Source organism: Micromonospora sp. NPDC047644 (assembly GCF_040704315.1).
Taxonomy (GTDB): domain Bacteria; phylum Actinomycetota; class Actinomycetes; order Mycobacteriales; family Micromonosporaceae; genus Micromonospora.
Map to the genome: position 1 here is coordinate 56,362 of NZ_JBEYSY010000010.1, position 115,343 is coordinate 171,704.

Below are 115,343 nucleotides of genomic sequence, written 5' to 3' on the forward strand. Positions count from 1 at the left end.
CGTCACGGTGCGCGGCGCAAGCCCGGCGGATGCGCCGTCCTGCGACTGCTTCCGCAGGTTGTAGGAAATCACGCCAGAGCAGAGCAGGACCAGCACGGCCAGCAGGATGGCGAGAAGCACCATTCCAGGCCGGGACCGCTGGGGCTGGGGTGACGGCGTCACCGGGCCGGCCTGCCGGGCGTACGCCGGCGGGTGTTCCTGCCGGGGCGGCCCGGACGGCACCGCTGCGGCACCGCGTGGGTAGCCGTTCGGAGCGCCCTGCGACCGGGCGGGCTGGACGGCCGGCGCGACGGCGGTGGGGCGGGGCTGTTGGGCGGGTGCGACAGCGGTCGGCCTCGCTCCGGCCACCGGCGGGCGGGCCGTCGGCGGACGCATCTGGTGCGCCTGCGGCACCTGGGCCCGACCCGGCGCGGCCGGCGAGGCGGGCGCCGCGGACACCGGCCCGGAGTTCGCGCCGGCCCGAGCCTGCTGGGAGAGCGCGGCCTTGAGCTGACGGGCGACCCCGGCGAGTGCGGCGGCGCTCGGCCAGCGGGCGGCCGGATCCTTCGCCAACGCCCGTTCGACCAGGGCGCGCACCTGCGGAGGGATGTCGGCCGGCAGTGGTCGGGGCGTCTCCCGGACGTGCCGCATCGCGATGTCGAGGGGGTTGTCGCCCTCGAACGGCCGCCGACCGGCCAGGCACTGGTAGGCGACCACGCCCAGGGCGTAGACGTCGGAGGCCGGGGTGGCCACACCACCGGTGGCCTGCTCCGGCGAGATGTACGAGGCGGTGCCGAGCACCGAACCGGCGGCGGTGAGCTGGCCCACCAGGTCGGAGCGGGCGATGCCGAAGTCGGTCAGCACCAGCGTGCCGTTCGGCCGGACCAGCAGGTTGCCCGGCTTCACGTCGCGGTGCACGATGCCCTTCTCGTGGGCGGCGTGCAACGCGTCGGCGGCCTGCGCGACGAGCGCCATCGTCCGCGCCGGGGTGAGCCGGCCGACCCGGCTCAACGTGGACGACAGGGCGTCACCCTCGACGTACTCCATGACCAGGAAGGCGATCTGCTGGTCGTTGCCGAAGTCGTAGACGTCCACCACGCCGGGATGGTTGATGGTGGCCATGGTGCGGGCTTCGCCGCGGAACCGCTCGCCGAAATCCGGGTCGTCGAGCAGGGCTGGGAGCAGGCTCTTCACCGCGACCGTCCGGCCGAGCACCTGGTCGGTGCCGCGCCAGACGTCGCCCATGCCGCCGCTGGCGATCCGCTCGTCGAGACGGTAGCGGTTGCCGAGCTGCACGCCGGGGCTGAGCATGTCAGCGACCCCCTGGGTCGGCGATGGCGGCCTTCATGACCTGGCCGGCGATCCGAGCCGCCTCGGCGCTGCCACCCGGGCCGGCCTGCTCCAGCATCACGCAGACCGCGGAGACCGGGTTGCCGTTCTTGTCCAGGGCGAAGCCGATGAACCAGCCGTGGTCGGGCCGGTCCGGGGCGGACTGGGCGGTACCGGTCTTGCCGCCGACCGTGTAGCCGTTGATCGCGGCGTTCTTGCCGGTGCCGTTCCGGACCACGCTGACCATCATCTCGCGCAGGTCGGCGGCGACCTGCGGCTCGACGGGCTGGCGCAGCTCCCGCGCCTTCGCGCTGTAGTAACTGGTGGTCCGGTCCGGCGCAAGCAGCTGCCGGACCAGGTACGGCCGCATCTGGCTGCCGTTGTTCGCGATCGCGCCAGCGATCATGGCGCCTTCCAGCGGGGTCATCCGGACGTTGTTCTGGCCGATCGAGGACTGAGCCAGCGCGGCCGGGTCCGTGCTGCCGTCCGGGTTCTGGATGGTCCCGGTCCGACTGGCCGCCGTGGGCAGGCCGCCCTCACCGAGGTGACCGACGGTGAGGTCCTCCTGCTCGAAGCCGAACTGCCGGGCCTTCTCCTTGAGCGTGTCGGCTCCGAGCCGGACGCCGAGCTGCGCGAAGCCGGTATTGCACGACTCGGTGACCGCGTCCAGCAGGGTGACCTTCGACTCCGGGCAGATCGAAGCGGCGGCGTTACGGATCGGGGTGCCGGAGGTGGGCGGGGTCCAGCTGGAACCGGCCGGAATCTGGGTGGACTTGGTGATGCCGTTCTCCAGGGCCGCCGCGGCTACCACGATCTTGAACGTGGAGCCGGGCGGCAGTGTCTCGGAGAGCGCGCGGTTCTTCAGCGGTCCGGCCGGGTCCTGCTCCAGCTTCTGGTACGCCACCGTCGCCTCGTTGGTGTCGTGGCTGGCCAGCGGGTTCGGGTCGAAGCTCGGCATCGAGACCAACGCCTGGACGGCACCGGTACGCGGGTCGATGGCGATCGCCGCGCCCCGCTTCGCACCCACCTCGTTGTTGCGCAGCTGGTCGTACGCCACGTCCTGGGCCCGCTTGGAGAGCGAGAGCAGCACGTTGCCGCCGCCGGTGTCGTCGCCGGTGAACATGTCCTTCAACCGGTCGCCGATCAGCTGGTCGCTGGTGCCGGCCAGGAAGTCGTTCTCCACCCGCTCGATGCCCTGGTCGGCCAGGTTGACCGGCTTGTAACCGAGCACGTGGGCGTACTTGGCACCGCCGGGATAGGTACGCAGGAACTTCAGGTTGCCGGTGGTCTCCTTGCTGGTGGCCAGGGCCGTGCCGCCGGCCTCGATGTTGCCGCGCTTGCGGTCGTACTCGGCGACCTGGACCCGACCGTTGTAGTCGCTGGTCCGGTATTCATCCGCCTTGTAGGCCTGGATCCAGTTGAGGTTGGCGAAGAGCAGACCGAACAGGACCATGACGACGACGCCAACGCGGCGCAGGGGTGCGTTCACGGCTTGATCACCTCCGTGGGAGCACCGTGCAGCTGCTCGGGCGGGCCACCACTGGGACGAACCGCCTTGCCGCCGCCCCCTCCGGTCACCGGTCGGCGGGCGCCGTCGGAGACCCGCAGCAGCACCGCGATGAGCAGCCAGTTGGCCATCAACGACGACCCGCCGGCGGACAGGAACGGGGTGGTCTGACCGGTCAGCGGGATGAGCTTGCTGATCCCGCCGACGATCACGAAGACCTGGAGGCCGAGGGTGAACGCGAGACCGCCGGCGAGCAGCTTGCCGAACGAGTCCCGTACCGCCAGCGCGGCGCGCAGCCCGCGCTCCACGATGAGCAGGTAGACGACCAGCAGCGCGGAGAGACCGAAGAGGCCGATCTCCTCACCGATGCCGGCGAAGATGAAGTCGTTCTGCACCTCGGGCAGGATCTCCGGCTGACCGCCGCCCGGCCCGGCACCGAAGAGCCCGCCCGTGCCCAGGGCCAGCAGGCCCTGCACGAGCTGGTAGCCCTTGTCGGTCGGGTCGGCGAACGGGTCGAGCCAGATCTCCGCCCGCAGGTAGAAGTTGGCGAACGGCCCGCCGACCGTCGAGCCGAGGACGTAGGCGAGGTACGCGCCCCCGAAGAAGAGGACCAGGCCGATCAGCAGCCAGCTGACCCGTTCGGTGGCGATGTAGAGCGTCACCACGAACATGCCGAAGTAGAGCAGCGAGGTGCCCAGGTCCTTCTCGAAGACCAGCACCAGGACGCTGATCAGCCAGACGCCGACCACCGGCCCGAGGTCGCGGCCACGCGGAAAGTCGATGCCGAGGAAGCGCCGACTGGCCAGCGAGAGCACCTCACGCTTGCGCACCAGGTAGTAGGCGAAGAAGACCAGCAGCGCCAGCTTGGCGAACTCACCCGGCTGGATGGAGAAGGCGCCGAGATCGACCCACAGCTTCGCGCCGTTCCTCTCGGAGATGCTCGCCGGCAGTACCGCCGGGAGCATCACCAGCACGATGCCGACCAACCCCAGGGTGTACGCGTACCGCGAGATCGAGCGATGGTCCCGCATGATCGCCAGCAGGGCGGCAGCGAGGATCACCGCACCGAGCGTCCAGGCCAGCTGACGCCCGCCCTGCCCCGCGAATACGGCCAGGCTCTCGCGTTCGGCCACCGGGGCGTCACCCAGGTCGATCCGGCGCAGGAAGCCCACCCCGAGGCCGTTGAGCAGGGCCACCGCCGGCAGCAGCGCCGGGTCGGCGAACGGGGCCAGGAACCGGATGACCAGGTGCAGGCCGAGGAAGACAGCGCCGAGCGCGGCGGCCGGCATCCAGAAGTCCGAGGTGACCGTGTCCAGCAGGTTCGCCTCGACGGTCGCCCCGTACGCGGCCACCAGCACCATCGCCAGCAACAGCAGGTACAGCTCGGCGTTGCGGCGCGACCGCGCCAGGCGTACGCCGGATTGCTCGCCCGCGGTGGCGGGCGAGGGTGCCGGTGTGGCCGCTACGGTCACGGGTGGAGTCCTCAGGATCTCAGCCGACGCTCACTCAGGAGACCGGCAGCCGGCCGGGTCGAGCGCCGGCGTGGCCGAGTCGGAGGGCGTGACGTCGGGTGTGGTGGTCGCGCCGGCCCCACCGAGAGCTGTGGTGGCACCGGCGGTCGGGCTTGCGCTGACAACCCCGTTGGGGGTCGGCGACGCGTTGGTGCTCGGGCTGCCGTTCGGGGTCGGTGTAGAACCAAGCGGCGTCGGCGTGGGCGTCGGCGTGTTGTCCCCGGTGGCGGTCGGGTCGAGCGGGCAGAGCGGCTTCAGGTTGGGGTTGCTCGGCGTGTCGCTGGTCAGCTCGGCGAGCTGACGCTCGGCGTCCGGCTCACTCTTCGCCCGGATGCCGACCTTGACGGTGTCCTGCGCGGCGACGGTGAGGTCGTCCAGGCGGGTGCCGCTACGGCGGTGCACGCTGGACAGGTCCATCCCGGCGATCTGACCCTGGACACCGCGGAAGACGGCGACCTGGCCCTCTTCGGTGGCCCCCACGTAGTACTGCCGCTGGGTGTACGTCCAACCGCCGAACGACGCACCGCCGACGATCACCAGCAGGGCCAGCGCCATGGCGGCGGTCCGGACCGGGCGTCGCTTCGGCCGGTCGGCGTCATCGTCGGAGGCTGCCGGCTCCTCGGGCGCGGCCGGACGCGGCGCGGAGAGTGCCGAGGCTCGGGCGGCCGGAGTCGAGTCGTCGGCGGAGGTCGCCATGCCCCGGTCCCGGGCGGCGGCGCCGCCCACGATCGGGGTCGCCTCGACGATGTCCTGGTCGGTGGCGTCGGCGATGATCACCGTGATGTTGTCCGGCCCACCGCCGCGCAGCGCGAGCTGCACCAGCCGTTCGACGCACTGCTGCGGGTCGGTGTACTCCCGCAGGGTCTCGCCGATGGTTTCGGCGCTGACCACACCCGAGAGGCCGTCGCTGCAGATCAGGTACCGGTCGCCGGGCATGACCTGGCGGACCGAGTATTCCGGGTCGATGTCCCGACCGTCGAGGGCGCGGGTGAGCAGCGACCGCTGCGGGTGGCTGCTCGCCTCCTCGGCGCTGATGCGGCCCTCGTCGACCAGCATCTGGACGTAGGTGTCGTCCTTGGTGATCTGCGCGAACTCGCCATTGCGCAGCAGGTAGGCCCGCGAGTCGCCAATGTGGACCATCCCCAGCTTGCTGCCGGTGAAGAGGGTCGCCGTCAGCGTGGTGCCCATCCCCTCCAACTGCGGGTTGGCGTCCACTGTGTCGCGGAGTTGTTGGTTGGCGGTGCCCACTGCCGAACGCAACGCGTCGACGAGAGCGTCCCCGGGGACGTCCTCGTCGAGCGGCGCCATGGCACCGATGACGATGTTGCTGGCGACGTCACCGGCGGCCATACCGCCCATGCCGTCGGCAACGGCGAGTAACCGCGGCCCGGCGTAGACGGAGTCTTGATTGCCGTCTCGGATCAGACCGCGGTCGCTGTGGGCCGCATAGCGCAGGGTCAGAGTCATGGCCGTAATTCGAGGGAAGTGCGGCCGATCCGGATCGGCACGCCGAGGGGGACGGGGGTTGGTCCGGAGACCTTAGCGCGATCGAGGTACGTGCCGTTAGTCGAGCCGAGGTCCTCGACGTACCACTGCCCCTCGCGCGGCACGAGCCGGGCGTGTCGCGCGGAGGCGTAGTCGTCGGTGATGACCAGGGTGGAGTCCTCAGCCCGGCCGATGGTGATCTGCGCTTCCCCGAGAGTGATTTTGGTGCCGGCCAGCTGACCGGCCGTCACCACCAGTTGGTGCGCCGCTCTGCCCCGTTTCACCTTCGCTGGCTTGGCCCCCTGCCCCGTCGAGGCGCCCACCGCGCGTGGCGCGGCCACCAGACGACCGGACCGGGCGCCCGCGAAGAGGTCCCTGCGGATCACGCCGACCACCGTGAACACGAAGATCCACAGCAGGATCAGGAACCCGAACCGGGCAACGGTGATGACCAGTTCCGGCAAGGCGGGTCAGCCGTCCACGCGGAAGGTCAGCGTCGTCGTCCCGAGCTGGACCATGTCACCGGGGTTGAGCGCGACGGCGGAGACCCGCTGCCCGTTCACCATGGTGCCGTTGGTCGAACCCAGGTCGGTCAGCACGACCTGGCCGCCGTCGAAATCCAGCCGGGCGTGTCGCCGGGAGATGCCGACGTCGGGCAGACGCAGGTTGGCCTGGTCACCGCGACCGATCACCGTCGACCCCATCTGAAGGGGGTAGGTGCGACCGTCGCCGGAGACGAGCCGCACGTTGCGACCGCCACCGTGGCCGGGCGGCGGGCCGTAGCCACCGCCCTGGTCGTACGCGGGGTAGGCGGGCGGGCCGGCGTCGTAGCCGGGTGCCGACACCGGGGCGACCTCGCCGCCGGTGTAGACCTCGGCCGTGACACGGAACATGCCCGTGTCCAGGCCCTCGCCTCGCTCGATCTCGACGATCACGTCGCCGTAGACCGTCCACGCCTGCTCGCCGATGAACTCCGCCTGCGACTGGGCCAACTCCTGGGCCAGCGCGGCGGCGTACGGCGCCAGCCGACTGTGGTCGAACGGCGAGAGATCGATCACGTAGCGGTTGGGCACCAACGTGCGCCCACCGGCCAGGATCGCCTTGTGCGCCTCGGCCTCCCGCTGCATGGCGTTGAGGATCTCCACGGGGTGGACCACCCCTTTGAAGACCTTGGCGAAGGCCCCTTCTACCAGGCCTTCCAGACGCTTCTCGAAGCGTTGCAGCACGCTCACCGGCTCCTCCTCGGGTCCCGAGGACATGATGGTATCCGGCCGGCGCGCGCGCAGCTCACACGCCGCTCGGCCGGCTGCTCTCGACCCGCTCGGAAGGGTCGGGATTGTCGTGCTAATCTTTCGTCCGCCACGAACGGTAATCGTTCGGGGCGAGCGTCAGGGACAGCGTAGTATTCCCGAGGCCCGTTGGAGACAGCGGGGCCGGGCAGCTAGAGTGTTCCGGGTTGTGCCACGGGGATGTGGCGGAATGGCAGACGCGCACGGTTCAGGTCCGTGTGCCCGAAAGGGCGTGGGGGTTCAACTCCCCCCATCCCCACCAACGACGAGGGCTCCGCATCATGCGGGGCCCTTCCGTCATATCGGGGCGTGCTGGACGTCACGCTATGCTCCGATGGATTCTGCCTCCGATGGACCAGGAGTGGCGTGTGAGTGTCGCGTTGGTGACAGGGTCGGGTGGTCTGATCGGCTCCGAAGCGGTCCGGCATTTCGCCGGCCTCGGTCTGGACGTCGTCGGCATCGACAACGACATGCGCCGGTACTTCTTCGGCGAGGACGGCTCCACCTCGTGGAGCCTGGAACGGCTCGGCCGTGATCTGGGTAACGCCTACACCCACTTCGCGGTGGACATCCGGGACCGGGACGGCCTGGAGCAGGTGTTCAAGAAGTACGGCTCGGACATCGCAGTGGTGATCCACAGCGCTGCCCAACCGAGCCATGACTGGGCGGCCAAGGAGCCGTACACGGACTTCGACGTGAACGCCGGCGGCACACTCAACATCCTGGAGAACACCCGCCGGCACGCGATCGACGCGCCGTTCATCCACTGCTCGACCAACAAGGTGTACGGCGACCGGCCCAACAGCCTGCCGCTCGTCGAGTTGGAGACCCGGTACGAGCTGCCCGAGGACCACCGCTGGTACCAGGGCATCACCGAAGAGATGTCGATCGACCACTCGCTGCACTCGGTCTTCGGTGCCTCCAAGGTCGCCGCAGACGTGATGGTCCAGGAGTACGGGCGCTACTTCGACATGAAGACCGCCTGCTTCCGGGGCGGCACACTGACCGGCCCGGCGCACTCCGCCGCCGAGCTGCACGGGTTCCTCGCCTACCTGATGCGCTGCGTCATGGAGGGCCGGACGTACAACCTCTTCGGCTACAAGGGCAAGATGGTCCGGGACGCGATCCACTCGCACGACGTGCTGACCGCGTTCGAGGCGTTCTTCCGGGCCCCCCGATCCGCGGAGGTCTACAACCTCGGTGGCGGCCGGCACTCCAACACCTCGCACATCGAGGCGTTCCGGATCGCGGAGGAGATCACCGGCCGCGAGGCGCGGATCAACTATGTCGAGCAGAACCGCACCGGTGACCACCAGTGGTACGTGAGCAGCATGGCCCGGTTCGAGGCGCAGTATCCGGACTGGAAGATCACCTACGACGTGCCGACGATCCTGCGGGAGATCTACGAGGCCAACGTGGACAAGTGGGTGGCCCAGCCGTGAGCGCCCGGACGAAGCGCAATGTGCTCGGCGTCCTGGTCGACGCCACCGACTACGCCACGGCGACCGACGCGGTGGTGACCGCGGCACACGAACGGCGTCCCCTCGCGCTGACCGCGTTGGCGGTGCACGGTGTGATGACGGGGGTGCTCGACCCGGCGCACAACGCGCGGCTCAACTCCTTCGACGTGGTGACGCCGGACGGGCAGCCGGTGCGGTGGGCGCTCAACCTGCTGCACCACGCGGGGCTCAGCGACCGGGTGTACGGGCCGACCCTGACCCTGCACGTGCTGTCGCGCTTCGCCGACGAGGGGCTACCGGTCTACCTGTACGGCTCGACCGAGGAGACCCTCGCCCGGTTGATCCCGGCCCTGGAGCGGATGTTCCCGGCGCTGAAGATCGCCGGGGTGGAGCCGTCCAAGTTCCGTGCCGTCCAACCCGGTGAGGACGCCGAGATCGCCGACCGGATCCGTTCCAGTGGCGCCCGGTTGGTGCTGGTCGGGCTCGGCTGCCCGCGCCAGGAGGTCTTCACGTACGCCATGCGGCCGCTGCTCGACATGCCGCTGATGGCGGTCGGCGCGGCCTTCGACTACCACGCCGGGCTGCTGCGCCAGCCCCCGCCGTGGATGCAGCGCGCCGGCCTGGAGTGGTTCTGGCGCCTCGGTCTGGAGCCGAAGCGGCTCTGGCGCCGCTACGTCATCCTCAACCCGGCCTACCTGAGCCGGCTCGCCGCGCAGAAGGTCGGCCTGTGGAAGGCCCGTCCGCCGGCCCCGGCCACCGAGCGGCCGGCCACCTTCTCGGTCTGAGTCCGATCCGTACGACGCGAGGCCCCACCCGGAGTGCCGGGTGGGGCCTCGGTCGTGGGAGACCGCTCAGACGGTCAGAGTCCAGGTGTTGATGTAGCCGGTGTCAGCCGAGTAGGTGTCCCGCACCTGGAGGCGCCAGATGCCGTCGGCGGCCTCACCGGACACGTTGACCGTGTACGTGGCGTTCACGTTGTCGGCGCTGTCCGAGGTACTGCTGTTCTTCAGCCGGTACGAGCTGCCGTCCGGGGCGAGCAGGTCGATGACCAGATCACCGCGGTAGGTGTGCACGATGTTCACCGCCACGGTGGAGGCCGAGGAGGCGTTGCGACCGCAGCCGGAGATGGTGATCGAGCTGGTCACCGCCGAGCCGGCGTCCGGGATCGAGACGTCGGTGCCGTTGGTGCCGGTGCAGCCGGTGGGCGGCGGCGGGGTGCTGCCGGTACCCACGTAGAGCAGCAGGTTCGGTGAGCCCGAGCCGGGGTTGCTCACCACGTTGGGCGTGGCGTTGGCCACCAGTTGGTTGCGGACCTGAGCCGGGGTCCAGGTCGGGTTGGCGCTGGCCACCAGGGCCGCCGCTCCGACCACGTGCGGGGTGGCCATCGAGGTGCCGCTGATCGTGTTGGTGGCGGTGTTGCTGGTGTACCAGGCCGAGGTGATCGACGAGCCGGGCGCGAAGATGTCGAGGCAGGTGCCGACGTTGGAGAACGACGACCGGGCGTCCGAGCTGGTCGTCGAGCCCACAGTGATGGCTTCCGTGGTGCGCGCCGGCGACGTGTTGCAGGCGTTCGCGCCGTTGTCGTTGCCGGCCGCCAGGCCGTACGTGACACCCGAGGCGATCGAGTTGCGGACGGCGTTGTCCAGCGAGCTGTTCGCGCCGCCGCCGAGGCTCATGTTCGCCACCGCCGGCTTGATCGCGTTCGCGGTGACCCAGTCGACGCCGCCGATCACACCGGCGTTGGTGCCACTGCCGGAGCAGTTCAGCACCCGTACGCCGACGAGCTGGACGGCCTTGGCCACCCCGTACGCGGACCCGCCCACGGTGCCGGCCACGTGCGTGCCGTGCCCGTTGCAGTCGTCGGCCGACCCGCCGTCCACCGCGTCGTAGCCGGAGGTGGCCCGACCGCCGAAGTCGCTGTGGGAGAACCGGATGCCGGTGTCGATGATGTAGGCGTGCACGTTGCTCGCCGTGTTCGGGTAGGTGTAGGAGCGGTCCAACGGCAGGTTGCGCTGGTCGATCCGGTCGAGGCCCCAGGAGGGCGGGTTGGCCTGGGTGCCGGAGATCGAGACGGTGTGGTTCTGCTCGACGTACGCCACATCCGGGTCGGCCGCGATCCGCGCCGCCGCGCGTGCGTTCACCTTGGCCTCGAAGCCGCGCAGCGCCGCCCCGTAGGTGCGGGCCACGGTGCCGCCGTGACGGCCGGAGAGCCGCTTCGCCGTGTCGCCGACCCGGTCCCGGGCCACGGCGCTGTCCTTGAGTACGACGATGTAGCTGTCCGGCACGGCGGTGGCTCCGCCGGCGGCCCGAACCACACCCACGGGTTCGGCGGCCAGGGCCGGGGTACCGACGGCCAGCACGGTCGCCGCAGCCACCCCGATCAGTACGGACCTTCGTGGAAGACCCATTTCCTACCTCCCTCTGACCGGTGGTGGAACGTGACCACCGGTCCAACATCAATCGACACTCGCCGATCTAGCTGAGGGTAAGTCAGCCGTCGGTCAGTTGAACATGTCGAAACGGCCATACCTTCGAGTGATGACCCCCTACGGGCCCGGCGTCCGGGGCGAACGGGGGGCACGCCCGGATTCGCTCCGCCCGGATTCGGGAAAGACTCTCGAACATGGAGAGTCAGCTCACCATCCTGCTTCCGGTCGCCGCCGTCTGGCTGGCCGCCGGCGTCGTTGCCGACGGCCTTCCCCGGCTGCGCAACACCCGCATCCTGCGTCGGCGTACCGGATGGTTGCTGGTGCTGGCCCTCACCGGCGTGGCGCTCACCGCCGCCGTGCTCGGCGGCGGGCTGTTCAGCGCCGGCACCGCGCCGATCGACCGGGCCGCCGCCGGGCTCACACTGGCCGCCGGCCCGGCGCTCGTGGCGACAGCCTGCTCGGTACGACGGATCCGCCGGCTGTGGGCCGGCGCGGGCGCGTTCGCCAGTGCCCCCGCCACCCCCGCGCCGCACGGGCTGCGCGCCGCCGCGGCCCACCCGCTCGTCGGGCTGCCACTACAGGTCACCGCCCTGGCCACGGTGCCGGCATTGATCGCCGCCGCCGCCGGCACCGACCTCGGGGCCGATCCCGGCGTCACCGGGCCGGCGATCACCGTGGGCGCACTTGCGGTGATCGTCATCGGGGTCCGGCACGCGCTACGCCACAACCGCCTCGCGGAGCGGGCCCAGCCCGCCGTCGCAGGGTCAACGCGGGCGGCTGGCGCTCTGCACGTATAGCAGTTCCAGGATCGACCTGGTCGCCTCGAACCAGCGGTCCAGCCAGTCCTGCGAGGGCACTGTGCCCTTCGGCGGCAACTCCATCAGCAGACCACGCAGCAACGGGTGGTCCGCCAGGGACTCGGCCGGCTCCATCGGCCAGCCCGCCGGCGGGAACGACGGCTCGATCAGCGGGTTCGGGTCCAGTGAAGGCAGCGACAGCGGAGGATCCGTCGTCTCGGACGCGTCCTCCCGCCCGCTCAACTCCTGGTCGGTCGAGACCACCTCGGTCAGAACCGTGTCCCGACGAGCGCCGCGGTACTTGCCACCGAACCGCTCCGGCTTGGCCGGACCGGTGGTGAGGTTGTCTGAACCGATCGTCGTCATCCGTCTCGCCTACTCGCTCGGTTGCGGGTCGGTGCGGCGGGTCGTCGACCAGCGCCGTACCGACCGGTTCAACGAGACGGGGACGCTCTGGCGACGGGAATCCCGACGGAACCTGGTCGACTCCTGCCGCGACGCGGCAGCGAGCCGCGCCTACCGCGGACGTGGCAGAGTCCCCGTCCGGCGAACCGGACGGGGACTCCACTGACCAGTCGGTCAGACCGCGCCGAACACACCACCCCGGGTGCCTGAAACGAAGGAGTGCCAGTCACCCGGTGCGAAGACCAGGGCGGGGCCCGCCTTGTCCTTCGAGTCCCGCACTCCGACCGCGCCCGTCACGTACGCCACCTCCACGCAGTTGTCACAGTTCGGCCCGCTCTTCGAGCTCTTGAACCATGCTGCCTGCGTCAGGTCCACGGGGAACCCTTTGGTCGCCATTTCCACAACGGCTCCTCTGCCAGTTTTGCGATGTGTGCGACGGACTCCTCCGGACGTATGGCCGCAGCGCGGATGTGATCGAAGATGAAGCTGTACTTCTGTAGTTCGTCGCTCTTCTCGAGGAAGAGCCCACCCGTGGCGTTCTCCGCGTACACAACATCCGGATCACCGGGCTCAGGGAAGCTGAGGATCGTGAACGTGCCGTCCATGCCGGCATGCGCACCCACCTCGAAGGGCAGGATCTGCAGCGTCACGTTCGGCAACTCGGCCACCTCGACCAACCGCTTGAGTTGACCGCGCATCACCTCGTCCCCGCCCACCGGCCGACTTACCACCGCCTCATCGAGCACCACCCACAGATCGACCGGATCGTCCTGGGTCAATAACGACTGACGGCCCAGACGGACACGCACTCTTTGATGTACCTGATCGGCGGTGAAGTCCGGCCGAGCGGCACGGATCATGGCACCGGCGTACTCCTCGGTCTCCAGAAGACCCGGAACGACCTGCTGTTCGTACGCCCGGATCGAACTGGCCGCCGCCTCCAGCCCGACGTACGCGCCGACGAGCACGGTGCTGTAGGGGTGCCACCAGCCCTTCTGGCGCGCTTCCCGGGCGATCTGCACGAGCTCGTCGCTCTCGGCGCCGACGACGCCGTAGATCCGCAGCATGTCCCGCACGTCGCGTGGGGTGGCCGTGGTGTGCCCGGTCTCGATCCGGGAGACCTTGGAGGCCGAGCATTCCAACTGTTCGGCGACCACCTCGATGGTGATTCCGGCGGACTCCCGCTGGCGACGCAGCTCGGCCCCGAGCCGCCGCCGTCTGATGGTGGGACTGCGCCGCTCACTCATCGCGCAACCCCGTGAGTCACTGGTCTCCGCCGCTGGCTGCTCGACCCCACTCGGGCTACCTCCGGTAACGCGCCACTGGGTGACACCCGCCGGGGGCGCGACCGTCGACCGGCGAGCGTTCGCGACGAAGGGGAGTGGTGCCGGTCCTCGGCCGGCCGCGACGGGCGAAACCGGTCCCCAGTCTGCCGCCCGGACGCGGATGGCTTCAATAGGCCTTTCGCGCGACACGCTCACGTATCGGCAAAAGTCGACGTGCAACTTGCATGAAGCACGTCCCTGATGCACTCTGTCCGTATGGCTCGGATCACTCAGCGTCTCCGTCCGGTCCCTCGGAGTGGTGACCCCACCGCCTCGGGGAAGCCGGGCACGACGCGGGCCCGGCCGACGACAACGCGACCTGCTCCGGGGTAAGGACCCCGCCGCTGCAAGCCGGCAAGCTGCGGCGGCGGGCGCGGTCCCGGAAGCAACCGGGTGGTGGTCGGGTGACGGCACGTCACCAGCGGGGTACGGCCCGACCACCGCCATCCGCACCACCGGTTCACGAGGCACGACCCCGTCACCGGCCGAGACGTCCCTCGTTCAGGCACCGCCGGCGCCACCGCCGGCCGATCCTCCCCAGGAGCCCATGTGCTTCCCCGTACCGGTGACGTACTGCATGTGACACGCGCGGCGAGTGTCCAGTTCCTCCGGCCGATCAAGTTCCGGGTGATCCGGGTCCTCGACTGGCCGACCTATGACGGCTGGCTCTGGCTCGACGGCTACGAGTTGAACGCCGCGGGCGACGCTGTCACCCGACGGTCGATCTTCGTTCAGCGGGAAGGGTTGCAGCAACTGCAGGCCGCCCCCGAACCTCGTCCGCACACCGTGCGGGCCCGCCGCCCGGTCGCGCGTACGCCGCTCCGGGTGGGCTGACCAACCCGAACCGCCGCCGGTGGGCATGCCGTCGCCATAGAATCGGTACGCCCACCCCGGCACGTTCCACCCGCTCGTCCAGGACCCTGACCCTGGGATGGTCATGGTCAATCAGCCCGCCCTGCGGCGGCACCACCGCTCCCGTATCGCCTATGCCTTCGGACTCCTCGCCCTGCTCGGGGCGATGGCGACACTCCTGGTCCTCGTCCGCGACCCGGCGATGTCGTCCACCCGGCTGACCGCGCCGGTGCCCGCACCGGAGATCACCGTGCTCGACTCCGACCCGCCGACGGGCGACGGTCAGTCGGTCGACGAGAAACCCGGCTGGACCGACACCGACTCCCCGGCCGACCGGGCTGATGGCACCGACCGGACCGGGCCGGTGTCCGGCCTCGGTGCCGGCGGCCAGTCCGACGGCCGTCAGGAACTCACCGAGGCCGCTCCGGCTGGGCACAGCGCCACGGACATCCGCCATTCCCTGTTCTGGTCCGGCATCTTCGGCCTCGCCATCTCACTGGCCGGCATCGGCCTCGTCGGCACCCGCCGCCGAATGTGGTGACCAGCGGTCACGCCGTGCTCGTCACAGTGGGGCTCGGTGTGGTCGGGCTCGCCCCGGTCGAGGGCGGGGCCTGGGAGATGATCAACAACACCTCGTCATCGGTGGAGACCGACGTGCCGGCCTCCGGCTCGGTGCCCACCACGGTCCCGGGTGGCAACTCCGACGGGCGGTACACCACCCGGTAGGTCAGGCCGAGCCGCGCCAACAGCCCCTCGGCGGTGGCCTGCGGCAGGCCGGCGAGCGGTGGCACCGGCAGTTCCTCCGGCGCGTCAGTGGTCGGCGAGCTGCTCGGTGACTCGCTGGTGGGCGCCGCCGACGTGGCGGCTGCGCTGGTCGGCTGGGCGCTGGGGGCGGTGGTCGGCGGAGGCGACGGGGTTGGTCCGCGATCGTTCCGGTCGTCGTCCTGCTGGGCGAGCACCAACCAGAGCGCGCCTCCGAGCAGGCCGGCCAGCAGCAGCGCCAGTACGCCCCAGAGAATCGGGGACCACCACCGCCGACCGCCCTGCTCCTCGACGTACCACTCACCGCCGACGTCATCCGGTCGGGGCGAACGCACCTCGGCCCGACCGGCCCAGGCCGGCGGTATCGGCGCCGTCCGGTCGGCCGGCGGGCCCGGCCGCGTGCCGGCGGACCGGTCGATCGGCATGGTCTGGTCGGCCGGCGGGCCCGGCCGGGTGCCGGCGGACCGGTCGATCGGCATGGTCTGGTCGGGCGAAAGATCGGGACGGGCCGGGACGGTTCGGTCGATCGGTGCCGTCTCGTCCGGTCCGGCGGCAGCGGGCCCGGTCGGGGCCGGCCGATCAGGGGCCGAGGGCAGGGGTCGGGTCCGGTCGTCGTCGTGCTCGTCGGCGGGAGGCTCCTGGCGGTCGTCGCTCATCGCACGTCCTTTCCCGAACCCGGACGGGCGTCATGGCCCTCGACCGCCAACCTAGTCGCCCACAGCACCATCGGTGGGGATCAGCGTGCCGAGCCGCGCCGGCTGTCGGCAAGACGGACGGGTACCGCCGAGAGGCGCGAACCCCGTCCCGGAATCAGGGAGTGGGTTTCGGGGTCGGCTGGCCGTCGGAGCCACACCAGATGCTGACCTGGTCGTTCCACAGGGCCGGGCCGTCCTCGGCGGGCTCCTGCCGACTGACCTTTCCAGTACGTCCGCTGAGGTAGCGCGGGTAGAGGCCCTCGTCGACCAACTCGTCGGCGGCATCGGCGCAACTCTCGCCGACCACGTCCGGCACCTCGGCGGCCGGTGCCGGCCCCGCGACCTGTAGTTGCACCGTCGTCCCCCGGGCGACCTCGGTGCCCACGTCCGGCGTGGTGCTCTCGACCGTGCGGCCGACGCCGCCACCGAAGACCAGCCGCCAGCCGAGCCGCTGCTTGCGCAGCGTCTCCCGGGCCTGCTCGAAGTCGGTGCCGATCACCGGCGGCACGGTCAGGCCGGCCGCCTTGGTCGGGGTCGCGGAGGTCTGGACCGCCGACGGCGTCGGCCGGCCGCTGCTCGGCCGGGGTGCGGTGGGCCGGGTGGTCGACGCGCCAGCCGTGGTCGCAACGGCCAGCGGTTCACCAGCGGATGGCTCTTCCTCACCGGCCAGCAACCAGCCGCCGGTCGCACCCACGGCGGCGAGCAGCACCGCCGCCAACCCGCCGCCGAGCACGACGCTGGCCCGGCCCGCACCGCCACCGGCGGCATTCCGCTGACCCGTGTTCGTGTCCGTCATAACGCCCACCGCCTCATCACCGGCGACCGTACCGCCCGCCGCCCAACCCGCCCGCACCGGCGGTCCACACCGGCGGGTCCTTGCGACTCGCCGGGCCGACGACGGGACGCTACGCTGCCCGGCATGGCCAGACAGGGCTGGGGAGTGTCGATCGCGACGGCGATCGGGGTCGCTGCCGGCGCGGGCGCCGCACAACTGGGCTTCGGCTACGGGCTCGGCGTCATCACCTGGACGCCCACCGATGCCGGCGCGACCGACACAGCCTGGGCGGACGGCCTCGCCTGGGCCACCTGGCTCGCCGCCAGCTCGACGGTCCTCGGCGCGGTCTGCGCGCAGCGGCTGCACCACCGCAACGCCCCGGCGAAGACAGTGATCCCGCCGGGAACCTCGCTGGACGATGCCGCCCCTCACGAGGGCCTGCGACTCGACGAGCGGCGGCCGGAGCACGCCAGCGGTGTCGACGCGCCCGCACCGGTCGTCGACACCGCCCACCCGGAGCAGACGGGCACGCCACCAGCGGCCGCCGAGCCGCCGGTCAACGACGGCCTGCTGCGCCGGGTGGCAGTGGCGCTTGGCGCCGGGCTGGGCGGGCTGGTCACCGTCCTGTTGATCGCGGTACCCGCGCGGGTCGCGACCGGCGCGGACACCGGCACCCCACAACGCACGGCTGCCGTACAGGCGACGTTGGGCATCCTGATCGGCGTCCTCGTCGCGATCTGGGCGCTTCGCTCCCGAGCCGCCGCGGTCAACGTGACAGCGACGGCCGCCTGGCTCTGGCTGCTCGCGGTGATCTCCGTCATCGACGGGGTACGCGTCGGACGGGGGCTGACCGGTGCGCAACTCGGAACCTGGCAGTTCGACCCGGACCACGCCCGGTACTGGATCGGGGGCCAGCTCTACTGGCCCGGTGCGCTGCTGGCACTGGTGCCCGCGCTGCTGATCGGCGTACTGGCCGCCCGGCGGTCCGCCCGCTCGGGCGGACACCGGGTGGGTGCGGCGGCCTCCGGCGCGGCGGGCCCGGTGCTCGTCGCGCTCGCCTACCTGACCACCCTGCCGCACTGGTCGACGCTGGGCCCCGCGCAGTTGTCCACCCAGCTGATCGCCCCGTACGCGGTGATCGCTGGTATCGGCGGCTCGGTGCTGGCCGCCCGCCTCGGTGAGCGGAGCGACCGGAACCGCCCGGCCGAACAGAGCCGCCCGGCCCGGCGCAGCGCCGTCGCTCGGGACGCGGTGACCGACCCGGCCCCGGTGACCGGGAGCGAGCCCGCGCCGCCGCTCTCCGACTCGACGACCGAACCCACGGCGTCAACTGCCGGAGCCTCGGCCTCGACGGCCGCAACCACGGGGCGACGCAGGAGGGCCAGCGTTCCGTCGCAGATGCCCAGGACGGGCTCGCTGCCGGGCGAAGCCACCGCCGCACCGCAGGTGCCCGCGCCGCGTACGGACCCTGACCACACGGATCCGACCCCTCCCGCCGGATCCACGACGGAGGACCCGGCACCGGGCAGCCGCCGCACCCGCGCAGCCCGCCGCCCCACCACTGACTGAACGCCGCCCGCCCCTGTTGAAAGGGGGTGGACGGGGGTCAGGTGGTCGGCCAGGTGTGGACGGGCTCGTTGGTGCGCTGGAGTTCGGCGTAGCGCTGGACCATGTGGTGCAGGGCGGCCGTCCGGTCCATGCCGTGGTGCCGCTCTGCCGCCCAGACCGCCTCGGTCTGCCAGACGGCGCCGTTGCGGCCGGTACGGCAGCGCTGCTCGATGATGTTGAGCAGCCGGTCCCGCTGCGCCGGGGCGACGCCGAACCCGTCCAGGCCGGTGGCGGCGGTGGGCAGTAGTTGGTCCAGCACCAGCTTGCTGACCGGCACGTCGCCGAGCCCGGGCCAGTGCAGCACGGCGTCGAGGCCACGTCGGGCGGCGGCGTGGAAGTTCTCCTCGGCGGAGCTGAAGGTGAGTTGGCTCCAGATCGGACGGTCGGCCTCGGCCAGGCCGCGTACCAGCCCGAAGTAGAAGGCCGCGTTGGCCAGCATGTCCACCACGGTCGGACCGGCCGGCAGCACCCGGTTCTCCACCCGCAGATGGGGTCGGCCGTTCATGATGTCGTAGACCGGGCGGTTCCACCGGTAGACGGTGCCGTTGTGCAGCCGCAACTCCCCGAGCTGCGGCACACCGCCGGCGTGCAGGACCTCCACCGGGTCCTCGTCCTCGCAGATCGGCAGCAGCGGCGGGAAGTACCGGACGTTCTCCTCGAACAGGTCGAAGATCGAGGTGATCCACCGTTCGCCGAACCACACCCGCGGCCGCACGCCCTGGGCCTTCAGCTCGTCCGGACGGGTGTCGGTGGCCTGCTGGAACAGGGCGATCCGCGTTTCGGCCCACAGTTGGCGGCCGTACAGGAAGGGGCTGTTCGCCCCGACCGCCACCTGCACCCCCGCGATGGCCTGGGAGGCGTTCCAATAGTCGGCGAAGCTGTCCGGGGCGACCTGGAGGTGGAACTGGAGGCTCGTGCAGGCCGCCTCGGGGGCGATCGAGTCGGTGTGCGTGCGCAACTGCTCGACGCCGCGGATGTCCAGCTCGATGTCCTCGCCCCGGGCGCCGACAATCTGGTCGTTGAGCACCCGGTAACGCTCGTTGGTGGACAGATTGTCCTCGACCAGGTGCCCCTCGGTGAGGGTGGGCAGGATGCCGACCAGGACGATCTTCGCGTCGGACCTGGCGGCACGCTCGTCGGCCCGGGTGAGGCTGCCGCGCAGGTCGTGTTCGTAGTCGGCGAAGCCGGTGCCCTCGATGAGTCGGGGCTCGGCGTTGAGTTCCAGGTTGAACTGCCCCAGTTCGGTCTGGAAGAGGGGGTCCGCGATGTCGGCGAGGATCTCCTCGTTGCGCATCGCCGGTTCGGCGGCCGAGTCGACCAGGTTGAGCTCGATCTCGAGGCCGGTCATCGGCCGGTCGGCGTCGAAGCCGAAGTCGTCCAGCATCAGGGCGAAGACGTCCAGGCACCGCCGCACCTTCTGCCGATATCGGACGCGATCATCCCGGGTGAAGGCGCCCTCTGAGACGTCCCTGCCCATGTGTCCTCCCGACGGCCGGCGCGGTCGGGATCATGCCGTCCCGGAAGCGCTTTGTGAAGCATCCACGGTAAGAGCGCCCACCTGACCGGGGCCAGAGGCCGACGGCGGTGATCCGACGTCGACCGGGCGGACGCGCTCGTGGCGCCATCTGTACCCCGTCGTCGACGGGCTGGACCCGAAAGCGGTGCGAACAACCCGTGACAATTACCACCACCAGTGGGAACGACGCAGGGCCCGCGCCGACGTGCGGCGCGGGCCCTGCGTACCGGATCGCCGGGAGGATTCCCCTGGCCCTCCGGCGATCCCCGGCGATCAGGCCTGACGAACGGCCTCGCCCTCGATCTCGATCTTGATCTTGCGGCTGACCAGCACGCCCCCGGTCTCCAGGGCGACGTTCCAGGTCAGGCCGAACTCCTCACGGTCGATCTCGGTGCTCGCGGAGAAGCCGAAGATGTCCTGGCCGAACGGGCTGCGGCCGACACCCTCGAACTCCACCTCCAGCTCGACCGGACGGGTGACGTCCTTGATGGTCAGCTCACCGGTGAGCACGAACTCGCTGCCGCGACGGGACTTGACCCCGGTGCTGCGGAACTCGAGCGTCGGGAACTTCTCGGCGTCCAGGAACTCGGGGCTGCGCAGGTGCGCGTCCCGGTCGGCCTGGGTGGTGTCGACGCTGGCGGCCTGAATGGTGGCGACGACCGACGACTGCAGCGGGTCCTCGGCGACGGTGATGGTGGCGGTCGCGTCGTTGAACTCACCGCGAACCTTGCTCACCATCATGTGCCGGGCAACGAAGCCGACCCGCTTGTGCGCCACGTCGAGCGCGTAGGTGCCGGCCGCCGGGATGGTGAGGCCGTCCCAGTCGCGGGTAACCGTCTCGATGCTGCTGGTCATGCTGCTGTCCTCCAGGGGGGATTGTTTAATAGCCCAACGACTGCCTGAGCAACTATAACCGCAACAATATTCCCGGTGTCAAGCACTGGTATGATGAACGGGTGACCAACGTCTTCGACGATCCCCGGATCACCGCCGTCGGCCTGCTCTTCGAGGCACACGCCGGGCTGTCCGCCCGGTTCAACGCCCAACTCGAGGAGCACGGCCTCTCCGCGGTCGAGTTCGAGGTCATCACGCGACTGGCCCGCTCGCCGGGCAACCAACTACGCATGACCGACCTTGCCGCACAGACCTCCCTGTCGACAAGCGGCGTGACCCGCGTCGTGGACCGGATGGAGCGCGACGGGTTGCTGACCCGCCGGGCCTGCCCGAACGACCGCCGCAGCTCGTACGCGGTGGTCACCGCCGCCGGGATGCAACGCCTCAACGAGACGCTGCCCGGGCACCTACAGATGATCGAGCAGTGGTTCACCGGGCAACTCGACCCAGATGCGCTGGTGGCACTCCTGGACGGGTTGCGCCGCGTCCGCGACGCCGCCCATCCGTGCGCCACCGCCGGCAGTGACGACGTCAGCCCGGAGCAGGCCGCCGCAACGGACGACGCCACCCGACGGCGTTGACCACCACCACCCGTCATCGGGCGGCGGCAGCGGCAGAAAGACCGGCAGAACTGATCCAGTCAAGTTGGAGGATTCGGTCCAAGCCGACTTTCCGCCACCCCAGCGGTGGCAGGCTTCCGGCACCGGGGATCACCGGGGGGTGACGGCGCGGGCGATCAGCGAGGGGTAGCACCAAAGGGGGCTCTTCGCCCGCGCCACTCTCCCGCCGCCCTCCGCTCCGGGCGAGCGCGGGGCTCGACCAGCTCCGGGCGAGCGAGCGCGGGGCTACTGAGCCGGTCCACCCCGGGCGGCGATCAGCGCGTAGAGCAGTCCCGACTCCTGCGGCAACAGCCGGATGCCGCTCTCCACACAGGCCCGGTCCAGTCGATCGAGCACCGACGGGTCCGCGGTGCTCGCAGCCAGGCCAACCAGCGCCTCCACCACGTCACGGCGATCCTGCCCCGCATGGTCGGCGGCGGACGCGAACCACTCGGCAGCCAACTCCCGGTCCCCCCGGTGCAGCGCCAGGTTCCCCTCGATCAGCGCACAGAGCCCGGCCTCCGGACCACCCCAGGCCAGCGCTTCGTCGTCCGAGCGCGGTCGCGGCACGGTCCGCCGCGCCGGCAGCGCCTCCCCGCCCCCGGCGCGCAACTCGGTGAGCACCGCGGTCGCGTCCGCGGCCCGCCCGTCCTGGGCGAGCGCCAACCCGACGGTCCCGAGCACCCGACGGCGACCCCCGGGATCACCCAACTCGGACAGGGCCGCGATCGCTCGTCGACCACGGTCGATGGCGTCCGCGTACCAGCCCTCCAGTCGGGCGACCTCGGCTCGATTGGCCCAACCCAGCACCCGCAGTCGCTGCTCCCCACTCTCGGCGGCGAGTCGGTCCACCGCGGCGAGTCGGCGGCGGGCCGCAGCCAGATCGCCAGCGCGGATCTCGTGCCAGGCGAGACTGTTCTGGGCCACCGCCAGGTCCCGGGTCCGCCCGTTGCGGGCGGCCAACCGCAGCAGCGCCTCGGCCTGCTCGCGAGCCTCATCCTGCCGCCGGACGGAGATCAGCAGGGTGCCGAGCACGTTCCGCGCCTCCAACTCCCCGGTGACGTCGCCGGCCCGTCGAAAGGTGTCCAACGCCGCACGGGCGGTCGACAACTCCTCGGCGCCAGCGCCGTGCTCTGCCGCCAGCCGGGCGACGCCGAGGGCGGCCCAGCCACGCAGGAGAGGATCGGCGTCGGCGGTGCGCGGGTCCGCCAGCAGCCGCCGCAACCACTGCCGCCCGACGACGTCGCGGCCGCGGAACCGCCACCAGCGGGTCAGACAGGCCGCCAGCCGCAGCGCCGTCAACGGGTCGTCGGTGGCCGCGTGGGCCAACGACGAGCTGATGTCGCTGCTCATCTCGTCCAGCCGGTGCACCGCGTCGGGTAACCGTGGGCCGATCAGGTCACTGGCGGTACGGGCGACCAGGCGCGCGATGACCTCCGCGTGTCGACGCCGGATACAGGTCAGCTCACCGCCACCGGCCGCCTGCTCGACGGCGTAGTCCCGGACAGCGTCGAGCAGCCGGAACCGGAACGATCCGGTTCCGCGTACGCTCAGCAGCCCCAACTCCACCAAGCGGTCCAACAGTGGAACCGGATCGATCGCCACGGTGCCGTCCCGGTCGGCCTCGTCGGCGAGCATCTCCTCGGCCAACTCGACCGACCAGCGGTTGCCGAAGACGGCCAGTTGCCGCAGTGCGGCCTGTTCATCGGACGCCAACAGCCGGTAGCTGAACGCCACCGCGTCCCGCAGGGTGACGGCGACCGAGAGCGCCGCACTGGTGTCGGGTCCGCTCCTCCGGGCGCCGAGCGCCTCCGGTGCGTCCCAGGCCGGCTGGGTGGACGCTTCCGCGGGCGTGGCCAGGTCGAGCACCCGGTCGCCGTACCTGTCGAGAAGTTCGGTGAGGTCGAGGAGACGGCCCCGGGCGGCCATCAGCTCGATGGCCAACGGCAGCCCGCCCAACCGGCGCACCAACGCGGCGAGCGCCGGCAGCTCAGCGGCGGTGGGCGGCTCCCGGCGGACCTGGGCGAGCCGGGCGGTGAACAACGCGACAGCCGGCCACGATTCGAGTCCGGAGTGCTCAGCCTCCGGTGGTGGCACGTCGAGGGGCGCGACCGGCCAGACCCGCTCGCCGGGCAACCCGACCGGGTGCCGCCCGGTGACCAGCACCCGCAGCGAGGGCAGCGCTCCGAGCAACCGGTGCAGGGTCGCGGCGACCGGGCCCGGGGCGCGCTCCACCGCGTCCATCACCAGCAGCGTCGGCCGCCCGGCGAGCAGCGCCACCAGTTCGGACAGGCGCGCCACGCCGAGCACGGACATCGAGGCGGCGAGCACGTCCGGACCGTCGGCGCCCTCGCCCACCAGTACTCCGGCGACACCGGCCGGGTGGGCGGCGGCGACCAGGTGCGCCACCGACGTCGCCAGGGCTGTCTTTCCGACGCCGGCCAACCCGACGAGGCTCACCAACCGGGGTCCTCGCTCCGCGGTCAGCATGTCGGCCAGCTCGGTGAGGTCGCGCTCCCGGCCGATCAACGCCACCGGCGGCGGGAGCGCGACCGACCTGTCGGCGGGGGTGGCGGCCGACGTGGCGTCGCCGCCGACCGCGATCGCCGTCGAGGTGGCGTCCGAGGCCGGTTCGGCGCCGGCGCCCCGGGCAGCGGCCAGGAACGCCGTCCGGCTGGTGCCGGTGAGCGCCAGCGCGCCGGCCAGCAGTTCCACAGTGGTGCGTTGTGGCCGGTTCGACCGGCCACGCTCCAGGTCACGCACCGTCCGCACACCCACCCCGGCCCGGGACGCCAGCTCGGCCTGGGTGAGGCCGGCGGCGCGTCGATGCCCGCGGAGCAGCTCCGGCAGGGCGGCACGTCCAGCCGGGCTCCGCGACCACTCATGATCCGGAGTCATGGGCTCGAAGAGTACGGATGGACTACGACCGTCGGCAGTCGAACGTCGGGCTACTGACGCCCGCTCGCCGAAACCCGACAGCCGTACGGACAGCCCGTCCGGGACGACCGGGCGATCAGTTCGGCTGGACCGCTCAGAGGCCCAGATCCCGAGCGATGATCATTCGTTGCACCTCGCTGGTGCCCTCGCCGATCTCCAGGATCTTGGAGTCCCGCCAGAACCGGGCCACCGGGTACTCGTTCATGAAGCCGTACCCGCCGTGGATCTGGGTGGCCTCCCGGGCGTTGTCCACGGCGATCGTGCTGGCATGCAGTTTGGCGATGGCGGCCTGCCGCTTGAACGGCTCGCCGGCCAGCATCCTGGCGGCAGCGTCGTAGTACGCCAGGCGAGCGGTGTGCGCCTTCAGCTCCATGTCGGCGATCTTGAACTGGATGGCCTGGTTGGCGCCGATCGGCTGACCGAAGGCGTGCCGCTCCTTCGCGTACTTGATCGACTCGTCGACACAGCCTTGCGCGAGGCCGACGGCGAGCGCGGCGATCGCGATCCGGCCCTCGTCGAGGATTCGCAGGAACTGCGCGAAACCCCGACCCCGGGCCCCGAGCAGGTTGGCGGCCGGCACCCGGCAGTCGTCGAAGGTCAGCTCGTGGGTGTCCGAGGCGGTCCAGCCCACCTTGGAGTATCCGGGCGCGACGGCGAAACCGGGCGTTCCGGTGGGCACGATGATCGTTGACAACTCCTTGGAGCCGTCCGGGTTCGTGCCGGTCACTGCGGTGACCGTGACCATGGCGGTGATGTCGGTACCCGAGTTGGTGATGAACGCCTTCGACCCGTTGATCACCCACTCGTCGCCGTCCAGCACCGCCCGGGTCTGGGTGCCGGCGGCGTCCGAGCCGGTGCCCGGTTCGGTGAGACCGAAGCCGGCCAGCGCCTCGCCGCTGAGCAGCCGGGGCAGCCAGGTCGCCTTCTGCTCCTCGGTGCCGAAGCGGTAGATCGGCATCGCGCCCAGCGAGACCGCCGCCTCCAGGGTGATGGCCACGCTGGAGTCGACCCGGGCCAGCTCCTCCAGGGCCAGGCAGAGCGCGAAGTAGTCGCCGCCCATGCCGCCGTGCTCCTCGGCGAAGGGCAGACCGAACAGGCCCATCTTGCCCATCTGCCGGATCACCTCGTACGGGAAGGTGTGCTGCTCGTAGTGCTCGGCGATGACCGGGGCGATCACCTCGCGGGCGAATTCCCGCACGCTCTCGCGCAGCGCCGCTTGTTCGTCGGTGAGCCGGAAGTCCATCTCATCCTCCTGTAAGGACGGTCCGCCCCGGCGCTCGTGACGCCGGGGGCGGGTCGCTGTGCGGGCCCGGGTCGATGGTCAGACCGGGGTGACGCCGTGCCGACGGCGGGAGAAGTGCCGATCCTTGGTCCGGGCCGCCGCGAATCGACGGACCAGCTCGGTGCGCAGGTCGTGCGGCTCGACGATGGCGTCCACCACCAGCTCGCTGGCCAACCGGACGACGTCGATGTCCTGCTCGTACTCGGCCCGCTTGGCGGCGACGAAGGCGGCCCGGTCCTCCTCGTCCGCGATGGCGGCGATCTTGTTGGCGTAGACGGCGTTCACGGCGGCCTCGGCGCCCATCACGGCGATCTTCGCGGTCGGCAGGGCGATCGTGGCGTCCGGCTCGAACCCGGGCCCGGCCATCGCGTAGAGACCGGCGCCGTACGCCTTGCGGACCACCACGCAGATCTTCGGAACCGTCGCCTCGGAGATCGCGGTGATCATCTTGGCCCCGTGCCGGATGATGCCCTGCTTCTCCACCGCGCTGCCGACCATGAAGCCGGGTACGTCGCTGAGGAACAGCAGCGGCACGTTGAACGCGTCGCAGAGTTGCACGAACCGGGTGGCCTTGTCGGCCGAGTCGACAAAGAGCACACCGCCCTTGAACATCGAGTTGTTGCCGACCACACCGACGACCTGGCCGTCGAGGCGGCCGAAGCCGATGGTCAGCTCCTTGGCCCACAGCGCCTGGATCTCGAAGAACGAGCCCTCGTCGAGCAGGCCCTTGGCGTACCGCCGCATGTCGAACGCCTGCCGCTCACTGGCCGGCACCAGCGCGGCCAGGTCGGCCTTCGCGGGCGCGGCGACGGCCGGCGCGGCCGGCGGCGGCTGGGTCCAGTTCGCCGGCAGGTACGACAGGTAGGTCTTCACGACGTCGAGCGCGTCGGCCTCGGTCTTGCAGAGGAAGTGCCCCACGCCGGATTCGGCGGTGTGCACCTTCGCCCCGCCCATCGCCTCCAGGGTGGTCTTCTCGCCGGTGACCATCTCGACCATCCGGTCGGAGCCGAGGTACATGCTGGCGTTGCCGTCGACCAGCGCCACCACGTCGCAGAACGCCGGGATGTACGCACCACCCGCGGCGCTCGGGCCGAACAGCGCGCAGACCTGTGGGATCGAGCCGGAGGCACGGACCTGGTTCCAGAAGATCTTGCCGGCGCCACGCCGACCGGGAAAGAGATCGACCTGGTCGGTGATCCGGGCGCCGGCCGAGTCGACCAGGTAGACCATCGGCACGCCGGCGCCGTACGCCCGCTCGATGATCCTGATGATCTTCTCGACGGTGCGGGCACCCCAGCTGCCGGCCTTGACCGTGGAGTCGTTGGCCATCAGGCAGACCTGTCGGCCGTCGATGGTGGCGGTGCCGGTGACCACCCCGTCGGCGGGCAACCCTTCGGCCATCGTGTTGGCGTAGAGGCCGTCCTCGACGAACGAGCCCTCGTCGACCAGGAGCCCAACCCGTTCACGGGCGAAGAGCTTGCCCTTGGTCGCGTTTGCCGCGTGGTACTTGTCCGCGCCGCCGGACCGGGCCCGCTTGCGCAGCTGCTCCAGTGCCTCACCGTCGAGCGTCACGCCGACTCCTCCGCCATACTGACCTGAACGATCGTTAGGCTAGCGCATCGGCGGGACTGTCGGCGACCTACGAGCGAACCAGACAGGTGAGCCGAGAGCAAGACATTGAAAAACATGAATACATGTCGCTAGGCTCCTGACACCCCTCCCAGATTGGAGTCAGCGATGACCTCACGACTCAATCGGCTCGCCGTCGCGGTACTCGCGACGACACTCGCCACCCTCGGCGTCACGGTCGCCAACCCGTCGCCCGCGTCCGCCGCCATGACGATCTGCTACAACACCAGCCAGGCGGGCGGCTACGCCGGCACGGCCAACCAGGCCGCCTCGATCTGGAACAACGCCACAGTCAACCTCACGCTCTCCGCCAACTGCGGCTCCAACCTGCGCATCTACCAGATCACCGGCGGCGGCTCGTACGCCATCCGGACCAGCCTCGGCAACGGCCGGGTCTACATCGACACCCAGCAGGCGGCGCAGTACAGCCCGCTGCGGATCATGACGCACGAGATCGGGCACATCCTCGGTCTGCCGGACAACTACAACGGGAACTGCTCGCTGCTGATGTCCGGCGGCAGCGCCGGCACCGGCTGCACCAACCCGTACCCGAGCAGCGCCGAGGCGAACCGGGTCAGCAACCTCTTCGCCGGCACGTTCAGCGCCACCGACCGCAGCGCGGACATCTTCCGCGACAGCTGGCCGAGCGCGCTCACCACGGTGGGCTGACCGAACCCGCGAGAACCGAAGGGGCCGGCGCGCGCCGGCCCCTTCGCGTCCTCAGCCCGGCAGCGGCGTCAGCCGGGTACGCGGACCGGCCCGCAGCACGCCCGACGGCAGCCTCTTGCCGAGCAACTCCTCGGCCAACTCCGCCACCTCGATGAGCGCCGGCAGGTCGATGCCGGTGTCGATGCCCATGTCGTGCAGCATGTGCACGGCCTCCTCGGTGGCCAGGTTGCCGCTCGCCCCCGGCGCGTACGGGCAGCCACCGAGGCCACCGACGCTGGCGTCGAACTCGGTAACCCCCAGCTCCAGCGCGGTCAGCAGGTTGGCCAGCGCCGTACCCCGGGTGTTGTGGAAGTGCAGCAGGACCGGCACGTGCGCGTTGCGGTCGCGTACCGCGGTCAGCAGCTCGCGCACCCGACGTGGGGTGCCCATGCCGGTGGTGTCGCCGAACGCGACCCGGTCCGCGCCGTCGCGGACGACCCGGTCCACGATTGCGGCCACCCGCCGCGGGTCGATGTCCCCCTCGTACGGGCAGCCGAAGCTGGTCGCCACGATCACCTCGACCCGCGCCGACGCGCCGTGCAGCAGGTCGATCAGCTCGGCGATGTCGTCCAGCGACTCGTCCGTGGACCGGTTGACGTTGCGCCGGTTGTGCGTGTCACTGGCCGAGACCACCACCTCGATCTCGGTGAATCCGGCGGCGAGGGCCCGCTGGGCACCCCGGGTGTTCGGCACCAGCGCGGAGTACCGCACCCCGTCGGCCTTGACCGCCCGCTGCCACACCTCGTCGGCGTCGGCCATCTGCGGGATCGCCTTCGGGTGCACGAACGACACCGCCTCGATCCGGCGTACGCCGGTGCCGGAGAGGGCGTCGAGCAGCCGCACCTTGGCGTCGGTCGGGATCGGGTCCTCGTTCTGCAACCCGTCGCGCGGCCCGACCTCGCGGATCGAGACGGAATCTGGCAACTGGCTCATCGGTCACCTCGCTGTGACGTCGGATCGGGACAGCATGTCGGCCGCTTTGCTCTGCTGCCCTATGTGCGCCGGCTACTGTCCGTCATCGGGCAGCGGCTGGCGCATATAGGTAAGCAGAGCAAAGGGCCTACAAACCAGTCTTGCCCGGCCGCCAGGCGGCACGGCCGACCGGCGACACGGACGGACCGCACCAGCGGCCTGCCCGCTCAGCGCATGCGGGAGACGATGCCCGTGTCGTAGGCGCCGGAGCGGAACTCCTCGTTGTCCAGCAGTTCGGCGAAGAAGGGGACGTTGTTCTTCGGGCCCTCGATCTGGAACGCCGCGACGGCCGCCTTCGCGCGATCGAGCACCTCGTCGCGGGTCGCGCCGCTGATGATCAGCTTGGCCAGCAGGCTGTCGTAGAACGGGGTGACCGTGTTGCCCTCGGTGTAGCCGGAGTCCACCCGGACACCCTCACCCGTCGGCTCCACCCACGTCCTGATCACACCCGGGCCGGGCAGGAAGCGCTTCGGGTCCTCCGCGTTGATCCGCATCTCGACGGCATGCCCACTCGGGGTCAACGCGTCCGGGTCGAACGTCGGCGCCAACCCGGAGGCCACCCGCAACTGCTCCTCGACCAGGTCGATGCCGTACACGTACTCGGTCACCGGGTGCTCCACCTGCAACCGCGTGTTCATCTCCAGAAAGAAGAAGTCCTCGGAGCCGGGAGCGTCGGAGTCCAGCTCACGCGGGACCAACAGGCACTCCACGGTGCCCGCGTTGCGGTAGCCGACCGCCTCGCCGGCCCGCACCGCCGCCGCCAGCAGCCGGGACCGCAGCTCCGGCGAGACAGCCGGCGAAGGAGACTCCTCGACCAGCTTCTGGTTGCGCCGCTGCACCGAGCACTCCCGCTCGCCGAGCGCCACCACCCGGCCGTCGGCCAGGCCGAGGATCTGCACCTCGACGTGCCGTACCCGGGGAAAGTACCGCTCGATCAACACCGAGCCGTCGCCGAACATCCGCTCGGCGAACGCGCGCACCTTGTCGTACTCGGTGCGGAGCGCGGCCTCGTCGACCGCCACGCCCATGCCCATGCCGCCACCGCCGGCGGCGGCCTTGACCATCACCGGGTAGCCCATCTCGGCCGCGGCCGTCACTGCGGCGTCCGGGTCGGCGGCCGGGTCGGTGGTGCCCGGTGCGACCGGAACACCGGCCGCCGCCATCAGGTTCCGGGCGTTGATCTTGTCGCCCATCGCGGTGATCGCGTCCGCGTCGGGTCCGACCCAGATCAGGCCGCTCGCCTCGACGGTACGGGCGAACTCGGCGTTCTCCGACAGGAAGCCGTAACCGGGGTGGATCGCCTGCGCGCCGGTCGACCTGGCGGCGGCGAGGATCGCCTCGGTGTTGCGGTAGCTCAGCGCCGGGTTCGGTGGGCCGATGAGGACCGCCTCGTCCGCCTCCGCGACGAACGGCAGGTCGGCGTCGGCCTCCGAGTGCACCGCGATCACGCGGATGCCGAGCCGCTTGGCGGTCCGGATGATCCGGCGGGCGATCTCGCCCCGATTGGCGACCAGCAGTGACTCGATCATGTTTCCTCCCGGCGTCCGGATGGTGGGACGATGTCAGGGAATCATGACCGGTACGGTTCTGACGAGTCGGCTCAGGCGAGCAGCGCGGCCAGTGTCGCCCCGCGCAGCAGCTCCGCGCGGCGTCGCCGGTCCACCTCACCACCGAGGAACGGCGTCGAGTTCATCAGGCCGAACGCGGCGTGCGCGAGCACCCGGGCCTCACCGTCGGGCATCCCCGGGTGCAGCGCGGTGAGCACTGTCACCCACTCCTCGACATAGAGCCGTTGCAGGCGACGGATCCGACGCCGCGGCTCCTCGGGCAGGCGGTCCAGCTCGTGCAGGTGCAACGCGATCACCGCCGGGTTGGCCAGCGCGAACTCGACGTGGAAGTCGATCAGCGACTCCAGCACGCCGCGCGGGTCGTCCGAGCGCCCGACGGCGCGTTCCCGCCCACCGGCCAGCAACCCCTCACTGACGGGGATCAGCGCGGCGGCCAGCATGGCTTCCTTGCCGGCGAAGTGGTGGTAGAGCGCCGGACCGGTGACCCCGGCGGCCGCGCCGATGTCGTCCATCGAGACGCCGTGATAGCCACGCGCCGCGAACAGACCTACCGCGATCTCCAGGATCTCGTCCTTGCGGGACCTGCGCCGGCCCGCACCCGCCGCACCCCGTGCCTGCTGCTCCACCGTCACCGGACAAGCCTAGACCGCGCGGAGCCTGCGATGGTTGCCGGTCAGTTCCGTCCGTCCGCCTCGGGCCGGGCCGCTCCTGACCTGGCCAGGGGCGGCCGGCGAGGTCAACCGAACCGGCCGAGGATCTCGTGCCGGGAGGAAATACCCTCGTCGCGCTCCGAACTGGCTTGACCCTCGACCCGGTTGAACCGGCACGGTCGCCGGCATGACTTCCTCCGCTCTGGGCCGGGACTTCCAGCTCCTGTGGTCCGCGGCCGTCTCGTCCCGGTTCGGGGACGCGCTGCGTACCCCGGCGTTGGCGCTGTTGGCCGCGACCGTGACCCGTGATCCGCGGATCATCGCGGCGGTCACCGTGGCCGGGCAGTTGCCGCCCCTGCTCTTCGGCCTGCTCGGCGGCGTGTACGCGGACCGCTGGGACCGCCGCCGGACGATGGCAGTGGTCGACGGGGTACGCGCGGCAGTGGTGGCGGCGCTGGCCGTGGTGATCGCGCTCGACCGGGTCAGCGTGCCGGTGCTGCTGGTGGCGGCGTTTCTGCTCGCCACGTTGGGCACCCTCTTCGACTCCGCGTCGTTCGCCCTGCTCCCCGCGTTGGTGCCACCGGACGCGCTGCCCCGGGCGAACGGTCGGCTCCAGGCGGGGTCGGCGGTGGCCGGTGGCTTCCTCGGGGCACCCGCCGCCGGTGTCCTGTTCGCCGTGGCCCCGGCCCTTCCGTTCGCCCTCGACGCCGTCACCTTCGCGGCGGCCGCCCTGCTCGTGCTGGCTCTCGGTGCGCCTTCCGCCAGCACCCCGAGAACGGCGCGGCGGCGCGACTCGGTGTGGGGCGAGATCGTCGAGGGGCTGCGGTGGTTGGTGGCGCACCGGACCCTGTGGCGGGTCACGGTGCTCACCGCCGCGAGCAACCTGGCGATCAGCGGAATCATGGCGGTGCTGGTGCTCTACGCGCTGGACGTGCTTCGGGTGCCACCGGCCGCTTACGGGCTGTTCGCCGCCGCCGCCATCATCGGGGGCGTGGTGGGGGCGCTCGGGGCGGGACGCCTCGCCGCCCGACTCGGCACGGTACCGGCGCTGCATGCGGTGCTGGCCGTGGAGACCGTGGCGCTGACCGGCTTCGCGGCGGCTCGGCATCCGGTGTGGGGCGGGATCGCGTTGGCCGTCTTCGCCGCCGGCACAGTGGTGTGGAACAGCCTGTGGGCGTCGTACGGGCAGCGGCACGTGCCGGGCGAACTGCTGGGCCGGGTCGGCGCGGCCCAGCGGATGGTCGGTCTGCTCACCGCACCGCTCGGGGCGGCGCTCGCCGGGCTGGCCGCCGCGTCGTACGGCACGGCACCGGTGGCGGGCGCTGCGGCGGCGACGTTCGCGCTGGTCACCGTCGCAGCGTGGCGGACACTGCGACCGACCGTGTCCGCCGTGTCGAGCGGCGCGGGTTAGCTCGGCGTCCGCTCCCGGTGCGACAGCCCGGACAGCCGCAGCGCGATGCGTCGGCGAGCCGGTGGAACGGCACCGAGCAGCCGGAGCAGCACGTCCCGGGCGGGCCGACGAGCCGGGGAGACAGCGGCCATCCTGGTCAGCCCGGCGGCGAAGCTCAGCACGTCCTCGGCCATCGGCCGCTGCCGGGCGGTGTAGTCGTCGAGCAGCGTCTCCGGGCCACCGTCGAGCACGTCCGCCACCGCGGTGCCGAGTGCCACCGCGTCGCAGATCCCGAGGTTCATGCCCTGCCCGCCGGCCGGGCTGTGCACGTGCCCGGCGTCGCCGGCCAGCAGGACCGGTCCGACCCGGAAGGTGTCGGCGATCCGATGGTGCACCCGGAACCGGGAGCCCCAGAGCACCTCGGTCACCCGGTCGGGTCGCCGCGCCGGGCCGCGCTCGTCGAGCAGCGCCTGGAGGTAGGCCGCGTCCGGTTCGGCCGGGGCGTCCGCCACGGCGGCGACCAACCGGACCACCCCGCCGGGCAGCGGCGCCCAGACCAGCGGCCCGGGGCGGGCGAGGAAGAGCGCCGCCTCGTCGCGGGGCAGCACGCTGCTCACCCGCACGTCGGCCAGCACGAAGGACTCCTCGTCGCTGCTGCCGGTGAATCCGATGCCGGCCAACTGTCGGACCGTGCTGTGCAGGCCGTCCGCGCCGACCACGAACCGGGCCCGCAGCGCCGCACCGTCGACCTGCGCGAGCATGCCGTCACCGACCCGGCTCAGCCCGGTGAGCTGGCACGGCCGTCGTACCTGGACACCACGTTCAGCCAACTTCTCGGTGAGCACGGCCTCGGTGACCGCCTGGGAGACCAGCAGCGCGTAGGGGAAGCGGGACGGCAGCTCGTGGAACGGCACCGACAGCAGCACCCGGTCCCGGTCGCGCACCGTGAAGCGCGGCGTCCGCACCGCCTGGGCGATCAGCGGCGTCGCGGCGTCGATCCGGTCCAGCACCTCCAGGGTGTACGCGTGCACGACGGCGGCGCGGGAGGTCGTCGGCGGCGCGGCCAACCGGTCCAGCACTGTCACCTCGACGCCGCGCCTTGCCAGCGTCAACGCGGTGGCGAGACCGGTGGGGCCGGCGCCCACCACCAGGACGTCGGTGCTCGTGGGCAGCATGGCTACCTCCAGAAGACCGTTGCCAACACCCGTTGGCAAACACTTGTTGGCAACGCTAGGGCCCACCCGATTGCGTGTCAACACTTGTTGGCCTACGGTCGTTGGCATGACCCCGTCCGCCCCGTCGACCCAACCCCGACGCTCCGACACCACCCGGGCGGCGATCCTGCGAGCGGCCCGGGAACGGTTCGCGGCGGACGGCTACGAGCGCGCCACGATCCGGGCCATCGCCGCCGACGCCCAGATCGACCCCTCGATGGTGATGCGCTACTACGGCAGCAAGGAGGGGCTGTTCGCGGCGGCGGCCGAATTCGACCTACGCCTGCCCGACCTGACCTCGGTGCCGCCCGCTCGACTCGGTGAGGTGCTGGTCCGGCACTTCCTCGCCCGCTGGGAGGGCGACGAGACCCTGGTGGCGCTGCTGCGGGCCGCCAGCACCAACCCCGGCGCGGCCGAACGCATGCGTGGCATCTTCGCCGATCAGCTCACCGCCGCCGTGGCCACGTTCGGCGGCGACCCGGCGCTGACCGCCCGACGGGCCGGCCTGGTGGCCAGCCAGATCCTCGGCCTCGCCTTCACCCGGTACATCGTCCGCCTGCCGCCCATGGTGGACACCCCGCCGGACGACCTGGTCTCCTGGATCGCGCCGACTCTCCAGCGCTATCTGACCGGAACGCCACCGGGCTGACCCAACCTTTTCCCACCTCCCGTGCGTCTGCCAGTTGACGCCTACAGCGCGACGGCCGGGAGGGGGGCGCATGGCGCCGCCGAGGGACGACGGACGCGAGGGCTACCTCGCCTTCGTGGAGAACCACCAGCACCGGCTGCTCCGTGCGGCCCACCTGATCTGTGGCAACCAGCATCAGGCTGAGGACCTCCTCCAGGACGCGCTGCTGAAGCTGGCGCTGCGCTGGTCCTCGGTCCGCAACGGCGACCCCTCCGCGTACGTGCGGGCCATCCTCTACCGCGACTCGGTGTCGTGGTGGCGTCGCCGACGGCGGGAATGGCTCAGCGCCGCACCGCCGGACCGGGTGGCCCACGACCGTGACGGCGCGTTGCGGCTGACGATGCACGACGCGCTGGGCCTGCTGCCACCACGACAGCGGGCCGTGCTGGTGCTGCGCTACTACGAGGACCTGACCGAGGTCGCCACCGCCGAGGCGCTCGGGGTGACAGTCGGCACCGTGAAGAGCCAGTGCCACGCGGCGCTGCGCCGACTTCGCGAGGTCGCCCCGGACCTCGCCCGCGACGCCCGACCGAGCCAGGGCTCGGCCGATCTGGCCAGCGGTCTGGAGGTGAACCCGTGAACGAACAGGAACTGCGCCAACTGCTGACCGTCAGCGTCGAGGACGTGCTCCCCAGCCAGCCGGCCACCGCCGGATGGGAGCGGGCTCGACGCACCCGGCGTACCCGGCGGGCCGTCGCGGTGGTCGCCGTGGCCGTACTCCTTGTCGGCGGTGGCACGGTGGCGGCGCTGCGACCGCCCGCCGATTCGACGCCGGTCCCACCGGTCGGCCCGACGGTGACACCGACCGCCGATCCCACCCATGGCGCTCCGGTGCAGCGGCCGCCCGCGGAGCTGACCTACCCGCCCGATCCGTTGGCCAAGCTCGGCGCCCCGGCGACAGTGTCGCTCTCCGAGCGACCGGTCCAGCGGGCCCTGGCACTGTTCCAGCCGTTGGACGAGGAGGGTCGCGAGGACGGCCCGGTCCGGGTGCTCGGCAACGACGGCGTGGTGCGCAGCCTCGACGTGGTGCCGCTGGCACCCACCCGGGACGCGAGCGGCAACGAGGCAACGGCCCTCAAGCCGGGAGTGCTGTCGCCGGACGGCCGATCGGCCGCGTTCGCGCAGACCAAAGAGCTGATCATGATCGACCTCACCACGGCGGCCGTCCGCCGGATACCGCTCGACGGCTACCTGGAGTTGGTGGTGTGGGCACACGACCGGGTGCTGGTCGGAGGCGACGACCGGACGTACGCGGTGGACCGGGCCACCGGGACGGCCAGCACGATCGACGTGTCGACCTGGGAGTTGATCGCACCCGACCCGGCCGCCGGCCGCGAGGCCCCGCTCATTGAGACGTACGGCGAGCGGACCAGCCTGGCGCTGCGCAGCCGAACCGCCCGGGAGGGCAAGCTCCGCTCGGAACAGCCGATCAACGCCTCGGCGCTGCCCTCGCCCTACCAGGTCAACGAGTTCTACGGCCGGGGCTGGCTGCACGGCGAGCGGCTGGCCCGGGCAGCCTGGATCACCAGCGGCGAGATCGACGGTGCCGAGGGTGCCGCCGTGCTGGACGCGCGGACCGGTGCCGTGCTCCACCTGCTCGATCTGGGCCGGGAGCGCGGCAAGGGCTGCTGCGAGGTGCTGGGCTGGGACAACAGGGGCGCGGTGCTGCTCCGGCTGGAACCGGCCGCCCTGGCGCGCTGGCATCCGGAGACCGGCGAGATCACCGGAATCGTCCGCGACCTGCGCGGCGTGATCGCACTCGCGGGCTGACCAGGGTCACGTCGCCTCAACGTGATCGACTCGGGTTCATGGACATCGCGGTGTCCCAGCGAAGGGGACAGCACGACATCGGGGAACCCGAGCCGATCACACGACGAACCGGTCAGGCAGCCAGGCCGCCGGGCTGGTCGCCCTTGACCACTGGTGCCCGGACCAGGTTGCCCCACTCGGTCCACGAGCCGTCGTAGTTGCGCACCTGCGGGTAGCCCAACAGGTGCCGCAGCACGAACCAGGTGTGGCTGGACCGCTCGCCGATCCGGCAGTACGCGATCACGTCGTCGTCCGGGCTCAACCCGAGCTGGTCGGCGTAGATCACCTTCAGCTCGTCGGCGGACTTGAACGTGCCGTCCTCGTTGGCGGCGGACTTCCACGGCTTGCTGACCGCGCCCGGGATGTGCCCACCGCGCAGCGCACCCTCCTGTGGGTAGTCCGGCATGTGCAGCATCTCGCCCGTGTACTCACCCGGCGACCGGACGTCGACCAGCGGCCGGCCGGACGCGACGTGCGCCATGACCTGCTCGCGGAAGGCCCGCAGCGGGGCGTCGTCACGCAGCGGCACCGGGTAGTCGGCGCGCGGGCGAGCCGTCTTGTCGCGGGTCACCTCGCGTCCCTCGGCGATCCACTTCTGCCGGCCGCCGTCGAGCAGTCGCACATCGGCGTGGCCGAAGAGCGAGAAGACCCAGAGGGCGTACGCGGCCCACCAGTTGAAGTTGTCGCCGTAGAAGACGACGGTGTCGCCCCGGCCGATGCCCTTCGCGGCACACATCTCGGCGAAGCTCGCGGCGTCCAGGTAGTCCCGGGTCACCTGATCGTTCAGCTCCAGGTGCCAGTCGACCTTGACCGCACCGGGAATGTGACCGGATTCGTAGAGCAGCACGTCCTCGTCGGACTCGACGACGACGAGGCCCTCATCGCCCAGATGCTCGGCCAGCCACTCGGTGGTGACCAGCCGCTGCGGGTCCGCGTACGACTGGAGGCGGGGATCGGGATCGTTCGGCACAGACATGATCCCCAAGGTACGCCGTTCAGGCGCGACGGTGGGCTATCCGGCCAGCGACGACGGTCACCAGGCAGGCACCGTCGGGGCCGTGCACCGCGAGGTCGGCCCGCCCGCCCGGACGCAGCGTCGGGGCCACGGCGGTGGCCAGCACCAGCAGGTCGCCGCGCTCGGCTGCGGCCCGCAGGGCAGGGTCGGCCAGGTGTTCCGCCAGCACCGCCGTCACCCCGGTACGCAGCAGCGCGTGCACCCGCTCACGCGGGGTCGGGGCGGGCGGCAGCGGGCCGTCGTGCAGCAGACCCGGCCCCAGCGAGCCGGGCCAGCGGCGAACCCGGGCGTTGGCGTACGCCGAACTCAGCTCGGCCAGTGGGCCGACGGCCTCGATCCGGTCGCCACTGGCCAGCACGGCGTGGTCGGGCAACGGCTCGCCGTCCGGGTCACGGCGCAGCAGGGCCGCCGTGTGCAGGGTGAGCATGATCAGTCGACGAGCGGACCGAGTTGCGGGCGCTTCGCCGTCACGGTGTCGCCGGAGGACCGACCGGTCAACCGCCGCTTCACCCAGGGGGCGAGGTACTGACCGGCCCACCGCAGGTCGGAAGCGCGGGCGGCCAGCCATGGCGACGGTGCCGGGTGCGGCGGAACCATCATCCACTCCTCGTCGCAACCAACCCCGAGGGCGTTCAACACCTGCCCGGCGACCCGGCGATGCCCGGCCGGGGAGAGGTGCAGCCGGTCGGTGCTCCAGAGCATGGGGTTGAGGAACGTGTCGTCGGCGTACAGGTCGACCATGATCGCGCCGTGCCGCTCGGCGGTCTCACCGACCGCCTGGTTGAGCAGCTGCACCCGGGGGGCGACGAGGCGTTGGCCGGGCAGTCGGGCCATCACGTCCGCGAACCGGAAGAGGAGCACGTCCGCTCCACCCGAGCGGAGTTGCCGGACCACCTCGTCGAAGCGGGCGACCAGCGTGTCCGGGTCGAAGGTACGCCGCAGCACGTCGTTGCCACCGGCCGCGAAACTGATCAGGTCCGGCTTCATCGCCACGGCGGAGGGCACCTGCTCGGCGACCACGCTGGGGAAGAGCCGGCCCCGAATGGCCAGGTTCGCGTACCGGAAGTCGGGCCCCGCGTCGGCGGCGAGCCGGGTCGCCACCAGGTCCGCCCAGCCTCGGAAAGTGCCGTCCGGGTACGCGTCGTCCATACCCTCGGTGAAGCTGTCCCCGACCGCGACAAAACTGCCCCAGCGCACCCGCGCCTCCCTCACGCCACCTGTTGCCTGCGGCGACCAGTCTGTCACCGCAGCAATGCCCGGCACCGCCCCGAATCCACGACGTGTCGGAGGTCATGGCGCGGAGGACGACGGGCGGAACCGGCCACCCCCGTGAGTGGCCGGTCCCTCATCACCCGGTGACGCCGCACCGGGAGTTCAGCCCAGCAGACCGCCCCACGGCTGGCCGGCGGGCACCGACGCGGTGGCCAGCACCCGGCCGCTGGCGGCGTAACGGACCAGCCGGTACGCCGGCGCGCCGTCAGCCGGCGTCGCCGCGTTGATCTGCACCACCAGACCGCCGTCGGCCATCACGAGCCCGTCGATGGCTTCACCGTGCCCGGTCGGCTGCTTCCAGGCCGGGTCCAACGGCGCCAGCTCGGTGACGGCCCCGCTGACGGCGTCGAGCCGGTAGTTGCGGAACCGCTCGCTGCACCCACATCCCCCGGGACTGGTCGTGTGGGCGCTGATCACCAGCGTCCGGCCGTTGCCGGAAACCGCGGCCACTCCACCGATGACGAGGCCGGCGGGGAGGCGCGGGCTGATCGCACGTCGGACGCCTCGCTCGTCCCCGATCGCCACGGTCTGCGCGCCGACCTGGGCGATCCATCCGCCGGACACCGTCGGGCACTTCGGGTAGTGGGTGGCGAGCACCTTCTGCCCGGTCCCGTCGGCGTTGACCGCGATGAGCGTCAGCTCCTTCTCCCGCCCCAGGCCGTACAGCACCCGCCCGGAGTCGAGCCAGCTCGGCGCACAGGTCTGCTGACCCTGGGTCGGGATGACGTGCCGCTTCGTGCCGTCGAACGCGCTGATCACCAGCTGGCGGGCGGACCCTTCCGCCCAGGCCACCCGCCGGCCGTCCGGAGAGACGGCGAGCGGGCCGTTGAGGGCTTTGCCGTTCCCGGGACGGCCCGAACGCACCACCTGCCACGTCCCGGCAGAGGTACGCCGCCAGATCCGGGCCGGGTCGTTCTGCTTCTGGCCGTTCTCCTCGGCGGTGTACCAGGTGAGCTGCGGCCACTGCGTCGAGCCGACCGCCGGCCGGGCCGGCGCGACGGCGGGGGCCGCATCCGGCACGGAGCCGCCCGTGCCGGCGGCCGGGGTGTCACCGGTCGCGGGAACGGGGGTGGCGGCAGCCGTGCCGGTGACGCTTTCGGTCGGAGCGGGCGTGGCCTTCGGGTCGGCGGTGCCGCAGGCCGCAGCGCCGAACGTCAGCAGCAGCAGTGCGGCCGTACCGGCGAGCGCGCCGGAGCGGCGGGCCGAGGCGGGACGGGTGGTGTGGGTGAACGGGCCGAGGTTCATCGATTGAATCCTTTGTGGAGGGTTACGGTGTCTGACACCACCCAAGACGAGCCGCTGCCCGCGGCGAGTTGCCGTCGCGGCGCGCTACTACCGGACAGTCGGATCCGCTCGCACCGGCAACCTTTTCCGCAGCTCACCGACCGTGATCAACACCCGGCCCATCAGTGTTTGCAGACGCAGAAAGGGCGGGCCACCCGAGGGTGACCCGCCCTTTCCCGCGCTGATCGGTCAGTCGACGACGGCCAGGATCTGCTCGTTCTTCAGGCTCGCCGGCTCGGCGGTCTCGGAGATCTTCTCGCCGTCCTCGTCCACCAGCAGCACCGCGTACCCGCTGCTGGTCTTGACCCGCACGACCATGGAGCCGTCCGACTGGAAATAGACCTGATTCAGGGTGCGCCCTCCCAGCGGCAGAGTGACCTGCTTGCCAGTGCGGGTGTCCAGTACCGCGTTGGCTGACAGTTCACGGGCGATGTCACCGGCCTCCTCGCCGGGCTTCTTCTGCAGCAGAGCGATGCGAGAGCCGTCCGAGGACAGGCTGGCGATGTCGTTGCTGGTCATCTTGCCCACGGCGAAGCCCGGTACGGCCCGCTTCTTCGTGCCGTCCGCACCAAAGAGGGTGACCAGGCCGTCCTCTGTCATGGCGATGGTCTTACCGTCGGCCGACCAGACCGCATGGCAGGCCGAAGGTTCGGTGCGCCACCAGCGCACCGTTTTCTTCTCGGAGCGCGTATCCAACAACCCGAACCGGCCAGATCCGCCGCCCGGCAGATTCTCGCGGAACAGCAACTGCCGCCCGTCGGGAGACCAGGCCGGAGTGACACAGTATGGATCCACCTCCGAGCGCATCTTCTGCTTGTTCGACCCATCGACGTTGGCGATGTAGAGGTCGTCGCTGTCGTCGGCACCCTCACCCACCCAGGCCACCCGGCGGCCATCCGGCGACACGTTCGCGTTGAGCGTCGCTGCGCTGTGCGGCAGCGACATGAGTCGCACCGGGTTCTCACCCGGACGCCACGACCGCAGATTCCCGTTCTCACCGATGAGATTGATAGCGGGGCCGTAGAAGAGCTTGCCGAACTGCACGGTCGGGGTGTTCGTGCTGGACCCGCCGCTGGGCGGGGCCCCGGGCGTGTCGCCGGCGCTGCCCGACGGCGTCGGGGTGGGCGTCGGAGTCGGTGACGGCGACGCGGTGACCGACGGGGTGTCAGCCGGCAGCGGGGGCGGGGACTGGTCGGGCCGGATGGCGAAGGCGGTGCCGGCCGCCGCAGCGATCAGCACCAGCGCGGCGGCCGACGTGGCAACCGCCCGTTGGATACCGAGCCGACGGGACGTACGCAGGGTCCGGTCCCGCAGGTCGACCGAGGTGACCTCGTCGGCCAGGGCGGTCAGGTCGAGCCGGAGGCGCTGGTCGTTCATCGGGTACTCCCTTCCAGGACGTACAGCTCGGCGAGTTCGGGCGCGACGGCGCGCAGCCTGGCCAGTGACTTGGCCGTCTGGCTCTTGACGGTGCCGATCGTCACGCCGAGCAGCTCCGCCGCCTCAGCCTCGGTGCGGTCCTCGAAGAACCGCAGCACCAGCACGGCACGTTGCTTCGGGGAGAGCTTCGCCAGCGCCGCCCGCAGGGTGAGCCGCAGACTGGTCTGGTGGGCGTGGTCCGGGGCCGAGTCGCCTCCGCGTGGCTCGGGCAGATCGCCCGGCATCGACTCGGGTACCCGGCGTCGTCGCCACCAGGACACCTGTAGGTGGTACATGGTCTTGCGGGTGTACGCCTCGGCGTTGCCGCTGTGGTGCAGGCGGTTCCAGGAACGGTGGGTCCGGGCCAGGGCCGACTGGACGAGGTCCTCGGCCAGGTGCTGGTCGCCGGTGAGCAGGTAGGCCGAGCGCAGTAACGCCGGGGTGCGGGCACGGACGAACGAGTCGAACTCACTCAGCAGAGGGTCCACACGGGCCGATCCTTCAGGTCGAGGTGCGAGGGCTTGGTGTCCTTGCAGACGCCAGCGACGGCGTCGATGGTTGCCGGCGTCGGGTCCGGCTCGGATCGAATTGGATCGCTCATCCTGCCGCACCGGCCGTAGGCTGCGCGGATGCTGCTACGCATGTCGACTTTGCTGCTGCGGACCCTGCGCGAGGATCCGGCTGACGCGGAGGTGCCGAGTCATCGGCTGCTGCTGCGCGCCGGCTACATCCGCCGTGCCGCGCCGGGCGGCTACACCTGGCTGCCGCTGGGCAAGCTGGTGCTGGATCGGATCACCGACGTCGTACGCGCCGAGCTGATCGCGATCGGCGACCAGGAGGTGCACTTTCCGGCGCTGCTGCCCGCCGAGCCTTACCGCACCAGCGGCCGGTGGACGGAGTACGGCGACGACATCTTCACCCTCGCCGACCGGCGCGGGGCCGAGCACCTGTTGGCGCCCACCCACGAGGAGATGGCGGCGCTGCTGGTCAAGGACCTGTTCAGCTCGTATCGGGACTTTCCGGTGACGCTGTTCCAGGTGCAGACGAAGTTCCGCGACGAGGCGCGACCGCGGGCCGGGCTGCTTCGTGGCCGGGAGTTCCTGATGAAGGACGCGTACTCCTTCGACCTGGACGAGGCGGGGCTGCGGGAGGCGTACGGGCGGCATCGCGCCGCGTACCAGCGGATCTTCGATCGGTTGGGGTTGGACTACACGGTGGTGCGGGCGATGGGCGGCGCGATGGGCGGCTCCGCGTCGGAGGAGTTCCTGGCGGCGACGCCGGTCGGCGAGGACACATTCGTCGGCTGCACCTCCTGCGACTTCGCCGCGAACACCGAGGCGGTGGCCACCCGGGTGCCGAGCGCCGGCGACCCGGGCGCGCAGCCGGCCGTCGAGGTGCACGACACTCCGGAGACTCCGACCATCGCGAGCCTGGTGGAGTTGGCCAACGCGCGCCGGTTGGGTGGTCGGGACGGCTGGACCGCCGCCGACATCCTGAAGAACGTCGTGTTGTCCGTTCGCCAGCCGGGTGCCGACCGGGCCGAGCTGCTGGTCGTCGGGCTGCCCGGCGACCGGGAGGTCGACCTGAAGCGGGTCGGCGCCGCACTGCACCCGGCACAGGTGACCGTCTTCGAGGAGTGGGCCGAGCATCCGGAGCTGGTTCGCGGCTACCTCGGACCGCAACTGCTCGACAAGCTGGGCATCCGCTACCTGGTCGACCCTCGGGTGGTGACCGGTTCTGCCTGGTTGACCGGGGCGAACGAGCCGGGCCGGCACGCGACCGACGTGGTGTGCGGACGGGACTTCACCCCCGACGGCACCATCGAGGGGGCCGACGTCCGCGCCGGCGACCCCTGCCCGGAGTGCGAGGCGGGCGAGCTGACCATCCGGCGGGGCATCGAGATCGGGCACATCTTCCAGCTCGGTCGCCGCTTCACCGACGCCTTCGCTGTCGACGTGCTCGGGCCGGCCGGCAAGCCGGTCCGGCCGACAATGGGCTGCTACGGGATCGGGGTCTCCCGGGCGGTGGCGGCCGTCGCCGAGCAGCACCACGACGACCGGGGACTGGTCTGGCCGGCAGCGATCGCGCCGTGTGACGTACACCTGGTGGTTGCGGGGAAGGGCCCGCAGCTCGACGCGGCGCTGGAGCTCGGCGGGCGTCTCGCTGACGCTGGCCTGCGGGTGCTCGTCGACGACCGCACGCACGTGTCTGCCGGGGTCAAGTTCACCGACGCCGAGCTGATCGGCATCCCCCGGGCCGTCGTGGTCGGCCGCCGGCTCGCCGAGGGGTACGTCGAGCTGCGCGAGCGGGCCGGCGGCGAGCGCACCGAGCTGCCGCTGGCCGGTCTGGTGGATCGTGTCGTCGACGAGGTACGGCGGGAGCGTGCGAACCTGGTGTAGCGACGGTGTCACGGGGTAGTGCTGTCGGATCGGGTGGATACGTCTTCGGAGGCTCTCATGACCGGTTACCGGGTCAGTGACGTGATGACCAAGCAGGTCGTGTACCTGCCGGTGGAGACCACCCTGGACGAGGCGGCCAGGGTGATGAAGGAGGCCGACATCGGTGATGTGGTGGTCACCGACGGCGCCAGCCTCGCCGGCATGCTCACCGACCGGGACATCGTGGTGCGGGCCGTGGCGGAGAACAGCTCCCCCGCGGCCACCACCATCGGCTCGATCGTCACCCGCGAGGTGGTCATGATCGAGCAGCACTGCACGGCGGGTGAGGCGGCGGCGCTCATGCGGGACCGGGGCATCCGACGGGTGCTGGTCTGTGACAGTGACCGCAAGCTGGTGGGGATCGTCTCGCTCGGTGACCTGGCCATGCAGCTCGACCCCACCAGCGCGCTCAGCGAGATCAGCGAGCAGTCACCCACGGTGTGAGCGGGGCCCCGACGTGACGGCGGTAGCCTCGACGCATGGCTGACATGCCGGCCCGACTGGCCGAGATCGTCGACGAGTTCGCCGCCGCGCCGCGCGACCTGGTGCTGGAGATGCTCCTGGAGTATGCGGACGTCATCCCGGCACTGCCGGAGGGCGCCGCGGAGCGCGAGGGCATGGAGCAGGTGCCCGAGTGTCAGACGGCGTTCTTCCTGCGGGCGAAGGTGACCGCGGAGGGCACGGTGGAGACGCTCTTCGACTGCCCTCCGGAAGCGCCCACCACCCGGGCGTTCGCCGGGATCCTCGCCGAAGGGCTGGCGGGAGCGAGCGCCGAGCAGGTGCTGGCCGTGCCGGACGACCTCTATCAGCGGATGGGGCTGGCTCAGGCGATCAGCCCGCTACGCGTCCGTGGCGGCACCGCGATCCTGGGCCGCCTCAAGCGGCAGATCCGGGAACAACTCGGCTGACCGCGGGGTTGCCACCCAGCATGGAGATCGAGATCTACGCGGACGTCATCTGCCCGTGGTGCTACATCGGCAAGCGCCGCCTGGATGAGGCCCTCGCCAGCTACGACGGCGAGGTGACGGTCCGTTACCGGCCGTTCCAGCTCGACCCGTCGCCGGTGCCGCAGCCCCTGCCACTGGTGCAGGCGCTGGCCGGGAAGTTCGGCGGCCCGGAGCGCGCCCGGCAGATGGTCGACCACGTGACCCAGGTCGCGGCGGCCGACGGGCTGCGGCTCGACTACGACCGCGCGGTGATCGCCAACACCTTCGACGCGCACCGCCTCGTCTCCTGGGCGACCGACCAGGGCCGGGCGGCCGAGATGGTGGAGGCGCTCTACCAGGCGCACTTCAACAACGGTGTCGACGTCGGCTCGCGGGAGGCGCTGGCCGCCCTGGCCGGCGAGATCGGCCTCGACGCGGCCGACGCGCGCCGGTTCCTCGACTCCGACGAGCGCGTCGCCGACGTCGCCGCCGCACTGGCCGCCGCCCGGGACCTCGGCATCACCAGCGTGCCGACCTTCGTGCTGGCCGGGAAGTACGCGGTCTCCGGCGCGCAGGAGGTGCAGACGTTGCTCGCCGCGCTCGCCGAGGTCGAGCAGCGCGAGTCCGCAGCGCACTCACACTGAGTCACCACGACCGGGCACTCGGCATCGATGATCACGATGTTTCACGTGCAACAACATCGATGTTGATGCCTGGTCAGACCGGCCTGGCCAGCCCCTCCACCACCTGTGCGCCCGGCAGCGCACCCAACGCCGGCCCCGGCAGGGCTATCTTGCTGTGCCGCACGCCGGACCCGACGATCACGTGCGGTGTGGCGATGACCCGTGCGTCCACCAGGATCGGCCACTGCGCCGGCAGCCCGATCGGGGTGATGCCGCCGTACTCCATGCCGGTCAACTCGACAGCGTCGTCCATCGGGGCGAAGCTCGCCTTGCGGACGTCCAGCGCCCGGCGGGCCACCCCGTTCACGTCGGCCCGGGTGGTGGCCAGGACGATGCAGGCCGCGTAGCGCACCACGCCCTCGCGCTTGCCCGCCACCACGACACAGTTGGCCGACACGTCCAACCCCACCTCGTACGCCGCGCAGAACGCCGCGGTGTCGGCGAGGTCGGCGTCGATCGGCGCTACCAGCACGTCGTTGACATCCACCGGCGCGTCGGCCGGCCACTGCGCGATGGCCTCCGCGACCGGCGGGGCCAGCAGGTCCAGGCGGGCGCGGGCCGGTTCGGTCTTCAGCGTTCCCATCACGGGTGCGATCCTCGCATCCGCCACGCTGAACCGCCCAGCGGCTCCCCGGCCCCCCGGCGACGCCATCGGCCGGGGCCGGATCGATCCGGCGCTCAACTGCCCGCGAGGAACGCGTTGTCGCGCATGAAGGAGCGGTCGCGGGCGGCCGCCACCTCCTCCTCGCGCTGGGCCTTGGCCCGTTGCAGCTCCAGATCCTCGAACGCGTGCCGGACACCCAGCCGGATCACGCCGTAGAGGAAGACGAAGCCGAAGACGTAGAGGATCACAGTGGTGACGACAGCGAACATGGCGTCACGGTAAGACGAACGTGAACCGTTGTTGCTCTCATTTCCGGCCGGTTCCCCCGTACGTGTCGCGCAGATAGTCGGCCCAGGCGCGCACGCCCCGGGGCAACGCCTCCGTGGTCAGACCACCGGCCCGCAGCTCGCGACCGAGCCGGCCGGGAATCCGCACCGGCAGCAGCGGCCGGCGTGAGCCTCGGGCCGACCGCCACGCCCTGGCGGCTTCGTCGAAACGGAGCACCTGGGGCCCACCCAACTCTTCGATGCCGCCCAACGGGCCGGCGACCAGTCGGGCCGCCAACCGCGCCGCCACCTCGCCCGGGTCGACCGGTTGGGCGAGCACCGCCCGGTCCCCGATCACCGGGCCGAGCCGCGCGCAGGCGGTCAGCATCTCGTCCAGGAACTGGGGAAACTGGGTGGCCCGCAGCACCGACCACGGCACCGGACCGGCCGCGATCACCTGCTCGGCGGCGAGCTTGTGCCGGTAGTACGGGATCGGCACCCGATCGACCCCGACGATCGAGATGTAGACGATGTGCCCCACACCGGCCGTGCCGGCGGCCACCACCAGTCGGCGGGTGCCCAACACGTCGACCTGGTAGGTCTGCCGACCCCGCGGCGCGGACGCCAGGTGCAGCACGGCGTCCACGCCGGTCACCGCCTCGGTCAGCCCGTCCCCGGTGGCCAGGTCGCTCGCCACCCACTCCACGTCCGAGCCGGCGGGCGGCCGGCGGCTGGTGGTCCGGAGGCTGATCCCGTCGTCGCGCAACCGGCCCAGCACCGCACGGCCCAGATTGCCGGACGCCCCGGTGACCAGAACCTTCATCTCGTCCTCCTACAAACCGTCCGACCTCTGCGTGGCGTTGACGAAACATCGCGGCAACCCGTGACGACGGGCGGCCACTCATCCCGATCGAATCAGGTCCAACACGGTGAGCAGCGCGAAGAACGCGATCACGATCTCGTTGACGATCCAGGCGTGCCCCTCTGCCCATTCCCGCATCCGGGTCAGCACCCGCGAGGCCCTGCTCCCCAACAGCAGCAACGCCAGCAGCGGCAGCGCGAGCAGGAGCACTGTGAGCAGCACGAACGGCACCAGGTGCCACCACGGCAGATCGTGTCGGGCCACGCTCGCGCCGACGGTGGCCATGGTCAGGTCGTCGGTCGGCGTCGCCACGAAGAGCAGCGCACCCAGCCGCAGCGCCTGCGGCGGACCGGCGTGCTCGATGCTGCCCAGCCAGCGCGGCGGTCCGGAGCGGTCCCGGCGGACCCAGATCAGCACGGCCAGGCACACCAGCAGGGCCAGCACCACAAGGTCGATGGCGGGGCCGCGATCGATCTTCCCGGCGACGGCGCTGGCGTCGGCGGCCGCTCCGCCCACCAGTTTGGTCACCAGCCAGGCGACGGTCACCCCGGCGGCGACCACCAGCCCCGCGCCGGCGAGGAAGCCCAGCGACGCCGCCCGGGGCCGATCCGACGAGGCCAGGAAGACCGCCACCACCAACTGCGTCCCGGCGACCATGACCACGGCGAGCGGCAGAATGGTCAGGAGGTTCATCGCCCGCCATCCTTCCGGCACGGGCAGGTGGGACGCTGCCGAATCCGCGGATCACCCGGCCGGTCGCACACCCCCGCCCACCACGACCCGACCGGCCAGCAGCGCCCCGAACAGCGCCAGCCCCGCGGTGACCACGAGCGTCGTCGTGTAGCTGGCCGGGCCTGGCGCATTTCCTGCGGCCAGCACGGCCCCGGTCAGCGCGAGCACGGTCGCCGCGAAGAGGGAGTCGCTCAGTTGCAGTGACGAGCTGTTGCGGCCCTGCTCACCCGGCGCGGACAACTCCAGGGTGAGCACCGACAACGGCGGGTAGAGCAACCCCATGCCCAGGCCGGCGATGGCCCAACCGACCACGGCGACGGCCACCGGCAGCTCGGGCCGGACGGCCAACGCCACAGTCGCGGTGCCGACGGTGATGCAGCTCAACCCGGCTCGCGGCAGACTGGCCCGCGACGCCGGCACCGGGATCCGGCCCTGCAACCAGGAGCCCGCCGACCAGGCCAGCGCGCCGACGGTGAGGACCAGCCCGGCCGCGGTCGGCGAGAAACCTCGTTCCCGGGAGAGCATCAACGGGATCACCACCTCGCTGCCGACGAAGGCCGCCGACGCCAGGCCACGCAGCCCCACGACGGTGGGCAGCCCCCGTGCGGCCCGAAGGAACCCGGCCGGCAGCAGGCGCGGGGCACAGACCAGCAGGCCGACCACGGCGGACGCGACAAGAACCAGGGCCGTGATGCCGCGCTGCTGTCCCCCGATGTGCAGCAGTGCGGCACTCACCGCGGCCCCGCACGCCCAACCGATCCGTGCCGCCGCACCCGTCGGCGGGCTCGCCGCCGCACTCCGGCCCAGCGACCGCAGGCCGGGATGAATCAGCAGCCCCGCCGGCACCGCCACCGCCGGCACCGCCAAGAAGACCCACCGCCAGCCCAGGTGCTGCACGATCAGGCCGGCAACCGCCGGCCCGACCAGCGACGGTACGACCCACGCCGCCGCGAAAGCCGCGAAGATCCGCCGGTGCAGGTCCTGCGGGTACGCCTGCCCGACGATCACGTAGAGCGCCACCGAGAGCAGCCCGGAGCCAAAACCCTGCACGACCCGCCCGACGACCAGCGCGCTCATCACGGGGGCGGTCCCGGCGATCAGCAACCCGACCACGAACCAGGCGACGCCGTGCCACATCGGCCCCCTGGGTCCCCGCGCGTCGCACCAGATGCCGGACACCACCATGGCCAGCACACCGGTGGCGAACGGGCCGCCGAACGCGATTCCGTACAGCGCCAACCCGTCCAGGCTGCGCGCGACGGTCGGCATCGCCGTGCCGACCGCCAACGCCTCGAACGCGAGGAGTGAGATCAGCGCGACGCTGCCCACCGTCATGGCGCGCAGTCGGGGTGCGAAGAGTCCCGGTGCGGCGGGTGGGTCGGTGACGGCTGTGCTCGGCATCGACCGAGCATGCGACCTCAACCCTGATTCATGTCAACCGTCCGGTGACCCGGCTCTCGTCAGGCGTCCTGCAGCGCCTCCCCGACACCGCGCACCAGTCCGGAAAAATGCTGGTCTGCCAGCACGTGACCAGCGGTGATCACCACCGCGATCGGCCACTCGATGACCTGGAGCGCGGCGAGCACTCCGAGCCCGGCGTAGTAGACGACCTTGTCCGGTGGCGGCACCGCCACCTCACCCAGCATCGGCAGTTGCACCCGCCGGTTGTACATCGTGACGTTCTCCCGCGAACCGTTGAGATGTCGCGTCAGCGTGCTCATGCCGGCCTCCCCGTGTCCGGTGATGGTCGTCGGGTTCCACGGCCCATCGCGTCCATGCGCCAGCGACGGCGGAAAATTCCGCCACTCAGGGGGCATAACGGATGGCAGGTCGGGAAGCCAGGCCGCCGGACATCAGTGCGGTGGGAGGACGACATGACCAAGGTCAGGACGAGCGGCAACCGGGAGCCGGGCCGGCGCCCGTCCAGTCGTACGCCTCGATGACGGCGGCGGGCCGCGCTGCCGGCCGCATCCTGCCGTCCTTCGGCGTGCCGCACCTGGTCGGCGAGGCGTCCCGGTCGGTCGGTTCGGCTGCGGTCCGGCTGGCCCGGACGGCCGGGCTGACGCGGCGTCGGGTCTGGTCCCGGCCGGGCCGGCACCACATCGAGGTGCACGGTGTCTGCCAGGACGGTGGCAACCGGCTGGCCCGTCAGGTGGAGGGCGCGCTGGAGCAGATGCCCGGGGTGGCCTGGGCCCGGGTCAACGCACCCTCCGGCCGGGTGGTGGTGGCCGTCCAGACCCCCGAGCCGACGTTGCGGGACCTGATCGCCACCATCGACCGCGTCGAGCGGACCTGCGACCACGAACCCGACCCGGAGATCCCGCCTCCGCACCCACCGGAGGAAGGGCCGCGCACTCCGCGAACCCTCGGCGCGCTCGCCTCGGACGCACTGGGCCTGACCATCTCGGCGGCCACCCGGATCCTGCCGTTCGCGCCGCTGCCCGGTGAGGTAGCCGGCCTGCTCTCCGCAGTGGATCTTCAGCCGAAGCTGCACGGGCTCCTCGGCAGACGGCTGCGCTCCGACCCGCGCGCCGACATCCTGTTTCCGCTGGCCGAGGCGGTGGTGCAGGGCTTGACCGGCCGGTGGACGGGCATCGTCCTGGACGGAGCCCAACGGGTCGTGCAGTGGGGTGAGGACCGGGCCCAACTCTCCGCCTGGGAAAAGGCCGAACCACGGCTGACCGGCGACGCCGAACGGGCCACCGCCCGCTGGCCGGTGATCGAACGTCCGCGGCCGAAGCCGGACGGCCCGGTCGAGCGGTACATCAACCGCATGCTCGCCGCCGGTGCGGCCGCGGGTGCGGCGGCGGTGCCGTTCGCCGGGCCGAAGCGGGCCACCGCGCTGGGACTGTCCGCGCTGCCGAAGGCACCGGGCAGCGGTCGGGAGGGGTACGCGGCTCAGCTCGGCCGGATGCTGGCCCGGCGTGGTGTGATCGCGATGGACCGGAGTGTGCTGCGCGAACTGGACCGGATCGACACGCTCGTGCTCGACGCCGCCGTGCTCGGCTCGGACCGGGGCGTCCTGGCCGATCTCGCGCCGGCCCCCGACGCGGACGTCGACCAGGTGGCCGAGCGGGCCTTCGCGTTGTTCGACCCGGACGACCCGTCCGCGTCCCGCACAGCGGACGGCTGGCGACTCGGGCCGCTGGACCGGATGCCCGCGAGCGACCTCGACGACATCCCGGACGCGGCCCGGCTGCGCTCGGCCGGAGGCCAACTCCTCGGCCTCGCCAACGGCGAACGGCTCGCCGCCCTCTTGCGGGTCGAGCCGGAACCCGCGCCCGGCGTCGACGGCCTGCCCTCCGCCGCTCGACATGCCGGCCTGCGGTTGGTCGTCGCCGGCGGTGACGAGCAGCGGTACGGCTTCGCCGACGCGCTGCTCCCCGGCGGGGACCAGTTGGCCGAGTCGGTACGCGCGTTGCAGCGCGACGGCGCTGTGGTGATGCTGGTTTCCGCGGACCGCAAGGCACTCGGCGCGTCCGACTGTGGTCTCGGGTTCGCCGCGCCGGAGGAGCTGCCGCCGTGGGGGGCGCACCTGCTGGTCGGTGCCGACCTGCGGGTGGTGGCGCTGGTGATCGAGGCGACCGGGGTGGCGCGGCGCACGGCCCAGCAGAACATCCGGCTGGCCATGGCCGGCACCGGTCTCGGGGCGCTCGGCGCGTTCACCGCCCCACCGACCCAACTGCCGCACCGGGCGCTCGTCGCCGTCAACGGCGCGGCCGGGCTGGCCTTTGCCAACGGCGTCTGGCAGGCCCGCCGGTTGCACGACCAGTCGGACACCCCGGCGCCCGTGGCAACCGCATGGCATCTGATGCCGGCCGGCACCGTGCTCGACCACCTGCGCTCCACCCCGAACGGCCTGACCAGCGCCGAGGCGCAGCGCCGACGCCACGGTTCCGGTGACGACGGCGGCGCCGCCCCCGGAAGTGGGGGGCTGCTGCGTGCCTTCGTGGACGAGTTGTCCAACCCGCTCACGCCGGTGCTGGCCGCCGGGGCGGTGCTCTCCGCGTCGTTCGGCTCACTGGTCGACGCCGCGCTGGTGGGCAGCGTGGTCGGTGGATCCGCCCTGATCGGCGCGGTGCACGAGCGCAACACGGAGAGGTCGCTGGCGGAGCTTCTGTCGCGGTCGGCGGTGACCGCCCGGGTCCGGCGGGACGGCGAGGAGCAGGTTCTCGCCGCCGAAGACCTGGTCCTCGGAGACGTCATCGCCCTCGAACCGGGCGACTCGGTGCCCGCCGACTGCCGGGTGCTCGAGTCGGTGGGACTGGAGGCCGACGAGTCGTCGCTGACCGGCGAGTCGCTGCCGGTTGCCAAGTCCAACCGACCGGTGGTCGCCGCCGCCATCGCCGACCGGCACTCGATGCTCTACGAGGGCACCACGGTCGCCGCCGGGCACGGCACCGCCGTGGTGGTGGCGACCGGCAACGACACCGAGGCGGGGCGCAGCCTGGCGTTGGTACGGCAGGCACCCCCGACCAGTGGGGTGGAGGCTCGGCTGGGCGCGTTGACCAGCGCCGCCATCCCGCTGGCGGCCGGTTCGGCGGTAGCGGTGGCCGGCGCGGGCCTGCTTCGAGGCGTACCCCTGGCCGAAACGGCGGCGACCGCCGCGAACCTCGCCGTTGCGTCGGTGCCGGAGGGGCTGCCGTTCCTGGTCAGCGCGGCGCAGCTGGCCGCGGCCCGGCGGCTGGCCGAGCACGGCGCGCTGGTCCGCAACCCGCGCACCATCGAGGCGCTGGGCCGGGTGGACGTGCTCTGCTTCGACAAGACCGGCACCCTCACCGAGGGCCAGTTGCTGCTGGCCGGGGTCGGCGACAGCGTCGGCGACCGGTACGCCTCGCTGGACCGCTTGGACGACCGGCTCCGGATGACGCTGGCCGCGGCGCTGCGGGCCACTCCGGCCGCGAAGAACCCGGAGGAGTTGGCGTTGCAGACCGACCGGGCGGTCCGTCGGGGCGCCGGTGAGGCCGGGGTGGTGGAGCAGACCGGCGCCTCCGGCTGGCGGGCCGCCGGAGGGCTGCCGTTCGAGCCGTCCCGCGGCTACCACGCGAGCATCGGACAGACCGATGGTCACCTGTTGTTGAGCGTCAAGGGTGCTCCGGAGACGGTGCTGCCGCGCTGTTCGTCCCGACGTCTGGACGGTCGTCAGGAGCCGTTGGACGATGCCGGCCGCGCCGAGCTGGAGCGGATGCTCGCCGACCGGGCCGGTGCGGGAAACCGGATCCTCGCTGTCGCGGAGTGCCCGGTGAACGACCCGAAGGTGACCGACTCCGACGTGCGAGGGCTGACCTTCGTGGGCTTCCTGGCCCTGGCGGACGGCGTCCGGGAGAGCGCAGCCCCGGCGGTACGCCGGATCCGGCAGGCCGGCGTGCACACCATCATGATCACTGGTGATCACCCGGCCACCGCCGAGGCGATCGCCGCCACCATCAGTGAACACGACGAGCAGCGGGTGGTGACCGCCGCTGAACTCGACCAGCTGAACGACGACGCGCTCGCCGACCGGCTGGCCAACACCGACGTGGTGGCCCGCTGCACCCCTGCGCACAAGGTGCGGATCATCCAGGCGTTGCAGAAGTGCGGTCGGACCGTCGCGATGACCGGCGACGGCGCCAACGACGCCCCGGCGATCCGGCTGGCCGACGTCGGCATCGCCCTCGGTCAACGGGGCACCCCGGCCGCCCGCGCCGCAGCCGACCTGGTGGTCACCGACGACCGGCTGGAAACCATCATCGCCACCCTGATCGAAGGGCGGGCGATGTGGTCGTCGGTGCGGCACGCGCTCAGCATCCTGGTCGGCGGCAACCTCGGCGAGATCGCGTTCAGTGTGCTCACCGCCGCCGCGACCGGCCGTTCCGCGCTGACCGGACGACAGCTCCTGCTGGTCAACCTGCTCACCGACCTCGCGCCGGCGCTGGCCATCGCGGTGCGGCCACCCGCGTCGGACCGGACCGACACTCTCCTCAAGGAGGGTCCGGACACGGCGCTCGGCGAGAGCCTCACCAGGGAGATCGGGCTGCGGGCGGCAGCCACCACGCTGGGCGCCACCGCGGGCTGGACGTTGGCCCGCTACACCGGACGCCGGCAGCGGGCCGGCACCGTCGCCCTGGTTTCGCTGGTCGGCACCCAACTCGGGCAGACCATCCTGGCCGGCGGCACCAGCCCGACCGTGCTGGCTTCCACGGCGGCGTCGCTGGGCGTCCTGGCCGTGGTGGTGCAGACCCCGGGGGTGAGCCAGTTCTTCGGCTGCACCCCGCTCGGGCCGGTCGGCTGGACCATCGGGGCCGGGTCGGCGCTCGGCGCGACCTTCGCCAACGGCGCGCTCACCAAGCTGGTGGAACGCCTCCCGGAGGTACATCCACCTGATCCCGCTGGTACCAACGGTTGAGCCGCATGCCGGCAGCTCGCTGGGGTAGCGGAAGAAGATGGGCATGATGGCGGAACAACCCCAGGTCACGTTCATCGGTACCGCAACGACCGTGCTGCGGATCGGCGGCTTCACCCTGTTGACCGACCCGAACTTCCTGCACCGGGGTCAGCGGGCGTACCTGGGCAAGGGGTTGTGGTCGCGCCGCCGCACGGACCCGGCGTTGCGGATCGCCCAGCTCCCAGAGCTGGACGCGGTGGTCCTCTCCCACCTGCACGGCGACCACTTCGACCGGGTGGCCCGTCGGGAACTGGACCGTGAGCTGCCCATCGTCACCACCCCGGCGGCGGAACGCAAGCTGCGCCGCTGGGGCTTCCAGGCCGCCCAGGGCCTGCCGACCTGGTCGTCCCGGGAGCTGAACCGCGACGGTACGACAGTACGGCTGACCTCGATGCCTGGCCAGCACGGCCCGGGAGCGCTCGACCTGCTGATGCCGGACGTGATGGGCACGATGATCGACGTGGAACGCTCCGGGCGGCGGGAGTTCCGGCTCTACGTCACCGGCGACACCCTCAACCGGCCACAACTCACCGCCATCCCGGAACGCTACCCGGACATCGACGCGATGCTGATCCACCTCGGCGGCACGAAGGTCGCCGGGATCCTGCTCACCATGGACGCCCGCCAGGGTGCGGACCTGGTGGAGCTGATCCGCCCGCGGCTAACCGTGCCGATCCACTACGACGACTACCCGGTGTTCCGCTCACCGCTGGCGCACTTCGTCGACGAGGCCCGCCGTCGTGGCTGGGTAGAGCAGGTACGCACCATCGCCCGCGGCGAGACCGTCCCGCTCACGCCACCCGCCTGACCGCACTGTCGACTCCAAGGGCTCCGGCCCGGCTCCGGCGGCTCCGGGGCCAGATGACCGGTCGCCGGAGTACGCGAATCGCCGCCTGTCGGCCAACCGGCGGCGGTAATCATCGGCAGACAGAAAGGTCAACCGCGCCCTGTTTGCTACTTGATTGGCACTTGCCTTGCTGATCCGTGAAGCGCGCACAACGCCGGGCGGCTGAAACATGTCGTCAGCCACCCGGCGCCGCGTGTTAGCCCAATACGCTCGAATTTCGAGCGTACAGATCAGCTACCGATGAAATAGGTGTCGTAGAGGAAGCCGCTGCCTCCACTGGTGCCGGACGGCCGGACACACACCATGAAATAGCGGCCACTAGGAACAGTGAAGTTCTGAATTATGGCACTGCCCCTGGTGTTGTTTGGAAGCGCCGCGCGCTGGTTGCCGCCACTGTCATAGGCCCGACAGGTGATCGTACCGGCACTCACCGGATAAACCGCCATCGCGATCTTGGTCGTAGTGTTCGGGGCATAGCCGGTTGAGCAGCTGACCGCGCTCTTAATAACGCAGCCAACCTGATCCGCCGAAGCAGGTGCGGCAGGCAAAACAACCGTAGCGGTTATTGCGCCGACCGCGAGCAGAGCACGACCAAGTGCATGCTTTTTCAAGGGATCCCCCGATCCGTACAGAATGCGCCTCTAGCAGCGTTGACCGCGGCGCACCGCGTTCAATTGGCATAACGTAGCAGAGCTCAAGGAGCTTGTCAGCGCCCGCCATCGCGAACAACCTCTGCGCAATCGACCGCCAGTGGTACTGAGCTGGGGATTCGCAAGCTGACGGCTTCTTCGAGCCCATGGTGTGCCGAGAAACCGGTCGAGTGGGAACCAGGTCTAGTGCTGTCTACATATCGTCGGCAACGAGTTCGTCAGCTACACCTCATGACCGCAATCAGCACGGCTGTTCGCCGTCCTCGGCGACAGTCTCCCTCCCGAGACCCGTCCGCTGCTGGGGTTGAGTAGCTTGTCCCGCCCCGGCCCACAACGTCACGCCAACCGTGCCGGCTCGTACGGACGCTGGTGGGTCAGACGTGGTCCGCACGGCTGCCACGGTCGATCGAGGGCGGCCCACAGGCTTTGGCTTGCGCGCCAGACAGCGGGCGTGGGATGAACCACCGTCAGTCGGCGTTGTTCATGGCATCGGAGCGGACGAAGCTGCCCTCGCGGGTCACCGGACTACCGGTCGATCCGAGTGTCTGGCTGACTTCCTGCTGACGGCGAGCCGGGCCAAGACTGTGCAGCATCGCCACCGCTTTGACGTACTACTTGCGCGAGATCAGCAGGTTCTACCAACGGGCTGCGCAGGCTGGATGGTCCACCGCCTTCGTCGCCGATCAGTGACCAACTGAGGTGTCCGCGCACGGCGGGAGCAGCGGCCGGGCAGGTGGGCTGCGGTGGTCGACCTCGGTTGGATCGACGGCAAGCGGAAGTACGTGTACGCCAAGAGCGAGGCTGATGCAGTCCGGAAGCGAGACGAGCTGCGGCGCCAACTTCAGCTCGGGGTCGACCTCACCGGGCGGAATGGGGCGGCACTCGGACCGAGATCAACCGAGGGAAGTGCTGGTGGAGCCCAGGGGACTCGAACCCCTAACCCCTGCCTTGCAAAGGCAGTGCTCTGCCAGTTGAGCTAGGGCCCCGCGAATTGCGCGGCGACTGTCGCGCGCGGCGCGAACGTCAGCGCAGGTCGGGCGCGGTGGTCGCCTCGTGCCACAGGGCACGCTCGTCGTTCGACGCCTTGATCTTGTTGAACACGACGGCAGCCACACCGACGACGCCAGCCAGAATCAGCAGCTTCTTGAACATGGGGCGACCCCTCGCGCTCGACTACCGTCGGACGACATGCGGTGGGGCTAGATGGAATCGAACCATCGACCTCAGAGTTATCAGCTCTGCGCTCTAACCGACTGAGCTATAGCCCCGCGTTGCGACGAGCAAGATTAACCCATCCGCTCCGCCGGCCCCAAATCGGGGTCCGGCTTACGAGCCAGGCCCGTCGCCGCCTGCAAAACCTACCCGAGTACGGGACGCCGGAGCGACCGCTTTCGCGGTGGCCCCGGCGTCCCGGTCACTCAGTCCCGCTCGGCGAGGGTCAGCTCGATCCCGCCGACCAGGTCGGCGCAGACGTTGTAGACGAACGCGCCGAGGGTGGCCAGCGCGGTGAACAGCACCACGTTGACCAGGCCGATCAGTGCCGAGCTGAGAATCACGCCCTTGGCGGTGATCTGGAAGCCGCTGGTGCTCTGCCCACCGCCGGCGTTGACCAGGTCGCTCAGGCTCTCGTTGACGCTCTGGAACACACCCATCGCGTCCAGCGCCAGGTAGAGCACCGAGGTGGCCACCACCACGACGATGAAGAGCACCACCGACACCGCGAATGCGAACTTCATCACGGACCACGGGTCGATCCGCTTGAGGTTCAGCCGGGCCCGTCGCGGTCCGCGGGAGGCGGCCGAACTGACCGACGTACGCGCCGCACGCACCGCGTCACCGACGCGGGCCGCGCCGACGGCGGAGGCGTTGCCGATCCCCGGTGGCAGGCCACCGCCGCTGGCCGGGCGGCCGGCGGTGGCGGTCGCCCGCGCCGCGTCCGGTGGTGGCTGGGTCATTCCGGGTGTGATCCGCGGCTGGGTGCCGGTGGACCCGGCTGACGCGGCCTGACCGGGCCGGAGACCGATCGGCTGGGTGGTCGCCGGACGTGCCGAGGGTGCCGCCGCCGGACCCGGAGGATTGGCGGCGGCCGACGTCGGCGCCTCGGCGCTGGACGCCTCGGTCTTGTCGCCGGACTCGCCGTCCTCGCCCGGTTGCTCCGGCGGGGGTGTCATACCTGGAGCCCTGGTGAACTTCGGGGCAGGCGCGTCGGCGGGGACCGTCGCCCGGCCCACGGCCGCGCGGCCGGTCGCTGGTGTGCCGCCCTTGGCGGCCTCCTCGTCGACCGGTTTGGCCGAGGTCCCCGTGTTCCCCGACTTCGCCTGTGTCTCCGTCATTCAACTAGTCCTGTTCGTCAGGCTCGTCGGCATTGCGAGCAATCGCCACGATAGTCACGCCGTCCGGGAGGTCCATCAGCTTGACCCCCATTGTGTTCCGGTCACGCGTACGCCGTACAGGCTTCACCGGAGTCCGAATGACACCACCGTTGCTGGTGATCGCAAACAGCTCGTCGTCCGGATCGATCACCACAGCGCCAACCAGACCACCGCGCCGTTCGGTGATCTTTGCAGTCAACACGCCCTTACCTCCCCGGCCCTGCACCGGGTATTCCTCGATCGGGGTCCGCTTCGCGTATCCCCCGTTCGTGGCCACCAGAACGTCCAAACCTTCCCGCACGACCTCCATGGCGAGCAGGACGTCGTCGTCCGTGAAGCGCATGCCGATCACACCGGAGGTGGCCCGGCCCATCGGCCGCAACGCCTCGTCCGAGGCGTTGAACCGGATCGCCTGTGCCTTCTTGGAGACCAGCAGCAGGTCGTTCTCCGGCGCAACCAGCGCAGCACCGACCAGCTCGTCCTCATCGCGCAGGTTGATCGCGATGATGCCGCCGGAACGGTTGGAGTCGAACTCCTCGAGCCGCGTCTTCTTCACCAGGCCGTTCTTCGTGGCCAGTACCAGATAGGGGGCTACCTGGTAGTTCGGGATCTCGATGATCTGCGCGATCTGCTCGTCGGGTAGGAAGGCGAGCAGATTGGCCACGTGTTGGCCCTTGGCTACCCTACTGGCCTCCGGCAACTCGTACGCCTTGGCCCGGTAGACGCGGCCCTTGTTCGTGAAGAACAGGATCCAGTCGTGGGTCGAGCAGACGAAGAAGTGGCTGACGATGTCGTCCTGCCGCAGCGTGGCGCCGCTGACACCCTTGCCGCCGCGCCGCTGCGAGCGGTACAGATCGACCTTGGTCCGCTTGGCGTACCCGGTGCGGGTGATCGTGACGACCACGTCCTCGCGGGCGATGAGGTCCTCCATCGAGACCTCGCCGTCGAACGGGACGATCTGCGTCCGGCGGTCGTCGCCCCACTTGGAGACGATCTCGCCCAGCTCCTCCGAGACGATCTTCCGCTGCCGCTCGGGCTTGGCGAGGATGTCCTTGAGGTCGGCGATCTCGATCTCGAGCTTCGCCAGGTCGTCGATGATCCGCTGCCGCTCCAGGGCGGCGAGCCGGCGCAGCTGCATGTCCAGGATCGCGGTCGCCTGGATCTCGTCGATCTCCAGCAGCCGGATCAGGCCCTGCCGGGCGTCGTCCACCGTCGGAGAGCGCCGGATCAGGGCGATCACCTCGTCCAGCGCGTCCAGCGCCTTACCCAGGCCCCGCAGGATGTGTGCCCGCTCCTCGGCCTTGCGCAGCCGGTACGCGGTCCGCCGGCGAATCACGTCGATCTGGTGCTCGACGTAGTAGCGGATGAACTGGGCCAGGTTGAGCGTGCGCGGCACCCCGTCGACCAGCGCCAGCATGTTGGCGCCGAAGGTCTCCTGGAGCTGGGTGTGCTTGTAGAGGTTGTTCAGCACGACCTTGGCGACCGCGTCGCGCTTGAGCACCAGGACGATCCGCATGCCGGTACGACCGGAGGACTCGTCGCGGATGTCGGCGATCCCGGCGAGCTTGCCCTCCTTGATCAGCTCGGCGATCCGCTCGGCGAGGTTGTCCGGGTTGACCTGGTAGGGCAGCTCGCTGACGACCAGGCAGGGACGCCCCCGCTTGTCCTCCTCGACCTCCACCACGGCGCGCATCCGGATCGAGCCACGACCGGTGCGGTACGCGTCCTGGATCGCGGTGGTGCCGACGATCAGGCCGTAGGTGGGGAAGTCCGGGCCCTTGACGATGCCGATCAGGGCTTCGAGGGTGGTCTCCTCGTCCTCCTCCGGGTGCTCCAGGCACCACTGCACCGCCGCGCCGATCTCCCGCAGGTTGTGCGGGGGGATCTTGGTGGCCATGCCGACCGCGATGCCCTCGGAGCCGTTCACCAGCAGGTTGGGGATCCGCGACGGCAGGATGGTGGGCTCCTTGGCCCGGCCGTCGTAGTTGTCCTGCAGGTCGACGGTGTCCTCGTCGATGTCCCGCAGCATCTCCATGGCCAGCGGGTCGAGCTTGCATTCGGTGTAGCGCATGGCGGCAGCCGGATCATTACCCGGCGAGCCGAAGTTGCCGTTGCCGTCGACGAGCGGGTAGCGCAGCGACCAGGGCTGCGCCATCCGGACCAGCGCGTCGTAGATAGCCGAGTCGCCGTGCGGGTGGAACTGACCCATCACGTCACCGACAACGCGGGAGCACTTCACGTAGCCGCGGTCCGGGCGGTAGCCGGAGTCGAACATCGCGTAGAGGATCTTGCGGTGGACCGGCTTGAGGCCGTCCCGGACGTCCGGCAGCGCGCGACCGACGATGACGCTCATCGCGTAGTCGAGGTAGGAGCGCTGCATCTCCACCTCGAGCCCGACCGGTTCGATCCGGTCGTGCGCGACCACCGCGGCGATGGCCTCGGCGGGGACCTCTGGCTCGTTCGGTGTGGACTCGGGCGAATCAGTCACTGTGTACCCTTATCAGACTCAGAGTCGTTTTCGTGCTGTGGATAACCGCTGTGGATACCGGCCAAGCTGTGGATAACTCTGTGGACCGCCGGATCGGCCGAGCGATGCCCGGCCGATCCGGCGCAGCCCGTCAGATATCCAGGAACCGCACGTCCTTGGCGTTGCGCTGGATGAACGACCGGCGCGCCTCGACGTCCTCACCCATCAGCACACTGAACAACTCGTCGGCGGTCGCCGCGTCGTCGAGAGTGACCTGACGCAGGGTACGCGTCGCGGGGTTCATCGTGGTTTCCCACAGCTCGGGATAGTTCATCTCGCCGAGACCCTTGAAGCGCTGGATGTCGTCCGGCTTCGCATTCGGCTTCTTCTGCTGGCGCAGCGCGATCAGGCCGTCCCGCTCGCGGTCGGAGTACGCGTACTGGGCGTCGTCGCCCTTCTTGTTCCACTTGATCTTGTAGAGCGGCGGGGCGGCCAGGTAGACGTGCCCCATCTCGACAAGCGGACGCATGAAGCGGAACAGCAGGGTGAGCAGCAGCGTCTGGATGTGCTGACCGTCGACGTCCGCGTCGGCCATCAGCACCACCTTGTGGTACCGCAGCTTCTCCATGTCGAAGTCGTCGTGGATGCCGGTGCCCAGCGCGGTGATCAGCGCCTGGACCTCGTTGTTCTTCAACACCCGGTCGATCCGGGCCTTCTCCACGTTGAGGATCTTGCCGCGGATCGGCAGGATCGCCTGGGTGCGCGGGTCGCGGCCCTGCTTGGCCGAGCCGCCGGCCGAGTCACCCTCGACGATGAACACCTCGGACTCGCGGGGGTCGGTCGACTGGCAGTCAGCCAGCTTGCCCGGCATCGAGCCGGACTCCAGCAGCGACTTGCGTCGGGCCAGCTTGCGCGCCTGCTGGGCGGCGATCCGGGCGCGGGCCGCCTGGGACGCCTTCTGGATGATCGTCTTGGCCTCGGCCGGGTTGCGGTCGAACCAGTCGACAAGCCGGTCGTTGCAGACCCGCTGCACGAAGCTCTTCACCGGGGTGTTGCCGAGCTTGGTCTTGGTCTGGCCCTCGAACTGCGGGTTGGTCAGCTTGACCGAAATGATCGCGGCCAAGCCTTCGCGGATGTCCTCGCCGGAGAGCTTCTCGTCACCCTTGAGCAGCTTCTTGTCGGTGCCGTACCGGTTGACGACACTGGTCAGCGCGGACCGGAAGCCCTCCTCGTGGGTGCCGCCCTCGTGCGTGTTGATGTTGTTGGCGAAGGTGTAGACCGACTCGCCGTACGACTCGTTCCACTGCATGGCGATCTCGAGGGACATGCCCTCCTCTTCGGCCTCGAACTCGACCACCGTCTTGTGCATCGGGTTCTTGGAGGCGTTGAGGTGTCGGACGAAGTCGGCGATACCGCCGTCGTAGCGGAAGGTGACCTCGCGGGTCTTGCCCTCCTCGTCCTCCGGGACCCGCTCGTCGAGCAGGTGAATGGTGATGCCCCGGTTGAGGAAGGCCATCTCCTGCAGGCGTCGGTAGATGGTCTGGAAGTCGAAGTCGATCGTCTCGAAGACGTCCGGGTCGGGCCAGAAGGAGACGGCCGAGCCGGTGCTGTCGGTGGTCTCGCCCTTCTCCAGCGGGCTGGGCTTGGAGTTGGTGTACTGCTGCCGCCAGACGAAGCCGGACTTGTGGATCACCACGGCCATCTTCGTCGACAGCGCGTTCACCACGGAAACGCCAACGCCGTGCAGACCACCGGAGACCGCGTACGCCTTGCCGTCGAACTTGCCACCCGCGTGCAGCACGGTCAGCGCGACCTCGACACCCGGCTTCTTGAGCTTCGGGTGGAGGTCGACCGGGAAACCACGGCCGTTGTCGGTGACCCGGACGCCGCCGTCGGCCAGCAGCACCACGTCGATGGTGTCGCAGTAGCCGGCCATCGCCTCGTCGACCGCGTTGTCCACGACCTCCCAGACGAGGTGGTGCAGACCGCGCTCGCCGGTGGACCCGATGTACATACCGGGCCGCTTGCGAACGGCCTCCAGCCCCTCGAGAACGGTGATCGACTCTGCGCCGTACTCCTGCTTGTCCTGCGCTGCCACCCTCGGCCACTTTCTCGCGTCAGCCACGCCCGTAGGGCGCGTCGGGCGCGGGTTCGGCGGACAGGACGCGACGTCGGCGCGCGGACCGGTGCCGGAGAACTCCGGACAGCGGGTCGAACGCGCCGGTCGCCGCGGTTGCCCGCGGATCGCGATCGGCTCGACCCGACGTGGAGAATGAATCTGGGGCCTACCGGCCCCGTCCCACCCCCGCACCGGGTCTTCGTCTCACTGTCAATCCTACTGTGCCCGGGGGACAGAACCACCACTCGGCACCCTCAGCGAGCCGGCTGAGAAGTCCATAGCCGGCAGAACCCTGCCGCCCACGACTCCCCCCACACGCCAGGCTCCCATCGCACGCGCCGCCGCAGGACGGGTTGACCCGCGGTCGGGCGGGTCGGGGGTCGCGGCCGAAGCGTCGGTGCCGTACGTTTGCGGCGCCCCGGAACCGGCCTTGATCTTTACCGGGTAGAACCGGGACGATCGACCCGATCGACCCGACACGTGCTCTTTAAGAGGTGACAGATGGGGCTGGACAACGTCGCGGTGCACTGGCCGCGGACCGGCCGCTTCTACGATCCGGTCGCGCCGGCCGAGTTCGTCGACTTCGGCGAGATCGTCGACCTGCCGCGCATCTCCGCGCCGACCGCGGCCCTGGCCGAGCTGATCGCGAAGACCGGCACCATCCGGGCGACCGCGTACACCGAGTTGGTGGATCTGCTTCTCGGCCTCGAAGGTGTGTTGTACGCCACAGACGCCGCCGCCGAGGACGAGGACCCGGTGATCGACCCGGACGGCTGCTCCTGGATCGCGGGCGGCATCGAACGGTTCGTGGCAGCGCACCGTCCGACCGGTGAGGCGGTCACCTTCGAGTCGGTGAGCACCGTGCTGCGCTCCCTGCTCGGCGACGGCCGGTTGGCCGAGCAGCAGCTGCGCTGGCTGGAGAGCCGGCTCGACGCGCTGCGCGACGAGAGCGGTGACCCGCCCCAGTGGAACTTCACCTGCGCCGAGCTGGGCGTGCTGGCGGCGTTCTACCGGCGTTGCGCCGAGCGCGGGTTCGCCGTCTACGCCGACGCCTGAGCCGCCGCGTCGGCCGGCTGGTTCGCGGCCTTGATCACCTGCGTCAGCACGGCGTGCAGGTGTTGCAGGTCTTCGAGCGGCAGCCCGAGCCGCTGCACGATCGCGGCCGGGATCAGCTCGGCCTGACTCCGCAGCGCGGCGCCGCTGGCCGTGAGGGTGACGGCGAGGCTGCGCTCGTCGCCGGGGTCGCGTTCCCGGCGCAGGTAGCCGGCTGCCTCCAGCCGCTTGAGCAGGGGTGACAGCGTGCCCGGGTCGAGCTGGAGCAGGCGACTGAGGTCACGACCGGAGAGTGGCGCGTGCTGCCAGAGCGCCAACATCACCAGGTACTGCGGATGGGTCAGCCCCATCGGCTCCAGCAGCGGCCGGTAGACGGCCACCACGCTGCGCGCGGCGACCGAGAGGGCGAAGCAGACCTGCTGCTCCAGGGCCAGCGGGTCGTCGCCACCAGGTCGTTCGCTCATCGGTTGCCCTGTCTGCGCACGGTGACTATCGTACCGATCATTGGTACACCAACCATTGGTGCCCCAATGGTCTGCTCGGGCGACAGGCGAGGGCCGGCGAGGCAACGCGCGGAAGAGGGCGGCAGATGAGCGAGGACGGCGCGATCACCAGGACCCCGGGCGAGGGCGGCCGACTGATGCGGTGGGCCTTCCGGCACCTCGCCGGCCCCGCCGAGGGTGTGCAGGGGGCGGTGCAGGGCGGCTCGGCCGAGGCCCGCGAGGCGTGGAAACGTGACCTGGCCGAGCGCAAGCGATTCACCCGGGAACAGCGGGAACGCAAGCGGGCAGCCCGCGAGGCCGACCGGCGCGGCTGACCGGCGCGGATCAGCCGTAGGTGTCGCGCGGACCCCGGCCGCGTACCCGGCGCGGCCCCTTCCCCCACGAGGGCGCGGCCGGGCCGTGAATGTGCAACTTGCGCACCACGTTGTGCCCGACCTCGCTGGCGATCTGCTTGAGCAGCGAGCCGGCGAGCAGCCGCAGCTGGGTGGCCCAGGCCGTCGAGCGCGCCTCCACCGTCAGCTCGCCGTTCTCCAACTTCACCGGGCGACTGTTCTGCGCGACCTCCGCGCCGACGACCCGCTCCCAGGCGCCGAACACGGTGGCCTCGGCGGCCGGCTGCTGCCAGCCACGCGCCTTCACCAGCCGGTTGAGCACGGCGCCGAGCGGCTGCGGATCGCGCGGGTCGGGCCCGGGGCCGGAGTAACCACGCAACCGCCGGCCCGAGCCGCCGGCAGCGTCACCACCGCCGGGGGTACGCCGGGCGCGGGCCGCCGCCTGCCGTCGGGACAGCGCCGCGTCGAGCACCGCTCGGGCCAGCTCCGGCCCGCTGGCGGCCGCCGCCGGCTCACCGCCCGCCGATCCCTGCGCCGCCTCCGGGGTACGCGCAGCAGGGCCGTCGCCGGCCGCTGGTCGTTTGCTGCCTGACTCATCCGACACGGCGTACCGTCCCTTCGCCGACCTGGTAGCGGGTGCCGCGCAGGGCGGCCGGCACGTCGTCGTCCACGGCGCAGGTGACCAGCAGCTGACTCGCCCCGCCGACCAGCTCCGCCAACCGCTCCCGGCGGCCGGTGTCCAACTCGGCGAAGACGTCGTCGAGCACCAGCACCGGCTCGATGCCGTCGGCGCGCAACAGGTCGTACCCGGCCAGCCGCAACGCGAGGGCGAACGACCACGACTCGCCGTGGCTGGCGTACCCCTTGGCGGGCAGTGGGCCGAGACTCAGCGCCAACTCGTCGCGGTGTGGACCGACCAGGGTGGTGCCCCGCTCGATCTCGGCGGAGCGGGACGCGGCCAGGGCCGCCGTCAGCGCCTCGGCCAGCGCGGCCCGATCGGTGGTCGGCTCGGCCAGCTCGATCGAGGGCCGGTAGGTGATGCTCGCCGCACCCCGACCGGCGGCCACCGCGTCGTACGCCTTGGCCACGTGCGGGGTGAGCGCGGCCACCAGCTCCAGGCGACCGGCCAGCAGCTCCGCCCCATGCTGGGCCAGGTGGGCGTCCCAGACCGCGAGGGTGCCGAGGTCCCCGCCGCGGGAGCCGCCGGTCTTGCGGGCCAGGTACGCCGTGCGCAGCAGGGCGTTGCGCTGCTTGACGACCCGCTCGTAGTCGGCCCGCACGCCCGCAAACCGGGGTTGCCGGTTGACCAGCAGGTCGTCCAGGTAGCGGCGGCGCTCCGCCGGATCGCCCCGGACCAGCTCAAGATCTTCCGGGGCGAAGAGCACCAGCCGGAGCGCCCCGAGCACGTCCCGGGCCCGCCGCGCCGGTGACCGGCCCAGTCGCGCCCGGTTGGCCTTGCCGGGCACGATCTCCAGCTCGACCAGGAGTTCGCGGCCGTCGTGCACCACAGCACAGCGGATCACCGCGGACGTGGCGCCCATCCGGACCAGAGGCGCGTCGGTGGCGACCCGGTGCGAGTCCAGGGTCGCCACGTAGCCCAACGCCTCGACGAGGTTGGTCTTGCCGACGCCGTTGGCCCCGATCAGCACGTTCGCCCCCGGCTGGAGGTCGACGGCCACCCGCTCGTACGAGCGGAAGTCGACCAGTTCCAGCCGGTGAACGTACACAGGTTGTGGATACCGCTCAGCGCTTGTGGACGGCGTGGCCACCGAACTGCTGACGCAGCGCGGAGACGGCCTTCATGGCGGGCGAGTCGTCCTGCCGCGAGGCGAACCGGGCGAACAGCGAAGCGGTGATGACGTTCAGTGGCACCGCCAGCCGGACCGCCTCGTCGACGGTCCACCGGCCCTCGCCGGTGTCCTCCGTGTAGCCGCTCAGGTCGGCCAGCTCCGGATCCTCGTCGAGCGCCCGGTCGAGCAGGTCGAGCAGCCAGGAACGGACGACGGTGCCCTCTCGCCAGGACTTGATGACTCCCGGCACGTTGGTCACCAGCTCCGAGGCGGCCATCAGCTCGTAGCCCTCGGCGTAGGCGTGCATCAGGCCGTACTCGATGCCGTTGTGCACCATCTTCGAGTAGTGCCCGGCACCGACGGGGCCGGCGTGCACGAAGCCGAACTCACCCTCCGGCTTGAGCGCGTTGAAGATCGGCATCAGGCGGTCCACGTGCTCCTGGGCACCGCCGACCATCAACCCGTAGCCGTTCTGCCGGCCCCAGACGCCGCCGGAGACTCCGACGTCCATGTAGCCGATGCCCCGCTGGTTGAGTCGCTCCGCGCGGGGCGCGTCGTCGCTGAAGCGCGAGTTGCCACCGTCGATGATGATGTCGCCCTCGCCGAGCACCTCGGCGAGCTCGTCGATGGTGGCGTCGGTGACGCCGGCGGGCACCATGACCCAGACCGCGCGCGGCGACTCAAGCTTCTCTGCGAGGCCCGCGATGGTCGTGACGTCGCTGATCTGCGGGTTGTGGTCGAAGCCGACCACCTCGTGCCCGGCCGAACGCAACCGCTCCCGCATGTTGCCGCCCATACGGCCGAGTCCTACCAGGCCGAGCTGCATGTGTTTCTACCTCCGTGGATCTGGGTGTTGCTGGGCGCGATCAGCGCGAGACGCGGATCGGCATGATGAGGTACCGGTACCCCGGAATTACCTCGCCATCCTCGCCGGCGGGAGAGATCACCGCAGGTTTGAAGGCGTCGACGAAGGAGAGCACGGCCGTCTGAGCGCCCAGGTTTGCCAGACCGTCGATGAGGTACTGCGGGTTGAAGCCGATGGTCAGCGGTTCACCGGTGAAGGTCGCCTCCATCGCCTCGCTGGCCCGTGCCTCCTCGGAACCGCCGGCCTCGACCACCAGGCCGTCGGCGCTGAAGCTGAGCAGCACCGGGGTGGTCCGCTCGGCGACCAGCGCGACCCGCTTGACCACCTCGATCAGCGTGCTGACCGGCACCCGCGCCGCGGCGTTGTGGGTGGCCGGGAAGAGTGACCGCACCGGCGGGTAGTTGGCGCCGTCGAGCAGCCGACTGGTGGTGCGTCGGGTGCCGCCGGCAAGGCCGACCATGCCCTCGCCCGCAGCGCCCTGGGCGAGGGCGAGGGTGACCTCGCCGCCCAACGGGCCGAGAGCCTTGGCGGTGTCGTTGAGGGTGCGGGCGGGCACCAGGGCGTTGATGCTCACCTCGGGGTCGTCCGGCCGCCACTGGATCTCGCGCAGCGCCAACCGGTAACGGTCGGTGGCGAGCATCGACAGGGTGTCGCCCGACAACTCCACCCGGACGCCGGTCATCATCGGCAGCGTCTCGTCACGGCCGGCGGCGATGGCCACCTGGGCGACCGCCGTGGCGAACGCCGCGGCGTCGACGGTGCCGGCGCTCTGCGGCATCTCGGGCAGCGCGGGGTAGTCCTCCACCGGCATGGTGGGCAGCGTGAACCGGGCGCTGCCACAGACCAGCTCAAGGTGGGCGCCGACCGCGGCGATGTCGACCGGCTTGGCCGGCAACGCCTTGGTGATCTCGGCGAGCAGGCGGCCGGAGACGAGCGCGGCGCCGTCGGCGTCGCCCTGCACCTCGACGGTCACCTGACTGGAGACCTCGTAGTCGAACCCGGAGACCCGCAGGTTGCCGTCGGTGACGCGGAGCATCACCCCGGCGAGCACCGGTACGGATGGCCGGTTGGGCAGGCTCTTCGCGGTCCACGCCACAGCCTCGGCGAGCGCGTCGCGCTCCACTCGGAACTTCATCAATGCCTCCGCGTCGACGTCAGCGACAACTCTCTCATGCCGACCGCTGCCTACCGTCCCGCCCGACCGTGCGGGTACCCATCGCACCTTAGGGCGCGGGGACATCGGCTGTGCGCCCGACCCCATGGATCGTGTCGATGCTGACCGGCTGATCCGGCAGCGTTCGGCCCGATCCACAGAAAGCCCAACGGTGATGATTGGTTTTTGTTCTCTTAGAAGAGATAACTCATCGTCTTCATCGCACCTGTGCAAACTGTGGAAAACCGAGGTCTGCGCAGGTCAGACAGGTTATCCACCGGTGATTTAGCTGTGGAGAACCCGGGGTACAACCGGCTTCTGTGTCCACAGCTCGGCGACGACGGCCGGTTGTCCACCGTTGTCCACCGGTTGTCCACCGGTAATCCACCGACTTTCTCCCCAAGCCTGTGGATCGCGGGGAAGATCACCATTGCCGTCATCCCCAGAACCTTCAACAGCTCGTACACAGGTCGATGATGATCGGTGGATAACCTGACCGTCGTCCCCAGGCGTCCACAGCCTCGTACACAGGGTTTCTCCACAGCCTGTGGGTAACTGGCGAGGGACGGTCCGTAGTTATCCACCGACGGTGGACAACGAGCTGTGGACAACGAGTGGGGATCGAGGCGGTCACGGCCTCAATGCTGTGGTCTGCACCATGTCGAGAGTCCAGCTGACGGACCAAAAAGAACGCCCGACCGGAAATCCGGTCGGGCGTGTCCTACGGCTGTGCGCCGCCGCGAGGGCGGTCGTACGCCTCAGCTGTTCTGTTTGATGCGGTTGGTCAGCTCGGCGATCTGGTTGTAGAGCGAGCGGCGCTCAGCCATCTGCTGACGAATCTTGCGGTCGGCGTGCATCACCGTGGTGTGGTCCCGGCCACCGAACGCCTGCCCGATCCGGGGCAGCGACAGCTCGGTCAACTCCCGACACAGGTACATGGCCACCTGACGGGCGTTGACCAGCACCCGGGACCTGGACTGGCCGCGCAGATCCTCCAGGCTCACCCCGAAGTAGTCAGCGGTCGAGGCCATGATCTGGTCGGCGTTGATCTCCGGACCGGCGCCGTCGGGCATGAAGTCCCGAAGCACCTCCTCGGCCAGCGACAGCTCGACGGTCGACCGGGTCAGGCTGGCGAACGCGGTCACCCGGATCAGCGCGCCCTCCAGCTCCCGGATCGAGTTCGACACCCGGGAGGCGATGAACTCCAACACGTCCGGCGGGGCGTACATCCGCTCCTGCGCCGCCTTCTTCTGCAGGATCGCGATCCGGGTCTCCAGATCCGGCGGCTGGATGTCGGCCAGCAGCCCCCACTCGAACCGGGTTCGCATCCGGTCCTCGAGGGTCGCCAGCTGGCGCGGCGACCGGTCAGAGGTGATCACGATCTGCTTGTTGGCGTTGTGCAGGGTGTTGAAGGTGTGGAAGAACTCCTCCTGGGTGCGCTCGCGGTTCTCCAGGAACTGGATGTCGTCGATCAACAGGATGTCGACGTCGCGGTAGCGCCGTTGGAACGCGCTGGTCTTGTCGTCCCGCAGCGAGTTGATGAAGTCGTTCGTGAATTCCTCGGTCGACACGTACCGGACCGAGCGGGCGTTGCCGAGCGTCGTGGCGTAGTGCCCGATGGCGTGCAACAGGTGCGTCTTGCCCAACCCGGAGTGCCCGTAGATGAACAGCGGGTTGTACGCCTTGGCCGGCGACTCTGCCACCGCCACGCTCGCCGCGTGGGCGAAGCGGTTGGACGAGCCGATGACGAACGTCTCGAACATGTACTTCGGGTTGAGCCGGTTGCCGCCGGTGTCGGCACCGGGCAACCGGCGGTCGTCCCGGCCACCGGGCCGATGGTCCACCGCGCTGCGGCCCGGGCCGCTGTCCGTTCCGCTGTCCCGGGGGAGCGAACGGATCACGTGCTGGTCGCGCGGTGACGCCGTGTCGTCCCGGTAACGGGGATCGTAGGGCCGGGTGTCGGGGCCGGACGGGTCCAGGCGGGCGGCCTGCTCGTCGTAGCCGCGCCGGTCCGGACCCCGGGAGGGCCGCAGGGGCTCCGCGAAGGCAGCGCTGAACAACGCCTCCTGCCCGTCCCTGCTGGCGGGAATCAACCCCGTGCGGTGCCCCTCCACCGGCGGCGCGAGCGGTGGACCCGCCGGCGCGGGCAGCGGAGCGGAATCGGGGTTACGCGGCGTGGGCGACTGCTCAGGGATCATCGCGTCGGCCGGCGGTCGAGCGCCCTGGTCGTCGTCGAACGGCCCGATACCCGGGCCGTCGATGTCGAGTTGCCCGCTCTCGGGTGCGCTGCGGTAGACGGTGCCGGCCGGTCGGCCGGTGGCGTCCTCGGCCACCCGGACGGTGACCGCGACCTGGATCGGTCGACCGAGCCGGCGGGTGAGGGCCTCGGTGATCGCCGGACGCAGCCGTGACTCGATCACGTCGCGGGTGAACGCGTCCGGAACGGAGAGCAGGGCGGTGTCCTCGACGATCGCTCGCAGCCGGGTCAGTCGGAGATAGGCACGCTGCTGGGCGGAGATGATCTCGTCGGCGAGCTCGTCGGTCGCCGCCAACCACACCGCGGCAAGGTCGGTCGTACCGGCCACCGTCGTGCCACCCCCTCGCTTCTGCTCCCGGCCGCCGCTGTCTGCCAGCCGGCCGTCCCGGGCCCGCCGCGTTCGCGGGTGGAACAACACCCACCCGGACGGTCGACCGGTGGTCATCCACAAGTTATCCACAGCCTGTGTACCGACCGATTGTGGCCGCCGCCGGACGCGGGTGGGACCTGCCCCCGCCTGAACGGGCGCTGAAGCGGGTTCACCGTGCCGAACGATTCACTGCCATGTCCGGTCTTGCCTGCGCGACGACCGGAGCTTCCGACGCTCACCGCAATCGGGCACGGTAACAGCGTTGTCCCTGCGCCATCAACCGGCGACGCGGCGACGGCCTTGTCGGCATCAGTGAAAACCGCCCTTCGGCCTCGGGCGCGTCCCGTTGTCCCCCTGGTCGGGGTGTTTGACGGTGATTGCACCCCTGCGTAGGCTGGAACGGCTGCTTTCTCGCCCTCTGCTAGGGTGATGGGTGCTTGCTGTCCGCGGTCGCATCCCCGCATCGCCGAGGTCCCGCCCCGCCGGACAGCACCGATCGGGGGCCACCGTCGAGGTGGCCTGGACCACCACACGACCCCGGCGATCCCGTCGCGCGGGGCGCGTACGAAAACGGAGAGCCTGACGTGAGCAAGCGCACCTACCAGCCGAACAACCGCCGGCGCGCGAAGACCCACGGCTTCCGGCTGCGCATGCGCACCCGTGCCGGCCGTGCCATCCTGTCGAGCCGTCGCGCCAAGGGTCGCACCACCCTGTCGGCCTGAGCCGACCGGGCCGGTCCAGGGGACGTGGGCAGTCGTGCTGGCCGCCGCACAGCGACTGCGGCGCAGCACTGACTTCGCCGCAGCGGTTCGCGGTGGCCGACGCGCCGGACGTGGCGCCGTCGTGGTCCACCTGAGCGTGCCGGTGACCGTCGACCCCAGCACACCGACCTTGCCGGAGCCGGCACGGGACAACAGTGCGGAGCAGTCGTCCGCGCCGTCCCGTGCCGGCTTCGTCGTGTCCAAGGCGGTCGGCAACGCGGTGACCCGTAACCGGGTCCGGCGCCGACTGCGGGCCCTGGTCCGGGAACGGCTGACCGACCTGCCCGGCGGCAGCACCCTTGTCGTCCGGGCGCTCCCCGCCGCCGCGCAGGCGTCGTACCCTCGGCTCGCCACCGACCTGGACGCCGCTATCGCGGTCGCCCGGTCGCCGCGCGAACGGCGGTCCCGATGAGCGGCACCGAGCAGAGCAGCCCACGGCCGTCGACAACCGGTGCCAAGGTGCTGATCGCGCCCATCATCGCGTACCGTCGGTGGATAAGTCCGGCACTGCCGGCTCGCTGTCGGTTCTACCCGTCGTGCAGTGCGTACGCCCAGGAGGCGGTCGTTCGGCACGGCGCGCCCCGGGGAGCCGTGCTGGCGGTCCGGCGGCTGTTGCGCTGCCACCCCTTTCACCCTGGTGGATACGACCCGGTTCCGGAGCCGGGCGGCCGCCGCCGTGCTGATGTGACTGGAGCCCCGAATTGAGTCTCGACTGGATCTACTACGCGATTTCGTGGATCCTGCTGACCTGGCACTCTGCCTGGGACGCCATCGGGGTGCCCGTCGGCGCGGTGATCGGCACCAACTTCGCCTGGATCCTGGCCATCATCTTCCTGGTGGTCACCGTCCGGGTGATTCTGTTCCCGGTCTTCGTCAAGCAGATCAAGTCGCAGCGCGCGATGCAGGCGCTCCAGCCCAAGGTCAAGGAGCTTCAGGAGAAGCACAAGGGTGACCGGGAGACGCTCCAGAAAGAAATGATGGAGCTCTACAAGAAGGAGAAGGCCAACCCGCTGATGGGTTGCCTTCCGATGTTCCTTCAGATCCCGGTCTTCCTGGGCCTCTTCCACGTGCTGCGCCGGCTCGACCCGGACAAGCAGAACAAGACCCTCTACGGCTGGACCGCCGACCAGTTCCAGAGCGCCTCGCAGGCGAAGCTCTTCACCGCTCCGATCGCCGGCAAGTTCGGGTCGACGGCCGACGAGCTGGCCAGCCTCGGCGCCAACGGCAGCACCGTGAAGATCATTGCTGGTGTCCTGGTCCTGGTCATGATCGCCACGACCTACCTGACCAGCCGTCAGATGATCCTCAAGACCGGCTGGGCCGAGGACCCGCAGCAGCGGATGATCCAGCGACTGATGCTCTACGGCATCCCCGCGTCGCTGCTGATCTCCGGTGCGATCTTCCCGATCGGCGTCATCATCTACTGGGTCACCAACAACCTCTTCACCCTGGGCCAGCAGCAGTGGGTGCTGCGCAAGTTCCCGCCGCCGGTGACCGCCAAGAAGGCCACCGCTCCCGCCGCCAGCCGTAACCCGGTGCAGCCCGCCAAGTCCGGTGGCCTGTTCGGTCGCGGAAAGACCGCCCCGCCGGCCCCGGTCAAGGCGACCGCGCCCAAGGTTGCCGGGCCGAAGCCGGGTGCCAAGCCGGTGAACAACCCGAAGAAGAGCCGCCCCGCCAAGCGGCAGGGCTGAGTTGCGAGGGCCGTCGCCGGTGATCCGGCGGCGGCCCGTTCCGCACCGCGCAGCCGCCGTACGGCCGGCGCCGGACGGAACCGACCGCGCACCGCGCGGCCACGGGCGACACTGCCCGTACAGACGTGCCCGTGGGCACCGGCAACCTCCAGCCGGCCGCGGGAAACCAGTCGGACCCGACGGTCCGGCCGAGCGAGTACGGAGATGAGACCGTGACCGAGACCAGCATCCCCCGCGCCGAGCAGTCAGTGGACGAGGAGGAGACCGCCACGATCGCGGTGGACGGTGACGACACCGAAGCCGACGACACCGAGGCGGACGACGACACCGCCACCGCCGCCGGCACCCGGGCGAAGAAGGCGGTGGGCGAGGGCGACCTGTTCCGGCAGAGCGAGATCGCCGCCGACTACGTCGAGGGCCTGCTAGACATCCTCGACTACGACGGCGACATCGACGAGCTGGTCGCCGCCGGCCGTCCGATGGTCGAGGTGGTCGGCGAGCGGCTGCAGAATCTGGTCGGTCAGCGCGGCGCCACCCTGGAGGCGCTCCAGGAACTGACCCGCCTTGCCGTCTTCCGGCAGACCGGTACGCCGAGCCGTCTGCTGCTCGACGTCGGTGGCTACCGGGCGAACCGCCGTAAGGAACTCGCCGCGGTCGCCAAGAACGCCGTCGAGAAGGTCAAGGAGTACGGCGAGCCGGTCCGCCTGGAGGCGATGTCCGCGTTCGAGCGAAAGTGCGTGCACGACGTCGTCAACGCCATGTCCGGCGTGGCGAGCGAGTCCGAGGGTGTGGAGCCGAACCGGCGCATCGTCGTACGGCCGGCGGACTGACCGGGTGGTCCACGACGACAACACGGCCGATGCCGTGTCCGGCCCGGGCGGCACGCCGCCCGGGCCGTCGGCTGTCCACCCCGCCACGGCCGACGCCGGTGCCGACCCGGCCGGGCGCGACACCGTTCCGTCACCGGCCGACGCGGCGTTGCCGCCCGAGCTGGCCCCGGCCGCGCTGACGCTCTTCGGTGACCGTCTCGACCTCGCTGCCGCGTACGCCGAACTGCTGGCCACCGACGGGGTGGTCCGGGGCCTGATCGGTCCCCGCGAGGCACCCCGGATCTGGGATCGGCACCTGCTCAACTGCGCTGCGGTCGCGGAGCGGATCCCGGCGGACGCGACGGTGCTCGACGTGGGGTCCGGCGCCGGTCTGCCGGGTCTCGTGCTGGCCATCGCCCGCCCCGACCTCACGGTCACCCTGATCGAGCCGCTGGCCCGGCGGACGTCGTTCCTGATCGAGGTCGTCGAGCGACTCGGTCTGGCCAGATCGGTGCGGGTGTTCCGCGGTCGGGCCGACGAGGCGGCCAGCGGGTCGAGTGGCCGGGAGCCGATCAGCGGAGGCGTGGTGACCGCGCGCGCAGTCGCACCCCTGGACCGACTCGCGGGCTGGAGCCTTCCCCTGGCGGTTCGCGGTGGTCGGCTGTTGGCGCTCAAGGGATCGTCTGCCGCAGCCGAGATCGAGGAGCACGCCGAGGTGGTGGCGCGACTGGGTGGTGGGGAGCCGGCCGTGCAGCTCTGCGGCGTCGGGGTGATCGATCCACCCACGACGGTCGTGGAGATCGTGCGCGAGCGGATGGTCGGCCCGGCCCGCCCGGCGGCCAAGAAGCGCGCGCGGGGTGGACGCTCCCGCCGAGGTTGACACGTCGCGCCATCGGGCTTCCGGCCGGCGGGTTGCCTCGTTGTACCGGTACGGATGGACGAGGGGATGAGAACCCGACGTGGACCGGCCGCGCCCGTCCGCCGTAGGCTGACCGCGCGTCGATAGTGTGGAGCGGGTGACGGACGTCGCGGGTCTCCGACCGCTCCCGCGGGCCGTACGCCCCGGGTCGCGGGCGAGGATGCGGCCAAGTTGACCGGGGCGCGGACCGACCATCCGAAGCGGGCAGGGATGACAGGTGCATGACGACGGCAGGTACGACGATCCACGCGTGACCGGGTCGACCAGCGATCCCGTTTCACGTGAAACCGACTACCCGAGCTGGTCGCCCGGCGCGACCGGGCCATCTACCCGACCTACCGACGGCGATCCGCCGGCGGTGCTCGACCCGCCGCCGGGTGTCGGACGGGCGGAAGGCGCGGCCATTCCGGAGCCGGCGAGTGGTCGCCGGGCGCCGGAGGCGTCGAGCCGACCGGTCAACGCCGCCGAGGTGCGGGCGACCTCGGGCCGCCGCAACACCGCCGCAGCGGTTCGCTTCGAGCCGGCCGTTCCACACCAACCCACTGCGGCGGCCGTTCGGGACGCCGGGCCGGTGGTCGCCGACGCGCCGGTCGCTTCGACCGAGTCGCTGGCCGCCGTGGCGGCTGACCCCACGTACGTTTCACGTGAAACCCCGACGCGCGAAGAGGATGATCCACCGTTGGCTATGGAGGCGATGCGCGCCGTGCAGATCCTGAATCCCAGTGGCGAGGTGACAATGCCTCGGCCGGACCGGACCCGGGTGATGTGCGTCGCCAACCAGAAGGGTGGCGTGGGTAAGACCACCACCACCGTCAACCTTGCGGTGGCGCTCGCCCTGCACGGCAACCGGGTGCTCGTGGTCGACCTCGACCCGCAGGGCAACGCCTCGACCGGGCTCAACGTCCCACACCACACCGGAATCCCCGACGTGTACGACTGCCTGATCAACAGCGTGCCGCTGGCCGAGGTGGCGCAGGCGGTCGAGGGCATCCCCAACCTCTGGTGCGTACCCGCAACCATTGATCTGGCGGGCGCGGAGATCGAGCTGGTGTCCGTGGTGGCCCGGGAGTCACGCCTGGACCGCGCGATTGCCGCCTACCCGGGCCAGTTCGACTACGTCTTCATCGACTGCCCGCCCTCGCTCGGCCTGCTCACGGTCAACGCGCTGGTTGCCGCGCAGGAGGTGCTGATCCCGATCCAGTGCGAGTACTACGCGCTGGAGGGGCTCAACCAGCTGATCAACAACATCAATCTGGTACGCCAGCACCTCAACCCGAAGCTCGATGTCTCCACCATCCTGCTGACCATGTACGACCGACGTACCCGATTGGCCGACGCCGTCGAGCAGGACGTCCGGAACCACTTCGGCGACAAGGTTCTCCAGGCGGTCATCCCCCGCAACGTCCGGGTCTCCGAGGCACCGAGCTACGGCCAGTCGGTAATGACCTACGATCCCGGTTCGCGGGGTGCCACGAGTTACTTCGAGGCCGCCCAGGAGATCGCCGAGCGGGGCGTCAAGGAGCCGGTGGGCCGGAATGCGTAGTGCGGACGAGTCGCTGGGAGGCGTGGCATGAAGAACCGTCCTCGGGGCGGTCTGGGTAGGGGCCTGGGGGCGCTGATTCCGACCGGGCCCGCACCGGGTGCCGCTGGCACCGCGACCGCCGAGCTGGAGAACGAGCACCTGGACGACGGCGGTACCGAAGCCGTCGCCGCTGTGCCCGCCGGTACGCCGGTCCGCGAGCCGGAGCCCGTGCTGAGCCCGGTGCCTGGTGCTCGATTCGCCGAGATCCCGGTCGACGCGATCATGCCCAACCCGAAGCAGCCCCGGCAGGTCTTCGACGAGGAGGCGTTGGAGGAGCTGAAGACCTCGATCCAGGAGGTCGGCTTCCTTCAGCCCATCGTCGTTCGGCAGCTCGACGACGAGAAGTACGAACTGGTGATGGGCGAGCGGCGCTGGCGGGCCGCCCAGGCGGTGGGGCGGGAGAGCATCCCGGCGATCGTCCGGGACACCCGTGACGACGCGATGCTCCGCGACGCTCTGCTGGAGAACATCCACCGGGCCAACCTGAACCCGCTGGAGGAGGCCGCCGCCTACCAGCAACTGCTGGAGGAGTTCGGGGCCACCCACGAGGAGCTGGCCCGCCGGATCGGCCGGAGTCGCCCGCAGATCTCCAACACGATCCGACTGCTGAACCTGCCCGCACAGGTGCAGCGGCGGGTTGCCGCCGGCATCCTGTCCGCGGGGCACGCCCGCGCGCTGCTGAGCCTCGACGAGGCGGAGGCACAGGAACAGCTGGCCCTGCGGATCGTGGCCGAAGGGCTGTCGGTACGGGCGACCGAGGAGATCGTGGCCTTGGCGCTCAACGACGGGCCGGCGAAGGGGCAGGCCGCGAAGCGGCGACCTAAGGCGCACGCGCCGGCCCTGACCGATCTCGCCGATCGGCTGTCCGACCGGTTCGACACCCGTGTGAAGGTGGACATCGGCCGGAGCAAGGGCAAGATCACGATCGAGTTCGCGACGGTGGACGACCTTGAGCGGATCGTCGGGATCATCGGAGTGCAGCAGGAGGAGAGCGCGGAGGACTGACCCGCCCGATCGCCTACGGCCGCGCTACCTCACCGGGGCGCGGCCGTTCTGCATCCCGGTGTCGTCACGTTTCACGTGAAACAGGCGACGGACCTGATCCCGAGCTCCGCATGACCGTGGACCGTCCGTCGTCAATCTCAGTTCGCCCATTCGTTCGGAGGTCCCGTCCTCGGTAGGAGAAGTCGGCGGGGCTGGAGGGCTGGAGAGTCCGGTTGGTCGCGCTGTCCCGGCGGGTTCGGAAGCACGACCGGCGGAGGCGTCGGAAGGCGTGCGCGCGGGCGTTCTCCAGTCCTTCCTTGCCGGTCGGTGGGCGATGGGCCCGGTGTCGCGAGCGGCTGGTGTGGCGGGGCTGACACCGGAGGCGGCCGGCGCGGGTGGCACTCGACCGGCGGGGTGCCCGGCTGGCCGGGTGCCCGACTGGCGGTGGGCGCGCGACTGGCGGTGGACGCGCGACTGGCGGCGGCCACTGGGGAGCGCGAGCGCCGCAGGAACCTCTACACGCGTCGCAGAAGCCTCCGGGATGCTCCACCCGACCCGCAACCGCCCTGGCGTCGATCAAAGCGACAGCGTGCCGCTGAGTGGCGCGAAACAGCGCCCCCATGGTTCTCCGGTAGGGGCCCCGAACTCCGATCGCGGTCAGTTCCGCCGGAGCGGCGTCACAGTGACCTTGGCTGGCCCGCTCAGCCGCCGGACTGGGTCGCGGAGCGCGACACCGCGAGACCGCGACTGCGAGACCGCGACTGCGAGACCGAGAACGCGAGAAGCTAGGCGCACGGGCGGTGGGCCGGTACGCGCCCGCCGACCGCAGGCCCGCGTCGAGTCGGCGGTGACGGCCGGAAGCGTGAGCCCGCCCCCGGATCGTCTCGGCCGCCGGCACGCGGTTTCACGTGAAACCGAGACAGTGGGTCGCCGGTACCGGTCGATCCCGGGGTCGAGAGTGACTCGTCGAGTGGCGTGACCCCACACCCCAGACACTCGACGTCGGTGCAGCGAGGGGTTCGATCTCTGCGGCCTTCGGCGTCCGGAACATCCGGGCGTCGAGGCCCGCCAGGCAGGATCTGAGTGATGCACGTCCGCGAACGGGCCGAGCCGTCTTCGTCGATCCGTGTCGCGTGAGCCAGCGGACGGTCGTCGACGGCTCGATACCGCTCGGACGATGGCACGCGGAGCCGGTCGGAGCGCACCGTTCAATTCCGTCGCCGCTGGCGGTCGAACCCGCGAATCTGAAGGCTCGCGGACAACGACCGACTGGCCGAAAAGTTATCCACACCGGTTGTCCACAGGTGCCCCCCGTTTCACGTGAAACAGCGCGTGGGAGCGGGTGTGGGCCTGTGGATGACGGCGTGTGTTCAGGATCTCGGCAGCCTGTGGATATCGCCTCTCGGTGCCCCCGCGACCACGAGCAGCCGGCCGGCGGCGGGTACCGATCGGGTGGCCCGGGACCGCTCGATCAGGTAGGGACAGCGGTGCCAGACTCGGTTAGGGTCAGCGTCGTGCACGACAACCCTCCCTCAGTCCCGGACTTCACCCAGTGGCCGTCATTCCCCTTCGAGGGTGACCTCCACGTGAAGCAACTCGATGATCCGGTCCCGGTCGAACCGCCCCGGAAGGGCGAGGGTCTCCGGGAATGCACCGCCTGCAACGCACCCGACGACGCCTACATCTGGGTGGGCGAGCGGTGGCGGGTCCGCGCGATGGACCGGCCCACCGGCCTGCCGATGGTGCTCATCCTGGAGTCGCGCACCCACCTCGATCTCGGCGACCTGCCGAACCTGCTGGCTGCCGAGCTGGGGGTGATGACGGTACGTCTGGAGCGGGCCATCCGGTCGCTCGACGGCGTGGCACGGGTGCACGTCAATCGCTGGGGCGACGGCTCGGCTCATCTGCACATGTGGTTCCTCGCCCGTCCGTACGGTCGCCTTCAGTTGCGGGGCACGTTCCTGTCGCTGTGGGACTCGATCCTGCCGCCGATCTCCGAGGCGCAGTGGCGGGAAAATCTGGCGCTCGTCGCGGCCTGGCTCGCCGAGTTCGGTGGCCGCCCGCTCGCCGAGCCGCCCCGCATCCAGTGGCAGGCGCCGTCCAGTCTGCTGGCTCAGTCCGCTGCCGCGGACGCCGCCGCCGCGGCGGCGGCAGCCGTGGAGGCCGTCTCGGTCATCGAAGCGGCAGAGGAGATCCCGGAACCGGCAATTGACGCCACCCCTGATCCGACCGACGCCGACAGCGGCCCCGCAGCCGAACCGGTAGCGCACCCGGACGCCGGTTCCGACTCGACGACCACCGTCGCCGATCGCGCGACTGAGGACGCCGAGTCGGGCACGAACAGCGAATCCGCTCGAACGGCATCCGCCCCCGATGTGCCCGGCGTCCCGGCCACCGACACCCGGGAATCCACCACCGCGACCTCCGGCGGCGTGGCATCCACCACCGCAACATCCGGCAGCGCCGCCACGACAGCCACCGATGGACTCCACGCCGGCCTGGCGGAGATGCCCACCCAGAGGCCTCACGACGTCGGCTCGGCGGTAAAGCCCACCAGCGCGCCCCACGCTGGCTCGGCGAGCGGCAGCGCCGACGGGGCTGGTGCCGTCGACCCGGCAGCGTCCGACCCGGCCAACGAAGGAGCCGTCATCAGGAACGCCCCCGAGAAGAATGCCGGCACCCCCGGCGGAGCGGCGCGCACCGACGGCAACGACGCTCCCGACGTACGCGCGACGCACTGATCTGGATCCGACCATGAGGTTGATCCCGGCGGACCAATCTCATGGTCTTCCCGAACGGGTTGGCGAACGGGTTGGCGGATGCCTCAGTGGCGGGTGAGGCGGGCCGCTGCTCGGGCGACCAGGGTGCCGAGAAGTCGGCCGAAGTCCAGCCCGGCCGCCTGCACGGCGAGCGGAAGCAGTGACGTCTCCGTCATCCCCGGCGAGACGTTGACCTCCAGCACGTGTGGCTGGCCGTCTGCGTCGACGATCACGTCGACGCGGGAGAGATCCCGTAGACCGAGCGCAGTGTGCGCGGCGAGCGCCACGTCAGCGACAGTGGCAGCGACCTCCGGGTCCAGCCGGGCGGGGGCGTGCCAGGTGGTCCGCCCCGCGGTGTAGCGGGCGGCGTAGTCGTACACGCCGTTACGTGGCACGATCTCCACCGGCGGCAGCGCCTGCGGGCCGTCGCCCAGGTCGACGACGGAGACGGCCACATCCATGCCCGGCACGTACCGCTCCACGAGCGCGGTGGAGTAGTACGCGAAGCAGCCGACCATCGCGGCGGGCAGCGCGGCGGCGTCCCGGACCACTGCCCCGCCCAGCCCGGACCCGCCCTGCGCCGGCTTCACCATCAGGGGTACGCCCAGACGGTCGACGATCCGGTCCAGGACGGCGACCGCGCCGAGTTCGGAGAAGCGGTCGTGCGGGAGAGCCACCCAGTCGGGGGTGGGGATGCCGGCCTCGCGGAGCACCGCCTTGGCCGAGGGCTTGTCCCAGGCGACCCGGGAGGCCCGAGCGTCGCAGCCGACGTAAGGGATGTCGCACAGATCCAGCACCCCGCGCAGTGAACCGTCCTCGCCGGTCGCGCCGTGCAGCGCGATCACCACCGCGTCCGGCGGGTCGGCTGTAAGCGCCGGCAGCAGCGCCACGTCCGCGTCCCGCAGCTCGGCCTCCACTCCGACGGCGCGCAGCGCGTCGAGCACCCGACGGCCGGAGCGCAGCGACACGTCGCGTTCGTAGGAGAGCCCACCGGCCAGCACCACGACGCGCAGGTCGGCCGCGATGGCGGAATCGGTCACGAGGAGGTGCTCGGCGGTCGTAGCCATGCCGGCATCATGCCAAGTCGGGCCCGGGCACGTCGGAGCCGGCCCGGCCGCGTCGGCCGGCGGCGCCCCCCACCGCACCGAAGACCCGGCGCATCGCGATCTCCTGCTCCATCACCCCGGACAGCCGGCGGACGCCCTCGCGGATCCGCTCCGGCGGCGGGAAGCTGAAGTTGAGCCGCATGGCGTCGGTGCCGGTGCCGTCGGCGTAGAAGCCGGTGCCGGGAACGTAGGCGACCCGGGCGGCGACCGCTCGCGGCATCATGGCCTTCGAGTCGAGCCCGTCGGGCAGGCTGGCCCACACGAAGAGACCACCGGCAGGGGTGGTCCAGCTGGTGCCCTCGGGCATCAGGTCGGCCATCGCGTCGAGCAGGGCGTCGCGGCGTTCCCGGTAGACCTCGCGGTAGACCTTGAGCTGCTGCCGCCAGGGCATCGTGCTCAGATAGGTGGCCACCGCGGCCTGGGCGAAACCGCTGGGGCAGAGGATCTGCGCCTCGCTGGCGATGACCAGTTTGTCGCGCACCGCGTGCGGCGCCAGGATCCAGCCGACCCGCAGCCCGGGGGCGAAGGTCTTGGAGAAGGTGCTGAGGTAGAAGACGCCGTCGCGGCGGCGGGCCCGCAGGGGGGCCGGGGCCTCACCCTCGAACCCCAGTTGGCCGTACGGGTCGTCCTCGACGACGAGCAGGCCGGCGCGCTCGCAGATGTCGAGCACCCGTTCCCGGCGCTCCTCGCTGAGCGTCACGCCGGTCGGGTTCTGGTAGGTGGGGATCGTGTAGAGGAACTTGACCCGCTGGCCCGCGCGGGCCAGGTCGGCGATGGCCGTCTCCAGCGCCTCCGGGATCAGCCCGTCCGCATCCATCGGCACGTGGACGACCTGCGCCTGGGCGGCCTGAAACACGCCCAGCGCGCCGACGTACGTCGGCCCTTCGGCCAGCACCACGTCACCCGGGTCGAGGAAGAGCCGGGCCACCAGGTCCAGTGCCTGCTGCCCGCCCACGGTGACGACGACGTCCTCCGGGGAGGCCCCGCAGGCGGCGTCGATCCCGGAGAGCGACATCACCTCGCAGATCCGCTCGCGCAGTTCGAGGGTGCCCTGACCGATGCCGTACTGGAGGGTGGCCACGCCGTGCTCGGAACCGAGCCGGCCGAGCATCTCGCCGACCGCGTCCAGCGGAAGTGCGGCGATGTACGGGGCGCCACCGGCCAGCGAGACGACCTCCGGACGACTGGCCACCGCGAACAGTGCTCGGATCTCGGAGGCGGTCATCCCGCGTACCCGCCGGGCGTACCGGTCGGTGTAGTCGTCGAGTGTCGTGCCGGTCATGACCTCACCTCGATCGCTGCTCGAGTGGCTCCCGCCCGGGTACCCCGCACACCGCTGACCATGGCGGCGGGCACACCGATTGTCGATCCTAGTCCGCCTGGGTCGTGCTGCGCCGTACCGCAGCAGATCGACCACATTGCGGACCGTCCTCGGCGTCCCCCGTCGCGGTGGGCATTCGCGCGTCCCCTCCCGTATCGTCGATCGGCGGCGTACGATCGCTCGTCGGGGGCAGGAAAGCGGCGCTGTCGTTCCGTGCCGGTCTCACCACCGAGCCTATTGTGGGGATGCGCCATATGTCGCGACGTCTGGTCAGCCTGACCCTCGATACCTTGGAAGACCTCCCGCGCCCGTGCCGGCAGTGCGTCTACTGGGAGCTCGATCCGGTCTCCGCCGAGCGCGCCTGCGCCGCTGGCGATCCGGGCCTGGAGAAGGAGGCGTGGGTCTCCCAGACGCTGCTGGAGTGGGGCTCCTGCGGCAAGCTCGCGTACGTCGACGGCATGCCGGCCGGCTTCGTGATGTACGCCCCGCCCGCATACGTGCCCCGTTCGATGGCGTTTCCGACCTCACCGGTCTCCGCGGACGCGGCACTGTTGATGACCGCCAACGTGGTCGCCGCGTTCTCCGGCGGCGGGCTGGGCCGGATGCTGGTGCAGGGTGTCGCCCGGGATCTCACCAAGCGTGGGATCAAGGCGATCGAGGCGTTCGGCGACGCCAAGTTCGGCGACGCGGACGACCCGGCCGGCGGTTGCGTGGCCCCCGTCGACTTCTTCCTCTCCGTGGGCTTCAAGACCGTACGTCCGCATCCGCGCTTCCCCCGGTTGCGTCTTGAGCTGCGTACGGCGCTGAGCTGGAAGTCCGACGTCGAGTACGCGCTGGAGAAGCTGCTCGGGTCGATGAGCCCGGAAACCCTGCTCCGGCCGGTCCGTCCGGCCCCGGCCACCCGCTCCACCAACGGCTGACGCCGGCTGGTCAGTCCACCACGGTACCGGCGGTCACCACGGCGCGCAGTTCGCTGACGTCGAGCGATCCGGTCGGGACGTCTCGTTCGATCGGGTAGTACATCCGCTGCACAGCGGCCACGATCGCCTCCACCACCCGGTCCCGGAACCGGGGGTCGACGAGCTGGGCACGGTCCGTCGGAGAGGTGAGATAGCCGACCTCGACCCGGACGGCGGGCATCCGCGTCAGTCGCAGCAACTCCCACGTCTTGGCGTGGGTGCGGCAGTCCCGCAGCCCGGTGCGGGCGACGATCTCCCGCTGTACCAGCCCGGCCAGGCGCTCGCCGGTCGCCGAGGTCACCCCGTTGTCGGTGCCGTAGTGGTAGGTCGCCACGCCCTCCGCATCCGGGTTGGCGTGCCCGTCCAGGTGCAGCGAGATGAACACGTCGGCCCCGAGCGAGTTGGCGAGCAGGGCCCGGTCGGTGTCCGGCAGGCAACTGTCGGGCGACGGCCCCCGGGTGAGCTGCACTCGCACCCCGGAGGCGGCGAGGCGGCCCTCCAGCCGGCTGGCCAGGTCGTGCACCAGGTCCGCCTCAGTCCAGCGCAGCGAGCCGTCGGGCACGACCATCCCAGGGTCGGTGCCGCCGTGCCCCGGGTCGATGACGACGGTCTTGCCGACCAGCGCGGGCCCGGACTGGCGGATCGCGTCGGATTCGCGGAGCCACTGCGGGCGGCCACCGACCACCTTGCGGCCGATCCGGCGAAGCGCGTTCATCGTGTGCGGGCCGCAGGAGCCGTCGGGGGTGAGCCCGACCTCACGCTGGAACTGGGCCAGCGCCCGCGACGTCCGGACACCGTAGATGGCGTCCGCGCGGCCCGTGTCGTACCCCATCTCCAGCAGTCGCTCCTGCAGCGAGCGGACGTCCTCGCCGGTGAGCGGTTCGGGCACCGCGTGGTAGAGGGTGCGGGCACCGAGCCGCCAACGGGCGGCGTCCAGGGCGCGCCAGGTCTCCGCGCCGACCCGGCCGTCCACGCTGAGCCCCCGCGACTGCTGAAAAGCGCGGACCGCCCGCTCGGTGTCGAGGTCGAACTCGTCGGTGCGCGGGCCGGCGGCGGCCAGCAGGTCGAGACCGGTCAGGATGGTACGGATCTCCGTGACCGCGGGTCCCCGGTCACCGGGTCGGATCGGACGCACGCACGACCCCCTCTGCACGACACTCGCTGGCCGGGCGGCCCAGGCTTGAGGCTATGCGCTCTCCGGCGGCGAGGTGGCTGGGGCCGGGAAAAACGTCGACGGTACGGCCGGGAAGACACCGAACCCCGCACCCGACGAGCGGGTACGGGGTTCGGTGTGATGTTCTTGCTGCTCAGAGGGCCGATTCGATGAGTCGGACCAGCTCGCCCTTCGGCTTGGCGCCGGCGATCGACTGCACCGGCTGACCGTTCTTGAAGACGGTGAGGGTCGGCACCGACATCACCCGGTAGGCCCGAGCGGTCTCCGGGTTCTCGTCGATGTTGAGCTTGACGATGGTGACCTGGTCACCCATCTCCCGGGCGATCTCCTCGAGCAGCGGCGACACCTTGCGGCACGGCCCGCACCACTCCGCCCAGAAGTCCACCAGCACCGGCTTGTCGGCCTGCAGCACGTCAGCGACGAAGCTCTTGTCGGTGACCGCCTTGGTTGTTCCCACTATGCCCCTCCTCCGGGATGTGTTCCTTGTTTCAGCTGAGCGTCGCGATGAACCGCTCGGCGTCGAGCGCTGCGGCACAACCGGTGCCGGCCGCGGTGATCGCCTGACGGTAGGTGTGGTCGACCACATCGCCGGCGGCGAAGACACCGGGCACGTTGGTGCGGGTGCTCGGGGCGTGGACCTTCACGTAGCCCTCGTCGTCCAGCTCGACCTGGCCCTGGAACAGCTCGCTGCGAGGGTCGTGACCGATGGCGACGAAGACGCCTGTCACGTCCATCACCTTGGTCTCGCCGGTGTGCACGTTACGGACCCGTACGCCGGTGACCTTGCCGTCCTCGCCGAGGATCTCCTCGACGGTGCTGTTCCACTCGACCTTGATCTTCTCGTTGCTCAGCGCCCGGTCGGCCATGATCTTGCTGGCCCGGAACGAGTCGCGGCGGTGGATGATGGTCACCGACTCCGCGAAGCGGGTGAGGAACGTGGCCTCCTCCATCGCCGAGTCGCCGCCGCCGACGACCACGATCTGCTGGTTGCGGAAGAAGAAGCCGTCACAGGTGGCACACGCGGAGACGCCGTGGCCCAGGAATTCCTGCTCACCGGGCACGCCCAGCGGACGCCAGGCCGAACCGGTGGAGAGAATGATGGATCGCGCCCGGTAGGCGGTCTCGCCAACCCAGACGGTGCTCACCGCGCCGGAGCCGGCGTCGCCGGTGTCGACCAGCTCGACCCGGGTCACGTCGTCGGTGAGGAACTCGGCGCCGAACCGCTCGGCCTGCTTACGCATGTTGTCCATCAGCTCGGGGCCGAGGATGCCGTCGGCGAAGCCGGGGAAGTTCTCCACCTCGGTCGTGGTCATCAGCGCGCCACCGGACTGCACGCCCTCAATGATCAGCGGCTTCAGGTTGGCACGTGCGGCGTAGACCGCCGCTGTGTAGCCGGCCGGCCCGGAGCCGATGATGATCAGGTTGCGGACCTCGTCCACTGCCGTCTCCCGAGTTGTGTGTGTTCGGCGTCGGCGCGAGCACCGATGCCGATCCGAGTCGCCGACGCCTGGGTGGGGCCGGCAGCTGACTTCCAGAACGTCATCGTACGAACCGGGGATTCCCGAGCCGGGCATCCGGTGGGTCAGGTCACGTGGGGGGTCATCGTGCCATCGACCGTGGATTCACCCTACCCGCGCCGAATACCGGCTGTCCGCGCCGGACCCGGGCACGCCGCACTCCGGGCCGCTCACCCAGGCCCACCGGGCCCCGTTCGCGTCGGTGAAGTGGATGACCAGTGCCGGATCGCCCTGGAACCGCGCGTAGTCGACCACCTCGACCACCAGAGGGGCTGATCCGTGTTCCGCCGCGACGCTGGCCAGGCAGCTGGTCAGCGCGGCCTCGTCGGTCAGCCGGGCGAGCTGGTCCGACCCGTAGGGAGACGGACGGCGTCCACCCTCGGCATCCACGTGCGGCTCCCCGCCCGGGGTGTTGCCGGTAGCCCGACTGGCAGCCGGAGCACCCGGACCGTGGGCATTCCCGAGGGTCTGCGGGGTGTAGTTCGTACCACTGCGCAGTGCCGGGCCGGTGGTGCGGGCCGTCCCGGCCCCGGCGACGCCCTCCGGCGCGCTGGCCGGCTGGTTCATGGCGGTGCCGGCGGAGTCGTCCGACGCCCGCATCGAGAGCTGGTTGAGGCCCAGCGCGACGGCGACGACGGCGATCGTGGCGGCGGCCACGGGCGCGCCACGCCGCGCCCAGCCGCGCCGGCGGCGGCCCGGACCGGTGGACGTCCAGCGCCCGGCCGGCGTCGGAGCGGACGGTCGGCCGCGAGCCACTCCACCCTGCGCCGGTACGACCAACGGCGTGGTCGCATTGCCGCCGGTTTCGCCGGTCTCCCCGGTCGAGGCGTCGTCAGGCGGCTCTGCGGCGGCCAGCGCGGCCAGAAGGCGGTCGGTGATCGCCGAAGGCATGTCCGGGGACGGCTCGGCCCAGCGGCTCAGATCCGTCCGTACCTCGGCCACGGCGGGGGCCAACAACGCGTACGCCTCGGCCCAGGACGGGTCGGTGGAGACCAGCAGGGCGACCTCGTCCTGCTGCGGGGTGCCGTCCAACGCCCCGCCGAGGTAGTCAGCGAGGAGGTCGGAGTCGACCTCCCGGAACCCCTCGGTCGTCACGTGTCCTCCTGGTTGGCGTCCCGCCGGTACCGACCTGACCCCGATCCGACGCCCTCCACCGGGCCGGGGTTCCCCGGCGTGACGCCGGGCACGCCCGTGATCGGGGCGGTGGGGTCCGGTCGGTGCGAAGGCGTCGCCACGACGGCGGGGCGGAGATGCCCGAGCAGCACGGCCAGCCGAGCCCGCCCGCGGGCACACCGACTCTTCACCGTCCCCTCGGCGACGCCGAGGATGCGTGCCACCTCGGCGACCGGATAACCCTGTACGTCGACGAGCACCAGCGCGGCGCGTTGCTCGAGGGGCAGCGCGGCGAGCGCCTCGCGGACCACGAGCGCGGTGTCGTGGTCGGCTGCCGGCGCTGCGGGTTCGAGCCCGCCGGTGCCCGATCCGTCGTCGCCCCGGTTGCCGTCCGGCAGTGGCACCGTGGGGTGCGCCTGCCGGCGTCGGATCCGGTCCAGGCAGGCGTTGACCACGATCCGGTGCAGCCAGGTGGTGACGGCGGAGTCACCACGGAAACGGCCCGCCGCCCGATGCGCCGACAGCAGGGCGTCCTGGAGCGCGTCGGCTGCCTCCTCGCGGTCGCCGAGCGTCCGCAGGGCCACCGCCCACAGCCGGTCCCGGTGCCGGCGGAACAACTCGGCGAAGGCGTCCCGGTCTCCGGCGACGTGCGCGCGCAACAGCTCCAGGTCACTCGCGCCCGCGCGCCCGTCCATCACCACGTCCAGTGCGGGCGACGCCCGGATCGTGGCGCCCGGCTCACGACCCTTGGACCGTAATCTCCTGCACCCCCAGCTTGAACCCACCCTCGACCGGAGCCAATTCGGTGATCCAGAACAGCAGGTACTGGTATTTCGTGTCGGCGTCGAAGCCGTTGAACGTCATCGTGGTGCCGTCGTGGTCCTCGAACGGCTGGCCGATGGTGGTCTTGTAGTTCGCGACCAACTGCTTGTCACCGCTGGAGTTGGACGGCCAGGTCGTCGTGCCGGCCAGCAGTCGAGCGGACGCGTTGGTGGCAGACAGCACTGCCTGCACCGACTTGACGGTGTGCGGCTCGCCGAGGTCGATCCAGACGCCCATGCCCTTCTTCAGGTTGCCGAAGTTGGGCTTGTTGACGTACGTCTCAGTCTCCCAGCCCTTGTCCTCGTCACCGTCGATGACCTTGTCGGCGTCCTTGACCTCGCTGCGGTCCTTGCTGTCCGGGTCGATGATCCGGACATCCTTCACGGTCAGCTTGCGCGTCGCGGCGGGGGCCGGGGTGGCGTCGCCGGCCGGGGCACTGGAGGTCGGCGCGGCGACCGGGTTGGACTGCGGGTCCTCGTCGTCGCCGCCCAACGCGATGATCCCGATCAGCAGGCCGACCAGGGCGACGGCCAGCAGACCGGCGATGCCGACGGCGACCTTGCGACCCCCGGCCGCGGCCAGTGGCGACGGCTCTTCCCCAGTTTCGGCGGCGAACCGCAGCGGGCCGCTGTTGTCGAGGTAGTGCTCATCCTCGGCCGGCACGTCCAGTCGCGCCAGCTCCGCGGCCAGCACGTCGGAGGACGGCGGCGCGATCTCGGCGTCGAGCAGGTCCATGGTCAGGTCGTCCAGGTACGCCGGGACGCCCGCCCGGACCTGGCGCGGTGCCGCGATGGCACCTGCGGCATCGCGAACGGCGTCCGGGATGGCGGCGCGGCCGTGGCCGGCGGTGGCGCCGTGCAGTGGCGCCTCGGCGTGCGGCCAGGAGCCGGTCAGCGCGAAGTAGAGGATTCCGCCGACCGCCCGGATGTCGTTCTCCTGGCTGTCGGCGCCGTCGGTGCGGGCGTCGGCCAGGACCACCCGACCCTCATCGCTGATCATGACGGTGCCGGGGTGGACGTTGCCGTGCACCATGCCGGTGGCGTGCACCGCGGCGAGCGCGCTCGCGACGGCGTTGCCGATCGCGGTGGCCCGAGCCGGGTCGAGCGGGCCGTCGGTCGTCAGGTCCCGCAGGGACTGCCCGTCGACCCACTCGCGCACCACGTACGCCCGGTCGGCCTCGTCGATCGCGTCGTAGACGCCGACCAGGTTGGGGTGGATGACCCGGCTGGCCGCGACAGCGGCCTGAAGCATCTCGGTGGCGGAGTCGCCACCCGGGTAACGCAGCACGACGGCAACGGGACGGCGCAGGATGACGTCGACCCCGCGCCAGACCAGCCGACCCGCGCTGTCGTTGTTGATGTGCTCAACCAGTTCGTACCGCTCGGCGAGGACTTCACCGGCCGTGGGAGCACCGAAGGTCATGACCGGAGGAGCGCTTTCGTCTGCCTCCTGACCCTCGCCGACCTGGGTCACCCGTCCTCCCTCGGTGATCGTGTCGATCGATGAACCCGAACTGCTGGGCATGTGGCTTCCCGCTCTGCCGTTGAAGGAACCGGCCGACCGGTGTCGACGCCCAGCGTCGGCCCCTGCCGTACCCGTCGAGAGCGACCTTACCCGGGTTGCCCGTCTCTCCGACATGTCATCTTCCCGCCGCACCTGGCGGGGTTCCGGCTGTCGAAGAACTCGTCCGGTTACGACCGTTGTCAGCCACGTTGCTGGCACATGTACTAGCTAATCTACGGCTTGACCGCAAGCGACCGACGCCGGGGCTGGACTGGCGTGGCGCTCGCGCTGCCTCGTATGTTCCCACCGATCGGGTCGCCACCCTCAGCCGTACGGTTGGTTATCCACAGGCCGAAGCGGCTGCTGACCGGCGAATCGCGGGGTTATCCACAGGCGCATCCCCAGCCTGGTGATCCGTAGTCACATTCCGTATCAGTGCCAACTTGTTGTAATCGGATGCGGACTTTCAGCGACCGAGGCGGCGGCGAACCATCCCGACCACCTCGGTGATCTCCCCGATCCGCAGCAGCATGGCCAGACCCAGATAGGTCCCGCCGATCACCACGCCGCCGACCACGAGCTGGGTTGCCGCCTCGAACCAGCTCGGCTCGTCGCCCCCGGGCAGCAGAGTGATCACCAACCAGCCGACCAGTGCCGCGCCGAGTGCGGCCACCACGACCCGGCCGAGGGTTCGCATGATGACGCCCAGGCCGATCCGGCCGACCCGGGGCCGGAGCAACCAGGCGGACGCCACCGCCGCCGCCACGTAGGAGACCGCGTTGCCGATCATCATTCCGGCCGCCGCGAAGTGCGCGGCGAACGCGGCGAACAGCACGATCTGTACGCCGACCCGCAGCGCCACCACCGGAATGTTGATCAGAGCCGGGGTGCGGGTGTCCGGCAGGGCGTAGAAGGCAAACGTGAAGAGCTGGCTGATCGCGAACGGCACCAGCGCGATCGCGGCGAACAGCAGCACGGTGGACGTGGCTGACGCGTTCTCCGCGCTGAACGCCCCGTACCGGAAGACGACCACCGAGATCGGGATGGACAGCACCGCGTAGCAGACCGCGATCGGCGCGAGCACCGCCGACACCATCCGGACACCCCGGGAAAGGTCCGCGGTGACGTCGTGGAACCGCCCGTCGGCTGCGGCGGCCGCCATCCGGGGCATTAGCGCGGTGATGATCGAGACGGCGATAATGCCGTGCGCCATCATCAGCAGCAGGAAGACGTTGTTGTAGATCAGGATGCCGGCCTGGTCCGTGCCCGCCGCCCGGGTGAGGAGATTGACCACCACGAAGAGGCCGAGCTGGTTGACCGCCACGTAGCAGAACATCCAGGCCCCGAGCTTGGCCAGCTCGCGCAGCCCCAGCTCACGGAAGTCGAACCGCCACCGCCACCGGAAGCCGACCTTGCGCAGCGCCGGCAGGAGACCGGCGGTCTGCACCGCCACGCCGAGCAGGGTGCCGCCACCGACCAGCAGGATCCGACCGGTGCCCACCTCCGACGGCTGCAGTCCCTTCGCCCCGTAGACCAGGATGTAGAGACCGAAGACTCCGATCACCACCAGGTTGTTGAGGATGGGGGCCCACATCGGCGCGGCGAAGTGGCCTCGGGTGTTCAACACCGCTGCGATCAACGCGCTGACGCCGGTGAAGAACAGCATCGGCAGGATCAGCCACGACAGCCGGGTGATCAGCGTGGTGTAGGCCTCGTCCTTGCCACTGGCGTAGATGGCTGTCAGCCAGGACGCCGATGCCACGGCGATCAGGGCCGCCACCGCCAGCGCCAGCACCGCGAGGCTGAGCAACCGTTGGGCGTACGCCTCGCCCCGGTCCGCGTCGCTCTTGCGCCGACGGACCAGCACCGGGATCAGCACACTGGTCAGCACCCCGCCGAGCAGGAACTCGTACACCTGGTTGGGGAGGAAGATGGCAGTCGTGTAGGCGTTGCCGATCAGGTTGCCGAGGGCGGCGCCGATCATCAGGTTCCGGATGAAGCCGGTGCCCCGGCTCACCAGACTGCCGATGGCCATGACCGCGCTGTTGGCGGCGGCGCTGGTCTCGCCGACGACCTCGGGCGGGGGTGCCGTCGCCTCCACCGCAGGCTGGTTCAGCGGCTCCGCGGAGATGAAGACCGCCCCGTCAGCCGGCGGCACGTTACCGTCCGGCGTGGCGTTGGCGCTGCGGTAGAGCCCGCCGCTCATCTCCAGCCTCCCAGGGGTACGTCGAGTCGGACACCGACCCGCACGCCACAGACCATAGTCAACCCCCACCCCGTTACCCGCGCCCGGCGGATCGGATCACACCTGGGCCCGATAAGCTGGCGATCCCATGTCCGAAGCCTCCGCTCCTCACGCCGCCGACCGCCGCGAACTCACCGCCGCGCAGCGCAACGCCGTCGCCGAACTGCTCCGGGTGTCCCCGGTCGCCGACGAGTTGGGCCGTCGCTTCGTCCGCGCCGGTCACGAGTTGCACCTGGTGGGCGGTTCGGTGCGGGATGCCCTGCTCGGTCGACTCGGGGACGACCTCGACTTCTGCACCGACGCGCACCCCGACGAGACCCTGCGGATCATCAAGGGCTGGGCCGAGTCGATCTGGGAGACCGGTCGGGAGTTCGGCACCATCGGCGCTCAGCGCGACGGCCTCCGACTGGAGATCACCACCTTCCGCGCGGAGTCGTACGACCAGGTCAGCCGCAACCCGGTGGTCGTGTACGGCACCAGCCTCGACGAGGACCTGAAGCGGCGCGACTTCACGATCAACGCGATGGCGGTCAGCCTGCCGGACCACCGGTTCACCGACCCCCACGGTGGGCTGGACGATCTCTCCGCCAAGGTGATCCGTACCCCCAGCACGCCGGGCGAGTCGTTCGGCGACGACCCGCTGCGGATGCTGCGGGCCGCCCGGTTCGCCGCCCAGCTGCGTTTCGCCGTGCACCCCGCCGTGCACCTGGCGATGACCGAGATGGCCGCCGACCTGGACCGGATCACTGCCGAGCGGATCCGCGACGAGTTCACCAAGCTGCTCTGCGGCGTGGACCCGATCACCGGGCTGCGGCTGCTGGTCGACACCGGGCTGGCCGAGCGGTTCCTGCCGGAGCTGACCGGGCTGAAGCTGGAGATCGACGAGCACGCCCAGCACAAGGACGTCTACGAGCACACGTTGACGGTCGTCGAGAACGCGGTCTCCTACGAGGAGGAGGGCTGCGACTTCATCCTGCGGATGGCCGCCCTCCTGCACGACGTGGGCAAGCCGGCGACGAAGGCGGTCGGGTCCGACGGTCGGGTCAGCTTCCACCACCACGAGGTGGTCGGCGCCCGGTTGACCAAGGCCCGGATGAAGGCGATGCGCTACCCCAAGGACGTCACCGCGCAGGTGACCGCGCTGGTCGCGCTGCACCTGCGCTTCTACGGGTACGGGCGGGGCGAGTGGACCGACTCGGCGGTACGCCGCTACGTCGCCGACGCCGGCGACCTGCTGCCCCGACTGCACAAGCTGACCCGCTCCGACTGCACGACCCGCAACCGGCGCAAGGCCGCCCAGCTCGCGGCGGACTACGACGCGCTGGAGGATCGGATCGCCCGGATCGCGGCCGAGGAGGACCTGGCACGGGTCCGACCCGACCTGGACGGCAACGCGATCATGGAGCTGCTCGGCGTACCGCCGGGACCGGTGGTCGGGCGGGCCTGGAAACACCTCAAGGAGCAACGCCTCGAACAGGGTCCGCTGGACCGCGACGCCGCCGAGGCGGAGCTGCTGCGCTGGGCCCGCGCCGAGGGCATCGTCGGCTGACGCGCTGTCCGATCGACGACGAAACGCGAGCGGATCGACCGAATGGCTGAGGTGTATCGCTTTCATCGTCGTCCATGATGGCTGGGCGTCCGTCGGCTACCGGTGCACTGACACCGCCGCCGACCCCACCGCCCGTCCGGCCGTCCGGATTGGACGGGCGACGATCAAACGGGGAGATCACCTAGTGAAACGCCGTGGCGTGATACGCCGCTCGGCGGTGGCGAGCGTTGCTCTCGCCTCCGCAACCATCATCGTCACCGCTGCGACCGGTGGGGCCGCCATGGCCGAGCCGACCGCTCCGTTGGCCCCGAAGCCCGCCAGCAAGTTGACCGCCCCCAAGGCGGACGGCCGGTTGGCCAAGGCCAAGCCCGCCGAGGTCGTACCGGATCGCTACATCGTGGTCCTCAAGGACAAGAAGACCACGCCCGCCAAGATCAAGGCCGCCGCATCGGCGCTGGCCAAGGAGAACGGCGGCAGCGTCCGCCGGCTCTACGGCAGCGCCGTCAACGGCTACTCCGCCGCCATGACGGCGAAGCAGGCCGGCCGGCTGGCCGCCGACCCGGATGTCGCGTCCGTGGAGCCGGTGGTTCGCATCCGGGCGAGCGGAACGCAGGTCTCGCCTCCCTCCTGGGGCCTGGACCGGATCGATCAGGTGTCGCCCTCACTGGATGGCAACTACACCTACCCAACCAACGGTGCCTCGGTGAGGGCGTACATCATCGACACCGGCATCGACATCAGTCACAGCGATTTCGGTGGCCGTGCCTCGTACGGTTACGACGCGATCGACCGGGACAATGTGGCGCAGGACTGCAACGGTCACGGCACGCACGTGGCGGGCACCGTCGGCGGAGCGAAGTACGGCGTGGCCAAGGTCGTCGACCTGGTCGCCGTCCGGGTCCTCGACTGCGAGGGTTTCGGCACCACCGAGGAGGTCGTGGCCGGGGTCGACTGGGTGACCGCCAACGCGCAGAAGCCGGCCGTGGTCAACATGAGCATCGGTGGGGTCGAGGAGGAGGACTCTCCCGCGCTCTCCAACGCGGTCACCAACTCCATCGCCACCGGTCTCACCTACGCGGTGGCCGCCGGCAACGAAGCGGATGACGCTTGCTACTTCACCCCGGCCAGGGTGTCGGGGGCGATCACCGTCGGAGCCACCGACAGGTTCGACCGTCGGGCCTCGACCGAGTACTTCGATTCCAACTATGGTCCGTGTGTCGACGTCTGGGCTCCGGGCGTGGACATCGTCTCGGCGGCGAGCGGGACCACCAACGGCTCGGTGGCCTTCAGCGGAACCTCGATGGCGTCGCCGCACGTGGCCGGTGCCGCTGCGCTGCTGCTCCAGTCGAACCCGACGTGGTCCCCGAACCAGGTGCGCAACGCGATCGTGACCCGGGGGCTCGCCGGCGCTGTGTTGAACCCGCAGGGTGGGGTGGACCGTCTGCTCAACGTCGCGGCGGCCCTGTCTCCCACTCGCTACGCGCACGGTCTGCTGGCGCGTTCCAACGGCTATTTCGTCTCGGCTGACGGTGCGGGCAGCAAGCCGCTGGCCTCCGTCGGCCCGGTGCTGGGCGGCTGGGAGAAGCTCGACATCGTCGAGGCCGGCAACGGCCTGGTCGCGCTGCGGGCGAACGTCAACGGTAAGTACGTCAGCGCCAACGGTGCCGGCAGCAAGCCACTGATCGCCGCTGCCGCGTCGGTGAGCACCTGGGAGAGGTTCCAGCTTGTTCACAACATCGACGGCACCGTGAGCCTGAAGGCCACTGTCAACAACAAGTACGTCAGTGCCCCCAGCAACGGTGGTCCGCTGATCGCCAGCGCGACGAACGCCAGCACCTGGGAGAAGTTCGACCTCGAGACGAACCTGATCGTCAGCTTCAAGTCATCCGCCAGCGGCAAGTACGTCTCCGCTGACGGTGCCGGCAGCAAGCCGCTGATCCCGGTGGCCACGACGGCCAGCACCTGGGAGAAGTTCGAGCTGTACGATCTGGACTACTCCGGCTACTTCGGCCTGCGTTCGATGGCCAACAACAAGTTCGTCTCGGCTGACGGTGCGGGCAGCAAGCCGCTGATCGCCTCGGCCGCCGGAATCAATGCCTGGGAGGCTTTCAACTTCTGGCACCGCGGTGTCGGGACCACCGACAGGTCGGGCTGGATCTACGCGAACGTCGACGGACAGGCGGTCAGTGCCGGCAGCGCCGGCACCAGCCAGCTGATCCCGAACAAGGACTTCGACTTCTGGAGCCCGGACTTCGGCCTGTCGGCGGGCGAGCGTTTCGTGATGAACCTCGGCTGAACCAACCACGGAAGCACCACCGGCGCCCGCTGGCACCCCCTCCCTCGGGAGGCGGTGCCGGCGGGCGCCGGCCGTTGGTGGGTGATCCGTGCCGGTCAGCGCCCTGACGGTCGGCCGGGCGTGCGCGCTCAGCGTGAGACGGTGCTGTCGTCCACAGTGTCGACCCCGGTGACCGGCGCGGTGGCATCGCTCCGCCCGGCACCCAGCCGGGCCAGCAGGCCGGGCAGGTCGATCCCGGTGAGGTCGCTGCCGAGCTGGAGCCCCTGGGCCACGTTGCCGGCAACCGACTTCGTCAGCGACGACGCGCCGTCGGTGGAGATGACCGTCATCTTGTCGATCGCCCCGATCGGGGCACTGGCCGCCTCGACGACCTGCGGCAGCACCTTGACCAGCAGGTCCAGCACGGCCGCCTCGCCGTACGCGGCGAACGCCTCGGCCTTGCGCGCCATCGCGTCGGCCTCGGCCTCACCCTTGGCGAGGATGGCCGCGGCCTCGGCCTGGCCCTCGCGCTCCACCGCCTCGGCGATGGCGGAGCGTCGCCGCTGCTCGGCCTCACCCTCCTTGGCACCCTCGATCGCGTTGGCCTCGGCGAGCGCGGCCCGCCGGGCCCGCTCACCCTCACCGGTGAGGCGGGCCTGCTCGGCGGAGGCCTGCGCCGCCGCGATGACGGACTGGCGCTGCGCGTCCGCGTGCAGCACCGCCGCGTTGCGGGACGCCTCGGCCTCCTGCTCCACCTTGTACCGGGCCGCGTCGGCCGGCTTGCGAACCTCGGTGTCGAGTTGGCGCTGCTTGAGTTCGGCGTTGCGCTCGGCCACCTTCTGCTGCTCGGAGAGGATCGCCTGGTCCCGCTCGGCCTGGGCGAGCGGTCCGGCCGCCGCGGACTTTGCCTTCGCCGCGTCGATCTCGGCCTGGATACCGGCCTGCTTGAGGGCCAGGTTCCGGTTCGCCTCGGCGATGGCCTCCTCGGCGAGCAGGCGCTCCTGCTCGGCCTGCTGCCGGGCCCGCGCCTCGGCGATCGCCGCGTCCTTGAGCACCCGGGCGGCCTCGGGCCGACCCAGGTCCTGGAGGTAGGAGCCTTCGGCGAGGATGTCCTGGAGCTGGAAGGTGTCCAACACCAGACCCTGGTTGGTCATCGAGTGTTCGGCCTCCTCGGCCACGGCGCTGGCGAACGCCGCCCGGTCCCGGATGACCTCCTCGACGGTGAGCCGGCCGACGATCGAGCGCAGCGCGCCGGCCAGCACCTCGCGGGTGAAGTTGTCGATCTCGTCCTGCTGGTGCAGGAACCGCTGGGCGGCGGCCCGGATCGCATCCTCGGTCCCGCCGACCTTGACGATCGCCACGCCGTGCAGATCGGCGCGGATGCCCTGCTTGCTCACCGCGCCGCGGATCCCGACGTCGATCCGCCGGCTGGACAGATCCAGCGACTGGAGCTTCTGCACCACCGGCAGCACGAAGACGGACGCGCCCAGCACGACCTTCTGCCCGGAGGTGTCGGTGGATCGCCCGCCGTCGGCGGTCTGCGTGGTGCGGCCCTTGCGACCGGTGACGATGAACGCCTCGTTCGGGCCGGCCACCTTGATCCGGGAGAGCACGAAGAACACCAGGATGAGCACGAGGAGGACCGCGCCACCGATGGCGATGAGTAGGGCCATATGGAAGGTCCCGTCTGTGAGGGGGGAGATCAGTAGGTCTCTACGTGCACGCTGGTCTCGCTGAGCGCCTGTACGACGAAGACCTGGGCGCCGATCGGGATCGGCTGGTCCGCACGGGCGCTGAGCTTGACCGGTTGGCCGGCGAGGCGGATGCGGACCTCGCCGTACCCGTTGGCCGGCACCGGGGTGACGACCAGGCCGAGCGCGCCGACCAGGTCGTCGCGGGTGGGGGTGGGGTCGGTGCGCATGTTCCGCGCCGCCCGACTCAGCCGGGACGCCAACCAGCCGGTGGGCACGGCCGCGAACACACCCCCGGCCACCGCCCCGACGACCATGCCAGGTGTACGCGCACCGAGCAGCTCGTTGACGATGGCCGCGCCGAACCCGAAAGCCCCGGCGAAGCCGGCGACCGTCTCGACCGAGATCGGGCCGTCCACGTCGGCGTGCCCGAAGTGGAGCAGCTCGGTGCCGAGCAGGGCGAGCGCGAGCACACCGATGCCCGCCCCGCCGATGATCAGAAAGATGAGCGTCCCCGTTGCCACGACCTTGACGGTATCGACGCCGCGCAACGCCGAATGGCCTGACAGGGCGCGAAGATGATCTACCGATGCGGGTCGGGGGTGGCGCTCGGCTCGACGCCGGAGGCCGGGCCGGCGCGATGGTCCGCGTCGGGGAGAATAGGTGGATGCGCTGGGCCGTGCTCGACTCACCGATCGGTGAGTTCTCCGTCGCGACCGACGGCACGAGCGTCCGCGGTGCCCACTTCGGCCGGCTCGAGGCGGCCACCGACGAGCCCCCTGACGCGCTGTCCCGGCAGGCCGTCGACGAGTTGCGGGCGTACTTCACCGGTGAGCTGACCGCGTTCACCGTTCCGGTTGCGGTGCCGCGCGGCTCCGACTTCGAGCGCGCCGTGTGGCGGGAGATGACGCGGATCCCGTACGGGGAGACGCTGACGTACGGCGAGGTGGCGCGCCTGGTCGGCGATCCTGGGGCGGCGCGGGCGGTGGGGGTTGCCTGCAACCGCAATCCGATCCCGGTGATCGTGCCGTGTCACCGGATCGTCGGGGCGGGCGGCAAGCTGGTCGGCTTCGGTGGGGGCCTGCCTCGCAAGGTCACGTTGCTGGAGTTGGAGGCCGGGGTCTCACTGCGACGCGCCTGGTCCTGACCATCGACCGTTGCCGTACGCCTGGCCGACGCGCCGGAGATGAACACGTGACGATCGCTACACATTTCGAGGCATGTGCCTCCGTGCCTCGGTCTCCGCACCGACGTTGGTCGAAATGCGAACGTGCTGGCCGCAGAGATGGAGGCAAGGGATGGTGTCGAGCCTGGTTGACGTACCCCCGGAAGAGCTATACAAAAACGGTATGGCCTTCACCCTGACGCTCAAGCCCGAGGTCGAGCAGCGCCTTCGGGAGCTGGCCGAGGCGGAACACCGCTCGATGCACAAGACCGTCGAGGTGGCGATCCAGGAATACCTTGAGCGTCAGGAGCGCAACGAGTGGACCCGCCAGGCCGCCCGGCGGGTGGAGGAGCGCAATGCTGAGTTCTACGAGATGCTGGGTGACCGGTGAGGCAGTCTTGGCCGGATGCTGAAGATCTCCTGCTTCTGTTGGCCCAGTCCACCGGTCCACAGACGGTCGTGCGGGACGGTGGCATCCTTTTCGCGGCTGCTGCCCGACCACATGCACAGCTGCTAAGCGGCCAGGTCTATCCGACCTCACTTGACCAGGCTGCCGCTCTGCTCCACGGAATCATGCTATGGCGACCGCTCGATCTATGGAACGCAGGGTTGGCGTGGAGGGCTGCGGACGTTCGATTCGAGCGGGCGGGGCTGATCTTGAACATGCCGGCCAAGGAGCGGATGGCGCTCACCGACGCGTTGGTCAGTGGCGAGGTCGACTCGGTTGAGGAGCTGGCGTTACGGCTGTCGCCGTACCTGGAGATGTCGAGCTGAACGCGGCGAAGGGCCGGGTCCGTGCGGACCCGGCCCTTCGGCGTGCTTGATGATTCAGCGCGTCAGCGCGTGACCTCACCGGCGATGAACTCCTCGACGGCCTGGTGGGCGTCGTGGTCGGCGTACTGCACCGGCGGGGACTTCATGAAGTACGACGAGGCCGACAGGATCGGGCCGCCGATTTTCCGGTCCAGGGCGATCTTCGCGGCCCGGACCGCGTCGATGATGACGCCGGCCGAGTTCGGAGAGTCCCACACCTCGAGCTTGAGCTCGGCGTTGAGCGGGGTGTCACCGAACGAGCGGCCCTCCAGGCGGATGTACGCCCACTTGCGGTCGTCCAGCCACGGCACGTGGTCCGACGGGCCGATGTGCACGTCGCTCTTGCTCATCTCGTGCGGGATCTGCGAGGTGACCGACTGGGTCTTCGAGATCTTCTTCGAGACCAGCCGCTTGCGCTCCAGCATGTTCATGAAGTCCATGTTGCCGCCGAAGTTGAGCTGGTACGTGCGCAGCAGTTCGACGCCGCGGTCCTCGAAGAGCTTCGCGAGGGCACGGTGCACGATGGTGGCGCCGACCTGGCTCTTGATGTCGTCACCGACGATCGGCAGGCCCGCGTCCTCGAACTTCTTGGCCCACTCGGGGTCGGAGGCGATGAAGACCGGCAGGGCGTTGACGAACGCGCAGCCGGCGTCGATCGCGGCCTGGGCGTAGAACTTGGCGGCCTGCTCGGAGCCGACCGGCAGGTAGCAGACGACGACGTCGACCTGCGCGTCGCGCAGCGCCTGCGCCACGTCGACGGGGGTGGCGTCCGACTCCTCGACGATCTCGCGGTAGTACTGGCCCAGACCGTCGAAGGTCGGACCGCGCTGCACGCTGACGCCGGTCGGCGGCACGTCGCAGAGCTTGATGGTGTTGTTCTCGCTGGCGACGATCGCCTCCGCGAGGTCCATGCCCACCTTCTTGGCGTCCACGTCGAATGCCGCGACGAACTCCACCGCGTTGACGTGGTAGTCGCCGAAGGCGACGTGCATGAGACCCGGGACGCGGTCGTTCGGGTTGGCGTTCCGGTAGTACTCGACGCCCTGAACCAGGGACGAGGCGCAGTTACCCACACCGACGATGGCGACGCGGACGGAGCCCATAGCGTCTGCCTCCTTCTTTTCTGTCACGGCCGCTCATTCCTGGTCTCTCCAGGCGGAGGCGGGCTGTTGTCTTCTCGTCGGCCGCCGGCTGTCCCGATGTTCGGGACTGTCGGGGCTCGGCCGGAGCGCTCGTTGGCGATGAGCTCCTCCAGCCAGCGGACCTCGCGCTCACAGGCATCAAGGCCGTGGCGCTGCAGTTCCAGCGTGTAAGCGTCGAGGCGCTCGGCTGCCCGGCCCAGCACGTCACGAAGCCCTTCGCGACGCTCCTCGATCTTGCGGCGGCGACCCTCCAGAATGCGTAGTCGGGTCGCCTGGTCGGTCCGGGCGAAGAACGCGAAGTGCACCCCGAAGCCCGTGTCGTCGTACGTCTCGGGTCCGGCCTGTGCGATCAGTTGGGCGAAGCGTTCCTTGCCTTCCGCGGTGATTTTGTAGACCACCCGACCTCGTCGGCTGGTCAGCGCGGGAACCTCCTCGGCAGTGGCGGGCGTCTCAGCAGCTTCGGTGATCCATCCCGCCGCCTGCAGCCTGCGTAGCGTGGGATAGAGCGAGCCATAGCTGATCGCCGCCCGGATCGCGCCGAGTTTGGCGGTCAGCTCCTTGCGCAGCTCGTAGCCGTGCATCGGAGACTCCTGCAGGAGGCCGAGGATGGCGAACTCGAGCACTGGCCACCCTCTCTTTACCCTCCGGCGTGGAGTGGTAACCGCCGCGATGTATCGGACCGATACATCGCACGTTAGCGGGTCGCGTGGGCCAGGGCAAACCCCCGTTCCGAGATGTCGTCGTCACGGATTGTGAGCGTGGTCGCCTGGTCGGGTCGGACCGCGTACCCTTCTCCGCATGCGTACGCAGCGCCAGGTCGTCGACTACTCGCTTCAGAAGCGAGCAGTGCTGCGTGAGCTCCTGGCCGGCCGGGTCGGCACCTACGACGTCTGCGACGCGTCCCCGTACCTGAAGAACGCCGCTCGGTTCCACGGAGAGCCGACCGATCGGCGCTGCCCGATCTGCCGCAGCGAAAACCTGACGCTGGTCCACTACATTTACGGTGACGAGCTCAGGCAGTCCGCCGGCCAGGCTCGGACACTTGCCGAGTTGCCCGTGCTGGCGATGACGCTGCGTGAGTTCCAGGTCTTCGTCGTGGAGGTGTGCCTCGGTTGTGACTGGAACCATCTCGTCGAGCAGTACCTGCTCGGCCGGGACGGTCTGACCGGCGACAGCGACGGCACGAGTGAGCAGGACGCGGCGGGCGCCGAGGGCGCCGGTCGGCGGAGGCGAGAGGCGCAACGGTGATCTCAGCGGGTTGGACCGGCCCCGGGACGGCAGACGAAACCCGGGACCACCAACCGCATGTTGGTCCGATTGGCCCGATTGATACGGCAATGACCCCGGTCGGCCGGCACCCCCGTGCCAGCACCCCGGGTGAAGCAACTCACGGCAACCCGGTGGCGGCGCAGCCGCGCCCCACCGCGACCGGCAGGGTGTGAGGAATGAACTCGTACGGCGATCCCAGTTCTGCGCGCGGCCGGACCCAGCACTCGGGTCCAGACGGTGACCCCGGGCCGGGCGCGGACGACGCGTACCGCCGAACCGGCGGTGATTCCGGCGGGAGCGGCTGGTCAGCCTCGGACCGAGGCGCGGCAACCCCGGGCCGGGCCTCGGTGACGCCGCGAGCTGCCGGCGGTCGCGCCACGGTCGGCGGCTCCGCCTCGGTGCCGCCGCGTGGCAGCGCGGCCGCCGGGTCCGCGTCAGTGGGTTCGGCAGCGACCGGTCGCGCCGGGCGGGCCTCGGTGCCGGTGTCGCCGGCACCGGGTGCGGCGGCTGGCCGCGCCGGCGCCGGTCGGGCCTCGGTGCCCGTCTCCCCGGCACCGGGCGCACCCGCAGGTCGGGCCGCGGTCGGTGCCGCCTCCGTCGGTGCCGCCTCGGTCGGCACCGCCTCCGCGGGCCGGGCCAGCGTCGGGTCCGCCTCGGTCGGTGGTCGCGCGGCGGTGGCTCGGGCGAGCGTCTCACCGGTCTCCGGCGGGCCGGGCGGCCCTGGGGGTCCCGGTGGGCCGGGCGGCCCCGGTGGTCCCGGTCGGGGCGGCCGTGGCCCGGGTGACTCGGGCGCCGCGGCGCGGGCGAAGAAGCGCAAGCGGATGAACCTGCTGATTGCCGGGTTCGCCGTCTTCGTCATGCTCGCCGGCATCGGCGTGGTCGGGTTCACCTACTACTCGACGAACGTGGTGCTTCCGGATGAGATCACTCCGCCGCAGGCGACCACCCTGTACGCCTTCGACAACAAGACGATCATCGCGAAGGTCGGCGACCAGAACCGGACCCTGGTCACCATCGACCAGATTCCGGACTACGTGCAGAAGGCGGTGGCCGCGGCCGAGGATCGGAACTTCTACCGACACTCGGGTGTGGACTACAAGGGCATCGCCCGGGCCGGCTGGAACAACCTCTCCGGCGGCGACAAGCAGGGTGCCTCCACCATCACCCAGCAGTACGCGCGCAACGCCTACGACAATCTGAAGGACGACACGTACGCCCGGAAGGTGAAGGAGGCGATCTTCGCCTCCAAGCTCAACGACGAGTACACGAAGCCGCAGATCATGCAGCACTACCTCAACGTGATCTACTTCGGCCGGGGCGCCTACGGCATCGAGGCCGCAGCGCAGACCTACTTCGGCAAGTCGGTGGGCAAGCTCAATCCGGCCGAGGGCGCCGTCCTCGCGGCTCTGATCAAGCAGCCAGAACCCAGCTCCACCCACCAGGGGTACGACCCGGCCATCAACCCGACCGCGGCACAGGATCGCTGGAACTACGTGATCGACGGCATGGTCAAGGAGGGCTGGCTGGGTGTGCCCGGCATGGAGCCGCGTCCTGCCGAATACCCGCTGAAGGCCATCAAGGCCCCGAAGAAGGGCGGCATCGGCGTCGACTTCGGCGTCGACACCCCGTACGGCAACGTCATCAACTACGTCCGGCAGGAAATGCGGGACAGGGGCATCTGTGTCGAGAAGGACACGGAGGTGACAGATGCCAAGCCGTCCTGCTCCCAGGCGCTGATGTCCGGCGGTTACCGGATCCGCACCACGATGGACAAGAAGATCCAAGAGGCGGCGGTCGAGACGGCCCAGCGCAAGTCCAAGGGCTCCGAGGTGGCCGGTCAGCCCAGCAACATCATGGCCGCGGTGGTGGCGATCGACCCCACCAACGGTCGGGTGGTCGCCTACTACGGCGGTGACAACGGCACCGGTACCGACTACGCCGGCAAGAACACCGACTCCAGCGGCGCGATCAGCGGCGGTCACTCGCCCGGTTCAAGCTTCAAGATCTATACCCTGGCGGCCGCGCTCAAGGAGAAGAAGTCGCTCGAGTCCCGGTGGAAGGGCAAGGCCTTCAAGCCGACCGGCACCTTCAAGGTCAGCAATGCCGGCACCGACAACCCCTCCTGTGGCAACTCCTGCACCCTCAAGGTGTCCACGCTCAAGTCCCTGAACGTGCCGTTCTACTACGTCACGGAGGAGATCGGCGCGGACAAGGTCATCGACATGGCCAAGCAGGCCGGCGTCACCACAATGTGGCGTACCGACACCAACCCGGCCAAGGCCTACGACCTGACCAAGACCAACCCGAAGGACGTCACGCCGGAGCCGTTCTTCAACGTCGTCGGCTACGGCCAGTATCCGATCACGGTGCTGGACCACGCCAACGGCGTAGCCACCTTCGCCAACGGGGGCGTCTACAACAAGGCGCACTTCCTCTACTCGGTGGAGAAGCAGAACCCGAACACCGGTAAGTGGGACAAGATCTACAGCGAGAAGCTCGACTCGAAGCGGAGAATCGACAAGGGCGTCGTGGACGACGTGACGTCCGTGCTGAAGGACTACCCGGCCGCTGTCAACCACCGTCTCGACGATGGTCGCAAGGCAGCCTCCAAGACCGGCACCTGGGAACTCAAGGGTGGCAGCGAGGACAATGGCGACGCCTGGATGATCGGCTACACGCCTCAGTTGGCCACCGCGGTGTGGGTGGGCAACGTGGGGAACCGCAAGCCCCTCATCCTCAAGGACGGCGGCAGGGTCAGTGGTGGAAACCTCCCCGGTGAGATCTGGGAGCGGTTCATGAACGAGGCGCTGAAGGGCAAACCGAAGGTCGACTTCCCGCCGGCCCAGAACATCGGCGATCCGGATTCCGGCAACGGTGAGGCCCCGCCGCCCCCGCCGCCGCCGCCCAACCCGGGGGGTCAGCCCGGCCAGGGACAACCCTGTAACCCGCTGATCGACATCCTCTGCAACCCCGGCGGCAACAACCCCGGCGGCGGTGGCAACCCCGGAGGCAATCCTGGCGGGAACCCTGGTGGCAACCCCGGCGGCAATCCGGGCGGCAACCCCGGCGGCAATCCGGGTGGCGGCGGCGGCGGGCTGTTGCCCGGCCTGCCACCCAACCGGGACTGACCCGCACCAGCACACGACGCCGCCGCCGGCCGGACGACACGTTCCGGCCGGCGGCGGCGTTTTCGTACCCGGAACTCCACGCCGGGATGGGACGGGCACCCCTCTCGTACGGCAGGATGCCTCTTCATGAGCACCCAGTCGACGCCCGGCATCGACGACGCCGGAACCACCGATCACCCGTCCCGCTCCGACGGGTTCGTCCGCGGCGTCTCCGGCGTCATCGGCGGGCCACTCGGCGACCACGCGACAGCGCTGAACCGGCCGGCCGGTCGGGAGCATCGCTTCTGGACGGCCGCGCGGATCGTGTTGGCGCTGGTGTGCCTCACGCTCGCGCTGCACTGGGTGCAGAAGTCGCCCTGCCAGAACGGCGCCTGGCAGAACAACGTCCAGTACACCCGGTTCTGCTACACCGACGTCCTCGCCCTCTACTACGCCGAAGGGCTCAACGAGGGCAAGGTGCCCTACCGCGACCACCCGGTCGAGTACCCGGTGCTGACCGGTTACTTCATGGGGGCGCTGGGCCTGCCGGTACACGCCATCGGTGACGGCGACCCGAGCATCAACCAGGGCCAGTGGTTCTACAACCTCAACGCGCTGGTGCTGGGCGCACTCGCGGTGGCCACGGTGGCGGTGATCCTGTCGTTGCGCCGACGACGACCCTGGGATGCGGCGATGTTCGCACTCGCCCCGGCTCTGGTGCTCACCGCCACCGTCAACTGGGACCTGCTCGCCATCGGGCTGGCAGCCTTCGGCCTGCTGGCCTGGGCCCGAAAACGACCGGCAATAGCCGGCGTGCTGCTCGGGTTGGCCGGCGCGGCGAAGCTCTGGCCGCTGTTCCTGCTCGGGCCGATCCTCATCCTGGCGCTACGCGCCGACCGGGTTCGGGCCGCGCTCATCGCCATCGGGACGGCTGTCGCGGCGGTGGTCCTGGTGAACCTGCCGGCTGCCCGCGCGTACCCGGAGAACTGGGACCGGTTCTTCGAGCTGAACACCACCCGGCCCATCGACTGGGGCACGCTCTGGTACATCGGGCGCTACCTGGACGGCAAGGTCGGCAACGACCCCGCCAACCTCGGCCCGTTCGAGTGGCTCAACGCCAACATCCCGACCCTCAACACCGTCTCGTACGCGCTGTTCGGGCTGGCCTGCCTCGGCATCGCCGTGCTGGCGCTGCGGGCACCGCGCCGACCCCGGCTGGGTCAGCTCGCCTTCCTGGTGGTCGCCGCGTTCCTGATCTTCAGCAAGGTCTGGTCGCAGCAGTTCGTGCTCTGGCTGCTCCCGCTGGTGGTGCTCGCCCGGCCTAAGTGGGGCGCGTTCCTGGCCTGGCAGATCGCCGAGGTCTGCTACTTCGTCGCCTTCTACGGGGAACTGCTCGGCGCGGCAACCAGCAAGCCCGTCTTCCCGGAGGGGGTGTTCGTGCTGGCCTCGACGTTGCGACTGGTAACCGTCGTGGTGCTCTGCGTCTTCGTGGTCAAGGAGATCCTGCACCCGGAGCGGGACGCGGTGCGGTCCACCTACCCGGACGACCCGGACGGCGGCGTTCTCGACGGCGCCCCGGACGCCCCCTGGACAGACCGCTGGCGACGCCCCGCGAGAAGCGAACCCTCCGCGGAATTGATCACCACCTGAGCCGGGCGGGCTTCCCCGAAAACCCGCCCTGTAAGGCTCACAGGCGATAGACGACGGCCTCCCCGACCTCCTGCCGGCTGATCCCGAGCGACTCGACCGGCGCGTCGATGGTGATTTCCCACGGTGTGCCAGCCACCTGGCCGCGCAGCAGGACCACGGTGCGGACGCCGAGCGTACGCAGGTAGTCGACGCTGGTCTGGTCCGGGAACGACTGGCTCACCCGGCGGACGTCGTCGAGCTGGCGCGGTGTGAAGCCGCTACCACCGTTGACCACGTCGGGGAACCTGCTGGTCGACCAGAGCATCACGTGCTGGTCCAGGCTCTGACTGCTGGGCAGCACCAGCAGCGGACCCTCCGCCGAACGCATCGCCGCCGGCTGGGTCGGCACCACCGGGTGCGGGGTGGTGTTCAGGCCCTCGACGGTGACCAGCAGCAACGGCAGCAGGGTGGCCGTCCGCAGCCACGGCCCCGGCCACGACGGAATCCGCTGCGCGGTCAACTCGCGGACCCGGTCGGTGAGCGCGGTGACCGCGCCCGCCGCGAGCAGGCCGAGCAACAACGTGGTCCAGAGCATCAACCGCCCGGGGGTACGCAGCGCGCTCCAGCCTGGCAGGTGCTCGAAGAGGGGAACGTAGGTGAAGGTGCCGTCGAAGAAACGGGTGCCCATCGCGAAGACCATCGTCAGCAGCACCCCGGCGAGCAGCAGCAGTCGGTGCCGCAACCGCCAGACCGAGAAGAACAACCCGCCCGCGGCGAGCGCGTAGAGCACGAAGCCCGGCAGCAGGGTCATCTCCGGGTGCCACGGCAGCGCTTCCCGGGCCCCCTCGTGCAGCCCACCCCAGATCCGCGACTCCCCGGGCGCTGTCACGAAGCCCGACGCCGGCGGTGAGAAGAGGCTGATGTCGCCGATGGTGCGCTCGGCGTACGGGTGCAGCTCGGTCACCTTGAAGAACGGGAACGCCATCAGCAGACCGACGCCGGCGAACAACACCCCGCCGAGCACGTCGGCGGCGAACAGTCGGCGACCGAACGGAACGGCCTGCCCGGTGCGCAGCCGCCGCGCGAAGAAGAAAACGGCAGTGACCAGCACCGCGCCGGCCAGGAAGTACGCGAACGGCAGCCCGATGCCGAAGCCGAGGCTGAGTTGCCAGGCCGCCACCAGCCAACCCGCGTAGACCCAACCGTCGTGCCGGCGCTCCGGCCGGTAGCCGTGTCGCAGCGACCACCCGTGCCCGCGCGCCAACATCGCCAGCGCCAGCGGGATGCCCCCGTTGGAGAGCACGTGCAGGTGCCCGGCCTGGGCCAGCAGCCACGGCGCGTAGGTGTAGCTCACGCCCGCGACGGCCGCACCGATCCGGCCGGCTCCGAGCTGTCGGGCCAGCGCGTACGCCCCGAGCGTGGCGAGCGCGTGCGCCAGCACGAACATGATGTTGTAGCGCAGCACGGCGTCCTCGGGACCGCTGCCGAGCATCCCGGCGGGGGCGTACCCGAGCAGGGTGTCGGAGAACGCGAAGCTCCACAGCTCGGGGAAGAACGTGTTGCTCTGCCACAGCCGCGCCGGCTCGGCCAGCAGGATGTGCCCGGACCAGGCCATTTGCCAGGCTTGCAGGCTCGGGTCCCAGTAGTCCTGCGGAAGGGTGTAGCGCGGATAGCGCAGCGTCGGCCAGGTCATCAACACGGCCAGTGCCAACGCGCCGAGGGCGGCCAGGGTCCACTCGTGGATCAGGAACCGCCCGACCGCCCGGCCTGCCCGAGTGAAGATGGAGGGCCGTGGCTCCGGTGCGGAGGCGAAAGCCTCCCAACGCTCCGGGCCGACCGGCTTCGCCTCGCTGCCAGCCAGGTCCGTAGCGTCGGCCTTCGCGTCCTTGGCCGGGTCGCTGCCCTTGACCGCTTTGGCGTCCTTGACCGCGTCGGCGTCCTCGCCCGCTTTGGCGTCCTTGGTCGTGCCGCTGTCCTTGGCAGCGCCATGCACCGTGCCGCTGCTCCGGGATGCGTCGGTGTCCGTGGCGGTGCTGTCGCTGGCTGCGGTGCCGCTCTGCCCAGCGTCCTTTTTGGTCGCCGCGTCCTGCTTGGCTGGGTCGTCCTGCTTGGCTGGGTCGTTCCGCTTGGTGGCGTCGTCCTGCTTGGCTGATTTGCCCTGCTTGTCGGTGGGCCGGGCCGCGTCCTTGTCGGCGGCACCGCTCGTCGCGCGGTCTGCCCCGGCGTCGCCGTTGCGGGTGGCTCCGGTCGCTTCACCGCCGACGGTTGCGGACTGGTCCGCGGTGGTCCCGGCGGGGACCTTGTCGGAGGTGCGAGCCGGCTGGGTGGGGGTCCCGGCCGCGGCGGCGGGTTGACTGTCGGCAGCCGCGCCGGTGGGGGTGGGCCGGGCGTTGCCGGTCCCGGGCTGTCCGCTCGTCATGCCGCCGGGCTCTCCGCTCCGAGCTGCTCACGCAGAAAGACGATGTCGGCGGCCTGGCCGGTCACGCCGCCCGGTGTCTCGACGACCACCGGCGCGCCGGCCGCCCGGATCACCGCGACCACCAGCTCCGGGTCGATCGTCCCGCCGCTTAAGTTGTCGTGTCGGTCCTGGCCGGAGTTGAACGCGCCCTTGGAGTTGTTGGCGTGCACCAGGTCGATCCGCCCGGTGATCGCCTTGACCCGGTCGACCAGGCCGAGCAGCTCCTCGCCGCCCGCGTACGCGTGGCAGGTGTCCAGGCAGAAGCCGACCTCGTAGTCACCGATGGCGTCCCAGAGTCGGGCGAGCGCGTCCAGCCGTCGGGCGCAGGCGTTGTCGCCGCCGGCGGTGTTCTCGATCAGGACCGGCACGCCGAAACCGCCGGAGTCCGCCGCGTACGCGAAGGTCTTGCGCCAGTTGTCGAAGCCGACGGCCAGGTCGTCGCCGGCGTTCACGTGCCCACCGTGGACGATCAGGCCCTTGGCGCCGATGGCGGTGGCCGCGTTGGCGTGCCCGAGCAGCAGCTTGCGGCTCGGGATCCGGATGCGGTTGTTGAGTGTGGCCACGTTGATGACGTACGGCGCGTGCACATAGAGGTCGACCTCGGCGGCGCGCAGCCGATCGGCATCTTCGCGAGGCTTGGGGGCCTTCCAACCCTGTGGGTCGGCGAGGAAGAACTGCACGGTCTCGGCGGACCGGGCGGCCGCCTCCGCCAGCGGGTCGGTCGAGTCGACGTGGGCTCCGATACGCATGCGAGCGAGCCTACGTCGCGCCTCCGACCGGCGGGGCGACGGTCGGGGCGGTGTCGCGTCACCGGAGGGACCGACGATCGTTGATGGATGTGAGCCGGCGATCAGCGTCCCGGTGCCGCCGGCGGCGCGAGCGCCGCACACGGCGACCGGCGGTCAACGGCTGACAGCGAGGTCACCCCCGCGGCGCGGCCCGGCGCAGCGGGGGCGACCCACCGCACAACGGGTACCGAGCGACCACGAATCTCGGAATATTGGGCTTTTCCCCCCTACAAGGTACGAGTGCTGTTGTATCGTCAGATAACAACATGATAAAGCTCCGCGGGGCGTCTTCGGTCCAACCTCATCGGTGTGGTCGTTCCTCCCCAGGTCCCACCCAAGGAATGCGGACCGGACGCCCCGCGGCCTCGTAGACGGGGGTTCACCACTGACCGGTCGACGGTCGGACGGTGAGCCCCCGTCGGCACGTCCGGGTCCGGACCCGACCACCCCGGGCATGATCGTTCGGACCGGGTATCCTGGTCAGGTTGTCCGCGTCCGGCCGGGTTCCCTCGGCGCGTGCGGGCAGCGACACAAGACCTCCTGCCACGGAAGGACCGTGGCCGCTTAGCCCACAGGAGGTGAGCACGTCTTGCGTCACTACGAACTGATGGTCATCCTCGACTCCAGCCTCGAGGAGCGCACCGTCGCACCGTCGCTCGACACGTACCTGAACGTGATTCGGACCGCGGGTGGCTCGGTTGAGAAGACCGACGTGTGGGGCCGCCGGCGCCTCGCGTACGAGATCAACAAAAAGGCCGAGGGCATCTACGCCGTCATCGACCTGCAGGCCACGCCTGCTGCGGTGGCCGAGCTGGACCGTCAGCTCCGGCTCAACGAGTCCGTGCTGCGCACCAAGGTCATCCGACCGGAAATGCGCTAAGCCTTCCAACCCCCGGTTCGTCCGGATCAGCCTCCGCGACTCTGTCGGAGGGCTCTGAGAGCCTGTACGACGAGACGCTGAGTGCGCGAGGAGATGGTCATGGCAGGAGACACCACCATCACGGTCATCGGCAATCTGACCGATGACCCCGAGTTGCGGTTCACCCCCTCCGGGGCTGCGGTCGCCAAGTTCCGAGTCGCTTCGACGCCCCGTTTCATGGACAAGGCGTCGAACGAGTGGAAGGACGGCGAGCCGCTGTTCCTCGCATGCACCGTGTGGCGGCAGGCCGCCGAGCACGTCGCCGAGTCGCTGCAGCGTGGCGCCCGGGTGATCGTGTCGGGCCGGCTGCGTCAGCGGTCGTACGAGACCCGCGAGGGTGAGAAGCGCACAGTCATCGAGCTTGAGGTCGACGAGATCGGCCCGTCGCTGCGCTACGCCACGGCAAAGGTGCAGAAGATGTCCCGCTCCGGCGGCGGTGGCGGCGGCTTCGGTGGCGGCGGTGGTGGCAACCAGGGCGGCGGCGGAGGCAACTTCGACGACCCCTGGGCTTCGGCCGCTCCCTCTCCCGCGCGTGCCGGTTCGGGCGCCAATTTTGACGAGGAGCCACCGTTCTAATGGCGCCTAGCGCTCGCGATCGCAAACCAGGAGCACGTGCAACGGCCAAGGCTGCGGCACTGCGCAAGCCGAAGAAGAAGGTGAACCCGCTCGACAAGGACGGGATCGCCTACATCGATTACAAGGACACCGCTCTGCTGCGCAAGTTCATCTCCGATCGCGGCAAGATCCGCGCTCGTCGGGTGACCGGCGTGACCTCGCAGCAGCAGAGGCAGATCGCCCGTGCGGTCAAGAACGCCCGTGAGATGGCGCTCCTGCCGTACACGGCCACCACCCGCTGAGAGGAGGCACCGATATGAAGATCATCCTGACTCAGGAAGTGTCCGGCCTCGGTGCCCCGGGCGACATCGTCGAGGTCAAGAACGGCTACGGCCGTAACTACCTGCTGCCGCAGGGCTTCGCGATCGCCTGGACCAAGGGCGCGGAAAAGCAGGTCACGGTTATCAAGCGGGCCCGCGGGGCCCGCGAGATCCGCGACCTCGACCACGCCAACGAGGTCAAGGCTCAGCTCGAGGGTCTCAAGGTCAACCTGAAGGTCCGCGCCGGCGACGGCGGACGGCTCTTCGGCTCGGTCACCCCGGCCGAGATCGTCGACGCCGTCAAGACGGCCAGCGGCCCGGTCCTCGACCGGCGTCGGCTGGAGGTGCCCGGTCACATCAAGTCGACCGGCACCTACCCGGTGAAGATCAAGCTGCACCCCGAGGTGACCGCGTCGTTCAACCTGAACGTCGTTCAGGGCTGACGTCCCGCAACACCACCACGAGAGCCCGCACCGAGCAATCGGCGCGGGCTCTCGTGCGTACGTCGTCCACCCGGCAACCCGGGCCACGGCTGGGCGTGGGCCCGACCCGCCGGCGGTCACCCGATCGGCTGGCCCGTCACCGCACTGATCAACACCGTGGAGAGGCCGCCGCCCACCACCGCGGCGGCCACCGCGATGGTCGCCGAGCGCCATGTCGTACCCACCCGCCGCAGCAGCGCCGCCACCACCAGGCTGCTCACCAGGGCCAGACCGAAGCGCGGTGAACCGGCCAGGAGTGACTCCAGCGCGCGAGAGCGAGCGGACTCACACCCGCCCCCGCTGATGTCGGTCACACAACCAGCCGGCGCCTGGCTGTCCAACGTCAACAGCCAAACGAAGATCAGCATCGCCGGCACCAGGTAACAGGCCGCCGTATACAGCAGAGGCCGGACCGACCCACCCGGATCCGGGTCGAGCAGGTCGTCCTCCAGTCGCCGCGCCCAGGCACCCGTGGCCGCCGACTCGACCCGCCGACGTACCGACGCCGTGCCCACCGCCGGACGGTCCGCCCTACGCCGGGGCGTACCCGGAAGCGGCGCGCCCGTACGCGGCGCAGGCGCACTGCGCGGCCGTGGGGCGGTGTATCCCACCACCGGAGACCGGGGCGCCGACGTCGTCGGATCCATCCAACGCGGATCGTCATCAGCCAACCGGGTGCCGGACCAGAACCCGTCCTCCCGGCTCGGCCACCCCTCGGCAGCCGCCGGGCGATCAGAACGCGGCGCCAGCGTACGGTCCCACTGGTCGTCCTCGATCGCGGACCGCTCCCACTGGCCGGTGCGGTCCGACCGTTCCCAGCCACCGACGCTCTCCACCGCCGACCACTGCCCGCTCAGGTCCCCGCTGTCCGCGCCGGCCGCCGGCGGCCACGCGTGCACGCCAGAGGCATCCCACGGGTCCACCGCGGGCGGGTACGACGGATCCGGCTCCGCCACCTGCTCCGAACCGCGGACCCACGGGTCGGCCGCCGGACGGGTCCAGGACTCTTCGGCGGCACGACGGCTACGCCGGGTGGGGCGGCTCGGCTCCTGGGCCGGGACCTGCTGGCTCGGGGGGGATTCCGGCTCCCCGCCCGACCAGACGACCTGCGGACGGCCAACCGGCGCGCGGCGGGGACGCCGTTCCGAGACGGCACCGGAGACCGGTTCGTCCTCCCCGGCGTCGGCCCGTCGGCGGCCGGAATACCCTTGGTCCTGCGGACGGTCGAGCGTCCACTCGCGGGTGTGGTCGGAGTCTGGCGCCGGGCCGATCGCGGCCTGCTCCCGTCGACGCGGCTCGCTGCTCCGCCGCCGGCCACCGGACGACTCGGCGGACCGTCGGCCCGCCCCGGAGATCGGCCGCTCGGGCTCGTCCTCGTCGTCGTCCGGCGCCGCGTGCCGACCACCGCCGTCCGCGTGCCGAACCCCCGACTCCAGCGCCCACCGGGGCAGGTAGGCGTCGACAGGCTCGTCCTGGCCGCGTTCCAACGCACGCCGCCGGCTGGAGGTGCGGTAGCGGCCGTCCTCGTCGTACGGATCAACCGGAACAGACGCCGCGCGCTCACTCCACGAGGCGGTTGGCTGGCGCTCGCGCGGGCTGCCATCGCCGCGTCCCCAGTCCCGGTAATTCACGGCCGGAGTGTGACCCTTCTGAACCGAAAGCGGAATCCGCTGTCCAGGTGTAGCCGTTCGCTGGAGATAGTACGGGACGATCGTGTCACAGGCCCGACCGAAATATTCTCCTCCACAGGCTGGGGAGCGCGTACTCGCAGGTCAACGGCTTATGGCCGAGAATTCCCCAATGGTTATCCACAGGCTGTGCACACGCTGCGCACATGCTGTCCACCGGGATCCACAGGTTGTCCCGAGGCTCGTCCACCGGCGTTGTTGAGTCTCTGACCTCGGGGTCCGTATGGTTGGCCCTCGACCGCCGGCGATGGCCCCCGATCGACCGGCCCGGTCGGAGGAGAAGTGTCGTACCCCAGCAGTAGAGCTGGGGTCGGATCCGGCGCAGTGGAGGGGGGACCCGTGTCGGTCACCGACGACATGCGGGCAGAGCCACGCTCCGGCGGAGGCCAGCCACCCGCACAGCGGGACGGCCAGTTCGACAAGACCCCGCCCCAGGACGTCGCGGCCGAGCAGTGCGTCCTCGGCGGCATGCTGCTCTCCAAGGACGCCATCGCCGACGTCGTCGAGATCCTCAAGACCAACGACTTCTACCGGCCGGTGCACGCCACCATCTTCGACATCATCCTCGACATCTACGGCCGGGGTGAGCCGGCCGACTCGATCACGGTCGCGGCGGCGCTCGCCGACTCCGGGGATCTGGTACGCATCGGTGGCGCGCCGTACCTGCACACACTCATCGCCAGCGTGCCCACCGCCGCCAACGCCGCGTACTACGCGCGCATCGTCAGTGAGCGGGCGGTGCTACGCCGACTGGTCGAAGCCGGCACGAAGATCGTGCAGCTCGGCTACGGCACCGCCAGTGGCGGCAGCCGCGACGTGGACGACGTCGTCGACCTCGCCCAGCAGGCCGTGTACGACGTCACCGAACGGCGGGTCAGCGAGGACTTCGCGATCCTGGCCGACATGTTGCAGCCGACGCTGGACGAGATCGAGGCGGTGGGCGCGCAGGGCGGCATGATGACCGGCGTGCCGACCGGCTTCAGCGACCTGGACCGACTGCTCAACGGCCTGCACGCCGGGCAGTTGATCATCGTTGCAGGCAGGCCCGGTTTGGGCAAGGCGCTCGCGCTCGACACCCCACTGCCAACCCCGTACGGCTGGACCACGATGGGCGAGGTCAAGGCGGGCGACCAGCTACTGGCTGCGGACGGCTCACCGACCACTGTCACACACGCCTTCGACGTGATGCACGACCGTTCCTGCTACGAGGTCGAGTTCTCCGACGGCACCGTCATCGTGGCGGACGCGGAGCACCTGTGGAAGACGACCACGCGGGCGATCCGGCGGCAGGAACCGGCGCGGCAGAGGCGGCACTGGCCGGAATCGTCGCTGGCCAACGTGCGTGCGGCACAGGAGCGGCTGAGCTCCCTGGGGAACCAGCCGATCACGCTCTTCGACACGATTGAGCAGGTCGGGCCGGAATTCCGGCATGTCCTGGACACTGTCGCCCGTGAGGTCGGATCG

At 70.6% G+C, this 115,343-nt stretch carries 103 protein-coding genes, 3 tRNA genes and 1 pseudogene (2 of these 107 only partly in view); 43 read left to right on the top strand and 64 right to left on the bottom strand.

The annotated features are described in order from the left end of the window. The 6 genes in view from AB0877_RS17775 to AB0877_RS17800 are tightly spaced (at most 30 nt apart) and all read right to left on the bottom strand, a layout consistent with a single transcriptional unit that may run on beyond the window. Positions 1–1,290, bottom strand: partial view of a protein kinase gene (locus AB0877_RS17775; protein WP_366609935.1) — the 5' portion only. It extends 120 nt beyond the left edge of the window; the window shows 1,290 of its 1,410 coding nt (coding positions 1–1,290); it begins with the start codon at positions 1,288–1,290; its stop codon lies beyond the left edge, outside the window. Position 1,291: 1 nt separating this feature from the next. Then, the gene (locus tag AB0877_RS17780) at positions 1,292–2,797 is read right to left on the bottom strand and encodes a penicillin-binding protein 2 (protein WP_366609937.1); all 1,506 of its coding nucleotides are present in this window, start codon (positions 2,795–2,797) and stop codon (positions 1,292–1,294) included. After that, entirely contained in the window at positions 2,794–4,287 is a 1,494-nt protein-coding gene (locus tag AB0877_RS17785) for an FtsW/RodA/SpoVE family cell cycle protein (protein ID WP_366609938.1), read from the bottom strand. The genes AB0877_RS17780 and AB0877_RS17785 overlap by 4 nt, the downstream gene beginning before the upstream one ends. A gap of 30 nt (positions 4,288–4,317) precedes the next feature. Beyond that, positions 4,318–5,793 carry a protein phosphatase 2C domain-containing protein gene (locus AB0877_RS17790; protein WP_366609940.1) on the bottom strand — a complete coding sequence of 492 codons (1,476 nt, stop codon included), beginning with the start codon at positions 5,791–5,793 and terminating at the stop codon, positions 4,318–4,320. Then, positions 5,790–6,275 carry an FHA domain-containing protein gene (locus AB0877_RS17795; RefSeq protein ID WP_366609941.1) on the bottom strand — a complete coding sequence of 162 codons (486 nt, stop codon included), beginning with the start codon at positions 6,273–6,275 and terminating at the stop codon, positions 5,790–5,792. Before AB0877_RS17795 ends, AB0877_RS17790 begins: the two co-directional genes overlap by 4 nt. A 6-nt stretch (positions 6,276–6,281) precedes the next feature. Beyond that, positions 6,282–7,070 carry a DUF3662 and FHA domain-containing protein gene (locus AB0877_RS17800; RefSeq protein ID WP_007454122.1) on the bottom strand — a complete coding sequence of 263 codons (789 nt, stop codon included), beginning with the start codon at positions 7,068–7,070 and terminating at the stop codon, positions 6,282–6,284. A gap of 206 nt (positions 7,071–7,276) precedes the next feature. Here AB0877_RS17800 and AB0877_RS17805 point away from each other — a divergent pair. The 3 genes from AB0877_RS17805 (at position 7,277) to AB0877_RS17815 (ending at position 9,345) form a co-directional block, all read left to right on the top strand. Further along, positions 7,277–7,362, top strand: a tRNA-Leu gene (locus AB0877_RS17805). A gap of 64 nt (positions 7,363–7,426) precedes the next feature. Further along, positions 7,427–8,542 carry an NAD-dependent epimerase/dehydratase family protein gene (locus tag AB0877_RS17810; RefSeq protein ID WP_366609942.1) on the top strand — a complete coding sequence of 372 codons (1,116 nt, stop codon included), beginning with the start codon at positions 7,427–7,429 and terminating at the stop codon, positions 8,540–8,542. Continuing rightward, a complete protein-coding gene (locus tag AB0877_RS17815) occupies positions 8,539–9,345 on the top strand; it encodes a WecB/TagA/CpsF family glycosyltransferase (RefSeq protein WP_366609944.1) in 807 nt (268 codons plus the stop codon). Before AB0877_RS17810 ends, AB0877_RS17815 begins: the two co-directional genes overlap by 4 nt. Before the next feature lie 66 nt (positions 9,346–9,411). On the opposite strand, the gene AB0877_RS17820 is transcribed toward AB0877_RS17815, so the two are convergent. Then, positions 9,412–10,968, bottom strand: coding sequence for a S8 family serine peptidase (locus AB0877_RS17820; protein ID WP_366609946.1), 1,557 nt, complete (start codon positions 10,966–10,968; stop codon positions 9,412–9,414). A 215-nt stretch (positions 10,969–11,183) separates the two neighbouring features. On the opposite strand from AB0877_RS17820, the gene AB0877_RS17825 reads away from it, so the two are divergent. After that, positions 11,184–11,786, top strand: coding sequence for a hypothetical protein (locus tag AB0877_RS17825; RefSeq protein WP_366609948.1), 603 nt, complete (start codon positions 11,184–11,186; stop codon positions 11,784–11,786). Here the strand turns inward: AB0877_RS17825 and AB0877_RS17830 are convergent. The 3 genes from AB0877_RS17830 to AB0877_RS17840 form a co-directional block, all read right to left on the bottom strand. Continuing rightward, positions 11,754–12,152, bottom strand: coding sequence for a hypothetical protein (locus tag AB0877_RS17830; RefSeq protein WP_366609950.1), 399 nt, complete (start codon positions 12,150–12,152; stop codon positions 11,754–11,756). The two genes, AB0877_RS17825 and AB0877_RS17830, sit on opposite strands and share 33 nt — an antisense overlap. A 213-nt stretch (positions 12,153–12,365) precedes the next feature. Continuing rightward, complete coding sequence (locus tag AB0877_RS17835) at positions 12,366–12,587, bottom strand: DUF397 domain-containing protein (protein WP_366609951.1); 222 nt, start codon at positions 12,585–12,587, stop codon at positions 12,366–12,368. Continuing rightward, on the bottom strand, positions 12,557–13,438 hold the full coding sequence (locus tag AB0877_RS17840; RefSeq protein ID WP_091396372.1) for a helix-turn-helix transcriptional regulator: 882 nt from the start codon (positions 13,436–13,438) through the stop codon (positions 12,557–12,559). Before AB0877_RS17840 ends, AB0877_RS17835 begins: the two co-directional genes overlap by 31 nt. Positions 13,439–14,065: 627 nt before the next feature. Here AB0877_RS17840 and AB0877_RS17845 point away from each other — a divergent pair. Together AB0877_RS17845 and AB0877_RS17850 are read left to right on the top strand one after the other, a co-directional pair. Continuing rightward, entirely contained in the window at positions 14,066–14,350 is a 285-nt protein-coding gene (locus tag AB0877_RS17845; RefSeq protein ID WP_091396374.1) for a hypothetical protein, read from the top strand. Between the two features lie 97 nt (positions 14,351–14,447). Further along, positions 14,448–14,909, top strand: coding sequence for a hypothetical protein (locus tag AB0877_RS17850; RefSeq protein WP_366609953.1), 462 nt, complete (start codon positions 14,448–14,450; stop codon positions 14,907–14,909). A gap of 7 nt (positions 14,910–14,916) precedes the next feature. On the opposite strand, the gene AB0877_RS17855 is transcribed toward AB0877_RS17850, so the two are convergent. Then, positions 14,917–15,786 carry a PASTA domain-containing protein gene (locus AB0877_RS17855; protein WP_366609955.1) on the bottom strand — a complete coding sequence of 290 codons (870 nt, stop codon included), beginning with the start codon at positions 15,784–15,786 and terminating at the stop codon, positions 14,917–14,919. Positions 15,787–15,940: 154 nt separating this feature from the next. Next, a complete protein-coding gene (locus AB0877_RS17860; protein ID WP_366609957.1) occupies positions 15,941–16,621 on the bottom strand; it encodes a PASTA domain-containing protein in 681 nt (226 codons plus the stop codon). Positions 16,622–16,744: 123 nt separating this feature from the next. Between AB0877_RS17860 and AB0877_RS17865 the strand changes: the two genes are divergently transcribed. Continuing rightward, entirely contained in the window at positions 16,745–18,169 is a 1,425-nt protein-coding gene (locus tag AB0877_RS17865) for a hypothetical protein (protein WP_366609959.1), read from the top strand. Between the two features lie 37 nt (positions 18,170–18,206). Here the strand turns inward: AB0877_RS17865 and AB0877_RS17870 are convergent, their stop codons facing one another. Both AB0877_RS17870 and AB0877_RS17875 read right to left on the bottom strand, forming a co-directional pair. After that, positions 18,207–19,685, bottom strand: a complete 1,479-nt coding sequence (locus AB0877_RS17870) for a glutamate--cysteine ligase (protein ID WP_366609961.1) — start codon at positions 19,683–19,685, stop codon at positions 18,207–18,209. A gap of 312 nt (positions 19,686–19,997) precedes the next feature. Continuing rightward, positions 19,998–20,579, bottom strand: a complete 582-nt coding sequence (locus tag AB0877_RS17875) for a YceI family protein (RefSeq protein WP_124858552.1) — start codon at positions 20,577–20,579, stop codon at positions 19,998–20,000. A 101-nt stretch (positions 20,580–20,680) separates the two neighbouring features. On the opposite strand from AB0877_RS17875, the gene AB0877_RS17880 reads away from it, so the two are divergent. Then, positions 20,681–21,199, top strand: coding sequence for a MarR family transcriptional regulator (locus AB0877_RS17880; protein ID WP_366609962.1), 519 nt, complete (start codon positions 20,681–20,683; stop codon positions 21,197–21,199). Positions 21,200–21,463: 264 nt separating this feature from the next. On the opposite strand, the gene AB0877_RS17885 is transcribed toward AB0877_RS17880, so the two are convergent. The 3 genes from AB0877_RS17885 to AB0877_RS17895 form a co-directional block, all read right to left on the bottom strand. Then, complete coding sequence (locus tag AB0877_RS17885; protein WP_366609964.1) at positions 21,464–24,115, bottom strand: helix-turn-helix domain-containing protein; 2,652 nt, start codon at positions 24,113–24,115, stop codon at positions 21,464–21,466. A 133-nt stretch (positions 24,116–24,248) separates the two neighbouring features. Continuing rightward, a complete protein-coding gene (locus AB0877_RS17890; protein WP_238669691.1) occupies positions 24,249–25,397 on the bottom strand; it encodes an acyl-CoA dehydrogenase family protein in 1,149 nt (382 codons plus the stop codon). Between the two features lie 78 nt (positions 25,398–25,475). Further along, positions 25,476–27,008, bottom strand: a complete 1,533-nt coding sequence (locus AB0877_RS17895; protein ID WP_366609966.1) for an acyl-CoA carboxylase subunit beta — start codon at positions 27,006–27,008, stop codon at positions 25,476–25,478. A 165-nt stretch (positions 27,009–27,173) separates the two neighbouring features. Here AB0877_RS17895 and AB0877_RS17900 point away from each other — a divergent pair, with 165 nt between their 5' ends. After that, the gene (locus tag AB0877_RS17900; protein ID WP_366609967.1) at positions 27,174–27,734 is read left to right on the top strand and encodes a snapalysin family zinc-dependent metalloprotease; all 561 of its coding nucleotides are present in this window, start codon (positions 27,174–27,176) and stop codon (positions 27,732–27,734) included. 51 nt (positions 27,735–27,785) lie between these two features. Here the strand turns inward: AB0877_RS17900 and AB0877_RS17905 are convergent, their stop codons facing one another. The 3 genes from AB0877_RS17905 to AB0877_RS17915 all read right to left on the bottom strand — a co-directional run bounded on the left by AB0877_RS17905 (position 27,786) and on the right by AB0877_RS17915 (position 30,945). Further along, positions 27,786–28,706 (bottom strand): hydroxymethylglutaryl-CoA lyase, encoded by a 921-nt coding sequence (locus tag AB0877_RS17905; protein ID WP_366609968.1) that lies wholly within the window; start codon positions 28,704–28,706, stop codon positions 27,786–27,788. 206 nt (positions 28,707–28,912) lie between these two features. After that, positions 28,913–30,274 (bottom strand): biotin carboxylase N-terminal domain-containing protein, encoded by a 1,362-nt coding sequence (locus AB0877_RS17910; RefSeq protein WP_366609970.1) that lies wholly within the window; start codon positions 30,272–30,274, stop codon positions 28,913–28,915. A gap of 71 nt (positions 30,275–30,345) precedes the next feature. After that, positions 30,346–30,945, bottom strand: coding sequence for a TetR/AcrR family transcriptional regulator (locus tag AB0877_RS17915; protein WP_238669677.1), 600 nt, complete (start codon positions 30,943–30,945; stop codon positions 30,346–30,348). A gap of 205 nt (positions 30,946–31,150) precedes the next feature. Between AB0877_RS17915 and AB0877_RS17920 the strand changes: the two genes are divergently transcribed. Beyond that, entirely contained in the window at positions 31,151–32,374 is a 1,224-nt protein-coding gene (locus tag AB0877_RS17920) for an MFS transporter (RefSeq protein ID WP_366609971.1), read from the top strand. Here the strand turns inward: AB0877_RS17920 and AB0877_RS17925 are convergent. Then, positions 32,371–33,528, bottom strand: coding sequence for an FAD-dependent oxidoreductase (locus tag AB0877_RS17925; protein ID WP_366609972.1), 1,158 nt, complete (start codon positions 33,526–33,528; stop codon positions 32,371–32,373). The two genes, AB0877_RS17920 and AB0877_RS17925, sit on opposite strands and share 4 nt — an antisense overlap. 106 nt (positions 33,529–33,634) lie before the next feature. Between AB0877_RS17925 and AB0877_RS17930 the strand changes: the two genes are divergently transcribed. The 3 genes from AB0877_RS17930 (at position 33,635) to AB0877_RS17940 (ending at position 36,025) form a co-directional block, all read left to right on the top strand. Beyond that, a complete protein-coding gene (locus AB0877_RS17930; RefSeq protein ID WP_366609974.1) occupies positions 33,635–34,216 on the top strand; it encodes a TetR family transcriptional regulator in 582 nt (193 codons plus the stop codon). A gap of 70 nt (positions 34,217–34,286) precedes the next feature. Then, the gene (locus AB0877_RS17935) at positions 34,287–34,835 is read left to right on the top strand and encodes a SigE family RNA polymerase sigma factor (RefSeq protein WP_366609976.1); all 549 of its coding nucleotides are present in this window, start codon (positions 34,287–34,289) and stop codon (positions 34,833–34,835) included. Further along, the gene (locus AB0877_RS17940) at positions 34,832–36,025 is read left to right on the top strand and encodes a hypothetical protein (RefSeq protein ID WP_366609977.1); all 1,194 of its coding nucleotides are present in this window, start codon (positions 34,832–34,834) and stop codon (positions 36,023–36,025) included. The genes AB0877_RS17935 and AB0877_RS17940 overlap by 4 nt, the downstream gene beginning before the upstream one ends. A 112-nt stretch (positions 36,026–36,137) precedes the next feature. Here AB0877_RS17940 and AB0877_RS17945 read toward each other — a convergent pair whose 3' ends face one another. The 7 genes from AB0877_RS17945 to AB0877_RS17975 all read right to left on the bottom strand — a co-directional run bounded on the left by AB0877_RS17945 (position 36,138) and on the right by AB0877_RS17975 (position 41,652). Continuing rightward, a complete protein-coding gene (locus AB0877_RS17945; protein ID WP_366609978.1) occupies positions 36,138–37,040 on the bottom strand; it encodes a sulfurtransferase in 903 nt (300 codons plus the stop codon). Positions 37,041–37,059: 19 nt separating this feature from the next. Next, positions 37,060–37,506: a hypothetical protein gene (locus AB0877_RS17950; protein ID WP_366609980.1), complete on the bottom strand. Its 447-nt coding sequence runs from the start codon at positions 37,504–37,506 to the stop codon at positions 37,060–37,062. Between the two features lie 2 nt (positions 37,507–37,508). Then, complete coding sequence (locus AB0877_RS17955; RefSeq protein WP_366609981.1) at positions 37,509–38,276, bottom strand: SGNH/GDSL hydrolase family protein; 768 nt, start codon at positions 38,274–38,276, stop codon at positions 37,509–37,511. Between the two features lie 177 nt (positions 38,277–38,453). After that, complete coding sequence (locus AB0877_RS17960; RefSeq protein WP_366609982.1) at positions 38,454–39,596, bottom strand: hypothetical protein; 1,143 nt, start codon at positions 39,594–39,596, stop codon at positions 38,454–38,456. 228 nt (positions 39,597–39,824) lie between these two features. Next, a complete protein-coding gene (locus tag AB0877_RS17965) occupies positions 39,825–41,012 on the bottom strand; it encodes a hypothetical protein (RefSeq protein WP_366609984.1) in 1,188 nt (395 codons plus the stop codon). Next, positions 41,009–41,539 (bottom strand): SigE family RNA polymerase sigma factor, encoded by a 531-nt coding sequence (locus tag AB0877_RS17970; RefSeq protein WP_366609986.1) that lies wholly within the window; start codon positions 41,537–41,539, stop codon positions 41,009–41,011. The genes AB0877_RS17965 and AB0877_RS17970 overlap by 4 nt, the downstream gene beginning before the upstream one ends. Next, positions 41,524–41,652, bottom strand: a complete 129-nt coding sequence (locus AB0877_RS17975) for a hypothetical protein (RefSeq protein WP_366609988.1) — start codon at positions 41,650–41,652, stop codon at positions 41,524–41,526. Before AB0877_RS17975 ends, AB0877_RS17970 begins: the two co-directional genes overlap by 16 nt. 28 nt (positions 41,653–41,680) lie before the next feature. On the opposite strand from AB0877_RS17975, the gene AB0877_RS17980 reads away from it, so the two are divergent. Genes AB0877_RS17980 through AB0877_RS17995 form a run of 4 tightly spaced genes read left to right on the top strand, consistent with a single transcriptional unit; the run spans position 41,681 to position 45,059 of the window. After that, on the top strand, positions 41,681–43,450 hold the full coding sequence (locus AB0877_RS17980) for a proline--tRNA ligase (RefSeq protein WP_366609990.1): 1,770 nt from the start codon (positions 41,681–41,683) through the stop codon (positions 43,448–43,450). Positions 43,451–43,507: 57 nt separating this feature from the next. Beyond that, positions 43,508–43,933, top strand: coding sequence for a CBS domain-containing protein (locus AB0877_RS17985; RefSeq protein WP_354945799.1), 426 nt, complete (start codon positions 43,508–43,510; stop codon positions 43,931–43,933). Positions 43,934–43,968: 35 nt separating this feature from the next. Next, positions 43,969–44,397 (top strand): SufE family protein, encoded by a 429-nt coding sequence (locus AB0877_RS17990; RefSeq protein ID WP_357194707.1) that lies wholly within the window; start codon positions 43,969–43,971, stop codon positions 44,395–44,397. Between the two features lie 20 nt (positions 44,398–44,417). After that, positions 44,418–45,059 carry a DsbA family oxidoreductase gene (locus AB0877_RS17995; RefSeq protein ID WP_366609991.1) on the top strand — a complete coding sequence of 214 codons (642 nt, stop codon included), beginning with the start codon at positions 44,418–44,420 and terminating at the stop codon, positions 45,057–45,059. A 73-nt stretch (positions 45,060–45,132) separates the two neighbouring features. On the opposite strand, the gene AB0877_RS18000 is transcribed toward AB0877_RS17995, so the two are convergent. The 6 genes from AB0877_RS18000 to AB0877_RS18025 all read right to left on the bottom strand — a co-directional run bounded on the left by AB0877_RS18000 (position 45,133) and on the right by AB0877_RS18025 (position 49,283). Next, entirely contained in the window at positions 45,133–45,681 is a 549-nt protein-coding gene (locus tag AB0877_RS18000) for a YbaK/EbsC family protein (RefSeq protein WP_112601232.1), read from the bottom strand. A 95-nt stretch (positions 45,682–45,776) separates the two neighbouring features. After that, entirely contained in the window at positions 45,777–45,971 is a 195-nt protein-coding gene (locus AB0877_RS18005) for a hypothetical protein (protein WP_357227320.1), read from the bottom strand. Between the two features lie 37 nt (positions 45,972–46,008). Then, the gene (locus AB0877_RS18010; RefSeq protein WP_366609993.1) at positions 46,009–46,791 is read right to left on the bottom strand and encodes an SDR family oxidoreductase; all 783 of its coding nucleotides are present in this window, start codon (positions 46,789–46,791) and stop codon (positions 46,009–46,011) included. Between the two features lie 78 nt (positions 46,792–46,869). Next, complete coding sequence (locus tag AB0877_RS18015; RefSeq protein ID WP_366609995.1) at positions 46,870–47,523, bottom strand: GAP family protein; 654 nt, start codon at positions 47,521–47,523, stop codon at positions 46,870–46,872. 51 nt (positions 47,524–47,574) lie between these two features. Next, positions 47,575–48,963, bottom strand: coding sequence for an MFS transporter (locus AB0877_RS18020; RefSeq protein WP_366609996.1), 1,389 nt, complete (start codon positions 48,961–48,963; stop codon positions 47,575–47,577). A 59-nt stretch (positions 48,964–49,022) separates the two neighbouring features. After that, on the bottom strand, positions 49,023–49,283 hold the full coding sequence (locus tag AB0877_RS18025) for a hypothetical protein (protein ID WP_366609997.1): 261 nt from the start codon (positions 49,281–49,283) through the stop codon (positions 49,023–49,025). A 218-nt stretch (positions 49,284–49,501) separates the two neighbouring features. Here AB0877_RS18025 and AB0877_RS18030 point away from each other — a divergent pair, with 218 nt between their 5' ends. Both AB0877_RS18030 and AB0877_RS18035 read left to right on the top strand, forming a co-directional pair. After that, positions 49,502–53,947: an HAD-IC family P-type ATPase gene (locus AB0877_RS18030; RefSeq protein ID WP_366609998.1), complete on the top strand. Its 4,446-nt coding sequence runs from the start codon at positions 49,502–49,504 to the stop codon at positions 53,945–53,947. Between the two features lie 46 nt (positions 53,948–53,993). Beyond that, entirely contained in the window at positions 53,994–54,794 is an 801-nt protein-coding gene (locus AB0877_RS18035) for an MBL fold metallo-hydrolase (protein WP_366609999.1), read from the top strand. 269 nt (positions 54,795–55,063) lie between these two features. Here AB0877_RS18035 and AB0877_RS18040 read toward each other — a convergent pair whose 3' ends face one another. The 8 genes from AB0877_RS18040 to gyrB form a co-directional block, all read right to left on the bottom strand. Next, positions 55,064–55,444, bottom strand: coding sequence for a hypothetical protein (locus tag AB0877_RS18040; protein ID WP_366610001.1), 381 nt, complete (start codon positions 55,442–55,444; stop codon positions 55,064–55,066). A gap of 506 nt (positions 55,445–55,950) precedes the next feature. After that, the gene (locus AB0877_RS18045; RefSeq protein WP_366610002.1) at positions 55,951–56,082 is read right to left on the bottom strand and encodes a hypothetical protein; all 132 of its coding nucleotides are present in this window, start codon (positions 56,080–56,082) and stop codon (positions 55,951–55,953) included. 311 nt (positions 56,083–56,393) lie between these two features. Beyond that, positions 56,394–56,469 (bottom strand) — tRNA-Ala (locus AB0877_RS18050). Positions 56,470–56,506: 37 nt separating this feature from the next. Beyond that, positions 56,507–56,635 carry a DLW-39 family protein gene (locus tag AB0877_RS18055; RefSeq protein WP_209444550.1) on the bottom strand — a complete coding sequence of 43 codons (129 nt, stop codon included), beginning with the start codon at positions 56,633–56,635 and terminating at the stop codon, positions 56,507–56,509. 42 nt (positions 56,636–56,677) lie between these two features. After that, positions 56,678–56,751, bottom strand: a tRNA-Ile gene (locus AB0877_RS18060). A 150-nt stretch (positions 56,752–56,901) separates the two neighbouring features. Beyond that, positions 56,902–57,816 (bottom strand): DUF3566 domain-containing protein, encoded by a 915-nt coding sequence (locus AB0877_RS18065; protein ID WP_366610004.1) that lies wholly within the window; start codon positions 57,814–57,816, stop codon positions 56,902–56,904. A 4-nt stretch (positions 57,817–57,820) separates the two neighbouring features. Then, positions 57,821–60,343: a DNA gyrase subunit A gene (gene gyrA / locus AB0877_RS18070; RefSeq protein ID WP_366610005.1), complete on the bottom strand. Its 2,523-nt coding sequence runs from the start codon at positions 60,341–60,343 to the stop codon at positions 57,821–57,823. 130 nt (positions 60,344–60,473) lie between these two features. Beyond that, entirely contained in the window at positions 60,474–62,420 is a 1,947-nt protein-coding gene (gyrB, locus tag AB0877_RS18075; protein WP_366610007.1) for a DNA topoisomerase (ATP-hydrolyzing) subunit B, read from the bottom strand. A gap of 522 nt (positions 62,421–62,942) precedes the next feature. On the opposite strand from gyrB, the gene AB0877_RS18080 reads away from it, so the two are divergent. Further along, positions 62,943–63,497 (top strand): hypothetical protein, encoded by a 555-nt coding sequence (locus AB0877_RS18080; protein WP_366610008.1) that lies wholly within the window; start codon positions 62,943–62,945, stop codon positions 63,495–63,497. On the opposite strand, the gene AB0877_RS18085 is transcribed toward AB0877_RS18080, so the two are convergent. Then, positions 63,482–63,958, bottom strand: a complete 477-nt coding sequence (locus AB0877_RS18085; RefSeq protein WP_366610010.1) for a MarR family transcriptional regulator — start codon at positions 63,956–63,958, stop codon at positions 63,482–63,484. The two genes, AB0877_RS18080 and AB0877_RS18085, sit on opposite strands and share 16 nt — an antisense overlap. Before the next feature lie 125 nt (positions 63,959–64,083). Here AB0877_RS18085 and AB0877_RS18090 point away from each other — a divergent pair, with 125 nt between their 5' ends. Further along, positions 64,084–64,311, top strand: coding sequence for a hypothetical protein (locus AB0877_RS18090; RefSeq protein WP_112726587.1), 228 nt, complete (start codon positions 64,084–64,086; stop codon positions 64,309–64,311). Positions 64,312–64,321: 10 nt separating this feature from the next. Here AB0877_RS18090 and AB0877_RS18095 read toward each other — a convergent pair whose 3' ends face one another. The 5 genes from AB0877_RS18095 to dnaA all read right to left on the bottom strand — a co-directional run bounded on the left by AB0877_RS18095 (position 64,322) and on the right by dnaA (position 70,722). Next, a complete protein-coding gene (locus AB0877_RS18095) occupies positions 64,322–64,933 on the bottom strand; it encodes a DciA family protein (protein WP_366610012.1) in 612 nt (203 codons plus the stop codon). Then, positions 64,923–66,056 carry a DNA replication/repair protein RecF gene (gene recF, locus AB0877_RS18100; RefSeq protein WP_366610014.1) on the bottom strand — a complete coding sequence of 378 codons (1,134 nt, stop codon included), beginning with the start codon at positions 66,054–66,056 and terminating at the stop codon, positions 64,923–64,925. Before recF ends, AB0877_RS18095 begins: the two co-directional genes overlap by 11 nt. 16 nt (positions 66,057–66,072) lie before the next feature. Beyond that, positions 66,073–66,945, bottom strand: a complete 873-nt coding sequence (gene gnd, locus AB0877_RS18105) for a phosphogluconate dehydrogenase (NAD(+)-dependent, decarboxylating) (RefSeq protein ID WP_366610016.1) — start codon at positions 66,943–66,945, stop codon at positions 66,073–66,075. Between the two features lie 40 nt (positions 66,946–66,985). Next, positions 66,986–68,119, bottom strand: a complete 1,134-nt coding sequence (gene dnaN / locus AB0877_RS18110) for a DNA polymerase III subunit beta (protein ID WP_210782097.1) — start codon at positions 68,117–68,119, stop codon at positions 66,986–66,988. 776 nt (positions 68,120–68,895) lie between these two features. Beyond that, positions 68,896–70,722, bottom strand: a complete 1,827-nt coding sequence (dnaA, locus tag AB0877_RS18115; protein ID WP_366610269.1) for a chromosomal replication initiator protein DnaA — start codon at positions 70,720–70,722, stop codon at positions 68,896–68,898. Between the two features lie 626 nt (positions 70,723–71,348). Between dnaA and rpmH the strand changes: the two genes are divergently transcribed. The 9 genes and pseudogenes from rpmH to AB0877_RS18160 form a co-directional block, all read left to right on the top strand. Continuing rightward, complete coding sequence (rpmH, locus tag AB0877_RS18120; protein ID WP_007453904.1) at positions 71,349–71,486, top strand: 50S ribosomal protein L34; 138 nt, start codon at positions 71,349–71,351, stop codon at positions 71,484–71,486. Positions 71,487–71,520: 34 nt separating this feature from the next. Then, positions 71,521–71,937: a ribonuclease P protein component gene (gene rnpA, locus AB0877_RS18125; protein ID WP_366610017.1), complete on the top strand. Its 417-nt coding sequence runs from the start codon at positions 71,521–71,523 to the stop codon at positions 71,935–71,937. After that, entirely contained in the window at positions 71,934–72,230 is a 297-nt protein-coding gene (gene yidD, locus AB0877_RS18130; protein WP_366610019.1) for a membrane protein insertion efficiency factor YidD, read from the top strand. The genes rnpA and yidD overlap by 4 nt, the downstream gene beginning before the upstream one ends. Beyond that, positions 72,227–73,216, top strand: coding sequence for a membrane protein insertase YidC (gene yidC / locus AB0877_RS18135; RefSeq protein WP_366610021.1), 990 nt, complete (start codon positions 72,227–72,229; stop codon positions 73,214–73,216). The genes yidD and yidC overlap by 4 nt, the downstream gene beginning before the upstream one ends. A 212-nt stretch (positions 73,217–73,428) precedes the next feature. Then, positions 73,429–74,046, top strand: a complete 618-nt coding sequence (locus AB0877_RS18140) for a R3H domain-containing nucleic acid-binding protein (protein WP_366610023.1) — start codon at positions 73,429–73,431, stop codon at positions 74,044–74,046. A gap of 148 nt (positions 74,047–74,194) precedes the next feature. After that, a complete protein-coding gene (rsmG, locus tag AB0877_RS18145) occupies positions 74,195–74,905 on the top strand; it encodes a 16S rRNA (guanine(527)-N(7))-methyltransferase RsmG (protein ID WP_366610271.1) in 711 nt (236 codons plus the stop codon). Between the two features lie 256 nt (positions 74,906–75,161). Next, a complete protein-coding gene (locus AB0877_RS18150) occupies positions 75,162–76,487 on the top strand; it encodes an AAA family ATPase (protein WP_366610024.1) in 1,326 nt (441 codons plus the stop codon). 27 nt (positions 76,488–76,514) lie between these two features. Then, a complete protein-coding gene (locus AB0877_RS18155) occupies positions 76,515–77,531 on the top strand; it encodes a ParB/RepB/Spo0J family partition protein (RefSeq protein WP_366610025.1) in 1,017 nt (338 codons plus the stop codon). A gap of 1,493 nt (positions 77,532–79,024) precedes the next feature. Further along, positions 79,025–79,615 (top strand): annotated as a pseudogene (locus AB0877_RS18160) (hypothetical protein); the annotation flags it as partial. A 719-nt stretch (positions 79,616–80,334) separates the two neighbouring features. Here the strand turns inward: AB0877_RS18160 and AB0877_RS18165 are convergent. Beyond that, a complete protein-coding gene (locus AB0877_RS18165) occupies positions 80,335–81,336 on the bottom strand; it encodes a D-alanine--D-alanine ligase (RefSeq protein WP_366610026.1) in 1,002 nt (333 codons plus the stop codon). Positions 81,337–81,343: 7 nt separating this feature from the next. Further along, complete coding sequence (locus AB0877_RS18170; RefSeq protein ID WP_366610027.1) at positions 81,344–82,657, bottom strand: PLP-dependent aminotransferase family protein; 1,314 nt, start codon at positions 82,655–82,657, stop codon at positions 81,344–81,346. Positions 82,658–82,950: 293 nt separating this feature from the next. Between AB0877_RS18170 and AB0877_RS18175 the strand changes: the two genes are divergently transcribed. Then, positions 82,951–83,616: a GNAT family N-acetyltransferase gene (locus AB0877_RS18175; protein WP_355004547.1), complete on the top strand. Its 666-nt coding sequence runs from the start codon at positions 82,951–82,953 to the stop codon at positions 83,614–83,616. Positions 83,617–83,626: 10 nt separating this feature from the next. Here AB0877_RS18175 and AB0877_RS18180 read toward each other — a convergent pair whose 3' ends face one another. From AB0877_RS18180 to murJ, 7 genes are all read right to left on the bottom strand, one after another. Then, a complete protein-coding gene (locus AB0877_RS18180) occupies positions 83,627–84,790 on the bottom strand; it encodes an N-acetylmuramoyl-L-alanine amidase (protein WP_366610028.1) in 1,164 nt (387 codons plus the stop codon). A 172-nt stretch (positions 84,791–84,962) separates the two neighbouring features. Continuing rightward, positions 84,963–85,286 (bottom strand): thioredoxin, encoded by a 324-nt coding sequence (gene trxA / locus AB0877_RS18185; protein ID WP_030331849.1) that lies wholly within the window; start codon positions 85,284–85,286, stop codon positions 84,963–84,965. A gap of 31 nt (positions 85,287–85,317) precedes the next feature. Beyond that, on the bottom strand, positions 85,318–86,268 hold the full coding sequence (gene trxB / locus AB0877_RS18190) for a thioredoxin-disulfide reductase (RefSeq protein ID WP_091396582.1): 951 nt from the start codon (positions 86,266–86,268) through the stop codon (positions 85,318–85,320). 183 nt (positions 86,269–86,451) lie between these two features. Beyond that, positions 86,452–87,441 carry a hypothetical protein gene (locus AB0877_RS18195; RefSeq protein ID WP_366610031.1) on the bottom strand — a complete coding sequence of 330 codons (990 nt, stop codon included), beginning with the start codon at positions 87,439–87,441 and terminating at the stop codon, positions 86,452–86,454. Next, on the bottom strand, positions 87,438–88,154 hold the full coding sequence (gene sigM, locus AB0877_RS18200; protein WP_366610032.1) for an RNA polymerase sigma factor SigM: 717 nt from the start codon (positions 88,152–88,154) through the stop codon (positions 87,438–87,440). Before sigM ends, AB0877_RS18195 begins: the two co-directional genes overlap by 4 nt. Before the next feature lie 43 nt (positions 88,155–88,197). Continuing rightward, entirely contained in the window at positions 88,198–89,805 is a 1,608-nt protein-coding gene (locus AB0877_RS18205) for a protein kinase (protein WP_366610034.1), read from the bottom strand. 445 nt (positions 89,806–90,250) lie between these two features. Continuing rightward, positions 90,251–91,990: a murein biosynthesis integral membrane protein MurJ gene (gene murJ / locus AB0877_RS18210; RefSeq protein ID WP_366610035.1), complete on the bottom strand. Its 1,740-nt coding sequence runs from the start codon at positions 91,988–91,990 to the stop codon at positions 90,251–90,253. A 127-nt stretch (positions 91,991–92,117) separates the two neighbouring features. Between murJ and AB0877_RS18215 the strand changes: the two genes are divergently transcribed. Together AB0877_RS18215 and AB0877_RS18220 are read left to right on the top strand one after the other, a co-directional pair. Beyond that, a complete protein-coding gene (locus tag AB0877_RS18215) occupies positions 92,118–93,578 on the top strand; it encodes a CCA tRNA nucleotidyltransferase (protein WP_366610036.1) in 1,461 nt (486 codons plus the stop codon). Between the two features lie 217 nt (positions 93,579–93,795). Continuing rightward, complete coding sequence (locus AB0877_RS18220) at positions 93,796–95,874, top strand: S8 family serine peptidase (RefSeq protein WP_366610037.1); 2,079 nt, start codon at positions 93,796–93,798, stop codon at positions 95,872–95,874. A 128-nt stretch (positions 95,875–96,002) separates the two neighbouring features. Here AB0877_RS18220 and AB0877_RS18225 read toward each other — a convergent pair whose 3' ends face one another. Further along, positions 96,003–97,526, bottom strand: a complete 1,524-nt coding sequence (locus AB0877_RS18225) for an SPFH domain-containing protein (RefSeq protein WP_366610039.1) — start codon at positions 97,524–97,526, stop codon at positions 96,003–96,005. A gap of 29 nt (positions 97,527–97,555) precedes the next feature. Further along, entirely contained in the window at positions 97,556–98,068 is a 513-nt protein-coding gene (locus AB0877_RS18230) for a hypothetical protein (protein WP_366610041.1), read from the bottom strand. Positions 98,069–98,211: 143 nt separating this feature from the next. Between AB0877_RS18230 and AB0877_RS18235 the strand changes: the two genes are divergently transcribed. Both AB0877_RS18235 and AB0877_RS18240 read left to right on the top strand, forming a co-directional pair. Beyond that, positions 98,212–98,691 carry a methylated-DNA--[protein]-cysteine S-methyltransferase gene (locus tag AB0877_RS18235; RefSeq protein ID WP_366610273.1) on the top strand — a complete coding sequence of 160 codons (480 nt, stop codon included), beginning with the start codon at positions 98,212–98,214 and terminating at the stop codon, positions 98,689–98,691. Positions 98,692–98,893: 202 nt separating this feature from the next. After that, positions 98,894–99,100: a ribbon-helix-helix protein, CopG family gene (locus tag AB0877_RS18240; RefSeq protein WP_366610042.1), complete on the top strand. Its 207-nt coding sequence runs from the start codon at positions 98,894–98,896 to the stop codon at positions 99,098–99,100. Between the two features lie 445 nt (positions 99,101–99,545). Here AB0877_RS18240 and AB0877_RS18245 read toward each other — a convergent pair whose 3' ends face one another. Together AB0877_RS18245 and AB0877_RS18250 are read right to left on the bottom strand one after the other, a co-directional pair. Continuing rightward, positions 99,546–100,625 (bottom strand): inositol-3-phosphate synthase, encoded by a 1,080-nt coding sequence (locus AB0877_RS18245; protein WP_091396616.1) that lies wholly within the window; start codon positions 100,623–100,625, stop codon positions 99,546–99,548. A gap of 23 nt (positions 100,626–100,648) precedes the next feature. Next, positions 100,649–101,287 carry a PadR family transcriptional regulator gene (locus AB0877_RS18250; protein ID WP_030331823.1) on the bottom strand — a complete coding sequence of 213 codons (639 nt, stop codon included), beginning with the start codon at positions 101,285–101,287 and terminating at the stop codon, positions 100,649–100,651. A 175-nt stretch (positions 101,288–101,462) separates the two neighbouring features. Between AB0877_RS18250 and AB0877_RS18255 the strand changes: the two genes are divergently transcribed. From AB0877_RS18255 to AB0877_RS18265, 3 genes are all read left to right on the top strand, one after another. Then, a complete protein-coding gene (locus AB0877_RS18255; RefSeq protein WP_366610045.1) occupies positions 101,463–101,912 on the top strand; it encodes a DUF5318 domain-containing protein in 450 nt (149 codons plus the stop codon). Between the two features lie 197 nt (positions 101,913–102,109). Next, positions 102,110–105,061: a transglycosylase domain-containing protein gene (locus AB0877_RS18260; RefSeq protein WP_366610047.1), complete on the top strand. Its 2,952-nt coding sequence runs from the start codon at positions 102,110–102,112 to the stop codon at positions 105,059–105,061. A 126-nt stretch (positions 105,062–105,187) separates the two neighbouring features. Further along, positions 105,188–106,690, top strand: coding sequence for a glycosyltransferase 87 family protein (locus tag AB0877_RS18265; RefSeq protein ID WP_366610048.1), 1,503 nt, complete (start codon positions 105,188–105,190; stop codon positions 106,688–106,690). A gap of 37 nt (positions 106,691–106,727) precedes the next feature. Here the strand turns inward: AB0877_RS18265 and AB0877_RS18270 are convergent, their stop codons facing one another. Together AB0877_RS18270 and AB0877_RS18275 are read right to left on the bottom strand one after the other, a co-directional pair. After that, the gene (locus tag AB0877_RS18270; protein WP_366610050.1) at positions 106,728–109,088 is read right to left on the bottom strand and encodes a hypothetical protein; all 2,361 of its coding nucleotides are present in this window, start codon (positions 109,086–109,088) and stop codon (positions 106,728–106,730) included. Then, entirely contained in the window at positions 109,085–109,876 is a 792-nt protein-coding gene (locus AB0877_RS18275; RefSeq protein WP_366610052.1) for a deoxyribonuclease IV, read from the bottom strand. The genes AB0877_RS18270 and AB0877_RS18275 overlap by 4 nt, the downstream gene beginning before the upstream one ends. Positions 109,877–110,504: 628 nt before the next feature. On the opposite strand from AB0877_RS18275, the gene rpsF reads away from it, so the two are divergent. From rpsF to rplI, 4 genes are all read left to right on the top strand, one after another. After that, positions 110,505–110,795: a 30S ribosomal protein S6 gene (rpsF, locus tag AB0877_RS18280; RefSeq protein WP_036391391.1), complete on the top strand. Its 291-nt coding sequence runs from the start codon at positions 110,505–110,507 to the stop codon at positions 110,793–110,795. A gap of 81 nt (positions 110,796–110,876) precedes the next feature. After that, positions 110,877–111,410, top strand: a complete 534-nt coding sequence (locus AB0877_RS18285; RefSeq protein ID WP_030331808.1) for a single-stranded DNA-binding protein — start codon at positions 110,877–110,879, stop codon at positions 111,408–111,410. Next, a complete protein-coding gene (rpsR, locus tag AB0877_RS18290; RefSeq protein WP_051723758.1) occupies positions 111,410–111,691 on the top strand; it encodes a 30S ribosomal protein S18 in 282 nt (93 codons plus the stop codon). The genes AB0877_RS18285 and rpsR overlap by 1 nt, the downstream gene beginning before the upstream one ends. Positions 111,692–111,705: 14 nt before the next feature. After that, on the top strand, positions 111,706–112,152 hold the full coding sequence (gene rplI, locus AB0877_RS18295; protein WP_145778354.1) for a 50S ribosomal protein L9: 447 nt from the start codon (positions 111,706–111,708) through the stop codon (positions 112,150–112,152). A 116-nt stretch (positions 112,153–112,268) separates the two neighbouring features. Here the strand turns inward: rplI and AB0877_RS18300 are convergent, their stop codons facing one another. Beyond that, the gene (locus tag AB0877_RS18300) at positions 112,269–113,822 is read right to left on the bottom strand and encodes a hypothetical protein (RefSeq protein WP_366610053.1); all 1,554 of its coding nucleotides are present in this window, start codon (positions 113,820–113,822) and stop codon (positions 112,269–112,271) included. A 381-nt stretch (positions 113,823–114,203) separates the two neighbouring features. Here AB0877_RS18300 and dnaB point away from each other — a divergent pair, with 381 nt between their 5' ends. Further along, positions 114,204–115,343, top strand: the 5' end (the start) of a protein-coding gene (dnaB, locus tag AB0877_RS18305; protein WP_366610054.1) for a replicative DNA helicase. Its footprint extends 1,698 nt past the window's final position; only the first 1,140 of its 2,838 coding nucleotides appear in the window; the start codon lies at positions 114,204–114,206; its stop codon lies off the right edge, out of view.

Coding starts and splice junctions, on each gene's coding strand:
- AB0877_RS17890 (WP_238669691.1), bottom strand. CDS start 25,397: ATGGACTTCCGGCTCACCGACGAACAAGCGGCGCTGCGCGAGAGCGTG.
- AB0877_RS17825 (WP_366609948.1), top strand. CDS start 11,184: ATGGAGAGTCAGCTCACCATCCTGCTTCCGGTCGCCGCCGTCTGGCTG.
- AB0877_RS17930 (WP_366609974.1), top strand. CDS start 33,635: ATGACCCCGTCCGCCCCGTCGACCCAACCCCGACGCTCCGACACCACC.
- AB0877_RS18260 (WP_366610047.1), top strand. CDS start 102,110: ATGAACTCGTACGGCGATCCCAGTTCTGCGCGCGGCCGGACCCAGCAC.
- AB0877_RS17945 (WP_366609978.1), bottom strand. CDS start 37,040: ATGTCTGTGCCGAACGATCCCGATCCCCGCCTCCAGTCGTACGCGGAC.
- rpsR (WP_051723758.1), top strand. CDS start 111,410: ATGGCGCCTAGCGCTCGCGATCGCAAACCAGGAGCACGTGCAACGGCC.
- AB0877_RS17800 (WP_007454122.1), bottom strand. CDS start 7,070: ATGTCCTCGGGACCCGAGGAGGAGCCGGTGAGCGTGCTGCAACGCTTC.
- gnd (WP_366610016.1), bottom strand. CDS start 66,945: ATGCAGCTCGGCCTGGTAGGACTCGGCCGTATGGGCGGCAACATGCGG.
- AB0877_RS18085 (WP_366610010.1), bottom strand. CDS start 63,958: ATGAGCGAACGACCTGGTGGCGACGACCCGCTGGCCCTGGAGCAGCAG.
- AB0877_RS17865 (WP_366609959.1), top strand. CDS start 16,745: ATGGCCAGACAGGGCTGGGGAGTGTCGATCGCGACGGCGATCGGGGTC.
- AB0877_RS18275 (WP_366610052.1), bottom strand. CDS start 109,876: ATGCGTATCGGAGCCCACGTCGACTCGACCGACCCGCTGGCGGAGGCG.
- AB0877_RS18165 (WP_366610026.1), bottom strand. CDS start 81,336: ATGGCTACGACCGCCGAGCACCTCCTCGTGACCGATTCCGCCATCGCG.
- AB0877_RS17830 (WP_366609950.1), bottom strand. CDS start 12,152: ATGACGACGATCGGTTCAGACAACCTCACCACCGGTCCGGCCAAGCCG.
- AB0877_RS18025 (WP_366609997.1), bottom strand. CDS start 49,283: ATGAGCACGCTGACGCGACATCTCAACGGTTCGCGGGAGAACGTCACG.
- AB0877_RS18255 (WP_366610045.1), top strand. CDS start 101,463: ATGCGTACGCAGCGCCAGGTCGTCGACTACTCGCTTCAGAAGCGAGCA.
- yidD (WP_366610019.1), top strand. CDS start 71,934: ATGAGCGGCACCGAGCAGAGCAGCCCACGGCCGTCGACAACCGGTGCC.
- sigM (WP_366610032.1), bottom strand. CDS start 88,154: ATGGACGGGCGCGCGGGCGCGAGTGACCTGGAGCTGTTGCGCGCGCAC.
- AB0877_RS17980 (WP_366609990.1), top strand. CDS start 41,681: ATGCTGCTACGCATGTCGACTTTGCTGCTGCGGACCCTGCGCGAGGAT.
- AB0877_RS18235 (WP_366610273.1), top strand. CDS start 98,212: ATGCGCTGGGCCGTGCTCGACTCACCGATCGGTGAGTTCTCCGTCGCG.
- AB0877_RS17875 (WP_124858552.1), bottom strand. CDS start 20,579: ATGACCAGCAGCATCGAGACGGTTACCCGCGACTGGGACGGCCTCACC.
- AB0877_RS18170 (WP_366610027.1), bottom strand. CDS start 82,657: ATGACCGGCACGACACTCGACGACTACACCGACCGGTACGCCCGGCGG.
- AB0877_RS17925 (WP_366609972.1), bottom strand. CDS start 33,528: ATGCTGCCCACGAGCACCGACGTCCTGGTGGTGGGCGCCGGCCCCACC.
- AB0877_RS18065 (WP_366610004.1), bottom strand. CDS start 57,816: ATGACGGAGACACAGGCGAAGTCGGGGAACACGGGGACCTCGGCCAAA.
- AB0877_RS18215 (WP_366610036.1), top strand. CDS start 92,118: ATGTCCGAAGCCTCCGCTCCTCACGCCGCCGACCGCCGCGAACTCACC.
- AB0877_RS18020 (WP_366609996.1), bottom strand. CDS start 48,963: ATGCCGAGCACAGCCGTCACCGACCCACCCGCCGCACCGGGACTCTTC.
- AB0877_RS18090 (WP_112726587.1), top strand. CDS start 64,084: ATGAGCGAGGACGGCGCGATCACCAGGACCCCGGGCGAGGGCGGCCGA.
- AB0877_RS18240 (WP_366610042.1), top strand. CDS start 98,894: ATGGCCTTCACCCTGACGCTCAAGCCCGAGGTCGAGCAGCGCCTTCGG.
- AB0877_RS18265 (WP_366610048.1), top strand. CDS start 105,188: ATGAGCACCCAGTCGACGCCCGGCATCGACGACGCCGGAACCACCGAT.
- AB0877_RS18005 (WP_357227320.1), bottom strand. CDS start 45,971: ATGTTCGCTGTCGTCACCACTGTGATCCTCTACGTCTTCGGCTTCGTC.
- AB0877_RS18155 (WP_366610025.1), top strand. CDS start 76,515: ATGAAGAACCGTCCTCGGGGCGGTCTGGGTAGGGGCCTGGGGGCGCTG.
- AB0877_RS18015 (WP_366609995.1), bottom strand. CDS start 47,523: ATGAACCTCCTGACCATTCTGCCGCTCGCCGTGGTCATGGTCGCCGGG.
- rplI (WP_145778354.1), top strand. CDS start 111,706: ATGAAGATCATCCTGACTCAGGAAGTGTCCGGCCTCGGTGCCCCGGGC.
- AB0877_RS17950 (WP_366609980.1), bottom strand. CDS start 37,506: ATGCTCACCCTGCACACGGCGGCCCTGCTGCGCCGTGACCCGGACGGC.
- AB0877_RS17900 (WP_366609967.1), top strand. CDS start 27,174: ATGACCTCACGACTCAATCGGCTCGCCGTCGCGGTACTCGCGACGACA.
- AB0877_RS17850 (WP_366609953.1), top strand. CDS start 14,448: ATGGTCATGGTCAATCAGCCCGCCCTGCGGCGGCACCACCGCTCCCGT.
- AB0877_RS17910 (WP_366609970.1), bottom strand. CDS start 30,274: ATGATCGAGTCACTGCTGGTCGCCAATCGGGGCGAGATCGCCCGCCGG.
- AB0877_RS17905 (WP_366609968.1), bottom strand. CDS start 28,706: ATGAGCCAGTTGCCAGATTCCGTCTCGATCCGCGAGGTCGGGCCGCGC.
- AB0877_RS18245 (WP_091396616.1), bottom strand. CDS start 100,625: ATGGGCTCCGTCCGCGTCGCCATCGTCGGTGTGGGTAACTGCGCCTCG.
- AB0877_RS18175 (WP_355004547.1), top strand. CDS start 82,951: ATGTCGCGACGTCTGGTCAGCCTGACCCTCGATACCTTGGAAGACCTC.
- AB0877_RS18000 (WP_112601232.1), bottom strand. CDS start 45,681: ATGGGAACGCTGAAGACCGAACCGGCCCGCGCCCGCCTGGACCTGCTG.
- AB0877_RS17920 (WP_366609971.1), top strand. CDS start 31,151: ATGACTTCCTCCGCTCTGGGCCGGGACTTCCAGCTCCTGTGGTCCGCG.
- AB0877_RS18080 (WP_366610008.1), top strand. CDS start 62,943: ATGGGGCTGGACAACGTCGCGGTGCACTGGCCGCGGACCGGCCGCTTC.
- AB0877_RS17995 (WP_366609991.1), top strand. CDS start 44,418: ATGGAGATCGAGATCTACGCGGACGTCATCTGCCCGTGGTGCTACATC.
- AB0877_RS17860 (WP_366609957.1), bottom strand. CDS start 16,621: ATGACGGACACGAACACGGGTCAGCGGAATGCCGCCGGTGGCGGTGCG.
- AB0877_RS18055 (WP_209444550.1), bottom strand. CDS start 56,635: ATGTTCAAGAAGCTGCTGATTCTGGCTGGCGTCGTCGGTGTGGCTGCC.
- AB0877_RS17885 (WP_366609964.1), bottom strand. CDS start 24,115: ATGACTCCGGATCATGAGTGGTCGCGGAGCCCGGCTGGACGTGCCGCC.
- AB0877_RS17855 (WP_366609955.1), bottom strand. CDS start 15,786: ATGAGCGACGACCGCCAGGAGCCTCCCGCCGACGAGCACGACGACGAC.
- AB0877_RS17935 (WP_366609976.1), top strand. CDS start 34,287: ATGGCGCCGCCGAGGGACGACGGACGCGAGGGCTACCTCGCCTTCGTG.
- AB0877_RS17965 (WP_366609984.1), bottom strand. CDS start 41,012: ATGAACGACCAGCGCCTCCGGCTCGACCTGACCGCCCTGGCCGACGAG.
- AB0877_RS17870 (WP_366609961.1), bottom strand. CDS start 19,685: ATGGGCAGGGACGTCTCAGAGGGCGCCTTCACCCGGGATGATCGCGTC.
- AB0877_RS17790 (WP_366609940.1), bottom strand. CDS start 5,793: ATGACTCTGACCCTGCGCTATGCGGCCCACAGCGACCGCGGTCTGATC.
- AB0877_RS17810 (WP_366609942.1), top strand. CDS start 7,427: ATGCTCCGATGGATTCTGCCTCCGATGGACCAGGAGTGGCGTGTGAGT.
- AB0877_RS17975 (WP_366609988.1), bottom strand. CDS start 41,652: ATGAGCGATCCAATTCGATCCGAGCCGGACCCGACGCCGGCAACCATC.
- AB0877_RS17985 (WP_354945799.1), top strand. CDS start 43,508: ATGACCGGTTACCGGGTCAGTGACGTGATGACCAAGCAGGTCGTGTAC.
- AB0877_RS17960 (WP_366609982.1), bottom strand. CDS start 39,596: ATGAACCTCGGCCCGTTCACCCACACCACCCGTCCCGCCTCGGCCCGC.
- murJ (WP_366610035.1), bottom strand. CDS start 91,990: ATGAGCGGCGGGCTCTACCGCAGCGCCAACGCCACGCCGGACGGTAAC.
- AB0877_RS18035 (WP_366609999.1), top strand. CDS start 53,994: ATGGCGGAACAACCCCAGGTCACGTTCATCGGTACCGCAACGACCGTG.
- dnaN (WP_210782097.1), bottom strand. CDS start 68,119: ATGAAGTTCCGAGTGGAGCGCGACGCGCTCGCCGAGGCTGTGGCGTGG.
- AB0877_RS17990 (WP_357194707.1), top strand. CDS start 43,969: ATGGCTGACATGCCGGCCCGACTGGCCGAGATCGTCGACGAGTTCGCC.
- AB0877_RS18270 (WP_366610050.1), bottom strand. CDS start 109,088: ATGACGAGCGGACAGCCCGGGACCGGCAACGCCCGGCCCACCCCCACC.
- AB0877_RS18205 (WP_366610034.1), bottom strand. CDS start 89,805: ATGCCCAGCAGTTCGGGTTCATCGATCGACACGATCACCGAGGGAGGA.
- AB0877_RS17840 (WP_091396372.1), bottom strand. CDS start 13,438: ATGAGTGAGCGGCGCAGTCCCACCATCAGACGGCGGCGGCTCGGGGCC.
- AB0877_RS17820 (WP_366609946.1), bottom strand. CDS start 10,968: ATGGGTCTTCCACGAAGGTCCGTACTGATCGGGGTGGCTGCGGCGACC.
- AB0877_RS18010 (WP_366609993.1), bottom strand. CDS start 46,791: ATGAAGGTTCTGGTCACCGGGGCGTCCGGCAATCTGGGCCGTGCGGTG.
- AB0877_RS17835 (WP_366609951.1), bottom strand. CDS start 12,587: ATGGCGACCAAAGGGTTCCCCGTGGACCTGACGCAGGCAGCATGGTTC.
- AB0877_RS18225 (WP_366610039.1), bottom strand. CDS start 97,526: ATGGCCCTACTCATCGCCATCGGTGGCGCGGTCCTCCTCGTGCTCATC.
- AB0877_RS18030 (WP_366609998.1), top strand. CDS start 49,502: ATGACGGCGGCGGGCCGCGCTGCCGGCCGCATCCTGCCGTCCTTCGGC.